Genomic DNA, 111,402 nt, shown 5'->3' with positions numbered 1-111,402 from the left:
GGCTGCGGTCGCCCGGCTCGGTGAAGCCCTCAAGAGCTATGCACTGCCCTGGTCCTCGGAGGTCCGCCGCCGCATCACCGTGCTCCCCGGCGACATCCGCCACCCCCATCTGGGCCTCACCGACGACGTCTGGAACACCCTCGCCCACGAACTGGACAGCGTCGTCTCGGTGGCGGCCGCCGTGGACTTCCTGCGTGGCTACCAGTCCCTGCGCACCGGCAACGTCCTCGGCGCCCTCACCCTCGCCGAACTCGCCGCGACCGGCCGCCCCAAGCCCCTGCACCACATCTCCTCGATCGCCGTCTTCAACGAGGTCGGCATCCCCTCCATGGGCGAGGACGACCCGCTCGCCCACATCGACCGGCTCATCGCCGGCTACGACCAGACCAAGTGGGCCGCCGAAGTAGCCCTGCGCCGCGCCCGCGACCACGGCCTGATCGTCACGGCCCTGCGCCCCGGCGGCATCGGCGGCCACACCAAGACCGGCGCCTACAACCCCCAGGACCTCAGCAGCGGCCTCATCTCGGCCTTCGGTCGCTTCCGCACCGTCCCCGCCTTCCGCCACCTCAACGCCGCCCCCGTCGACTGGGTCAGCCGTGTCGCGGTCGCCGTCATCTGCGAACCCGACGCCTGGGGCTTCGACTACAACCTCACCGGCGTCCCCAACACCCTCGACGACGTCGTACGCGACATGGCCCTCGGCGGCATGCACGTCCGCGTACAGGGCTGGGACGAGTGGCGCACCGACACCCTGTCCCGCCTCCAGGCCGACCCCATCCCCGAACTGGCCTTCCTCACCCGCGTGTTGCAGAGCCCCACCGCCCTGAAACTGTGCGAGGCGACCCTCACGGGCCCGGCCGCCACGGCCGACCGCACCGCCGCCCTCGTCGAAGCCCTCGGACTTCCGCCCGCCGCCCGCTACGACGCCCGGGCCCAGCTGAAGACATTCGAACGCCTCGCCCACGACGGCCTGGCCCGCCTCCCGCACAAGGACGACCAGCCCTACCTGTGGTTCACGGAGACCACCGAAGGCACCGTCGGCCCTGTCGGAGCCACCCCCGACACCCCTTGTTCGATGTCCCTCACCCTCTCCATCGCGAGCATGCACCAGCTGGTGACGGACCGCCGCATCGACGTCCGGGGCGAGCTCGCCTGCCCCGCCCTGCACCCCGAGCCGCTCACCGTGACACGCGGCGACATCTGGATCCGCCCCGACGAAGGCATCCCGCACCGCCACGGCCTGCGCCACCAACTCCTGCGCTATCGACTGCTGTTGACCGACACCGACGGCGGCCGCTGGTGGCTGGAGGGCCACAAGCATGCCCGCGCCCGCCGGGACCTCTGGCGCCAGACCCGTGCCCTGACCGTGGAGCTCGGCCGGGAGGGCGAACCGGCGAGCCTGGCCGGCGAGGTAGTCGTCCCCGCCGACTCCTATGTACGCGACCAGATCGACGGCATCAAGGTCGACCCCCGCCTGACCAGCCAGGAGAAGCGGGCCGCCAAGCTGACCTGGCTCGCCTGGTTCGGCCTGGAGATGGGCCGCGGCCTGCTCGGCCCCTTCGCCCGGGCCGCCGCGGACCTCCTCGACCTGCGCCGCACCCAGACCCCCACGGAGCACCACCGATGATCTTCCGGACGACGAGCCCCAGAACCCCCGGGCCGGCCCTGCGCAAGGTCAGGACCACCACGGCCCTGCGCCCCCTCCACCACCGCCTCGCCCCGGCGACGGTCGAGGAGATCCCGTTCCACACGTCCGACGGCGTACGCCTCGGCCTGACCCGCATCGACACCGGCGACCCGAACCGCCCCGCCGTGCTGCTCCTGCACGGACACACCGCGTCCGCCGACATGTTCCTGCTGCCCGAGACCCGCAACCTGGTCGACGTCCTCCTGGACGAGGGCTACGAGCCGTGGCTGCTCGATTGGAGGGGCAGCTGCCGCCTGCCGTACAACGAGACGGGCCACCGCTACACCTACGACGACGTCGCCCTCTACGACATCCCCGAGGCCGTACGCCACATCCGCACCCGCATCGGCGACCGCCCCCTGTCCGTCGTCGCCCACTGCATAGGCTCCCTCGCCCTCTCCCTGAGCATGACGGCGGGCCTCGTCCCCGGTCTCGCGGGCGTGGTGTCCCAGGGCGTGTTCCTCACCCCCAAGCTCGCCGGCCGCACCTCCCTGCGCATGACCCTGGCCGGGGAGCTCCTCACATCCCGTATCGACCACATCCCCGTCGACTTCCGCAAGGTCGGCCTGTGGTCGAAGTACACCCCGCTGTTCGCCCTGGCCTCCCGCAGGGCGACCTGCCCGGACCCCACCTGCCAGATCCTGCACAACTCGGCCTGGGGGACCGGCGCCTCCCTCTTCGTCCACGAGCACCTGACCGACACCACCCACGGCCGCCTCGCCGAACTCCTCGGCCCCGCCCCGCTGTGGATCCTGCCGCACCTGCGCCGCATCGAACTGGCCCGCACCGTGGTCCGCTGGCACGACACCGACCACCGCTACCGGGCGCTCCCGCAGAACGCCCTGGACGCGGCCGCCCGCATCGACACTCCGGTCCTGCTCCTGGCGGGCAGCGAGAACGCCCTCTGGCTGGACTCGCAGAAACTCTGCCGCGACGTCCTCGCCCACCGTCAACCTCAACTGGACGTGACCTACACCGAGATCCCGGGCTACGGCCACCTCGACACGTTCCTCGGTAATGGAGCGGCCCTCGACGTCTTCGGGCACATCCTCGATTTCCTGGGCGAACGCCGGTGACGGCAGCCGGTACGGCCGATTACCCTACTCGTCAGTAACCAGAAAAAACGCACCCCAGGAGGCCACCCATGCCGCAGCTCGATGTCGACGGCGCAGCGCTGACGTACGACGACGAGGGCCCCCGCGACGGCGACGGCGTGCCCCTGGTGTTCGTTCACGGCTGGACGGCGAACCGGCACCGCTGGGACCACCAGGTGGCCCACTTCTCCGAGAAGCGGCGGGTCGTCCGGCTCGACCTGCGCGGGCACGGCGAGAGCAGCGGAACGGGCGTGCGCACGATCGACGAGCTGGCGAAGGACGTGCTCGCCCTCCTCGACCACCTGAAGATCGAGCGGTTCGTGATCATCGGCCACTCGATGGGCGGCATGATCGCCCAGACCATCACCCTCGCCCACCCCGAGCGGGTCGAGCGCATGGTGCTGGTGAACTCCATCGGCCGGATGGCCTACAGCCGGGGCCGCGCCCTGCTGATGGCCGCCTCGACACTCGCCCCCTTCAAGCTGTTCGTCGCCGCCAACATCCAGCGCGCCTTCGCCCCCGGGTATCCGCGCGAGGAGATCCGTGAGTACATTCGCGCCTCCGCCGACACGCCCCGAGAGGTCGTCATGACGCTGTACGGCGCCATGCGGGCCTTCGATGTGCTGGACAGGGCCGGGCAGATCGAGGTGCCCACCCTGATGGTGCACGGCTACCACGACATCCAGCTGCCCGTCGCCCAGATGCTGCGCATGGCCAAGGCCTACCCGGACGCGGTGATCCGCATCCTGGACGCCGGCCATGAACTTCCGGTGGAGAAGCCGGCCGAACTGACGGCGGCACTGGACCGGTTCCTCGCCGACCGCGGATAAACGGGCCGCAGTAGTCGTAGGGCGGGTCGAAACTTTCGCACCGGCACTGGTGCTCCTGGGCCTTCTTGAGTCACCTCGGGTTTGACGGGTGCGTGGTCTGTTGACGACAGGCAGTCGCGCTCCTAGGGTCTGCCGCGCAATTCGGAAACAGGCTCGAAACATTCGAACCCGAGAAGGGACAAGATGGTGACCCCCACATCCATCGACCCGCCTCCCGAGCGTCGCCCCCGGCGCTCGCGCACCCGCACCGCACTGGCCCTCGGCATGGCCGGCCTGCTCGCCGCGGCCGGCGTCACCGCTGTCGCGGGCACCGCCGGAGCCGCCAGTACCCTCGGTGCCGCGGCCGCCGAGAAGGGCCGCTACTTCGGCGCCGCCGTCGCCGCGAACCACCTGGGTGAGGCCCCGTACGTCTCGACGCTCAACACCGAGTTCAATTCCGTGACGCCGGAGAACGAGATGAAGTGGGACGCCACCGAGCGCACCCGCGGCAGCTTCACCTTCGGCTCCGCCGACCAGATCGTGAACCACGCCCAGAGCAGGGGCATGAAGGTCCGCGGACACACCCTGGTGTGGCACTCCCAACTGCCCGGCTGGGTGGGCGGCTTGGGCGCCGCCGACCTCAGATCGGCGATGAACAACCACATCACCCAGGTGATGCAGCACTACAAGGGAAAGATCCACTCCTGGGACGTCGTCAACGAGGCCTTCCAGGACGGCAGCAGCGGCGCCCGGCGCAGCTCGCCCTTCCAGGACAAGCTCGGCGACGGCTTCATCGAGGAGGCCTTCCGCACCGCCCGGGCCGCCGACCCGGCCGCCAAGCTCTGCTACAACGACTACAACACCGACGGCGTCAACGCGAAGAGCAATGCCGTCTACAACCTGGTCAGGGACTTCAAGGCCCGCGGCGTACCGATCGACTGCGTCGGCTTCCAGTCCCACTTCAACAGTGCCTCCCCGGTCCCGTCCGACTACCAGGCCAACCTGCAGCGCTTCGCCGCCCTCGGCGTCGACGTGCAGATCACCGAGCTGGACATCGAGGGCTCGGGCACGGCACAGGCCAACAGCTACAGCAACGTCGTACGGGCCTGCCTGGCGGTCTCGCGCTGCACCGGCATCACCGTCTGGGGCGTCACCGACAAGTACTCCTGGCGCGCCAGTGGAACGCCCCTGCTCTTCGACGGCAACTACACCAAGAAGCCCGCCTACAACGCGGTACTGACCGCGCTCGGTGGCTCCTCCTCCGGCGGCGGCACCCCCGGCGCCGCCTGCACGGCCACACACAGCAAGGCCGAGGAATGGAGTGACCGCTTCAACGGCAAGGTCACCATCACCGCGGGGAGTTCCGCCATCAGTACCTGGAGCACGACCGTCACCGTGACATCCCCGCAGAAGATCTCCGCCACCTGGAACGGCACGCCCACCTGGGACAGCAGCGGCAACGTCATGACGATGAGGCCGAACGGCAACGGCAGCCTGGCCGCCGGAGCGTCGACGAGCTTCGGCTTCACCGTCATGAAGAACGGCACCGGCGCGGCCCCGGCGATCGGCTCCTGCACGGCATCCTGACCGGCAACGGCTCCTACTGCGGGCCCTGTTCCGTGTCCGGCGCGGCACCTCTGCGTCCGCGCCGGACGCATGCGTTGCTCAGGCGGTGGCGCGCAGGGTCCGCTTGGCGAGTTCGTACGCCGGCAGCATCTGCCGGTGCTCCTCGGTGTCCATGCCGCCGAGATGTATGACGACCGGCCCCTTCTCGGTGGTGACGGCCAGCGCGGACTCCTCCTTCGTCTCCTCCAACAGCTTGCTCGTGTAGAGGTACCTCACCTCGACTCCGGAGAGGCCGCCCGCCGTGAACGTGCTGTACTTCGCCTTGCTCGTGTTCTTCTCCGCCGCCACGAAGGCCTCCAGCACGCCGCGTGCGTCGTCGCTGCCCGGCTCACCGGTCCAGACGCGGAGGAAGCCGATGTTCCCCGCCGGCTTGGCGTCGACCTCACACGCGGCCGTGACCGGCCCCTGGTGCAGGAGCGCGTCGGCGATCTCCTGGGCCAGCTCGTTGTCCTCGGGATCGGCGGAGCCGCCACCGCTGTCGGTGGCCTTCTCCTTCCCCTCCCCGGCGTCGACGGCCTCCGCCTCCCAGTACTCGGCGATGTCGAAGGTGACCGGCAGCTCGCAGGCCGAGCCGGCGGCGCCGATGGTGCCGCCGGTCTTCACCGCCGTATCGCTGTCACTCGCCGCCCCGGCCGAAGCGGAAGCGCTCGCCGACGGCTTCGCCTCGCCCTCCGCCGCCCCCGCACAGCCCGTCAACATCCCCGCCAGCAAAGCCACTTGGGCCAGCCGACGCCGCACCTGTCCTGCCCCCACCAGCATTGTGATCTCTCCCCACCCGATCCTGCTTCTGATCTTGCTCAGACGGCACACAGTATCCGAGGCCACTGACAGTGCGGATCCGTGCCCTACGGCATCATGAGGCGATGACCTCGCTGACCTTCGACCGCTACTGCGACGAGATCGTCACCCAGACCGAACGGCTCACAGCCCACGTACGGGGCGTGGACATGACCGCACCGGTGCCCTCCTGCCCCGGCTGGAACCTCGGCCAACTGCTGCGGCATGTGGGCGGCGACCACCGGTGGGCCCAGGAGGTCGTACGGACCGGCGACGCCCGTCCGTTCCCCGAGGACCTGTCCGCCCACACCCACGAGAGGGAGTCCTTCCTGACTCCCTGGCTCATCGAGGGCGCCGCGGCCCTGAGCACCACCCTCCGCTCCGCCGGCCCCGACGCACGCGTGTGGACTCCGGCCGATGACCGGGATTCCACGTCCTTCTGGGCCCGGCGCATGACCTACGAGACGGTCGTGCACCGGGCCGACGCGGCGCTCGTCACCGGCACGGACTTCACGCTCGACGACGACCTCGCCGTCGACGCGGTGGAGGAATGGCTGGAGTTCTCGACCGTCTCCGAGGCGTTCGCACCCCGCCCGGACCTGCCCGACCTGCTCGGCCCCGACCGCACGCTCGGCTTTGGCACCACGGACGCCGGAGCATGGCTCGTCGATCTCACCGGTGACCGCCCGGCCTGGCGCCCCGGATCCCATGACGCCACCGTCGCCGTACGCGGTCCGGTCACGGATCTGCTCCTGTTCCTCTACCGGCGACCCGCATCCGCCATCGAGGTGCAGGGTGACACGGCGCTGCTCGACCTCTGGCTGACCCGCACGGGTTTCTGGCTGGAGGCGTGACGCCGAAGGCCGGCTTTATTCACGGGTCGTGAAGCCGGTTGTTCATGGGTTGGGGATGCACCCGGATCCCCGGATGCTCCTGGTGAAAGGTGCCCTGGTCATGCCCCAGATGCCAAAGGTCGAGTTGTACGCGGCGATCCGGCGCGACCATCGCGGCGGCATGAAGATCCGGGAGATCGAGCGTAAGTACAGCGTGTCGTGGCGGACGGTCCGCAAGGCCGTCGACTCCGTCTCGAAGGGCTCTTCCGGCAGGGGCTGCACGACGGACGGCGCCGGATCGGTTCAATCCTTCGGTGGCTGAACCAAGACGTTCACCGACCCGCGTCTCTGCGCGCTCCTATGACCGCGGTGTGCTGTCCGAGCGCCACTTGGTGAGACGAGGGTGCCCTGGCAGTTCGGCGCGGCCGGTGGCCCACAACAGGGTGAGCCAGGGATCCGCGCCGCCCGGAGCCTCTGGAAACAGACGGGCGAGCACCCGCGAGCAGAGAGCGGAGGGCGGGGTCCAGGCAAGCCCGAGACCTTCCGCCAGATCGTGCATGTGTACCAGCGTCTCTTGCAGCGCCAGCGCCGCGAAGCCTTCGGGGTCCGACACCCCGGCGGCGTGGTGGGCGCGGACCCGGGGCGGCGTCGTACGCACCATGGCGGCCAGCAGCGCGCCGCACGCCTCCAGCACCTGCAGCAGGCCGGCCGGACCCGCGTCACGGTCCGCGTAGAGGAAGACCGTGGGTCCGTCCGGCCTCTTCTGGCTCAACGCGATGGGCACATGGGTGTCCAGCGGTGGGCTCTGCGGCCCCAGCTGCACGGCGTAGTAGAACAGGTCGTTGGCGAGGTGCTCGGCGGTCTCCCAGCAGTCCCATTCCAGCGAACCGGCCTTACCGCCCCACCCCTCCGCCGGTGCGTCCCGAAGGGTGCCCACGGCGAGCCGCACAGCAAGGTCGACGTCGTCCGCGGTGACGGGAGACGGGACTGATCCGGCTTCGCTTGATCGAGACATGGCAGCACCGTATCGCGAGGGAAGAGGGCAACCCCTTCCAGCTAGTGCGCTGTCTGTCCGTGATTGTCGGCCGCGAAGCACGGCCTGCAAGTCATCGGGGATGACAGGCCCTTAGCCACGAACAGGCTGACCGACTTCGGATGGCCAACTGGGACGAACGCGTTCGACGAAGTCCGCGAAGTCGGTCCGTAGATATCGAGAGTCGGACGGCTTCAGCCGGATCTGTTGGCGGCTGTCCGCCCACCAGATCTCGAAATCGGCAACCGTGCCCTCCGCCGGCCAGTCTTCGCCCTCGTCCGGCAGCAGCAGGACGTCGACAAAGCCTCCGACGCTCAGCCCGATGTCCACGAAGATCCCGATCGCCCCGGGCCGGGGAACCTTCACCACGGTGCCCTCGAAGACCTGCCCGAAGCACAGGTCCCTCCGAATCCGAGCCCACTCGGCATCCGTCGCCACGAACAGATCATCGCACCTTCGTCCGGGGCGCGAGTGGCTGGGACTCAACGTGAACTGCCGCAGCGTCCCCTCACGATGATCGCTTCAGCGACACGACACTGCCGCTGGTTCGAAGGCCTCTGTGCCACCAGGCGCCCGAAGGGGAGCTTCATCATTTACTTGTGAAGGGTGAGGGACGGAGCGCTGCCGCGGGTCCGCGGGTGTGTTGAGGTGACAGCGTCAGCCGAGAGACCAGGCTGCTCCACCGTCGGAAGGATCCCGCACTGTGGCACGCTCATTCACTCGTCGTCAGCTCCTCGGCACCGCTGCGGCACTCGGCGGTGCAGCCGTCGCAGGCACGTCCACGTCCCCCGCTCGGGCGGCGGGTGCCCCCTGGCCCGACACCATCGCCACCCCGCCGGGCTTCCAGCCGGAGGGCATTGCCATAGGTCCTGGGGGCGTGGCCTATACCGGCTCCCTGATCGACGGCTCGATCTACGGCGCCGAACTGGCCACCGGACGGGGGCGGATCATCAGTGAGGGCCAGGGACGGATGTCGGTCGGTCTCAAGGTCGATCCGTACGGCAGACTGCTCGTCGCCGGGGGTGACAGCGGAGAGATCCGCGTGGTCGGCCGGCGCGACGGCCGGCTGCTGGCCTCCTGGCGGGCGGCGACCGGCACGGTCTTCGTGAACGACGTCGTCGTGGGCTGCGGCGGAGCGTGGTTCACCGACTCGTTCAACGACGTTCTCCACCACCTGCCGCTGCGGGCGGGCCTTCCGGCGGCCTCCCCCTTGCGCAGGCTGCCGCTGACCGGCGCATGGGCCCCCACCCCGCCCGGCGGCGAGTACTGGGGCGCCAACGGCATCGAGCTGACGCCGGACGGCAGGGCGCTGCTGGTGGTGAACGACAACGTCTCCCTGCTCTACCGTGTCGACCCACGCACCGGCCAGGCCACCGAGGTCGCCCTGGACGGCGGGTCGGTGAGCAACGGCGACGGCCTGGTCCTCCACGGCCGCATGCTGTACGTGGTCCGCAACTGGTCCTATGCCGTCGATGTGTTCAGGCTCAGCGACGACGGCACCCGCAGCAGCTTCGCCAAGCGCATCACGGACCCGCGCTTCGACGAGCCCACCACAGCGGCCGTCCACGCGGGCCGACTCTATGTCGTCAACGCCCGCTTCGACGCCGACTGGTCGGACCCGTCGACCTCCTCGACGGTCGTGAGCGTTCCGCTGTAGCTTCCTGCTCGACCCGTGGACGGGAGCGGCCGTACGGCTCGCCCAGTACACCGAGGACGGCGAAGAGTTCACCCTGCGCGTCACACTCCAGCCGGGGCAGGCCGTGATCGTCGCCCTGGGCCGCCCCGGCATGTTCGGGGACCGGCACGGCAACCGCCCGCACGCCGTCACCACGGACGCCGACGAGGTGCTGTTCACCCCGGGGCGGCCTGACCGTGCGCGTGAGCACCGCCGGTACGTACACCACGCGCCTGTCCCAGGGCCGTACGGTCACCGCCACCCTCCCGCCCATGCCCGAACCGATCACGCCGAGCCGCTGGGACGTCGAGGTCGAGGACTGGTTCCCGGGAGCCGGGCCGACGCGCACCGAACGCGTCCACCGCGCACTGGCCCTCGACACGGTGCGTTCCTGGAACTCGGCCAGATCAGCGACACCTTCCGGGTGACCGTCAACGGCACACGCCTGGCACCCGTCGACCGCCTCCATCCCGTCGGCGACGTCGGCCCGCTGCTGCGGCGCGGAGACAACGTCATCGAGGTGGAGGTGGCGACCCCGCTCGTCAACCGTCTCCGGGTGGTGCGGCCGCAGGTGTTCGGCGCGGTCGCGCGACAGGCGTACGGCCTCATGGGTCCGGTTCGCCTGGTGCCGTACCGGCAGGCGGTCGTGGAGTAGGAGGCGCGGCGTGCGGGGTGCCCGCGGGGGCCACCCAATTGCCCGTGAAACCGGGGGGTGAGCCGACCCTCGTGAACAAGAGCAGGCGTCAGGAGGGCAGCGCAGGGGGTGCAGGAACCGTCCGAGCCCCCTGCGCCTGTGAAGACGCGGACTCTCGGGAAGTGAGCGACCGGCTCAGCTGCCACACGAACATGATCGCCGCGAGGCCGGCGAGTGCCCCGAGAACGTCTGCGACGATCCCGGCGTGCAAGGCCTCCCTGATGGCGTCGGCGCTCTCGGCCCTTTCATACCGGGACTTGGCTGAGCCGGCGACGTACGTCCACGACACGAAGGTGACCCACCAGACGACGACCCACAGCGGCGAGCGGTAGCGAGCCGTGGCCCGGGGCCGGGCCGACGACCACATGTCGAGAGAGAGCAGGAGCGGGATCCCGAGGTTGGCTGCGGGGACGAACCATCCGGCCAGCGCCCAGGTGCGGCTCCGCCACCACCGGCGGCCGGGGCGCAGGCGTTCGACGTCGGCGTGCTCCCACGCCTGAACGAACCACCCCACGAACAGGAGCCCCGTCCCGACGAAGGCGGCCGTCTGCACACCCGAGAGGTTTCCCACCCACATCTGAGCCCGCAGAACGGGCTCGCCGTGCGCCATGCGCCCGAGGTCCGTGTACAAACGCAGCTGAGCCATCAGATGCGCTGCGGCCAAGGCGATGTTCGCACCGAGTGCGGCGCACACGACCGCGCCCGGACTCCTGCCCACCAGTGCCCCCACATTGTCTGCGGCCGATTCCGGTCGGCTTGAGGACGAGCAATGTAAGAGTCGGGGAGTGGTCCTGTCCAGCAGTCACCCGCTGGTGGCCTCCGGCCCTGAAGCCGAACGGCGCGGCTGCTCAGCGCGCCTGCCGGGCTGGCAGCACGACGGCCGAGGGCGCACCCTACCCAAGCTGGTTCGCACGGTGTCATCCTGCCGTTTCTGCGACGGGAGGGGTTGGCGGATGGCGAAGCGACAGGATCCCAAGGCCAAGGCCAGGGCTTTGGCCCGCTATGTGAGCGACAACGCGACCAGGGCCGGCTACGCCATCAGCTCTCCGTCAGGAGACGGCAAGGCCAAGCTGGCCGAAGCGGCGGATATGTCTGAGGCCGACATATCGAAAATCCTCGCAGGAGAGTACGAGCTCCCAACCGACCTGCTCAAGCCCTTGGCGGCGGCCCTGGATGTGCCGCACAAGGATCTGCTCAGGGCGGCGGGGGTACTGCAGGACAAGGCCGCGCAACAGAACCGGCCGCTGACCGTGCAGCTTGCCGCGCAGCGGCTCGGCATCACATCCCCGAAGAACGTGGCGGCCTTCGAGACCCTCGTCGCGGCTCTGCTCGACGCTGAGAAGCGACGGTGACCTGGTGAGGGATCACTGAACGGCGAGACTCCGCCATAGAGTCCCCGTAAGGCTCAGTCATGCATGAAGGGCCCGGCGACCGTCCTCTGTCTCAGCTTCGAGACCACTCACCACGACGCCGCACTGACCGGGGCGTACCCGCTGGCAACGGGGGAGAGGCTTTGCTGAAGCGGCAAGTTTGTTGGCCGTCGTCGGAGCGCTCCCGCAGGCTTCTTCCATGGGGACCGCACAGCCTTGCGCCTGTCCGGTCCCCGACGACACCTGCTGCCCTTGGAGATGCCATGGCCTTGCAAGCCGCCGAGTTCTGGGAGACCCGCTACCGGGACGGCAGCCGTCTGTGGAGCGGCCGCCCCAACGCGCTGCTCGTGCGCGAGGCCACCGACCTCGCGCCGGGCAGCGCGCTCGACCTGGGATGCGGGGAAGGAGCCGACGCGGTGTGGCTGGCGTCCCGCGGCTGGCGGGTGACCGGCGTCGACATCGCGCACACGGCTCTGGAACGTGCAGCCTCGCACGCCGCCGAGGCGGGAGTGAGCGACCGCACGGCCTGGGAACGGCACGTGCTGGGCGAGACGTTCCCCCACGGTTCCTTCGACCTGGTCAACGTCCAGTACCTCCAGTCGCCGGTGCCCCTGGACCAGCAGCGCGTCCTGCGGCAGGCCGCCGAAGCGGTCGCCCCGGGCGGCACCCTGCTGATCGTCCTGCACGCCAACTGGCCGTCGTGGCAGAGCGAGCCACCCTTCGAGGCGGAGTTTCCGACACTGGAGGGCGTCCTCGACGAGCTGGCGCTGCCTGAGGAGGAGTGGACCGTGCAGACACTGGAGACGGTGCGCAGGCCGAGCGTGTCCCCCGACGGGCTGGAGGGCTCCCGCGACGACCACGTGTGGCGGATGCGACGCGCCGTCGCCTGATACCACCGCCCCTCTACACCTCGCCCATCTGCGCCGACACCTTGTCCAGTGCCCTGCGCGCGGCGTCCAGCGCGGCCGCGCGATCAGTGGGAACCAGCCCGATGCGGCTGCGCCGGTCGAGCAGATCGGCCTCGTCGAGGGCCCCTTCGTGGCGTACGGCCCACAGCAGTTCGGCGGCGGTGACGGGATGCCCCGGCAGTACAGGTTCGTTGAGGCGGGGATCGCGCGCGCCGAGCGCCAGGACGGCCGGCGCCTCGATGCCGTAGCGCTGGACGAGGCGGCGCGGTGCCCGGACGGAGCCGAGCGCGTCCGGCGACGCGGCGCCGACGAGGGGCAGGGCGGCGGTCGGGGAGGGGCCGGCGGTGAGTCGGTGGGTGGCGACGGCCGTGTCGACGGCGTCCTCGGCCATGCGCCGGTAGGTGGTGAGCTTGCCGCCGACCACCGTGACCACGCCGTCCGGCGAGGTGAGGACCGCGTGCCGACGGGAGATGTCGGCGGTCCTGGGGGCGGCTCCGGAGTGCGCGTCCGGTGACGTGTCGAGCAGCGGGCGCAGCCCTGCGAACGCGCCTACGACATCGTCGCGTTGGACCGGGACGTCCAAGACGGAGCCGAGGACGTCGAGGAGGAAGCCGATGTCCGTCTCGGGTACCTCGGGAACGTCGGGGATGTCGCCCTCGACGGGCTCGTCGGTGAGCCCGACGTAGACCCGGCCGTCGCCCTGGGGCAGGACGAGGACGAAGCGGTTGGTCTCCCCGGGGACCGGGACGTGCAGGCCCGCGGGCAGAGGGCCGAGGTGGTCGGAGCGCAGGACGAGATGGGTGCCGCGTGAAGGGCGGATGCGGATGCCGTCCACCAGGCCGCCCGCCCAGACGCCGGACGCGTTGATCACGGCGCGGGCCCTGATCTCGCCCTCCTCGCCGGTGAGTTCGTCGCGGATGCGGGCGCCGGACGTCGAAAGCTGCAGGGCGCGGACCCGGGTGAGGATCCGCGCCCCGTGGGCGGCGGCGGTGCGGGCGATCGCGGTCACCAGGCGGGCGTCGTCGGTGAGCCGGCCGTCCCAGGACAGCAGGCCGCCGCGCAGGCCCTGGGTGCGCAGGGCGGGGGCGAGGTGCCGGGTCTCCACGGCGGAGAGGCGGCGCGGGGCGGGCAGGGTGGCGCGGGCCGTGCGGGCCGCCAGGCGCAGGGTGTCGCCGGCCCGGAAGCCGGCCCAGGCCAGGGCGGACTGACCGCGGGAGACCAGGGGGGTGAGGGGCAGCACGAAGGGCTGGGCCCGCACCAGATGCGGTGCCGTGCGCTCCATCAGCACCCCGCGCTCGACCGCGCTCTCGTGGGCCACGTCGAGTTGGGCCGAGGCGAGATAGCGCAGACCGCCATGGATGAGCTTGCTGCTGAAGCGGGAGGTGCCGAAGGCCAGGTCGTGGGCGTCGACGGCGGCCACCGTCAGACCCCGCGCCGCGGCGTCCAGGGCGGCTCCGGCGCCGGTCGCACCCAGCCCGACGACCAGGACGTCCACGACCGGACCGCCGACCGTCTCGGCCAGTTCGCGTGAGCGCCGGGCGGCCGACAGTGACGATCCGGGAACGGGGGGAGTGGCAGTGCTCATGGGGTGAGGGTCCTCTCCAGGATGCTGCGCAGTTCCGCCAGGAAGGCCTCGCTGCTCAGGTCGGCGTCGTCCTCGTCGGTCATGGTCCGCAGGGAGAGCGTGAAGGACTGCACGATCAGCAGCAGGGCCCGCGCCTGCCGTTCGACATGGCCGGCGCGGACCGACCCGTCGGCGTGGCCCTCCCGCAGGGCGTCGGCCAGCAGGGCGAGGAGGGCCTGCTGGCTCGCGCCGCGGCGGTCGAGGACGTAAGGGAGGAGCAGTTCCGGATCGACGTCGACGATCTTCTGGAAGAGCGGGTGTGCGCGGAAGGCTTCCACGCCGGCCACGAGCCCGTCGACGATCAGGCCGCGCGTGTCCGTCCCGGGCCGCCGCTCGGGCATGGCCCCGGTGGCGACCGCGACCCACTCCCGGGTCATCAAGTCCCCCACCAGCGAGCGCACATCGGGCCACCGCCGGTACAGCGTCATCCGGGAGACACCCGCGCGGCGGGCCACGTCGGTCAGCGTCGTACGGCGGACACCGACGGCCAGGACACAGTCGCGCACCGCGTCGAGCACCGCATCGCTGTCCGAGTGGTTGTGACGAATAGGCGTCATGTGTCACAGTGTAACGCCTGCGAGGCCGTCCGGGACACGGCATCGCTCGAATCGACCGGTGAGGACGACAGCCATGGACATGCTGTGGAGCGGCTGGGGCGACCCGGCCAAGGCGGCGCCGCTGCCCGAGACCGTGACCGGGCTGCTGCGCGATCTGCTCGGCGTCAAGCCGCGCACCGCCGGGCCGGTCGCCCTGGAGGACATCGCCGTGCCCGAGCCGCGCCTCGAACCCGCCGCGCGCCAGGCCCTGTTCACCGCCGTGGGCGGCGAGGAGCACGTCCGCTTCGACGCGGAGACCCGCATCCGGCACACCCGCGGGAAGTCCACCCCCGACCTGCTGCGCATCCGCGAGGGCGAAGTCGACGACATCCCCGCAGCCGTCGTACGCCCGGCCGGACACGACGAGGTGCTCGCCGTCCTGCGCGCCTGCGCCGAACACGGCCTGCCCGTGGTCCCGTTCGGCGGCGGCACCTCCGTCGTCGGCGGCCTCGCCCCCACCCGACGCGGCCCCTTCGTCGCCCTCGACCTGCGACGCATGGACCAGTTGCTCGCCCTCGACCCGGTCTCCCGCACCGCCACCCTGCAACCCGGCCTGCGCGCCCCGCAGGCCGAGGCGCTGCTGGCCGAACACGGTTTCACCCTCGGCCACTTCCCCCAGTCCTACGAGTGGGCCACCATCGGCGGATTCGCCGCCACCCGCTCCAGCGGACAGGCATCCGCCGGCTACGGCCGCTTCGACGAAATGGTCCTGGGCCTGACCCTCGCCACTCCCCAGGGCGCCATCGACACGGGCCGCGCACCGCGCTCGGCCGCCGGACCCGACCTGCGCCAGCTCCTGCTCGGCTCTGAAGGGGCGTTCGGCGTCATCACGTCCGTCACGGTGCGGATCCGCCCCGTCCCCGAAACCCGCGTGTACGAGGGCTGGCGCTTCGCCTCCTTCGAGGAGGGCGCCACCGCACTGCGCCGCCTGGCCCAGGACGGACCCCGCCCGACGGTCCTGCGGCTGTCCGACGAGACCGAGACCCTGATCGGCCTCGCCCAGCCCGACGCCATAGGAGCGGACGGCGCCGGGCTGCAGCCCGCGGGATGCATGGCGATCACCGGCTACGAAGGCACGGACGAGGACACCGCGTACCGTCGGGAGCAGGCCGCCGCCGTCCTGCGCGAGTGCGGCGGCACCCCGCTGGGCGAGGAACCGGGGCAGCGCTGGGCGCACGGCCGCTACTCGGCCCCCTACCTGCGGGACTCCCTGCTGGACGCGGGGGCGTTCGCCGAGACGCTGGAGACGGCGACCTTCTGGTCACGCGTTCCGGAGCTGTACGCGTCCGTCCGCGACGCCCTCACCACCACCCTCACCCAGGCCGGCACCCCACCGTTGATCATGTGCCACATCTCCCATGTCTACGAGAACGGCGCCTCGCTGTACTTCACCGTCGTCTCCGCACAGGGCGACGACCCGGTGGCGCACTGGGAGCGCGCCAAGCACGCCGCCAACGAGGCGATCCTCACCGCGGGCGGCACCATCAGCCACCATCACGGTGTGGGCACCGACCACCGGGACTGGTACGTCCGTGAGGCGGGCCCCTTGGGCATCGAGGCGCTGCGCGCCGTGAAACGCCGACTGGACCCGGAGGGCCTGCTCAACCCCGGCGTCCTCCTGCCCGGCGACTGATCCCGCGCCCACGGGCTATCCAGCCGCTCGAACCCGCTCCTCCTCATTCCCCAAACCGCCCCGCCTCCGGCAGCTCCCTCCCGTCGGCCCGAAAGGCACACCGATGCGACAGTTCACCGCCATCGTCAACCCCACGGCGGGCGGATCCGCCTCAGCGGCCGCGCTGCTGCAGGTGGCCCGGCAGTTGCGGGAGGCCGGGGCCGGCCTGGAGACCGAGTACAGCCGCAGCCTCGACCACGCCCGGGACCTCGCCCGGGACGCCGGGCAGCGGGGCAGGGTGGTGCTGGCCGTCGGCGGCGACGGAATCGCCGGCGGCATCGGCGGCGCCCTCAGCGGCACCGACGCCGTGCTCGGCCTCGTACCGGCGGGCCGCGGCAACGACTTCGCGCGGGCTCTCGGCCTCCCGACCGACCCGGGGGAACTCGCCCAGGTACTGCTCCACCACGAACCCCGCAAGGTCGACACCATCGAAGTCGAGTCGGCCGTCCATCACCGCACAGTGGTCCTCGGCAGCGTGTACGCGGGCGTCGACGCGCTCGCCAACCGCCATGCCAACAACGCCACACTGCTGCGCGGCGCGGCCTCGTACTACGCCGGCGGACTGCGTGCCGTCACCACTTGGCGCGCGGCGCACTACCGGGTCACGGTCGACGGCGAGGAACACCCGCACACGGGTTACACGGTCGTCGCCGCCAACTCCGGCTACTACGGCTCCGGTCGCCTCATCGCCCCCGACGCCCGCGTCGACGACGGCCTGCTGGACGTGGTGATGATCCGCGAGGCGCCCCGCCGGCTGTTCTTCGCGCTGATGAACGACCTCAAGACGGGCGCCCACGTCCACCGCCCCCAGGTCCGCATCCTGCGGGGCAGGGAGATCCGCATCGAGGCCGACCGCGAGGTGCCCTACGGCGCGGACGGCGAGGTCGAAGCGGCCCTGCCGGTCACGGTCAGGGTGCTGCCCGGAGCGCTGCGCGTCCTGTGCTGAGCCCCGTCCAAGGGTGTCGCGTCCGCGACCTGGGGCGGTGACCGCTCAGCGGCCGTCGACCGGCATCCGCGGGCGCGCGGCTCTCAGCGGCTCGGAAGCCGTGTTGCGATTGGCCTCGTCCTGGACGAGCAGCGAGAGCAGTGCGGCCACCGGCAGGCCGGCTTCGGCGGGGTGACGCAGCACCTTGTCGGGCTCGACCCGGTAGATGTTGGTGCGTCCCTCGCGGACGTGGGAGAGGTAGCCGTCCTGCTCCAAGTCGGAAATGATCTTCTGGACGGCCCGTTCGGTGAGTCGGCAGTGCGCCGCGATATGTCGAATGCGGACATTCGGGTTGTCGGCGATGGCTGCCAGTACGCGGGCGTGGTTGGTCAGGAATGTCCATCCAGTGTGCGGCTCAGGGACTCCGTCCATGCACCAAGACTACGACGAACCGTTCACGTATACAAAAACACGCACTGCATTTCATGTATCTATTGACGTGTCACGCAGTTCCGGTTCAGTCTGGTGGGGAGACGGGGAGTACCGAGGGAGAGGCGGTCATGGCGGAGCCCGCGTCCTCTGCGCACCCCCTACCGGGGGCGCTGCCGACCATGCCCACACCACAGGCGCACCGGCGGCCGGCTCACCCTGCCTGCTGGTCACACACCTGCGTCCCGATGGCGACCGGATCCTGGTGAGGGTCTGCGGAGAACTCGACATCGACACCAGCGAGCAGTTCCGGGGCGTCCTGCGCGAAGCCCTGAGCCGCTCGGTCCGCGGCATCGACCTGGATCTCGACGGCGTCGCCTTCTGCGACTGTTCCGCCCTCAACGTCCTCCTGACCCTGCGGCACCGAGCTTTGGAGCAGGACAAGACCGTGACCATCCACTCCACCAGTACGGCAGTCGATCGCCTCCTCGACCTGACCCGCACACGGACGCTGTTCGCCGGCTCGGGCCCGGACGGGCAGGGCGCGCCGGCCGGGCACGTTCAGGGCGCGGACGTGTCCGACGTCACCGATGAGGACCTGCGGATCGAAGTCGCCCAGTTGCGACGGGCGATGCAGACCCGGCCGACCATCGATCTGGCCCGGGGCATCCTGATGGCTTCCTTCAGTCTGAGCTCCGAGGAGGCTTGGACGGTACTCGTCGCGGCCTCCCAGAACACCAACACCAAGCTGCACGCGCTGGCCGGAGACCTGGTCACCGCGGTCAAGGGCGAGGCGTTGCCGGAAGCGGTGCGGGAGCAGTTGTCCTCGGCGGTCGCCAGGATCAACGCCTCATCGCCCGCCTCGCAAGGCGGGCCGGAGGAGCAGGAGCCGACGCAAGCCGCCAGCTGAACCGTCGCGGTTGCGTCGAACGGCGGCAGGGCGGCAGGGTTCGGGGTGTGCCTACCTTGCTGATCGTGCATCACACCCCCTCGCCCAACTGCCAGGCCATGCTCGAAGCCGTCATCTCCGGTGCCACCGCACCGGAGATCGACAACGTCGAGGTCGTACGGCGGCCGGCACTGTCGGCCACGGCCTCCGACGTCCTGAACGCCGACGGCTACCTGCTGGGCACCCCGGCGAACCTCGGCTACATCTCGGGCGCCCTCAAGCATTTCTTCGACCAGATCTACTACCCGTGCCTGGACGCGACCCGGGGCCGGCCGTTCGGCTACTACGTGCACGGCGGCAGCGATGTGACCGGGGCCGTGCGGGCGATCGACTCCATCACCACCGGCCTGGCCTGGCGACGCTCCGCGCAGCCCGTGACGGTGACGGGCGAACCCGTCAAGACCGACGTCGAGGCCTGCTGGGAACTGGGAGCGACGCTCGCCGCCGGACTCATGAACTGACCCTCGCGACAAGAAATTTCTGTGAATCCGCGAGACGGTTGAACACGACGCCGTCCGCCTCCGTATGGGACCGGGGGATTTTCATGCCCTGACCGACCACGAGGCGTAGGAGTACTTCCTTGGGACGCAGCACGCGAAGACGCCCCACGGGCGCACGGCGCGCGACCTTTGCAGCGGTCGCGCTGATGTTGGGCGGCGGCGGCCTGGTTGCGGCCAACGTCTATGCCTCGGCCACCGAAGACGGCGGAGCGGACCCCGCTCGGACCCTGTCCTCCCCGGCCGGCACCATCGACTGCCCGGATGTCGGCAGCAAACTGACGGCCGTACCGGACGGGGCGAAAGAGGACGTCGCGAAGGAACTCGCGCTCCTGGACGAGCAGATCGCCGAGGCCTACCAGCGACTGCAGGAGTCCGCGCAGGCGATCCAGCAGGACGCGGGCTTCGCCGACAGCGCGATCATGAATCCGCTGAAGGACAAGCGCACGGCCACGATCGAGCGCATCGCCATCGCCATCGACCGCACGGGAGACCGGCCCGAAGGCCTGGAGTCCCTCGCTCCCTGCACTCTGCGCGCGGCCGACAGCGGCACCGGTGACCAGGGCGACGACGGCACGCAGGACGACGGCGCCGACAACCAGAGCGGCGCCGACCAGGGCGGCCAACAGCCCGGCAACGACGGCCAGAACGGCAACGGCGGCCAGGCCGGCAACGGACCCGTCGCCGCGGACTACGTGGACATCAAGGCCGTACAGCCGAACGTGCAGAGCCCGGCCCCGCAGTCGGACGCCTCCCGCGGCACCTTCGTCACGAGCTGCGGCGTCAACGAGAACGGCCTGTTCAACTCCGACAACGTCATCGTGGCGCCGGGCGTCTCCAACGGCGCCCACCACTTCCACGACTACATCGGCAACCAGTCCAACACCGCCTTCGCCAGCGACGAGGACCTGGCGAACGCCGAGACGAGCTGTGTCGACCAGGGCGACAAGTCCACCTACTACTGGCCCGTGCTGCGCCTGCAGAACGGCACGCAGGAACAGGACGCCGACAAGCCGGGCGGCGGCATCGAGGGCAACGCCGGTGAGATCGTCACTCCCAAGGACGTGACGCTGACCTTCGTGGGCAACCCCCGCAGCAAGGTCACCGAGATGCCGCGGCTGCTGCGCATCATCACCGGCGACGCCAAGGCGTTCGTCAACGGCACCGCCAACGCCAACGCTTCTTGGAGCTGCACCGGCTTCGAGGACCGGCAGCTGAAGGACAAGTACCCGCTGTGCCCGCAGGGCAGCGACGTGGTGCGCACCTTCAAGTTCCAGAGCTGCTGGGACGGACAGAACATCGACAGCGCCAACCACCGCGCCCATGTGGCGTTCGCAGCGGCCGACGGCAGCTGCGCGAACGGCTTCAAGGCCATCCCGCAGCTGGTGCAGCGCATCGTGTACGACGTCGACGCGCCGAGCCTGCAGGACGGCGGCCGTACGACCCCGCTGTTCGCGGTGGACTCCTTCCCCGAGCAGCTGCACAAGCCGGTCACCGACCACGGCGACTTCATCAACGTCTTCGACGAGGACCTGATGGGTCAGATGGTCGACTGCATCAACGAGGGCCGCAAGTGCGGCGTCGGTGCCGACGAGGGCGGCAACCCGGGCGAGGAGGAGCCGACCGAGCAGCCGACGCAGACGCCCGGCACCCCGCCCGCCGGGGACGACAAGCCGGAGCCCGGCGACGGAGGGGGCGAGCAGACGGAGCCGCCGGCGACCGAAGAGCCCGCGACCGACGAGCCGGCCACCGAGGCACCCGTGACCGACGAGCCCGCGAACGAGGCGCCCGAGACCGAGCCGGCGAAGGACGACAAGCCCACCGTGTCGAGCACGGTGGCGCCCAAGTCCTACGGAACCCCGTCGGCCGACGGGGACGCCACCGCCCCGGCACAGGGCGGCTCGGCGAACGACGACGCCGACGCGGGAAGCACGCCGGCGCAGTCGCAGCCCGCCGCGGCCGGCGACGACTCCGACGCCGGAACCGGAACGCAACCGCAGGCAGTCGGAGGTGATCTCGCCGAGACGGGCACCACGCTGTGGCCCGCCGCGGCCGGCGCCGTTCTCCTCATGTCGGGCTTCCTGCTGCTGGTGCGCACGAGGCGCCGCTCCGGATGACGGAGACGACACTCGGGACGCGCACGTGACGCGGTGACGCTCCCCCTGGGGCCCGGACCGGTCCTCCCGGTCCGGGCCCTTTGCGTGCGCAGGTCGGCCCAGGGGCCCTGCTGCTGGTGATCCGCGGCGTAGTCCTAGTCCACGATGGCGCCGCAGGAGATGTTCACGTCCGTTGCGGTGAGCGTGCGGGCCTGGTCGGAGGCGACGAAGGCGGCCACATCGCCCACGTCCGCGAGGGTCGCGCACCGCCCGAGCTGCGTCGCCTCGACCAGACTGTCGACGATCGCCTCCCTGCCGGGGAACCCTTGGGGGAGGGATTCCGGCACACCGCCCGACTTGAGCGTCACCACGCGGATCCCGTGCGGGCCCAGCTCGACGGCCCACTGCCGGCGCAGTCCCTCCAGCGCGTCCAGCGCGATCTTGAAGCCGCCGAGGCCGGGCAGCGTCTGCGGCCCACCGCCACCGAAGGCGAGGATCACGCCCGTACCGCGTGCGGTCATGTGCCGGGCGGCCGCCCGGGTCGTCAGGAACTGCGAGCGCATCGCGGTCACGATGGGCTGCAGAAAGTCCGTGACCGAGATCTCCGACAGGGGCTCCTGGACATCCCCGTATCCGATGGCGTTGAACGAGACGTCAAGGCGCCCGGCCCGCGCGGTGACACCGTCGACGAAGGCGTCCACCGCCGCTTCGTCCAGCGCATCGACCACGGCGGCCTCGGCCGTGCCGCCATCGGCGCGCATCTCCTCGGCGAGCTTCTCGAGCGGCGCCCCGGTCCGCCCGGCGAGGAAGACCCGAGCCCCCTCACGGGCGAAGGCGCGCGCTGCCGCCCCGCCGATGGAACCGCCCGCGCCGTACACCACAGCGACCTTGTCCTTCAGCAACATGATCGATCTCCGTTCCGATCGGCTACCGGCTGTCCGGCCGCAGCGCGCGGCCGTGGCCCTTCATCCGATACGTCGGCACCGACCTCCGGATCTCGACACGCCCGGGTCGTCCGCGGCTCCCGGCGGCAAGGTCACGGAGTAGGAATACCCGCGGGCCGGGCCGGGCGTCCGAGGCGGACCGGGACGCCGGGGGAGTACAGCACGCTCACCGGCGCGGCGCTCGGCGCGGGCAGCCCGGCCGCGGCGACGAGGTTCTCCTCGCAGGTGATCAGCTCGGCGCGGTGCAGCGGCCATCGGGGGTGGTGGTTGGGCAGGTACGCCAGCGGCTCGTCACCGCCGAAAAAGGCGTTGTGCATGCCCCAGCGTGCGGTGAGGAAGTGCTCCAAATCGGTTGGTTCCTCGATGCGTTCACCCCTGCGCACGGTGATCCGGCTGAACGCGCCGCGCGGACCGGGCCAGCGGCGCGAGCTGGTGTAGGTGACGGTGTCGCCGACCGTGCGGACGGTCATCCGGGACCACAGGTACGGCAGCCGGAAGCCGACGCGCCCCATCACGACCGGGATCAGCCGCGCGGCGTCCATCGACCGGAACACGACGCCGCGCCGCCCGTGCGCGTCCACGGAGTACAGGCGCACGTTGGTCTCGGGAAAGGTCCCGAGATACGGCACGCCGGGCAGCCGCAGCCAGCCCACCCGGTGCATCCGGAACGCGACCAGCCCGACGTACGTGACCCCGTCGTGCGTGTCCGGAACGGTCCCTCTCGGCAGCAGTCCCGCCACGACGTCCGGTTCGACGGCCCAGTGGATGAAGGCGAGGTCGAGCCACTGCTGGGTGAGCAGAGGGGCGACTATGTGGGCGGGGGCATCCGGGGTGACAGGAGAGGGCTTCGGCACGACGCCAGAATGGCAGAGCCTCATGCGGCGGAGACCTTGAGGGCGGTCTGAGGCCACGCCGGTCATGCCGGGGTGTTCTGTCCCTCATAGCGCGCGGCGAGAGCGCTGAGATACCCGCGCAGCATGAGCTTGCTCTCGTCGAGGAGGCCAGGATCACCCTCCGGGTCACGACGGAAGGCCTCCTGTGCGAGCGCGTCGGCGGCCAGGACCGCGGCGTGACAGGCCCGCGCGAGCCCCTCGTCGTCGCGGGCGACACCGAGGACGAGCAGGATGCGCCGGATCCCGTCCGCCATCCGGCGCTTGTGCTCACGATCCGCCGCGCGGGTCTGCTCGGTCAGACTGCTGCCGAACCAAAGCGCCCGGAAGCCGTGTTCCGTCCGGTAGATCGCGGCGTAGGCGTCGATGAGCACGCCGACCGGGTCGTCCCACTTCTCGGCCGCGGCCGCGCGGACGAGGTCGTCCATGGCGGCCTCGAGGCGGGCGAGATAGCCGGCCGCGAGGGCGTCGATGATGGCGTCGCGGTCGGGCAGGTACTGGTACAGCGAACCCACCGAGACGTTCGCCTCCGCCGCGACGCGGGTCGTGGTCAGTGCCTGGACCCCTTCGCCGACCAGAACGCGCTCCGCGGCCTGAAGGACCCGGGCCAGCCGGGCTTTGCTGCGCGCCTGCTGGGGGGTGCGGCGCAGCGGAACGGGCCAGGTGCCGCCGCGCTTCGAGGCCGGATCGCCCATGCACAGCCTCCGAATCTGCATCTCGAGATCTGCATCTCGAACCTGAACGTGACTTTGTTTCACCTTTACGTTACCGTCGCGTACATGACCGACTCAAGCTCAGCGCTGGGTCAGGAGCGCGCCGCCGTGGCCGAGGCGTGCCGCCGACTGGGAGCTGAGGGGCTGCTCATCGGTACGGCCGGCAACGTCAGCATGCGCGTGGAGGACCAGGTCGCGATCACGGCCACCGGTGCCGTGCTCGCCGAATTGACGGCCGACCAGGTGACCGTCGTCGACCTCGACGGGAACGTCGTGGCCGGGACGCTGCAGCCCACCTCGGAACTGGACCTGCACCTCGGCGTCTACCGCCGCTACGGCACGGGCGCGGTCGTCCACACCCACGCGCCCATGGCGACCGCGCTGTCCTGTGTGCTCGACGAACTGCCCTGCAGCCACTACCAGTTGCTCACCCTGGGCGGCTCCGTGCGCGTCGCGCCGTACGCCACCTTCGGCACGCCCGAACTGGCCGAGTCCGTCCTTACGGCGCTGGAGGGCCGCAGTGCCGCGCTGATGGCCAGCCACGGCGCCCTCACACACGCTCCGACACTGGCCAAAGCCGTCGACCATGCGCTGCTGCTGGAGTGGGCATGCGGCGTCTACCAGCACGCGGCCGCCCTCGGGACGCCCCGCGTCCTCGACGAGCACCAGCAACGCGCGGTGATCGAGGCCGCGCTCGCCCGGAACTACGGCACCACCCACCCCGTACCGCCTGTGCAGGAGGGAAACCGATGAAGGTCGTCACGATGGGCGTACACGTGCTGGACGTGCTGGTACGGCCGGTGGAGGAGATACCCGAGGGCCAGGGCGCGACGCTGGTGGAGGACATCAGGATGACCGCCGCCGGAACAGCCGGCGGCACCGCGCTCACCCTCGCCAAACTCGGCGCCTCCGTACGCAGCGCCGGCGCGATCGGCTCGGACCCCACGGGGGACATGCTGGTCCAACTCCTCAAGACGGCCGGCATCGACACCCGATTCCTCGTCCGCCGCACGGACACCCCGACCTCCGCGAGCGTCCTGCCCATCCGCCCCAACGGCGACCGCCCGTCACTGCACCTCCTCGGCGCCAACATCACCTACGGCCCCGACGACGCGCCCTGGGACGCGATCGCCGAAGCGACCCACCTCCACCTCGGCGGCCCCGAACTGATCGGCGTCGACACCGCCGCGCGCATCCTGTCGTACGCCAAGGACCACGGCGTGACCACCTCGGTGGACCTGCTCGCCCCCGGCGCGCTGGGGAGTTTCGAGCAGATCGCGGCCTTGCTGCCGTACGTCGACTACATGCTGCCGAACGAGGACCAGGTCCTCGGCTTCACCGGCGAGGACGACCTGATCGCGGGCGCACAGAAGCTCCTGGCTGCCGGAGCCGGCCTGGTCGCGGCCACCCGTGGCGGCGACGGCGCGCTCCTTGTGACCCCGGACGGCACCGAGACGGTTCCCGCCTTCGCGATCGACGTGGTGGACACGACCGGCTGCGGCGACGCGTTCTCGGCCGGCTTCCTGCGCGGCATGAGCCTCGGCCGCACACCGTACGACTCCGCAGTCCTCGGCTGCGCGGCGGCGGCGCTGGTGGCCCAGGGCCTCGGCAGCGACCACGGAGACTTCGACCTGACCGGGGCGGACGCCTTCACCGCGGCACACAAGCCGCGCTCGTGAGTTGTGGGGCGCGAGCCCCGCCTGTGGAGCCCGGTGAAGTCGTGAGCGAGTCAGCCGGGCTGGGTCCGACCGGCAGCAGTCTCCCGCCCGCGCGGGAATCGGCACCGCCGGCGCCCCCCAGCCCCAAACACCCACTGGCGCGAGCACGACCGGATGTGCTCCCTACGCCCAACTGGAGGGCGCAGCTGCGGAAGGGCGGCGTAGGGCTGGTCTCCATGCGCCGCCGCGCCGAGCAACTCGGCGGCAGCTTCCGGCTCGTCCGCCACGGGCAGGGCCACACCGTGCTCGTCGAACTGCCTCTGGACCCGTGAGGTCGGCCTCGTGCGCCGCGGGTCAGTCGTTCGCGCGGGCGCTGTCGTCCGTGTCGTCCATCGGGCCCGGGCTTGCCAGGCCGGCGTCGCGGGGCCGGGCGACCGTGGTTGCGCGGTTGGCGGTGCCGAGTTTGTTCATGATGGTCGATACGTGGTCGGCCGCCGCGCCATCCACGCGAGCTGCTGCCGCTCGGGCGGCCGGGACCGGACGAGCCGGGCCAGCGTGTGTCCGGTGAGGATCATCGAACACAGCCCGATCAGCGCCAGACAGGTCCCGCTCACCACGCCGGTGACGAACGGCGTCAGCGCGACCGGTGGCGTGCCTGCGGGCACGATGTCGTCGTATGCCTCGGCGTCGAAGGGAGCGGCCAGCGTCAGCACGGCGATGGCGGTCGCCGCAGTGGCGACGGGCCAGCGGAGCCATGTGTGTGCCAGACGCCCCCGTGGGTAGAGGGCCATGACGATCGTGGGCAGGGAGAACACCACGAGGTAGTGCGCCCCACTGGCCACGGCGTCTTCCTGCTGTCGCCGCCCGACGGCCAGTGGTTCCGGCCGGGTTGCGTCTACGTCAGCCGATCCCGCCGGTACGCGGTGCCGTCACTCACCGAGCAGCCACTCGACGACGCTTTCGAACCATCCGCCGTCATCGTCGTCCGAGCCGGTGTCGTCCGTGCCGGTGTCGACTGCGTCAGCGGCGACCGCGTCCGAGGCCATCTGCTGAGACATCGCGTGCCGTTCCACCGCCGCGGCGTGACGGTTCGCCAGATCGAGCCGCTCGACCACATCGCCGGCCGCCGGCCCCCACACGCGGCGCGCGACGCCTGCCCCGCCGCGGATCGCCGCCCTGATCAGAAACGACATGTCGCCCCCTGTCTACCGCTGTCGTCGCAGGAGAGACACTGCGCCGCCCGGACCGGCAGCGCATGGGGCAGGAGTCCCGCTCCCGCCGGGCTCCGTGCCCGGACGGCAGCCGATGTGCCGGAGGCAGAGCGCCCGCAGGCCGGGACGCAGGCCTCATGCCGCCGGGCTTCCGGGCGGCCGACAGTGGACCCCGCCTCGGCCGGTGGGCCGTGGCACGGAACGGACCGAGAACCACCTCAACCACCAGGAGGAGAATGTGTTGAACAACCGAGGTGCCCGCAGGATCGCGACGGCCGCCGTCGCAACGGCCGCCGCAGCCGCGATCTGGGCGCCGACTCCGGCATCGGCCGCCGTGAGCGACCCCGTGCTGCACGCGAGCACGGAGAGCGAGTACACCGCCGCCTGCTCCTACAGCGCGAACGTGCAATAGGACAGGGCCACCTCACGGCTCACCGGCAGCGCCGCCGTGCAGAACCACCTGTGGATCGAGGCCTGCCGCAAGAAGCTGGTCGTGACGTTCGTGGACGACGAGGGGCACATCGCCGCCAGCGCCGACCTCGTGCTGGAAACGGCCTGCGCCACCTGGGACCCCACCTGCCCGAGCAGGATCGACAAGCCGATCAATCAGGTCGTGCCGGTCAGCCGGTACGCACGGCCGTACATCGACCACATCGACGCGGTCGTCGTCGACCGCCCGAAGTAACGGGCGGCAAAACACAGCAGCGCACCTGCGGCGGCGCGGAGCACACACCGGCTTCGCGCCGCCGTCCCATGGCAGCCGACCCAGGGACGCTCACCCCTGGGTCGGCGCCCGTTCGTCCAGGAGGCCCTCGCTGCGCAGGTCGCTCCAGACCTGTGCCGGGATCTCCGCGCCGAACGCCGCCAGATTGCGCCGTACTTCATCCGCGGTGCGCATGCCGACGACGATGCCCGCCACGGCGGGGTGACGGAGCGGGAAGGCCATGGCCAGCTCGGGGAGCGTCACACCGTGTGCCTCGCACACGTCGGCCAGGCGATGCGCGCGTCGCACCAACTGCGGTGCGGCGGGGGCGTAGTCGAAGGTGGCGTCCGCCGCGGGACGGGGTGTGGCCAGCAGTCCGGAGTTGAAGATCGACGCCGCGAGAACCGAGACCCCGCGTTCCGTGCACGCGGGCAGCAAGTCGTCGAGGGCGGTTTGGTCCAGGAGCGTGTAGCGGCCGGACAGCATCACCACATCGACGTCCGACTCCCTGACGAGCCGGGTCAGCTTGCCCGGGTGGTACATCCCCGCGCCGATCGCGCCCACCACGCCCTGCGCGCGCAGTTCGGCGAGGGCCGGGTAGCCCTCGCGCAACGCATCCTCGAAGTGGTTCTCCGCGTCGTGCAGGAGCAGCAGGTCGATGCGGTCGACGCCGATCCGCTCGAGTGAGTCCTCGACGCTGCGCAGCACACCGTCGCGCGTGAAGTCCCACACGCGGCGGTGCGTCGCGGGCACGGCGAAGCTCTCGTCCATACGACCGGCCGGATCCTGCGGGACCAGCAGTCGGCCGACCTTCGTCGACAGCGTGACCTCCTCGCGCGGCTTTCCGCGCAACAGGCCGCCGATACGGCGTTCGGAGTGGCCGATGCCGTAGTGCGGAGAGGTGTCGAAGTAGCGGATACCACCGTCCCAGGCCGCCTCGAGGGCTCCCGCGGCGGTCTCGTCGTCCAGCGGCGCGAAGAGTCCGCCGAGCGGACCGCCGCCGAAACCCAACTCCGTGACGTGCACCTTGCTTGTACCGAGCCGGTTCCGCCTCATTCACCGTCCCCTTCGTGTGCTTGGTGAAGCGTGGCCATCCTCCCGTGGCACGTGTCACCGTTCCAAGTGAAATACGCGCACCCGCTCGTCGTGCCACTTGCCGGCCGCCGACCCACTCGCCGACGCCGTGCCGGACTAGTAGTGCTTCGTTAGGTCTATTCGTTGGTGCTGATCAAGAGCATGTTGGTCGTGTGGATGCGCATGAAGTGAACCGATTACGGGCGGCGTTGGCGATGTTCGTGGCGGATGTCTTCGCCTCGGTGCCGCGTACGGATCAGCGGGCCAAGGGTGAGTGCTATCTGCGAGGCCTGATGCTCGACGGTCGGCGCAAGTCGATCCAGCCGATGGCCGAGCGTCTGCCGGACGGGAACATGCAGGCCCTGCAGCAGTTCGTGAACCAGTCGCCGTGGGATCCGCTGCCGGTCAGGCGGCGGATCGCCGAGCGGCTGTCCAGAGTCGTCAGGCCCGAGGTGTGGGTGATCGACGACGTGTCGTTCCCCAAGTGCGGCAAGGCCTCGGTCGGGGTGGCCCGCCAGTACTGCGGAGCGGTCGGCAAACGGGCGAACTGCCAGGTCGCGGTCAGTGTCCATGCCGCCACCGACACCGCCTCGTGCCCGTTGGAGTGGCAGTTGTATCTGCCGCGGGAGTGGACGGACGAGCCCGACCGCTGCCGCAGGGCAGGCGTCCCCGAGGACGTGGTGCACCGGGAGAAGTGGCGGCTCGCGCTCGGCCTGCTGGACACACTCGCCGAGTGGCAGCTGGAGGCGCCGGTCGTGGTCGCCGACGCCGGCTACGGCGTCAGCACACCGTTCCGGCTCGGTCTCCAGGAGCGAGGGCTGTCCTATGTCCTGGCCCTCAACGGGAAGGAAGTCGCTCATCCGGAGGATGTCGAGCCGCACCAGCCCGCTTATGGCGGGCTCGGGCCGCCCACCCTTCCCCGCTACCGCACCCCGCCGCGAGCCATTTCCACCCTCGCGGCGCAGGCGGGTGCCAAGCGATTCTCCGAAGTGACCTGGCGGCAGGGCAGCAAGGGCGCGATGACCTCACGGTTCACGGTGCTGACGGTGCGGCCCGCGGGCAAACAGTCCCTGGCCGCCGCTCAGGAATCTGGCGGGGGCCGCAGCCGGTGGGACGGCGTCCTGCCCACCCAGACCCTCCTGGTCGAATGGCCGGACGGCCAGGACGCCCCGACGGACTACTGGATATCGAACCTGCCCGCCACCACACCCGTCGCTGACCTGGTGCGGTGGGCGAAGATGCGCTGGCGGATCGAACATGACTACCGCGAGCTCAAACACGGCCTGGGACTGGACCACTTCGAAGGCCGAACCTGGCGCGGCTGGCACCACCACGTCACCCTCGTCACCGCCGCGCAGGCATTCCTCACCCTCCGCAGGCTCGACCCAAAAGTCGAGACACCGACGCGAGCCTCTACCAGACCCTCGACGCACTCCAAGACCTGCTGAGGTGCTGGACCGGCACCTGCACCACCTGCGGTCGCCCCCTCAAAACCAGCAGAACCAGAACCTAACGAAGCACTACTAGGACTTGTCCGGCCGATCATGTGACTACTCCGTTCCCAGGTCGTTGATGTGGACATGGGGCGGGGCGATCTGACGAATGCCGAGTGGGAACGGCTGCGGCCGTTCCTGCCTGTCAGCAATGGACGTTGTGGCAGGTGGCGGGATCACCGGCAGGTGATTGACGGGACTCTGCATCGGTTGCGGACCGGGGTTCCGTGGCGTGACCTGCCTGAACGGTTCGGCCCGTGGAAGACGGTCTATGAACGCCACCGCCAGTGGTCGGGCGACGGAACTTGGGAACGCCTGCTCCAGCAGGTCCAGGCCGAGGTCGACGCGGCCGGGGAGATCGGCTGGGACATCTCGGTCGACTCCACCATTGTGCGGGCACATCAGCACGCCGCCGGCGCCCGCACCGAACGGCCGCCTGTTCCCGCCTCAAAAGGGGACACGACGGCAGAACACCAGGGCGAAACGCCGTGGCAAAGCCTGCTCGCCCATCTGGTGGAGGTGGTGCAAGAGGTGAGGGGCTGGGCCGATCGCGGGGCGGGTTCAGCACCAAGCTCCACCTGGCGCGGACGACCGCTGCCGGCCGCTTTCCCTGATCGTCACACCTGGACAACGGGCGGACTGTACCCAGTTCAAGCCCGTGCTGGAGAAGATTCGCGTGCCGCGGATCGGGCCGGGAAGGCCACGCAAGAAGCCCGACAGCGTCGCTGCCGACAAGGCTTACAGCAACCGCCCCTGCCGCGAGTACCTTCGGCGCCACGGCATCCGGCACACGATCCCGGAGAAGACCGACAGTCAGGCCGCCCGCCTGCGCAAGGGGTCACGCGGCGGACGGCCGCCGGGCTTCGACGAAGAGCTGTATAAGAAGCGCAATACCGTCGAACGGGCGATCAACCGCCTCAAACAGTCCCGAGCAGTGGCCGCGCGGTATGACAAGCGCGGTTATATCTTCCTTGGCACCGTCACCGCAGCGTCGCTTGCAATATGGCTCCGGTCCTGACAAATGCGAGACAGGTCAGAGCCCACGCAGGCTGATCTGTGAGTGCCGTCTTATGGTTCCGGGATGAGTAACTCTGATGCGGCTGCTGTCCTCACAACCTCCGACCTGTCTGAAGCGATATGTGCGGTGCGTACTTTGCTGGGCATGGCAGACATCGATCAGGGAGAGGTCGACTTCGAAGCCGTGATCAGGTCGCCGGATGTCCTGGCGCAAGTACGTCACGTACTGCCCGACCTCGAATGGTGGGCATTGGCTGGCAAGGAGCACGGTTCGTCGGAGGCCGGCGACAACCCTGCAGACCGTCTGCCGATCCGAGTGTTCGACTGGTGTCGTCCGCTGGACCGCGCTGAGCCCTTCATCGCTGCTATGGGGCCGGATCCCGCGGCTGTTCGGTGGGATCTGGACGCATGGCCTGCGGTTCCCGAAGCGGGACTGGAGGCGATCTCGCAGAAGTACGCGTACCTCACGCTGACAGTGAATTCCCGGGACCTCTACCAGGACGAGCCGTCGCAGGACCACACCGTCCACGTGCACGTCCGGAACCGGGACGGCGACCAGATCGCCCGCGTCCATTGGCTCGCCGATCAAGTGGGTGGCCGGTTCACAGGCAGGGTGGAGTCGGCGCCGCTGTAACCCCTCAGCAAACAGGCAAAACCGCCCGTCTCCATCTGCCTCTGCCGCATGATCGGCCGGAAAAGCCCTAGTAGTGCTTCGTTAGGTCTATTCGTTGGTGCTGATCAAGAGCATGTTGGTCGTGTGGATGCGCATGAAGTGAACCGATTACGGGCGGCGTTGGCGATGTTCGTGGCGGATGTCTTCGCCTCGGTGCCGCGTACGGATCAGCGGGCCAAGGGTGAGTGCTATCTGCGAGGCCTGATGCTCGACGGTCGGCGCAAGTCGATCCAGCCGATGGCCGAGCGTCTGCCGGACGGGAACATGCAGGCCCTGCAGCAGTTCGTGAACCAGTCGCCGTGGGATCCGCTGCCGGTCAGGCGGCGGATCGCCGAGCGGCTGTCCAGAGTCGTCAGGCCCGAGGTGTGGGTGATCGACGACGTGTCGTTCCCCAAGTGCGGCAAGGCCTCGGTCGGGGTGGCCCGCCAGTACTGCGGAGCGGTCGGCAAACGGGCGAACTGCCAGGTCGCGGTCAGTGTCCATGCCGCCACCGACACCGCCTCGTGCCCGTTGGAGTGGCAGTTGTATCTGCCGCGGGAGTGGACGGACGAGCCCGACCGCTGCCGCAGGGCAGGCGTCCCCGAGGACGTGGTGCACCGGGAGAAGTGGCGGCTCGCGCTCGGCCTGCTGGACACACTCGCCGAGTGGCAGCTGGAGGCGCCGGTCGTGGTCGCCGACGCCGGCTACGGCGTCAGCACACCGTTCCGGCTCGGTCTCCAGGAGCGAGGGCTGTCCTATGTCCTGGCCCTCAACGGGAAGGAAGTCGCTCATCCGGAGGATGTCGAGCCGCACCAGCCCGCTTATGGCGGGCTCGGGCCGCCCACCCTTCCCCGCTACCGCACCCCGCCGCGAGCCATTTCCACCCTCGCGGCGCAGGCGGGTGCCAAGCGATTCTCCGAAGTGACCTGGCGGCAGGGCAGCAAGGGCGCGATGACCTCACGGTTCACGGTGCTGACGGTGCGGCCCGCGGGCAAACAGTCCCTGGCCGCCGCTCAGGAATCTGGCGGGGGCCGCAGCCGGTGGGACGGCGTCCTGCCCACCCAGACCCTCCTGGTCGAATGGCCGGACGGCCAGGACGCCCCGACGGACTACTGGATATCGAACCTGCCCGCCACCACACCCGTCGCTGACCTGGTGCGGTGGGCGAAGATGCGCTGGCGGATCGAACATGACTACCGCGAGCTCAAACACGGCCTGGGACTGGACCACTTCGAAGGCCGAACCTGGCGCGGCTGGCACCACCACGTCACCCTCGTCACCGCCGCGCAGGCATTCCTCACCCTCCGCAGGCTCGACCCAAAAGTCGAGACACCGACGCGAGCCTCTACCAGACCCTCGACGCACTCCAAGACCTGCTGAGGTGCTGGACCGGCACCTGCACCACCTGCGGTCGCCCCCTCAAAACCAGCAGAACCAGAACCTAACGAAGCACTACTAGACGGCTCTGTGACCCCTCGCGCGCCTAACCATGCAGTTCCCGATAGGCGACGACCGCCCCGGGATGCAGCGGTACGACGCCGGTGGAGATGAGACTGCGGGCGTCGAGGAACTGGGTGCCGAGGGCCGTGGTGGGGACGAGGCGGGTGGCGTGGCGTACCAGGACGTGGGTGAGGGCGGCAGCGATGGGGGCGGGCAGGTCGGGGCGGCACAGGAGCAGGTTGGCCACGCCGATGGTGGCCACCTCGGGAGTGCCCCGGTACGCCCCGGCCGGCACCGTCACCGCCTCCAGTCCCGATCCGGAGCGTCCGGCCCCGGCCCGCAGGCGGGGCAGGAGGCCGGCCAGCGGCAGGAGGCGGATGCCGGGCCGGGGGGTGAGGCCGGAGAGCACCGGCAGCGGGACGCCGCCCGCGACCAGGAGGGCGTCGATGGAGCCGTCGCGCATCGCGTGGGCCGCCTGCGGCATCAGCAGGTGGCGTACGTCGACGTCGGTGCCCGGGGCCAGGCCCGCGGCGCGCAGCAGGCGGTCGCCGAGCACGGCGCCGCCGGATGCGGGTGCGCCCAGGGAGACGGTGCGCCCCGCCAGGTCGGCGACGGTGCGGATCGGTGCGTCGGCGCGTACCGCCAGCTGGATGTAGTTCTCGTAGACGCGGCCGATCGCTCGTAGCGGGACATGGGTGCTGAACGGTGGGGTGCCGCCGTACGCGGCCAACGCGATGTCGGCCAGGGCCAACGCCACCTCGGCCCGACGCGCCTGCAGCAGCCGTACGTTGGCCACGCTGCCCTCGCTGCCGAGCACCTCGCAGGACAGCCGGGGATAGGCCGCCGTCACCTGTGCGGCGAGGAGGCGGCCGAAGGCCGTGTAGAAGCCGTCGGTCTCGCCGGTCGCGATCCGCAGCCTGCCCTCCGGGCCCCGGTCCGGCTGCCGGGAATCGGCTGTACCGGCGGCCGCCAGCAGCCCGGCGCCGGCCGTGCCGAGTGCGGCGCGCAGGGCGGTGCGGCGGGCGGGGCCGGTCATGCCGTAGGCCCTTCCGGGCGGGGTGCCGCATGCTGGGCGCGGGGGAGTAGGACCCGGACGCGCAGGCCGTGGGGCTGGGCCGGGGCGAACTCGATGCGGCCGCCGCGGCCGGCCGTCAACTGCTCGGCGATCGCCAGGCCGAGGCCGCTGCCGCGTACGTCGCGGTGGCGTTCGGAGCGCCAGAAGCGGGTGCCGGCCTGAGTGAGTTCGCCGGCGGCGAGGCCAAGGCCGTCGTCCCGCACCTCGAACACCGCGTTCCGGCCCTCGGTGAAGCAGCGGGCCTCGACGCGGGCGCCGTCCCCGGCGTACTTGATCGCGTTGTCGAGCAGGATGTCGGCCATCTGGGCCAGTTCGCCCTCCGTGCAGGCCATGGGGATGGCGGGGCCGGAGACGAACTCCAGGTGTACTCCGGCCTGTTCGGCCACCGGCTGCCACAGCTGTGCCTGGGCGGCGGCGACCGTCGTCGCGTCGCAGCACGCTTCGCGCGTGTCCGTCACGGCCAGTTCACCGGCGCGGTGTTCGGCGTTGGCGAGGGCGAGCAGGTCGTCGAGGAGGTGTTCCATGCGTTCGAGTTCGGCGGTCACGCCCGTGTACGTGCGGGTGGCGGAGGCGGGCAGGCGGGGCTGGAGGGAGTCGATGCGCAGGCGCAGGGCGGCCAGCGGATTGCGCAGCTGGTGCGAGGTGTCGGCGACCAGACGGCGCTGCTGTTCCAGCGCGGTGGTCACCGCATCCGCCATGCGGTTGAAGCCGGTGGCAAGCTGGCGCAGTTCGGGCGGGCCGCCGGCCCGGGCGTGCTCGGCCGGCAGCCCGGCCGCCAGCGCGCCGACCGCACGGTCCAGGCGGTGCAGGGGGCGTACGACCCACCGTGTGGCGGCGCGGGCGAGCAGCACACACGCCACGGCGAACAGGCCCGCGCCGAGCAGGACGAGCGCCCAGCGCAGCGCGATGTCGTCGGCGGCGGCCCGCACCGAGGCACGCAGCACCACGGCACCGGACACCCGGGTTCCGGTGCCCACCGGGCGGGCGAGCAGCTTGTCGCCGCGGGACCAAGGGCGCAGCGTGCCCCCGGGCGAGACGGGCTGGTTGCGCAGCGCCGCGTCGACGAGGCGGGCGACGGCCGGATCGGCGGCGCGCAGGCCACCGGTCTGTACGACCGGGGCGCGGCGGGCGTCCACGACGACGACGGCCTCGCCGTACAGCTGGGTGTACCGGCTGACCTCGGCGGTCAGCGCGCCGGTGTCGCCGCTTTCGGCGGCCTGGTCGGCCAGTGCGGCGAAACGGTCCAGGTCGGCGGTGCGGGCGGCGACGAGCTGCTCGGTGCGCTGCGTGGCGGTGACCCCCAGCAACGGGACGGCGAAGCCGGCCACCGCGAGCACCGCGAAGGCCAGGACGACGGTCAGTACCCGAGTACGCATGAGCCCGTTCAGCCGCCGAACCGGTAGCCGAAGCCGCGGATGGTGGTCAGCACCTCGGGGCGGCCGAGCTTGGCCCGCAGCTGGGTGAGATGGACGTCGAGCGAACGGGACACCGCCAGGTACGCGTCACCCCACACCTCGTCCATCAGCTGCTGACGGCTGACCGCGGTACCGGCCCGCGCCGCGAGCACGGCGAGGACCGCGAACTCCTTCGTCGTCAGCCGCACCTCGGCACCGCCGACCGTCACCCGGCGCGCGTCGAGGTCGACTTCGACGTCACCGGCGCGGACCGTACGAGGCGCCGCGGCGGCGGGTGTCGCGGCGCGGCGGGTCACGGCCTCGATACGGGCCAGCAGCTCGGCCAGCCGTACCGGCTTGACCAGATAGTCGTCGGCACCCAGCCGCAGGCCGCGTACCACCGACCGTTCGTCGCCGCGCGCGGTGAGGACCACGACCGGCAGGCCGCTCACCGCGCGCAGCTTGCGCAGCACCTCCAGGCCGTCGAGGTCGGGCAGACCGAGGTCGAGCAGCAGCAGGTCGGCCTGGCGGTGGCGGGCGAGGACGTCCCCGCCGCGCCGCACCCGGGTGGGCAGATGACCGTGCTCGTACAGGGCCTCGGTCAGCGCACCGGCCACACCGTCGTCGTCCTCGGCCAGCAGCACCCGCACGGTCGCCACCCTTCCCGTCAGTCCCGAGCCTCGCTCTCCAGCGGCGATCCGTCCGACGTCTCGCGCATCCGAATGTAGACGAGCAGCGAGACCAGGACGCAGGCGGTGACGTAGTAGAAGTACCAGCTCTCGTGACCGGCGTTCTTGAACCACAGGGCGACGTACTCGGCGGTCCCCCCGAACAGGGCCACGGTCAGCGCGTAGGGCAGGCCGACGCCCAGCGCCCGGATCGAGGTCGGGAACAGCTCGGCCTTCACGACCGCGCTGATCGAGGTGTACAGGGAGCTGACGGCGAGCGGCCCGACCATGAGCAGGAAGGCGTAGAGCGGGTCGCTGGTGTGGGACAGCAGCGTCAGCGAGGGCACCACCACCACGGCGCCCAGCGCCCCGAACGCGATCAGCATCGGACGCCGCCCCACCCGGTCCGACAACAGCCCCATGACCGGCTGCAGCATCACGAACACCAGCAGCGCGAAGAAGTTGATCCACGCCGCCGTCGGCTTGGCGATGCCGCTGGTGTTGACCATGAACTTCTGCAGATACGTCGTGTACGTGTAGAAGAACAGCGTGCCGCCCATGGTCAGCCCGACCACGACCAGGCACTGCCGCGGGTACGACAGCAGCATCCGCAGACTGCCGCGCGCCGGCCCGTCGCCGTCCCGCTCGCCGCCGTCCTCGGCGGCCGCGCGCTCGAAACTCTCCGACTCGTCCATGCCGCGCCGCAGCCACAGCACGACGATCGCCCCGGCGGCACCGACGACGAACGCGACCCGCCAGCCCCACGCCTCCATCTGCGCGCCGCTGAGCACCTGCTGCAGGACGATCTGCAGGCCGAGCGCGGTCAGCTGCCCGGCGATGAGCGTGACGTACTGGAAACTCGAGTAGTAGCCGCGCCGCCCCGGCGAGGCCACCTCCGACATGTAGGTCGCCGAGGTCGAGTACTCACCGCCCACGGACAGGCCCTGCAGCAGCCGCGCGGTCACCAGCAGCACCGGCGCCACGACACCGATCGCGCCGTACGACGGCGTCAGCGCCACGATCAGCGAACCCGCCGCCATGAGCGTCACCGACAGCGTCAGCGCCGCGCGCCGCCCACGGCGGTCGGCGTACCGCCCCAGCACCCAGCCGCCGATCGGGCGCATCAGGAACCCGACGGCGAACACCGCGGCGGTGTTCAGCAACTGGGCGGTCTGGTCACCGGACGGAAAGAACGCGGCGGCGAAGTACACGCTGAACGCGGTGTACGCGTACCAGTCGTACCACTCGATCAGGTTGCCGATCGATCCGCGCACGATGTTGCTGACAACCCTGCGCTCACTGCGGCCCGCCTGGTGCCCTACGGCTGCCGTGGTCTGTGTGGCCATCGAAAACTCCCTTGTCTGCGGCCGGGAGCACACAGAGTCGACGGCACGGCAGGGCCGTTCAACATCGCGAACGAAGTCCTAACAGTCCCTTAGGGATGAGGCTCTGGCGCAGGGCCCCATGGACCGTGCGATACGCAATCCGACGTCGTCGACGTCGAACCCGTCGCGTCGGGACAGGGTCCAGTGCCCGTCAGCCGAGGCCCGGCGGTGTCCAGTCGGCGTGCCGCAGGATGGTGCGGACGGTCGCGCCGGCGGGTGCCAGCCGCAGAGTGGTGTTCCGTACGGCGACGGCCAAGGGGTGGGTCAGTTGTTGACCCATGCGGCCGGCCTGGCGGGCGGCGCGTGCGACGGACTGGCTGCGCGGGCGGCGCTCGGCGTCGTACCGGGCCAGCGCCGCCTCGACGGTGGGCTCGGTGGCAAGCGCGGCGGTGAGCACGGCCGCGTCCTCGAGTGCCTGGCAGGCACCCTGGCCGAGGTTCGGGGTCATGGCGTGGGCGGCGTCGCCGAGCAGGGCGATCCGGCCTGCGGTGAAGGCGGGCAGGGGGATCGCCAGTTCGTGGATGTCGTGGTGCAGGACGGCGTCGGGGGCGGTCGCGTCCAGCAGCGCGGGGATGGGATCGTGCCAGTCGCCGAAGCGGCGGCGCATGGCGGCGAGGGCGTCCGTGTGCCGCACCCCGGGCGGCGAGTTGAGCACCGCGTGCCACTCGGCCCGGCCGTCGGCGAACGCGATGTGGCCGAACTCGGCCCCCTTCCCCCAGGTCAGTTCGAAGTCGGTGTCCAACTCGACCGGGCGCTCGGTGATCGCGCGCAAAACCGTCGACCCGCTGTAGGCCGGGCCGGGGTGCCGGGGGAACAGCTGGGCGCGCAGCCGGCTGCCCACCCCGTCGGCGGCCACGACCAGGTCCGCCTCCAGGACACCGTCCCCGAGCCGCACCCGCACCCCGCTGGGGCCGGTACGGTCGACGGACATCGCCTCGACCCCGACCACCAGGCACTCGGACGGCAGCGCAGCGCGCAGCAGGCGGTGCAGCACGGCCCGGGGGATACCGACGATCGGCGTACCCAGCTCGCGCTCGAGAGCGGCCCCGTCCATCCGGGCCAGCCAGCCGCCACCGGGGACCCGGGTACCCCCGCTGTACTGCGGTCGCCCCGCCGCCCGCACCGCCTCGCCGACACCGAGGACGTCCAGGGCACGGATGCCGTTGGCGTGCAGGGAGATACCCGCACCCGCATCGGCGAGGACGGGGGCGCGTTCGACGACCGTCACCTCCCACCCGATCAGACGCAGCCCGATCGCGGCGGCCAGCCCGCCAATACCTGCGCCCACCACCACCGCGCTGCCGCTGCCACCCATACGGCCCTCCCTCGCCCGCCCGTTCCTGCATCTACAGATGTAGAAGGAGAGTACCCGGCTCCTCTACAGGTGTAGAAAGGGGTGTGCCCACAGACCGACGTACCGTCCTCGCCGACGCGGCCATCGACGTGCTCGCCGATACCGGAATCCGGGGACTGACCCATCGCGCGGTGGACCGGGCGGCAAACCTGCCGCCCGGCACCACATCCGCCTACTACCGCACCCGCCAGGCCCTGCTCACCGCATTGGTCCGGCGCCTGGTCGCCCTCGACCAGGCGGAACTCCAGGCGATCGGGGAACAGACGCCGGTGCCGCAGAATGCCGAGGAACTGGTCGCCGGCCTCGCTGCCTTCGTCGAGCAACGGCTCACCGGTGACGGACGGCGACGCTCCCTCGCCCGCTACGCCTGCGCCATCGAGAGCGTGCACCACCCCGAGCTGCAGGAAATCCTCGTGCCGCGCCAGAACGCGGCACGACACGTCGTACGCGACTTCCTGGCCGGGCAGGGCGTCACGGACGCCGAGGACCGTACCGTCACGTTGCTGACCTGCGTCGACGGACTGGTCTTCGACCGCCTGGTGGGAGGCGGAACCGTCTCGGAGCAGGAGATCCGCGGGCTGGTGGCGGCGGCGCTTCGGTAGCCCACACTGGCGGGTACCGGCCGGGCCGAATGGCCGGGTGCTCCTGGGGCCGCAGGCAGACAGGGGGGCGGGGCAGGAGGTTGTGCGCTCGGCCGCAACGCGATGGGCGCAGTCGGGAAGCCGTCGGGGCCCGTATGGCCGTCGGGGCCCGCATGCGCGTGAGCGTCCCGCGTCGCACCCTGGTGCCATGGCAACCACGCAACCCGTCGTCGTCTACCCACCCGCCGAGGACGGCGGGCGGCGCGTGCGGGCTGACGATCACTTCCTGGGCATGGCGTACGGGCTCTTGGACGTTGCCGAGTTCCTGCGCCGGGCGGGGATCGAGGATGCGGACCCCGAGTACGTGCGGGCATCCGGGCTGATCGAGTGGCGTGGCGGTGGCCCGGACGTGTGGGGGCGCTGAACGGTCCTCCGGCCCTCTAGTCCTCGTCGAAGACGAGATCCTCGGGGCTGCGGGTCATTTTCACGGTGGTGCCGGAGACCTGGACGACTTCGTCGAGTCCGGTGGTGAACTGGCCGGTGGGCAGGATGAGGAAGCGGTCGGCCTGCTGGTCGAGGTAGGCGGGGAATCCGGCGAGGTCGGTGTCGCCGAGGTTGAGGTAGTCCACCAGACGGCGAAACAGCTTGGGGAAGATGACCTCGTCCTTCGTGAGCGAGGACATGCCGGTGATCGTCGCTCCCGTGAGAGTCGAGTCCTCGGTCCACAGGCCCTTGGGCGGCGTGGCAGAGCGTGCGGCTCGGACCGCGGTGGTGATCGCGTTGCGCAGGTCGTGGAAGAGGGTGCGGTAGTACAGCGGATACGCCAGCCCCTCCACGATGAGGTGATGGTTGACGGTGTTCTCCAGCAGCCTCGCGTCCATGAACACCTGCGTGCCGCTGGCGGCCGGGGGTGTACCGCGCCCGGCGAAGGCGATGCAGCGGCGGCTGGGGTCGACGCCCCGGGTCAGGATGTAGCCGGGCACGCTCGCCGGCGCCGAGGCCGTCACCGTCTCGTCCGGCTCGCGCGTGACGCTGGTGAAGCCGACCCAGGTCAAGAGCGTGTCCCGGGCCGCATTCGCGTAGGTGGGAGGCTGAGCGACGGTGGGGCCGGTTCGGGAGTAGTGGGTCTCCAGGGTGTCGATGCCCTCCAGACGCAGCTTGCCCCGGCCGGCCGCGTTGCGCTTGACCTTGCGAGGGCCGCCGATGAGGTCCCACTCGTCCGGGTCGTCGGGCCGGAAGTGGATGGTGTCCCCGTCCGGCTGGGTGCCCACGATCTCGTACGAACCCTTGATCAGCAGCATGGGCATGGCGGCGCTCCTCATGGTCGCTGGTGACTTCACTGTGGCCCTGTCTGCGTTGCGCGGCACGGTGCCGGGCCGGAAGCAGGCGACAGCTCATACAACTGGCGGACGGAAGCGCAGACATGGCATGCGGGGTGCGTACGATGGGGTCGGACAGACGCCGAGTGCTGCGACGTTGGCGGGAGGTGCTCGTTCCCGCATCGAATCGGAGGTACGTCAGATCAGGTCAGGACAGGTTGTCGATCTTGCTGCGGACCTTGTTCACGATGGTGGCCGGGAGCGTCGCGTAGCCCTGGAAGCTCAAGTCCTCCTGCCCCTTGGGGCCGGCGATGTACGTCAGGAACGCCTTCGTGGCGGACCACGTCGTCGGCTTGTTGCCCTTGTCGCAGACGATCTCGTACGTGACCATGTCGATCGGATAGGCGTCCGGGGCTTTGGTCGTGTAGTCGAGCTCGAGCACCAGGTCGTCACCCGCGCCGGCGATTTCGGCCTCGGCGATGGCTTTGGAAGCCGTGAGGATGCTGGCGTCGACAGGCGCGGGGGCGCCGGTGGCGATCGAGGCCGTGGGAAGGGTGCGGGCGAGCGCATACGACAGCTCTACGTATCCGATCGCACCCACCGTCTCCTTCACCTGGTCGACGAGCCCGGAGGACCCCTTGGCGGAATGGCCGCCCTTGGCCTTCCACTCCTTGTCGTGCCCGTGCGGCCAGGCGCTCGGTGCGGCCGCGCTCAGGTAGGAGGTGAAGTTGTCCGTCGTGCCGGAGGAATCGGAGCGGTGTGACGCCTGGATCGGCGTCGACGGCAGCTTGGTGCCGGGGTTGAGCTTCGCGATCGCCGGATCGTTCCACTTGGTGATCTGCGAGTCGAAGACCTTGGCGAGCGTGGGTGCGTCCAGGACCAGCTTCTTGACCCCCGGCAGGTTGAAGGCGATGGCGATCGGGCCGCCGAGCATCGGCAGGTGGACGGCCCGGCCGCTGTTGGAGCAGGCGCTCTTGGACTGGGTGATCTGGGCGGCGCTCAGTGCGGAGTCGGATCCGGCGAAGGCGGTTCTGCCGTCGAGGAAATCGGCCTGGCCGGCACCGGAGCCGTTGCCTTCGTAGCTGATCCGGGTACCGGGGCAGGCCCGCATGTAGTTCTTGATCCAGAACTGCATCGCGAACTCCTGCGCAGTCGAGCCCGACGCCGACAGCGTGGCCGCCTTGCCGCACTTGATGTCGCCGGCCCCCGTGGCGGCGGGCGAGGTGGCCGTGGGTGATCTGCCGGAGCTCTGTGCGCTGCCGTCCGAGCCGCAAGCCGCCAGGAGGAGCACGCCGGAGACGACCGCCGAGCCGATCGCCAGGGTGCGCAGCCGGCTCTTACGCTGACGCTTCACTCTTCGGTGCTCCTTCCGGTGGTAGCGACCATGACCGTCCACCGCGGCAACTATAGGTAACGAAACGATCGCTTTCGGTAAAGGGCAGGGGTGTGGCGGCTGAGGATCCGGGCGCGATCCCATGCCGCGATGAGTTCCGGCCGGGACGGGAGTCTGTTCTCGTGACCGCCGTAGGACGCCTACGACGCTGCCCCGGACCTGCACATCACGGAGGACACCATGACGACCTCGCCGGACGACCCGACCACCGCGCTGACCGGCCGCCCACCCATCGTGGACCTGGCCACCTGGCAGACCGCCCGTGACGAGCTTCTGGTCCGTGAGAAGGCCCACACCCGCGAGGGCGACGCCATCGCCGCGGCCCGCCGGCGGCTGCCGATGGTGGAGTTCGACGGGACGGTCGAGGTCGTCGGGCCTGACGGCCCGGTCCCGTTCCTGGACCTGTTCCAAGGCCGCGACGAGCTCGTGGTCTACAAGCACATGTGGTACGACGGCGCCCCGCACCAGGGGCAGTGCGAGGGCTGCACCACCACGGCCTGGCATCTGAAGGACGCCGTCTACCTCAACGCCCGCGGCGTCTCCTTCGCCGTCCTGACCACCGGCCGCTGGGACGAGGTGGCCTCCTACGTGGAGTTCATGGGCTACACCCAGCCCTGGTACTCCGTACGCGACGTGGACGCGCCGGCAGGCGGCGAGATGGGTTACCTCACCTGCTTCCTGCGCGACGGCGACCGCGTGTTCCTCACCTACTCCACCACGGGCCGCGGCAACGAGCGGGTCAACGGGTCCCTCGGCCTGCTCGACATGACGCCCTACGGCCGCGGCGAGGCGTGGGAGGACAACCCCGAGGGCTGGCCCGAGGGGCGCGGGCCGTGCTGGTCCTGGCGCTCGGACTCGGACGGGAACGCCACCTGGGGGCCGACCAGCCGCCCCGTTCCGCAGTGGACCCGCCCCGGCGCCACCCCTGTGGAGACCCTCGGACGGCGCGGCCACCATCACTGACGCGCCGTCATCGACGGGGTCGGCATAAGGTGTCAGGAAGGACTCCTGGTAGGAGAGGGGCTGTCCGGGCTGCTTGCCAGTCCTGCCATGAGTCCGGCTGCACGTGTCGTCCAAGCAGTCATGGCAGTGCTCAGGGGAGAGGGGCCGGGCGAGGATGCAGGCGTCAGAGGGCCCGCGTGCGGTGGCCGCGGCCAAGTCGACCGCCTCATCACTTGGCCTGACAGCCGACGACGCGATCGTTCTTCATGACTCGAACAAGCTCACTGTGCGTCTGCTGCCTTGTGATGTCGTGGCCCGGGTGGCACCCGTAGCCCACCAAGTCGCGCAGGTCGAAGTCGAGTTGGCTCAGCGGCTCGCCGAATCCGGCTGTCCTGTGGCTGCTCTCGACCCTCGAGTGGAGCCGCGCGTCTACGAGCGTGATGGCTTCGTGGTCACGTGGTGGACCTACCACGAACCCGTGACACCCGGCGAGGTCTCACCCGCCGTCTACGCCCATGCGCTCGAACGGCTGCATGCCGGCATGCGCCAACTCGATGTCCCGACACCGCACTTCACGGATCGAGTCGAGCAGGCTCAGCAACTCGTGGCGAACCGCGACCGCACTCCGGCGCTTGCCGAGGCGGACCGGGAACTGCTCGGTGACACGTTACGAAGCCTGAGTGGGGCGATCGGCGAGCGCGGCGGCGCCGAGCAACTGCTGCACGGCGAGCCGCACACGGGCAACGTGCTCACCACGAAGAACGGGTCGCTGTTCATCGACCTTGAGACGTGTTGCCGTGGGCCCGTCGAATTCGACCTCGCGCATGCGCCCGAAGAAGTCAGCGAGCACTATCCGGGAGTCGATCAGGACTTGCTGCGTGAGTGCCGGCTCCTCGTGCTGGCGATGATCACAACGTGGCGCTGGGACCGCGGCGACCAACTCCCCAACGGGCGCCGGCTGGGTACGGAGTGGCTCCGCCAGATCCGAGCGGCACTTGATCGCCGTGGCCCGGACATCCATGGCTGATCGGGGACCTTCGCGGTCGTAGCCGCGCCGCAAGATCGGGTGTCGGATCGGCCGGCTCAAGCAGCCCCGAGGCGTGGCCACGCGGTACGACAACCTCCCGGTCCGATCACAACTCGGCGGACAGGGCGAGAAAGTCATCGATTTCGCCCTGCAGGCCAGGAGGGATGTCGTTCATGGTGGACAGGACCAGGCGAAGGGCACGAGCAGCTTGCGGTGCTCCGGCCCACGCTGCCCGATCTCTGGTCAGCGCAGCCGAGAGCAGGTCGCCTTCATAGAGGTCGCCTTCCACCAGCGGATCGGCACGGAGCAAATCGACAGCCCTGGGCAGCAGGTAAGGCAGGCCGATGTTCCGGCCGATCAGCAGCCGGAGGTCCTCGGGGCTGAGGGCGCTGATCGGTTTGCGCCGCAATGCGTGCGCCGTGGCAACCAGACGAGTGGCGTCCGCAGGCGGGTCAGGCCAGCGGCCACCTTCCATCTCCTCCAGCGAGCGAGATCCACGTGCCGGTTCAGTCATCTGTCGATTGTCCTCTGCCAAGATCTCGAACAGCCCCTGGAACCTGTCCGCGATCACGCCGGCCCGTCGGCGTCGGGTCTCTGCGCGGCTGCAGTGTCGTAGGCGGCGCGGGCCTCGGCGATGGCGGACCGATGCCGCTCGGCCCAGTCCACCAGGCCGGTCAGCGAAGCGTGGAGCTCCCGGGCCATGGGAGTGAGGCTGTACTCCACCTTGGGCGGGACGGTCGGATACACGGTGCGGACGAGCAGCCCGTCCCGCTCCAGCCTGCGCAGGTTGAGGGTGAGCATCCGTCGGCTGATGCCCTTGATGGCGCGCTCCAGTTCGGTGAAGCGGACCGGACCGTGGGCGGCGGCGATCAGGATTCCGATGCTCCATTTGCCCGCCACGCGGTCGAGCACTTCGGTGACCGGACAGGCTTCATCCCTGAGCGCTTCGGTAACACGGGTGTGACTGCGTGACATGAAAGTGCCTCCTTCCGAGGACCAGCAAGGTTATCGATGATGACTGCTGTTACATGTCGTCAACCAAGGGGGAAGACATGCCTGTTCGCGCTCTCGTCGTCGACCCGTCCGCATCCGCCGCCGTCCGCCTCGCCGAGGTGCCCGATCCCGTGCCCGGGCCGACCCAGGTCCTGGTGGACGTCTCCCACGCCTCGTTGAACTACGGCGACCTCAACGACGCCCGCTCCGGGCGGGTCCCGGTGGGTGCGGTGCTCGGTTCGGACGCCGCCGGAGTGGTCGTTCAGGCCGCAGCCGACGGAACCGGACCGGCGGTGGGGACCCAGGTGGTGGCCCTGACCGCGGGGGCGTTCGCGGCGCGCGTCGCGATCGACGTGGGTGCGCTGGCCGAGGTGCCGAAGGGAGTGGACCTGGCAGAGGCGGCCGCTCTGCCGGTCGCCGGAGTGGCGGCTCTGCGCTCGCTGCGGGCCGCTGGACTCGGGCCGGGCAAGAGGGTGTTGGTCACCGGTGCCTCCGGCGGCGTCGGGCGGTTCGCCGTCCAGCTGGCGGCGCAGGCCGGTGCCCATGTGATCGCGTCCGTGGGCTCGCCGGCCAGGGCGGAGGGGTTGGCCGCGACCGGCGCCGACGAGGTGCTGATCGGACTGGAGGGACTCCAGCGACCGGTCGACGTGGTCATCGACAGCGTGGGCGGCCCTCAACTGGTCGCGGCATGGAACCTGCTCGCTCCCGGAGGCAGCGTACAGAGCGTCGGCTGGACGTCCGGGGAGTCGGCGGTCTTTCCACCGTATGCGACCGTAGGCCCGGCCAAGTCGCTGACGTCCTTCGTCATCCAGGGCGAGGTCGGCGAGGACTTGGCCACACTCACCGAGCTGGCCGCCGAGAGGGCCCTCACCGTCGAGATCGGCTGGCAAGGATCCTGGGACCGCTTCGACGAGGCGGCCGAAGCGCTTCGCGGACGTCGGATCTCCGGAAAAGCGGTCCTGGAGCTGACATCTGGCGAGCTGCATGTCCCGGTGCCTTCTCCGCAGGACTAGGTCTGGCCTGACTGACACTCGACTGGCCCGCGGCTCGCGTGCAGACCTTCGCCCTGCTGCACCGGTTCAGAGGGCTGCTCCAGGCGTTGATACTCTCCGCATCCAAGGTGAGGGGGGCGTGCGATCGTGGGAGCAGGGCCGTCGAGTCGTCCGAGACCCTGGGGCGGAGGAATTTTCCTCGGTGTCCTCTTCGGCGGGCTGACCGCAGTGGTCTCCATTGCCACGATCGGCAGGGCATGGACTGCCTGTGACATCGGCAGCAGTGCGTCAGCCAACGCCATGACCTTGCTGTTTCTCGCCCCTCTCCTATGGATCGCTGCTGCGGTTCCCTGGGTAGTCCTGCACCGCACCCTCGGAAGACGTCACCGAGGGGCAGCCCTGGCCGCAGGGCTCATCTTCACTCTGTGGTTCACCTGGTTCCTCGTGACGTGGCTCGGCATGCCGAACTCCTACCCCGCCACCCCCTTGTGCCCGAGCAACGTCCCACCCTGGTGGCCGAGCTTCATCCCTGCATGACCGCGCGGCGCGGGCAGTGAGCGATCTCGGCACCGGCACCTTCACACGACCGAGCGAAACGGCCGCCCACCAGCCGATTCAAGGTTGCCGCAAGGTTTCCCCACGGCCCGGCCCCCACTGTGGTTTCCGGCGAAGGCGCACGGCCCTCGCCCGCCTCGTGGCGACAGCGTCGAGAAGGGAAACCCCATGAAGCGAACGCTTTCCGTGTTGATGGCCGCCGGTGCCGCGGCCGCCAGTCTCATGGTCATGCCGGGTACGGCCAACGCAGCCGGCGGCTGCAAGACCATGAGCGCACCCGGAGGCGGCTCCGCCTACGTGTGCAAGCACTACTACTCGCAGGGTGGCGGGCTGTACTACGGCGACTTCTCGGTGAGCCGGGCTTCCTCCAGCGTGTACGCGCAGATCTACTACGACGGCAATGTGCAGACCGTCACCTCGCGCGGCGGAAGCACCAGCGGAGGCTTCAGCGACGTCGCCAAGTTCCACGTCCGGGTCTGCAACAGCGGCTGCAGCGCCTGGTTCTGACCGGCCACCGGGGGTCGGAGCGGGGGAGGGGGAAGCAGGGGTGCCGGGACAGGGGCGGGGGAGGCCCTGCCCGGTACCCCTGGGCGCCTGCCGGGTTACCCCTGGGCCCGCGCGTACGTCCGTCGTCCACTCGTCACGCAGCGTCTCCAGGCGGTCGCGCAAGCCTTCGGCCTCGGCGGTGCGGTTCTGGGACCGGTACAGCTCCAGAGCCCGCTGCCAGGCATTGCGCGCGTCGGCGTAATGGTGAAGGGCCCGGTGGGTTTCCCCGGCGTTGGCGAGGGTGTCGGCCTCGTTGGCGGTGTCCCCGACCTCTCGGAACAGCTCCAGAGCCTGCCCGTAGTGGTCCAGGGCGTCACGGTACCGGCCGGTGTGGTGGGCGATATAGCCCAAGCTGTCCAACGTGGAGGCTCCGTGGGCCGGGAGACCCCCCGCCCGCAAGAGGGCGAGGGCGCGCTCGCAGTGGGTGCGGGCCTGCGCGTAGAACCCCAGTTTCGCGTGCAACCAGCCGACCGCGTTGAGCTGGTTCGCCTGCCAGAAAGGATGGTTCACTTTCTGGTACAGGCGCAGAGCGTGCATCGCATGGTCGAGAGCACGCGCGTTGTCTCCCTGCTCTTCCCAGACCCGTCCCAGGGTGCGGTAGATGTGAGCCTGACCGGCGATGTCGCCGGTGCGCTCGGCCAGGGTGAGGGCATGGTGCAGATGTTCGAGCGCCTGCGCGTGGTCACCGGCGCGGGCGCTCGCGAATCCCAGGCGCCAGTGCGCCAGGGTCTCGGCCGTGGGGTTGTCGCCGTCGTGCTCGGCCGCGGCCAGGGCGGCCTGCCACACGTTGACGTACTCCTGCAGACGGTGCCCGCCCAGGTGATACGAGATGAGTGTCCAGGCCAACTGCCACACGAGCCGATGGCGCCCGAGCGCCGCGGCCTGCGACTGGGCGGCCAGCAGACACTCGTGCTCATCATGGAACCACTGGAGGGCCGCTGCGGTGTCGTCCGGGGCGACGGGGCGGCTGTCGGTGGCAGGAGCGTCCGGTTCGGGCCGGAAGGGTGTGTACGGGCCGTCCAGCAGACGGTTGGCTGCGAAGGCACTGTGCAGGTAGTGGTCCAGCAGCCGGGCCTGGGCGGCTACGGGCTCCTGGGAGGGAATGCCGTCGGCAAGCTCGGCGGCGTACAGGCGGACGAGGTCGTGCATCCGGTACCGCCCCGGACGGTGCTGCCGCACGATGTGCGCACCCTCCAGCTCCGCCAGCAGCACCCGGGTCCGAGCCTGGGGGAGCCCTGCCAGGCCCGCGGCTGCCGCGAGGCCGATGTCCGGCCCCTGCGCCAGGCCCAGGAAGGAGAACAGCCGGTCGGCCGAAGGGGTGAGGGCCCGGTGGGAGGCAGCGAAGACGGCGCGTACGTTCACCGTCAGGTCCCCGGGGTCGAGTGCGGTGAGGCGGTCGGCGGCCCGGACGAGATCATCGGCGAGGACGGCGAGCCGGAAGTCGGGGTGCATGGCGGCGCGGGCGGCCACTATGCCGAGGGCCAGCGGCAGGCCGGCGCAGTGCTCCACCAGGGCGGCAACGGCTCCGGGTTCGGCGGAGGTGCGCTCCGCACCCAGGCGGCCGGCCAGCAGCGCGTGTGCCTCCGCCGGACTGAGGACGTCCAACGGCATCAGGCGGGCGCCGTGCGCGGCGATCAGGGCGGTCAAACGGTTGCGGCTGGTGACAACAACGCTGCAGGAAGGACTGCCGGGCAGCAGCGGGCGGACTTGATCGGCGTGGCGGACATCGTCCAGGAGGATCAGCATGCGCCGGTCCGCCAGCAGGCTCCGGTACAGGGCGGACTGGGCCCGGAGGTCCGTGGGGACGCGGTCGCGCGCGACGCCCAACGCTTCCAGAAATCCCCGCAGGGCCACATGCGAGGGCAAGGGTGGCGTACGGGGGTCGAAGCCGTGCAGATTGACGTACAGCTGCCCATCAGGAAACCGCTGCATGTTCCGGTTGGCCCACTGGGCGGCCAACCAGCTCTTGCCGACGCCTCCTTGCCCGCGGATCACCGTGATCGCCACAGTGCCGTCCGGCCCGTCCGCGAGAGACTTGGTGAGCTGCTCCAACTCCTCATCGCGCCCGGTGAACAAAGCGGGCGGGGCCGGCAGCTGACGCGGCACCGAGGAAGAGGGTGCGGGGAGGAGGGTACGGCGGACGGGCGGACCGGGGCGGCGAGGGATGCATCGGCGGCAAGGACCCGTTCATGCAACTGCTGCAGCGGCAGTCCCGGATCGATGCCCAGTTCTTCGGCGAGGGCTCGGCGCGTGTGCCGGTAGTGCCGCAGTGCGTCAGCCGGGCGGCCGGAGAGGTGCAGGGCGAGCATAAGTTGGCCGGCCAGGCGCTCGTCGAGAGGGTGCGCCGCGGCGTGTGCGGTGAGGTCGGCGAGTATGTGTGCGTGGCGGCCGTGGCGTAAGGCGATGTCGTTGCGGTCGAGTTCGGCGGTGAACCGCTCGTGGTGGAGGGTCTCGCGCAGTGAGGTGAACCAGGGGGTTTCCAGGGTGCTGAGTGCGGGTCCGCGCCATAGTCGGAGGGCTTCGTCGAGCAGGGCGGCTGCGCGGTCGTCGTCCTGGGTGTCGCGGGCCTGCGCGACGAGGTCGCGGAACCGGTGCAGGTCCACTGACGAGCTGCCACCGGCGAGTTGGTAGCCGCTGGGTCGGCCGGCTCCAGGGCCTGGCGCAGGAGGGAGACATAGCTGTAGAGCGTGGGGCGCCAGCGCTGGGGTGGCCGGTCGCCCCAGACCCGGTCGCCGAGCCGGTCGATCGAGACGGTGTGATTGGCGTCCACGAGCAGTGCCGCCAGCACGGACCGCTGCCGCAAATGCCCGAGGTCGACCGGCCTGCCGTCGACGCGCGCTTCGATCTCGCCGAGTACCGCGAACTGTGCCCTCACCGTGTCCCGTTCCGAACGCCGCCTTCTGGTGATCGTTTCAGCCCACTGTGACGTGGCGGCTCGGCAACCGCCTTTGTTTTGTGGGTGGTTGACCGAAAAGAGCCGGGGGCGTCTGGAGTCTTGGCAATGAACTCTGCAGCCCGCATGGGTGCCGTTCGTCCGGCGGGGTGCTCTGGGCCGGGTCTTGAGTAACAAGCGCGCCGCGTGGATGTCCGCACCGCGGGTGAGAAGAGCTCATTCTCGCTCAGCTCCACACACCAGGCATCGTCCGGCAAGGCGTAGTGGCACCGGATGGCGTAGTGGCGCCTGCACGAACGCGCAACTCCGGCATGCCCGCAGGCTGCCACGGCTGCCACGTCGGAATCTCGCGAGTCACTGCTCAGCATCTGCCGCCGCCCCACCGACCGTCTGAGGGACAACTCTCGCCCGATGCGGGCCCGTCATCGCAGGTTTCCGTGTCACCGCGCTTCTTCAAGGGTAGACACCGCGGCGACGTGCATCTCTGTGTGCCCGACGGGAGGCAGGGTGCAAGCGCCATGGGGGGTGGGGCTGGTGCGGCGGATGGTCAATCTGCGAACCGTCGAGCAGAAGTTGTTGCTGCTCGCTCTGCTGTTCGTCATCGGTGGGTCGATCGTTGCGAATCTCTTCGCATGGGACGTGAAGTGGCAGATACCGCTCATCTACGCGGTCCTTTACGTTCTGTTGTCGATGGTCATCGAGATTCGTGACCGTCAGGCCCCCGGCTTCCACGCACTACCGCACCAGTGATGAATTCTTCCTCTCCTTCGTCCGCCTGGTGCGCACGGCCGAACGTCACATCTACACAAGCTATGTGCGCAACACGCCGCCGCAGAGCTTCCATTCGCCGGCGGCGCAGCAGTACTTCAGGACCGCAGCCGACTGGACCCGGCGTAACCCGGGCGCGTCGTTCCACCGCATCATCGGTGTCCCGGCCCAGGAACCCGGCAACAGTGCCATGCGTCAGTGGCTACGCGAGCACTACGAGGAGATGCACGGTCTTGCCAACTACCATGCCCGCGTGGTGACCACGAACAGCGGCGTGGACGCAGTCAATATGGCGATCATCGACGATACGGCAGTGCTTTTGCTGCTGACTGCGGACGGATCGTTCATGAGTGGGCACAGTCTGGAAACGGCCGAAGCCGTCAATTCCTTCCGGGACTATTACAGGTCTTGGTGGGCCTCGGCGGAGCCTTTGGACAGCTACGCCCAGCGCACCGGCCTCATGACCCCCACCCCCTGACACCGGCTGAGCACAATGCCGTTGATTGCGCTCTGGCTGCATGGCTTCCGACGTCAGCGGATCTGCTGGCAGCGGCGAGCTCACATCCACGGGCCCCTTGCACTTGCCCCGCTGCCTCATCGCTCACCGGCAGTACAGGTCGCTGTGTCAGCCGTCGGCTACGGACGGTCCTGTCTGTATCACTCTCACACCGGCCTCACGCAAGGCCATGAAAGTGGCGTCGTCCTCCGACGCGTCGGTGATGAGCGCATCCAGGTCCTCCGGGCCGCAGATCTTCACCATGCCGGTTCCCGGGAACTTGCTCTTGTCGGCCAGCAGCACCACCTTGTCGCTGGCGGCGATCATGGCGCGCCTGGCGGGCACCTCGGCCACGGTGGTGTCCATGACCTGGCCCCCGGGACGAAGGCCGCACGCACCCATGAACAGCCAGTCGGCGTGGACTTGGCGGAGGTTGTCCTCTGCCATGAAACCGTCCACCATGCGTGACTCGCGGATGACCATGCCCCCGAGCAACATCAGGTCGATGTTGTCGTCAGCGTTGAGTTCGTCGTACACCGCGAGATTGTTGGTGATCACAGTGAGCCGGTGGCCGCGCAGTTGAAGCGCCAGTCGGTGCACGGTCGTGCCGCTGTCGAGAATGACTGACTGACCGTCCTCGATCATCGTGGCCGCTCGGGTGGCAATCGCGTCCTTCCGGCCCACTCGGACCGCGGCGGCCTCGTCGAAGGACGGCTGATCCTCTTCGATGACCGCTCCGCCATGCACCCGCGTGAGCAGCCCGTCCGCCTCGAGCTTGAGGAGGTCACGGCGGATGGTCGCCGCACTGGCATCAAGCTGCTCGGCGAGGTCGGTCACGGAGGCGGTGCCGCCCGAGCGCAGGGCCTGCAGGATGAGTTGGTGTCGTCGTTCAGCCAGCACGCAACCGGACACTACACGGGCCGGCCGACGCAATCTGCCGACCAATGGCCGTAGTTGACGACTCGGAGAGAGCCCAACAGCGGCGGTCTGCTGGATCCGTGACCGCTGGGCCGAGCGGCCACCCTGCGTTGTGGGCGTGAGCTGCACAACGCGCGGACGGCCGGGGGCGGGCGGATGTATTCGGGGAGGCGCAAAAGGGCTGGAACGAGGTCAACCTGTCCTGCGAGGCCGGATACTGGTGCCTTGTCGTGACGTGGCGATCAGGGGAGCGATCGGGTGAACTCTGCCGGGAAGACGGGCGGTTGGGGCGTGCGCGGTGGCCGGGGTGGGCGGCATGCGGTCGTCGTGGGCGGGAGCCTCGCGGGGATGCTCGCGGCGCACGTTCTCGCCGGGTACGCCGACCGGGTGACCGTCGTGGAGCGCGACCGGTTCCCGGACGGGACGAGTCCGCGGCCCGGGGTGCCGCAGGGCCGGCATCCGCATGTGCTGCTGGAGGGCGGGCAGGTGGCCCTGGAGTCACTGCTGCCGGGCTTCGTGGCGGAGCTGCGGGCGGCGGGGGCGCCGCGGGTGGGCATGCCGTCGGACATGGTGCTGTGGCAGAGCGGTCGCTGGTTGCGCCGGTTGCCCGCATCGACGCACATCTACACCGGCTCACGCGCGCAGCTCGAGGAGCTGGTGCGGCGGCGGGTTCTGGCCAACCCTGTGATCAGTGTGGTGGAGGGAACCGATGTCGTCGGGCTCCTCGGCGACGCCTCGCGCGTACGGGGCGTGCTGCTGCGGGAACGCTCCGGCGACGCCCGCGGGGAGGAGCGGGCCCTCGAGGCCGACCTGGTCGTCGACGCCTCCGGCAGCGGCACGAAAGCTCCACAGTGGCTGACGGCGATCGGGGCCGAGGCCCCGCACGAGGAGACCATCGACACCGGGCTTGCGTACGCCTCGCGCGTCTACCGCGGCAAGAGCGGCGTCCTCGACGGTGACACCCTCGGCTACTACGTCTACCCGAGCCCCGACCAGGTCCACGCAGGCGGTGCGCTGCCGCTGGAGGACGGCAGCCACCTGGTCATCGTCTCGGGGCTGCGCGGCGACGAACCGCCCACGGACGACGACGAGTTCGTGACGTACACCAAGAGGCTGCCGCATCCACTCCTGCACCAGTGGCTGGACGAGGCAGAACCGCTCTCGCCGGCCTTCGGCTACCGGCGGACCGCCAATGTCCGCCGCCGCTACGACCAGCCCGGCCGCAGCCCGGCCGGATTCCTCGCCACCGGCGACGCCCTGTGCACCTTCAACCCGATCTACGGGCAGGGCATGGCCATCGCCGCGATGAGCGCGGTCGCGCTGCGCGATGCACTCGCGGATCCGAGCCGGATCCCCACCACGCGCCGCGTACAGCGGGCCCTGCTTGCGGCGTCCCGGCAGGCATGGGACATCTCCGCCGGAGCGGACCGCAAGATGCCGGGCGCGGTCGGCAACGCGGTCAACGGCGGGCCCGCGGACCGCGCTGCCGACTGGTACCTGCAGCGCGTCCAGGAGCGCTACCCCGGCGACCCCGTCGTGGGCGGCGCCTTCCGCTCCGTACTGACCCTCTCCGCGCCCGTCACCGCCCTCTTCGCCCCACCCGTGGCCCGGGCCGTCCTCTTCCACCCGCCCGCGCCGACCCCTGCCGAGCCGCCGGCGACGCCGGAGGAACCGGAGGCCTGAGTGAAGCCGACGGCGCGGGCATCCTCGGTCGAGGTCGTCGAGTGCGACCGGCAGTCGTCCGGCGGGAGGAGTGCCTACGGTCGCCCGAGCGCCGGCGTGCCCGCAGCCGGACCATGCCCCGCAGGGGACCTAACGGCCGTTCGGCCAGGACGTGTCGGTGGGCGAGCCGGCCGGACCGAGGCGGGGTGCTGCATCCGGGGGCTGTCCAGTGGCTGCAGGAGCTTTGGGCTCGTCCGGACCGCTGGTGTATTCGACGATGACGATTTCGTCCCGCCAGGCGGCCGGTTGCCGGCGTAGGCCGCAGAAGCCCGCCGCGGCCCCAGACGACGCGCTTCCACCGACATGCCCGCACCGTCCGCTGTGTCCCCCTTGTCTCCCCAATCCCTCGACGCAGCAACTTCCGGTGCGGAACGACTCCTTGACCCCCGAGATCCGGGCGGTGTAGACATCCCGCCAGCACATGTTTACGTAAACATCGCCCCGCACCCAGCCCTACGAGAGCGCATCGAACGCACCGAACCGCACCGCACAACGCGGCCCCGATCTCTGTGTCTCGCCGGGACGTGGCACACAGAAGAGTTGGAGTACTCCAGATGGCACACCGCACGCGCACGAGACGGCTCCTCGGGGCCATCGGCATCACCGCCCTCGCGACCGGGACCGTCCTGACCACCACCTCACTGCCGGCCGCCTTCGCCGATACGGCGAGCGCCAACGCGTCGGTCACCGTCCGGCCCGACCCCTCCTACAAGGGGGAGAGCTTCGAGGGCTGGGGCACCAGCCTGGTCTGGTTCGCCAACGCCACCGGCGACTACCCGCCCGCGATACGGGAGAAGCTGGCCAAGCTCCTCTTCGGCGACGACGGCCTCGCCCTGAACATCGCCCGCTACAACATCGGCGGCGGCAACGCCCCGGACGTCAAGGACTACCTGCGAGCCGGCGGAGCCGTCGAGGGCTGGTGGAAGGCCCCGGCGGGCACCACCCGCGAGGATGTCGACTGGTGGAGCGCCGACGACCCCGCCGACTGGAACAACAACGCCGACGCCACCCAGCGCTGGTGGGTGGACCGCATCAAAAAGGACATCACCCACTGGGAGACGTTCAGCAACTCCCCGCCGTGGTTCATGACCGTCAGCGGCTACGTCTCCGGCGGTTTCGACTCGTCGAAGGACCAGCTCAAAGAGGAGTCCGTCGACGACTTCGCCGCCTACCTGGTGGGTGCCACCGAGCGGCTGGAGAAGGCGCACGGCATCAAGGTCGACACCCTGGACCCGTTCAACGAGCCCAACACCAACTACTGGGGGACCAAGCTCGGCGCGGACGGCCGGCCGACCGGTGGCCGTCAGGAGGGCGCCCACATCGGCCCCGAGCTCCAGCAGAAGGTGATCAAGGCGCTCGGCCCGGCCCTCGAGAAGTCCCGTACGAACGCGGAGATCTCCGCGATGGACGAGACCAACCCGGGCACCTTCGCCACGAACTGGAACTCCTACCCCCAGGACGTGCGCGACCTCGTCGGCCAGATGAACGTCCACACCTACGGCACCAGCCAGCGCACCACCGTACGCGACCTGGCCAAGGCGGCCGACAAGCCGCTGTGGATGAGCGAGGTCGAGGGCGACTGGGGCGACGGCCAGAGCTTCACGGACATGCGCCCCGGGCTGGGCCTCGCCCAGCGCATGGTGGACGACCTGCGTGAACTGGAGCCCAAGGCCTGGGTGTTCTGGCAGCCCGTCGAGGACTACGACAACATGAAGCCGGGCGGTGAGTCCGCCAAGGGCGGCAACTGGGGCGAGATCCAGATCCCCTTCAGCTGCACCTCGAAGGACACCCTCGAAACCTGCCCGATCTACACCAACACCAAGTTCGACACCGCCCGCAACTTCACCCACTACATCAAGCCCGGTGACCGGCTGATCAAGACGGACGACACCTCCAGCACGGCGGCGGTCTCCCGCAAGGGCGACAAGGCCACGGTCGTCCACGTCAACAGCACCACCGCGGCCCGCGACGTCACCCTGGACCTGTCGAAGTTCGGCCACGTCTCCTCCCGTGCCACCGTCACCCCGGTCGTCACCGACGCCGACGGCAAGCTGGTGAAGCAGCAGCCCGTCCGGGTCACCGGCAAGCAGGCCACGATCACCGTCCCCGCCCAGTCCGTGACCTCATTCCTGGTCAAGGGAGTGTCCGGCGTCGCCAAGGACGCGGCCGAACTGCAGGAGGGCCACAGCTACCGCCTGACCGGCGTCCAGAGCGGCAAGGACCTCACCATCGGCGCCGACGGCACCGGCCTCGTCATCAAGACCGCCGACGCGGCCGACCCGAGCGGCCGGCACTGGACCCTGGACCGTGTCGGCCACACCACCGGCAACCGAGCGCGCTACGTGCTCACCGCCGACGGGGCCTCCGAGGAGGGCAAGCGCCTGGCGATCCGCGACGGCGCCCTGGTGGCCGAGCCCGCCGAGGGCCGCGCCGACAGCGCCGCCCAGTGGATCATGTCGACGACCGGCGACGGCACCTGGACCCTCGTCAACGCCGGCACCGGCCGGCTCGCGGACGTCGCCGGCCAGTCCACGAGCGACGGCGCCAAGGTCGGCGTGTGGTGGCCGAACTCCGGCTCCAACCAGCGCTGGAGGGTGACCGACGTGACACCCGCGACCGACAGCTGATCAACCGGCGTACCGAGAAGGCCCAGGTCGGAGGCCTGGGCCTTCTCGTCCGGGCTTCACATGTCCCCGGACCGTGTCCAAGGGCGATTCGGCGAAGCCCCTTCCCCCGCAACCGCGGTGGCCGAAAATGTGTCTCTCAGCGCGTGGCCCGAGCTCCGGGGGGAGCCCGGGGCGGGGCGGCCTTGGGGGACGCATGAACACATGGGCGGTGCCCGGGTACAGCGAGACGCTGGAGCTCGGGTCCGGGGCGAGCGGGCGGGTCGTCCTGGCCGTGCACGAGGAGACCGGTGTGCCGGTCGCGGTGAAGTACCTCAGCGAGGCACTGCGCGACCGGCCCGGCTTCGTGCACGACTTCAGGGCGGAGGCACGGCTGCTCGGCGGCCTGGAGAGCCCGCACGTCGCCGTCTTCTACGAGTACGTCGAGAGCCCGGACGGCGCCGCCATCGTGATGGAACTGGTGGACGGCGTCTCGCTGCGGGCCCTGCTGGCCCGTCAGGGGCCGCTGGAACCGGAAGCCGCGCTCGTGATCCTCAAGGGGTCGCTGCTCGGCCTGGCCGACGCGCACCGCGTCGGTGTCGTCCACCGCGACTACAAGCCGGAGAACGTGCTGGTCGAGCCGGACGGAGCGTCCAAGCTCGTCGACTTCGGGATCGCGGTGGACGCCGGCACCAGCGTCGGTGTGGCCGGAACCCCCGCCTACATGGCCCCCGAACAGTGGACCGGCGCCCCCGCCTCGCCCGCCGCCGACGTGTATGCGGCCACGGCCACGTTCTTCGAGTGCCTGACCGGCCGCAAGCCGTACACCGGTGACCATCTCGTCGAACTCGCGCTGCAGCACGTCGAGGCACCGGTCCCCGCCGAGGAGGTCCCCGACTCCGTGCGGGAACTGGTGCGGCGCGGTCTGGCCAAGGACCCGCAGGAACGACCCGCGCACGCCGAGGAGTTCGTCGCGGAGCTGGACGCGGCCGCCGGCGCCGCCTACGGGCCCGCCTGGGAGGAACGCGGCCGCGGCCGGCTCGCCGCGCTGGTGGCCCTGCTGCCGCTGCTGCTGCCGTCGGCGCGGAACGCTCCGCGGACGACCGTGGACACGGCGCGTACGGTTCTGCGGCCGGACGCGGACCGGGATCCGGGCGGTGGGCGAGGCCCCGACCCGGACCACGACTGGGCGGGATCATGGCGGCCCAGCAGGACGGGGGCGCTCGTGTCCGCGGCGGCCGTACTCCTGGGCATTCTCCTGACGTACGGCATCCGGCACACCCCGGCAGCGGACCCCCAGCAAGCGGCACAGGCCCTGGCCACCACCAGCGCCCAGCCCGGCGGAGCACCCACGGGACCCACCGCTCCGGCTTCCGCGTCGCCGTCCTCGTCCCCGACGCCCACCACGTCACCCGGCCAGTCGTCCTCTCCCTCCGCCAGCACCACCGCCGACGAGCCGCCGGCGCCCGGCACCACGGCTCCGAACCCGGACCCGGAGACGACACCGCCCGGCGGGACGACCCCGACGGCCCCGACCACCGAGGCACCGCCGACGACCGACGCCCCGCCCCCCACCACGGTCAAGGACGTCGCCGTGACCGACTTCCAGCAGACGGGACCGACCACCGCCACGGCGACCCTGGGCATCACCACGGACGGCACCGGGCCGGTCACCATCACGGTGGCCTGGTTCACGAGCAACACCGCGGGACAGCTCGGCACGCCGGACGGCGCCACCCAGACGTTCCAACGCAGCGGCGCCACCGAGTACGCCCTGACCGCCGACCACACCTTCCTCAACCGCGGCTGCTACTGGGCGGTGCAGATCACGACCACACCGGCCTCCTCCGACGGCGGCGCCTCACAGCAACTCCTGACCAGGCAGTGTGACATCAGATGACCGCGCAGAACGACCACTCCGAGCACGGCGACACCGGGCACGAGGACGCCGAGTACAGCGCTACCGCCCTGGCCAGCCACTGGATCCAGCGCCCGGAGCCGGACACGACCCTCGTCGAACCGCCGACGCCGACGCCGACGCCAATGCCGGCGACGGTGCCGGATCGCGTCGAGGGCACCGTGCTGCGCTTCGGCCCGGGGGTGACCGCCGCCGTCACGCACCGCACCCACCGGACGCTGCCCGCCGTACTGCCACCCTCCACGCCCCCGGCCCCGCGCCGGCGGCTGCGCAGACACGCGCTGCCCGCACTGGTGCTGAGCTGTGTGCTCGCGTTCCTCGCCTGGCAGCGGCTCGGCCCGTCCCTCGACGTGCGGACGGTGACGGTCACGGCTCAGCCGACCGTGCTGACGTGCGACGCCACCGCAGACATCGTCGCCGTCGTCACCACCAACGGCCGGCCGGGCACGCTCTCCTACCGCTGGATCCGCAGCGACGGCACCACCTCGGGTGTCCTGCGCGAAGAGGTGGCCCAGGACCAGAAGCAGGCGCGTCTGCACCTGCTCTGGACCTTCCAGGGCAAGGGCCACCACATGGCACGGGCCGAACTGCGCATCGTGTCCCCGAGCCACCCGGCGGCCGTCTCTCACTTCACGTACGACTGCGCGTGAGCGCTACCTCGTGGCCGTGATCGGCAGCGGTTCGAGGCGCAGGCGCGGAAGCGTCCGGGTGCCGGCGGACAGCGGCTGGGTGGTTGTGGTCTTCGGGGCCACGCCCTTGTCGTACGGGGTGTACGTGGAGGGGGTGGTCACGCCGATGAGCGCGCCGATCCTTGCTATGCCGTGATCACGGGGGAGTGTGCCGTGAAGGCGTCCGCGTGCTCCGCGGCCCACTGGCTGAAGGTGCGGGCCGGGCGGCCGGTGACCTTCTCGACGGTGTCGACGACCGTACGGCCCACCTCCGGGGTGTTGCCGTACGCCTCGAGAAGGAAGCCGATGACGTCCTCCGGATGGCCCGCCGCCCGCCACTGCGCCACGGCCTGTTCCTCGGTCAGCTCGACGAGGGCGATCTCCCGGCCACGGGCAGTGGCGATCGTGGCCACCTTGTCGGCGACGGTGAGGAGTTCAGGTCCGGTAATCACGTACTCCTGGCCTCCGTGCCCCTCCTCGGTGAGCGCGACCGCGGCGACGGAGCCGATGTCGCCCTCGTGGACCATGGCGCTCAGCCGGGAGACGAACGGCTCGCGGACCTCGTCCGAGGCGACGATCTGCTCCGCCCACTCCAGGGCGTTGGCCATGAACTCGACCGGCATGAGTACGGTCCAGGCCACACCCTCCTCGGCACGCACGGCGTCCTCCAGCAGCGACGGCCCGCCGCCGTGCAGCACGGTGACCCGGCGCACGCCGGCCGCAAAGGCCAGCTCCAGGATGCGCGGACCGGTCTCCAGAGGGGCGAAATAGGCCCCGCCGAAGGTGATCAGGTGAAGCCCGGTGACGCCTTCCAGGGCCGGGACGAGGCTGTCGGGTCGGGTCAGGTCGCCCTGGACGACCTCGGCGTCGGCCGGGAGGTCGGCGCTCGCCGCATCCCGGGTGAGGGCGCGGACCTCGTGCCCGCGGGCGAGTAGTTCGGTTACGACCTGGCGGCCGACGGTTCCGGTGGCGCCCGTGACAAGAATCTTCTGCGTCTGTGTCATGGCACGACCGTAGGGAGACTTGCGGTCAGCTTCTGTCCGCAAGTCCGGAAGCGGCGACAGGAGATGCCGTTGAGGTGGTGCGGATGCCGGCGTCTCCTGTCGCGTACGGCGCACGAGGGTCCGCGTGCCTGCGTGGTCCTAGCCGCGCCTGGTCATCCCAGATCTGCTTTCCGGTACGGCCCTTGAGATGCCTTCAGCCGCTGCATGGTCGTCAGCCGGACCGCGAAGTACACCGCGGCCGCGGCGGCGGCAAGGTCGAGAATGTCGGCCGCCATGTACTGAGCCACGGCGTCCTGGACCTGCGCGAGTGTCTCGGCATCGTCGTAGCGGGACGCGGCGTACCGGCCGAACAGGGCGCTGAAGACGAACAGGCCCCACCACAGGTTCACCGGCCAGATCGACGTCCGGTGCGGTTCGTCGTCATCCGGCAGTGGTGTGCTCGCCCCCCACATGTCGACGGCGATGCGGTACGGCATCCAGAAGTTCGCCAGTGGGATGACCCAGGCTGCGATGGCCCAGCCGGGCCCGTTGCGGAACCGGTCGGGCGCCAGCAGCCCGGTGTTGCGGCGCATCAGGAAGAACCAGATGACGAAGAGGACCGCGCAGGGCACGTACGTCATGGCCTGAAGGTTCCCGGCCGTTTCGTACAGCGAGTACGCAGCGTCCAGTTCCTGCTGGGGAGCGGTGGCGAAGGCGTCGTCCCCGTCAATCAGCATGTGGATCCGGGCTCCGGCGAACACGGCGAACAGATCGCCCAGGGCGACGACTGCGAGCAGCGCTGAAACAGCGGCCAGGAGGCCGCGTGACGAGCGCGGTACACCTGCGGGCAGCAAAGGACGCGGACGCAGATCATTGGATGCGGACATGACGGTGGCCCCCCACGGGCAAGAAGACGGAAAACGGCCCGCGGAAGATCGCGCGCGGAGGCACGGTAAGCCGAGATGAGACGTCCCGTCCATGACCTACACCGGTGGACTCGGGAAGCCATTCCGCAAGACCGCGCCGCCCGAGGCGGTGTCCGACCCTGTCGGAGGGCTGCGAGATGACGGCACGGATGCCGCGTCGCGGCGCCCCCTCTTCCTCTGTCCGGCAGTCCATGCCCGTAGCCGGCCGCCGGTACACCGGCGGCCGGTTCTGCACAGCCGCGCGTCACTCCTGACCAGGAGTCAGCCGCCACACTGTGAGGTTGAACGCGAAAGCGGTGGAGCAGGACAGCGGGACCCTCACACCGAGCACCTCCACTGTGGCCACCGTCCGGAGCTGTGTGTTGGTGCCCTTGGTGATCACGTAGTGCCCCGCCGGGTCCTCGATGACCTCATGCACCGGCTTCGGCCGGGCCGCGGCCACGTAGGTGCCGCTGATGACCGCATCGCCCACCGGCTCGGCGGTGTCGTCCAGCTTCCTGACGGGGATATCGGCCGTGATCATCCCGTTGGAGAACAGCGTGGTCTCCTCCGGCCCGTAACCGCCGCCGAACTCCCCGTCCGCCGTCTCGACCGACAGACCGGCGTGCGAGCCGAACGCCGAGTTCTGGTAGAGGTCCACCGCGACGGTGACGCTCCCGGACTGCCCGGTGCAGGACAGGGCGTAGCCCTTCTCGACCGTCTTGACCGGCTTGGATCCGCCTTCCGACGCCGGAGCGGCCTGCACGGCACCGCCGGCGGTGACGACCATCCCCGCCCCGATCAGGCAGGCGAGCGCAACTCTTGTCAGGTTTCTCAACTCGGTTCCCCCTGGGCTCTGGGAGCCCATGTGTGGCATTTACGCGCGTTGCGGGATCTGAGACACGCCAGCCACGTGTTCGGTTGTATCGAAGGAACGGGAACAGGTTCAGAAACCCTTCAGGCCCTGCACGACGCAGTGAACTCCGGCAGGACCCGCTACCAGTTCGACGACGCCGACGCCGTCGCACTCCCTCGACCTCGACCTCACCGACGAGGCGGCCCTGCGTCTGGAAGCCTCTACACCCCCGTCGCGACGTCCAGCGGACTTCCGAGGCACGCGAACTCGAGCCCATCAAGGCCAGCATCTCCGGTACGCCAACGCCTGATGCCGCGTCGGCCGCGCCAGCGCACGTGCTCGGCCCAGCGGGCGATTGTCAACCGTTCCCTGACGAACACCGGATTGCCCGCATGTATGGGCGGAACAGCCCGCGATCAGCACGAGCCACGCCTCGGCCAGCTCCACCGACTGGCCGCGCCGATCTCATATCTCCGGGAGACGGCGCCCTCGTCGAGTTGGCGGCCGCACCGCTACCGACTTCCCTGATTGGGGATTCAACGCAGCCAGCTCAGCCAAGTGCAAAGAGGCATGTCGATTGGTCGATAGAAGTACCGATGCCCCGGCGGACTGAGCCGCTGGGGCTGGTGCGACGATGCAAAGATGCGCGAGGTCAACGAGCTGATCAACGTCGACGATCCAGCCTGGCCGCTCCTCCTACAGGAGCTGTCCGGCTCTGACGTACCAGTTGAAGTGCTGCCCGGCGATGCGGGGATAGGCCGCGCCTCCCTGCTGCAACTACAGGTCTCCGCACGATCATATTTGGGTGGCATCGTACTGAACTGTGGCGGTCTGCTCGTGGACAGCGGATGGTTGCAGATCTTCGGAAGTCCGAGTAGCAGCGGGCTCGAAGGCCCGCCCGGCCTGGCCGTGATCAACTCGATGCCCTCCACATTCGATCCCGCATGGCGGCCGGATGCCGGTCTCGTGGTTGCGCACGATGTACTGGGCGGGGTCTTCGCCCTCAACGGGAGCAACCCAGGTGAGGCCGGTCGGCCCGGCGACCCGGGCGAGGTCGTCTACTTCGCCCCCGATGCCCTTGGCTGGGAGGCCCTGGGCGCCGGCCACTCGGCCTGGCTGTCCTGGATTCTCGCCGGAGGGCTCCAGGAGTTCTACGAGGGGCTGCGGTGGGACGGCTGGCGCAGTGAAGTCTCCGCGCTGAATGGCCGGCAGGGACTGTCGTTCTTCCCGCCGCTGTGGTCGGCCGAGGCCCGCCAGGATCTGCCGGCTACCAGCCGTCGCGCGGTGCCGATGACGGAACTCCTGGGCCTGAGCCGCGACATGTGTCTGCAGTTCGACGGTGCCGACCCAGGGTTTCTTGGAGCCGCATGATCCGGGTTGTCCGGCCAGACGCCGGCAGCGCGTCGTACCCCTTGTCGCCATGGAGTTTGGCGGGCCGTCGGCGACGCGATCCGCAGCGGCAGCGGATGGCCGGGACACCGCGGACGAGGGACTCGTCGACAGTGTGACGAAGGCCCTCAGCCTGCGCGACTTCAAGGGCATGACGAAGCCGCCCGCCGGGGCCTCGTGGCGGACGGCTCGTGAGTAGGTGTTCAGAGATCGAGATCGGCGGCGGCGCACTGTAGGCGTCCTGGGCCGCTGGACGACACCGGCCGGTATGCCGGTGGCGGGATTCGAACCCGCGTTACCCGCTTGAGAGGCGAAGTAGCCGCAACCTGCGCACCTGAACGGCTCTACCGTACGATGCCTGCGGCCGGCGAGCATCCTTGTTTGTCCAGGCGCCCCTTTTTTCAACCGCGGCGGTGGAGATGCACGCGCGCGGGAAGGCCGGTGTGCCGCCTGGGACATGGAAGGGCCGGGGCCTTGCGGCCATTGGCCTGGCGGCCGGGGACGAGACACCGAGGTGCGGCTGCGTTGCCTGCTCCGGTACCGCCCGCCGGCCGACCGGATCGTTGACGGCCGCGGGACTGGTCGTCGTCGGGCGGAATCTCGGAATCGCTCATCCGGTTCGTGGTGCGCGCAGGGCGCCGCTCAGACCCGCCGCCAGCGTGCCATGGCGAAGGAAAACACACCGAACAGCACCAGGCCGGCCGCGACGCAGACCAGCAGCCAGGGGCCGAGCGGGGTCTCGGCGAAGGTGCGCAGGGTGTCGTCCAGTCCCTTGGCCTGGTCGGGTTCGTAGTCGATGGCCGCGCGGACGGCGAACACGCCGGCCACGGCGAACACCAGCCCGCGGGCGGCGCCGCCGGCCACTCCGGTGACGTCCACCAGCTGGAGGGTCCGTCGGCTCATCTGACCGAGCCTGAGCTTGTCGTGGTACTTGCGCAGGACCGCCCGTACGCCGACCCAGCCACCGGCTACGACGACGGCGATCCCGACCGCGCCGACCAGCCACTGGCCGGCGGGAATCTCCATCGCCCTGGCGGTGGCATCCCGGGACTGCTGGTCGCTGGATCCGCCGCTGCCCTGGTCACGACTCGCGGCGAACGACAGCACGGAATAGGCGGCGAAGACGTAGAACGTGAAGCGGACGGTCGCCAGCAGCCTCTTGCGCGCGCTGCGGCCGTCCTGCCCGACGGAGCCGAAGAACGCCTCGGACAGTCGCCACAGGGCCATACCGACGAGTCCGATGCCCAGCGCCCACAGCAGTACCGCGCCGAACGGCTTCTGTGACACTTCCGCCAAAGCCCCGCCTCGGTCGGCTTGCGCGTTCGTGTCGCCGAAGGCGATCTGCAGGGCAAGCGCACCGACGAGCAGATAGATCACACCCCGGGCGGCGAGGCCCGCCCGCGCCGCCCCCTCCGTGACCGAACCCGTCGCCCGCCGCGCCCGGAGCCGCCCGGTCCATGCCAACGCCCTCGTGTCCATGGAGACCTCCCGGCACTCCGGATGCCCCGGCGCGGCCGCCTCACACGCGGCCCAGCCGCCGGCCAGCTCCCAGCGGGGATTCTGCGCCGCCGTTGCCTTGTCATCCGTGAAGCGGCGCTGCTCCGCTCGCCTTGTCCGGCTACTGCCCGACTCCGGTGGCGGGCGCCGGGTCGTTTTCCCGCCGCGCCGCGGGCAACGATCGGCCCGTTTCGGCAGTCGTAGGGAATGCCACGCATCCGTCTCCGGTGCACGCCACCAACTGCCTTTACTTGTGGGGGTGGTTGGCGGCAACGCCCCGTCATCCCTGGGAGGACTCATGAGCCGCTTCGCCGCACCATCCAGCGTCAGACACAGCGGCGGGCGCGCCATCGCCCCGCCTATTTCCGCCGCAGGTGCCCCACGGCGCACGCCTGTCGGTTGGGCCGCAAGCCGCGGTGTCGTGGTGGGTGCTGTCGCCGTTCTGCTGGTGGGTGTCGGAGCCTCAGCCGATGCCGTGTCCGACACCGCGGCCAGCGACCCGATGGTCAGCGGCGCCATCGTCAACGCCGCACATGACGTCATCGTGGGCATCACGAACAGCGTGGTTTTCCCGGTCACGTTGACCGGGGCGGATGACTCCGGCCTGTCGTTCGCCGATGTGGATCTCAAGGGGCCGCACGGCGGTTTTTACACCACCGACGTGTTCTGCGAGACCGCGACGGCATGCACGACGGTGTTCACCGTCAACGCCCACCCTGCCCCGGGCAGCGACGATCCGGTGGACCTGGCCAACGCCAACGCGGGAACATGGTCGGTCGACGCCCTGGTCGACGCCAACGACGGCGATTCCGTTTTCGCCCCCGGCGTGGGGTCGTTCGGCCTCAAGCGTGCCGCACGGCTCACGGTCAACGCCTCACCGGAACCGGTGGCCAAGGGCGCTCGCATCACCATCACCGGCAAGCTGGTGCGGGCCAACTGGGACACCTACCGGTATGCGGGATACGCGGGCCAGGCCGTGAAACTGCAGTTCCGCCCGAAGGCCAGCAGCACTTACACCACGGTGGCCACCGTGAACACCAGCAACACCGGCACCCTTCGCACCACAGTGAAGGCGGTCAAGGACGGCTACTGGCGCTGGACCTTCACCGGTACCACCACCACTGGCCCAGCCAAGGCCACCGGCGACTACGTCGACGTACGCCCCTGATCCGGCAAGCACCACCCTGATCAACCGATGCGGCCCGGTCTCGGCGGGACCTGCACGTCCCAAGACTCCGATGCCGTGCGTTGAGGTGATCAGACGACGTTGTGAAGCCTGTCCGGGCGCGGTCGACGGGGCTCGGTGGCGGTGCGGGCCCCCTTCACATCCTGCACGTGGGAGCTGTCGCCTGAGGCGAGATCATCAGCCTGCATGACCTTCAGGGCCATGTCTCTGACGCTGGCTCACCAAAGACACGGCGCGCCGCACGAGTCCTCCGGCGGTCTCGCCGAGGTCAGCGCGGAGACGCTGGTCCTACAGTCGTAGATCGAGCCCGTGGCCTGCGGTGATGCTGGACGCGGAGCGACCGCCGCCGGGATCTTCCATCCTGCGTTCTGGCAAGTCGCGGGCGGGTTCGCGTGGCCGGACGTCGCGGCTGGCGCGCGGGACCTTCCACGGACACCGGCTGACCTGGAACTTCCAGTCTCCACGAGCAGCACCAGGGGACCGGAGCCGGGGAACCCGGCGCTCACTCGATGCGACAGCCGGGCCACTGACACGCCATCGCCAGGCCCGGCAGCCGAAACGGCCCGTCGGAGAACCGACGGGCCGTCGCGAAGGGCTGGAAGGCTGTAGGTACCGAGTAAGCCGAGGCGCCCTCGTGGAAGATCGAGGTTAGAGCGATCGGCGTGAAGGCGGCGGCGGTCTCAGCAACATGCACGCCTGCGCCGCGCCCGCAGCCGCCGACTCTGTCGCTGGTGGGGGCCGGGACGGTGAAGTACCCGGGACCCGCCGGGGTTTACGGGGCGTCAGGGCATGAGCAGCAGCCGAGTGTTCGGTACGAGCTTCCGGTTCACGCTGGTGCTCTGCACGAAGATCGTGAAGTCGTCGTTGTGGTCCGGCTTGACGCGGACTTCCACGTCTGGCAGGCCGAGCAGGGCTCGGGCCTCGGGCCCTGTGTAGACCCGGTCCGTCTTCTTCTCCAGCACCGCGATCTGCTTCCGCGCCTGTATCTTCTCTGACTTGCTCAGCTGGTAGAACGCGCCACCGGTACGGTAGGTGTGCCCGCATTCGACGACCCAGTCCCGGATCGCCGCGTCACGAGCCACGGGGATCAGCTGGTACTTGGACGGATCCACCGGGGTGAGGCCGGCTGCCTTGATGGTGTCCTTGTTCACCGCCTCTGCACCTGTGGAGAACACCGCCCGTGATCCGCGGATGCCCTGGGCGCGGCCCACCAGGAACTTCTCGGTGGCTTGCTGGATGACCTGCCCGGCCTCCTCCAGACCCTGTGTGCTCGTGGCGTCCCAGATGGCGATGTTGTCCTTCGGGAACCCGCACTGCATGGCCTCGCGCTTGCCCATCTGGTCCGGCACAAGGACGGCCAGCGTCCAGTTGTCCTCCTGTGTCTCGATCATCTTGGCCACGGCCTGGACCAGTTCACGCGGGTCCCGGTCAGGGGCATCCGGGCAGCGATGACTTGCGTTCTCCTGCCCGTCGGTGAGGACGAACGTCAGGAAGCTGTGGTCTCCGTACAGTTGGGCTGTCTGAGCCAGCTCCCGCTGGGATTTGAGCGTGGCCGCCAGCAGGGCCGTCATTCCACCGACCCGGTACAACTGCTTCAGGGACGGCATCCGCAGCACGTCCTTGTCGTAGATGACGCACTCCACCTTGTCCGCGAAGACGTAGACCGTGACGCGGGTTTCCTGGTCCAGCTCCTGCGATCGGCGGGCCAGATAGGCAATCTGCTGGTCGGCGACTTCGACGGCCTTGCGGCTCAGGTGCGACATGGACGAACTGGCATCCAGGACAAGGGCAACGTGATTGATGTAGTTCTGGCTTCCGGTCATGGCAGCTCCCCCTCTTTCCGACTCGACGCCTCGATGTTCTCACCCACCACTGACAATCGATCTTGGTTCCCGGAGTGGACGAGGGGCCCCGACCAGGGGGCGCAGCGGGGGCACAGCACGAGACCGCGGGCAACTGTCACAGCCGGGGAGGGGCCTCTCCCGGGCGACGTTGGCCCCGCACGCGAGCACCCACCCTGCGATGGACGGCAACTCTCGGACGATCGTGGGTGTCCCGGCCGGACGCGGCCGCTGGGCTCGCGAAGCATGCGCACCACGGTGCTCGGCGACGACAGGACTGTGCTGGGGGTCTTGTTCTGGTCAGGAATCGAGAAGCGCAGGTCTCGGAGGCGTAGCTAGCGTCATCGGCATGACTTCCATCGCATCCGTCACCCTTGAGGTGGCCGATCCCGCCGCCGCCAACCGCTTCTACACCACCGCCTTCCGCCTGGACAGTCAGATACACCTGCGGGCCTCACAGACACCGACAACCGGCTTCCGTGGGTTCACGCTGTCGCTCGTGGTGTCCCAGCCGGCCAACGTCAACGCCCTCATAGACGCAGCCGTGGACGCCGGCGCCACGGTGGTGAAGCCCGCCAGCAAGTCGCTGTGGGGCTACGGGGGCGTCGTACAGGCCCCGGACGGGACGGTCTGGCAGGTCGCGTCGTCGTCGAAGAGGGACACCGGGCCGGCCACCCGGCAGATCGACGAAATCGTGCTTCTGCTCGGTGTTGAGGACGTCAAGGCGAGCAAGCGGTTCTACGTCGAGCGCGGCCTGGCCGTGGCGAAGAGCTTTGGCAGCAAGTACGTCGAGTTCGCCGCCGGGTCCGGTCCGGTCAAGCTGGCGCTGTACAAGCGTGGTGCCCTGGCCAAGGTCGTCGGCGTCTCTGCCGACGGCACTGGATCGCACCGGCTCACGATCGGTGGCGGTGCCGGCTCGTTCACCGACCCGGACGGGTTCGCGTGGACGGCCGAAGCTGAGACCGCGTCGCTGTGAATCGGGTACGGTCCCGGCGGCGGGACCCTCTTTGACAACAGACCGGCGGGATGACGATCTGCGGGGCCCAGGCCAGGATCACCAGTTTCTTGGGTGCTCGGCTCACTGGGCGGCAAGGGCAGCGAGGGCAGCGTGACTGGTACCGGGAGCTCGACCTGCTGTCCGGCGGCATCGAGAAAGTCATCGGTGCCGACAGCACCCTGAGCGAGACGGTCGACCGCGTCATGCTCGACACCGGCCTGGCCGGCCTTCCGGCGCTCGAGCACTGACGCCGCACGCCGCCGGGACTGCATGCCGAAGCGGCTCCCGGCTCGCAAGGTGAACTGCGCGGCCGCTTCGAAACGTCGATGTCCTCGGCTCCTCGCCGCAGCACCCGCTGCTTGGCTTCACGAGGCTGCGGGCGGGGGAGTGTCACCTGGCGCGCTGATCTCCCATGCCGACGCACGACGGGGGACCTACGTGGTCGATGCGGTGTCGCAGTTCGACCACCAGGTCCCGCCGGTGAGAAGCCTTACTGACCGTGGTGGCTCAGAAGGCGAATGCCGAAGCCCCTTGTGTTTCCTTGATGCAAGGGTTGGGGAAGGTGTGCTCGTAGTTTACGCGGGTACCGCGCCATACGCCTTGCACGGTGACGACAATGGGGCGGTATTCCTTTGTGCAGGGCTGTCCTGTCCCATTTCCGCGGAGTGTGGCCAAGCGGTCGAAGTCCCCGCGCACACGGTCCAGATCCGCACAGGCTTGACGCGGATCCGGGTGCGTCCCCGAGGTGGTGTACGCGCAGTTCACCGTCACAGCGCGCTCCGGTGCTGTGGTGGCGGCCTTCTCGCCGTGGCCGGTGGTCATGACCAGGGCAGAGGGAGCGTACGGCGAGGTGGGGGCGCTGTGGGCGGGTGCGCTCAGTGGGCCGGCGAGGGCCGTGGTGAGCAGGACTCCTGCCATTGCCCATCGTGTCATTGGTCGCATGGTGTATTTCCCTTCTTCTTGCGGTTTTCAATGCCTCGAGGTACCCGCTGTGTTGCTCATTTCTCAGAACGGAAGAGCTGAAGTGCGTGCCATCGCTGAAATTCAGACCAGATTGCCGATTCAATCAGTGGCTTGATTGGGTGAGCGGTCTGGGCGGTTGAGGAGGTGAGCGGCATCTCGTCCTGTGCGCCGGTGGAGAGCGTGGCCGATGTGCCTGTGGTGTGAAATGACCTGAAAGTGGTGAGCGTGACTTCCGTACCGCGTGGGCCACGGCGCACGACACGGGGCCAAGACGCCTTCCCCGGTCGGCAGAAGTCAGGAGTGGCGGCAGCCGGACGGCGCCGCGCTGATGGTGCCGGTGAAGGCTGGCCCGTGGTGCCGGCGTGGGAACACGTCCTTCGCGGAACACCCAGCCCTGGCCCACAGCCAACTTCGCTGCTCCGGCGGCCCGGTCCGTCCGGCTCGACTCTCTGGGTGTCGCGGCCTTGGGCGCCCTCCCGGAGGCTTTGGCCGGCGCGGGCAGCGAGTAGGCGCCGAAGGGTCAGTTGAGGGACGTCGGCGAGGTCGCCGACGGTGTGCATGCCGGACTCGATGAAGGCGGCGGCCGGCTTCGGGCCGACCCCGACGGACCTCATTCGCCACTGGTGCCCGGTCAATTTGGAGCGCTCGCCATACGGTCAGGGAGCGGCAGCAGTCGGCGAGTTGGCGAGGATCTCTCGGCGCTGTGGTGCCAGGTGAGGAGCCCGGTTTCGTCGTCCCCCGGGCTAGCCTCCTCCGTATGCCAGGCCCGACCGCAGGAAGCGCCCTGCCCTGTGGGGAGGGGACGCGGATGACGCCCGACGGTTGCGCGCCTGCCTGCGCCGGATCAGCCGGAGCGGACCGCAAGGCTCCCAGCAGAGAAGGCGTCGCCGGCGACAGCCCCTCCGCTGCTGCAAGGTGACGCCGTCAAGGTGTTGCCCGACGCCTTCGCCGGGGTGCCCGCGGACGCCCCACCTGTGGTCACCATGACGTGGGCGCTGTCGCACGTCCCTCTCGAGAGCCGCCTGCGCTTCCTGCACCGGCTCGATGAAGCGGCGGCCGGCCGGGCGGTGGCGTGCGTGTCAGCGGAAAGGGCTGGAGTCGCGCCGACGCGACCGACACCGAGCGGTCGGCTCTGCATGCCGAGACCATTGGCCGGCCGCGGCTGGTCGCAGGGCCGCCTGCTGGCGTGGCCGGCGGACTCCTGGGCCGTGTCCCTTCGGATCAGGCCGGTTCAGCGGTCCACGGCCAAGCGGCCTCGCGGCCGGCCTCGATGAGGCCGACCATCCGGAACGCGGCGTCCGTGAGGCCGCCGAAGGTATGCCGGTGGGGGCCCGTGGGGCCGTGGGCGGGGCGGTACCCCGCCAGGTTCCACGTGTAGACCGGGATGTCGGCCGGGACAGGTTCGGCCGGTCCGCCGGGGCCGTAGGGGGCGGCCTGCTCGTCGGTGATGATCAGGACCCGGTCGTGGCCCCGGTATTGGGTCCGCAGGGCCTTCGTGGTGTGGGTGCCTCCGAGACTGTGGAACCGTTTCAGCACCTCGAGCACCGGCTCGCCCGGCTCGAACCGCACCTTTGCGCTGCTCCAGCCGAACTCCACCAGATCCGCCTGCTCGGCACGCAGGGCCAGCGCGGTGCCGAACACGGCCGCCGCGTCCGCCCGAGTCAGCTTGGACCGCTCGGAGACGGTGTCCCAGAACATGGAGTCGGACCGGTCGACCAGGATCAGGGTCCGGCCTGATAGGGACGGTACGTTGGCCAGGGAGTGGCCCAGTGCCCGTTCCAGCGCTGCCGCCCAGCGCTGCGACGGCGCGTGCTGGTGGGCGGCCAGGTAGCGGAAGGGGAACTGCCGGGACCGGGCGACCTCGGTGGCGTCCGCGAGCCGTGTGGCGACCCGGGCCGCGACTTCGCCCGAGACCCCCGCCTCGTCGAAGTTCCGCAGGTTCCGCAGGAGCGCCATCGGCGCCATCGTGGGGATCACGGCGTCCCAGACGGCGGCGTCCATCGGTCCGTGGAGCCAGCCGGCCAGGGCCTCTCACGTCATGCCCGCCGCGGCCAGCCGCTCGGGGCCGCCCGGCCCGGTCACCACCGCCCGCCGCTCGTCCGCAGGCGTTTCCATCAGTGCCCGGTGAGCTGTCAGCAGGTGGTCGCAGGCCGGCGCAACCGCCTGCTCCGGGCGGTGGCGGCGGTCCAGGGCGTACCGGAAGAGCGGGCCCTGCCAGGGCTTGTCCGGGTCGGGGGAGGCGTGCACCAGGTTGAGCACGTCGCCGAAGCGGAATCCCTTGGACGAGGTGTCGTACTTGAGCAAGGACCGAGACGTGTACAGCCGACGTACTCCGTCGGCGATGCCCCGCTTCACGGGCTGCGGCACGTTCCGCCCGTACGCCGAGATCCAGTGGGCGAGCAGCTCGCCGGGCTCGTCGGCGCGCTGGAGCACCGAGTCGATCACGGACCGGTTGGAGGGACCTGCGGACACCCCGGCCTGGAGCCGGGCCCGCACGTACGCGGCGGCGCCCACCAGGGACGCCGTGCGCATGTTGCCCTCGCCGCGAAGCCAACGCAGCAGGCCGGCCGTCCACACGGGGTCCTGGACAGCGAGTTCACCGACGAGACGGGTGTACCGGTCGTCCCGTTCCTCACCGCTCTCGTAAAAGGTCCGCTGGGAGACGAAGTTGCCGACCGCGAGGAGGAAGAGCTTCTCGCGGGGCTCCCGGACGAAGGCCGTGCCGCCCTCATAGGTGCGGAAGTCCGGCCTGGCGGGCGCGTGATGGAGCCGTGGTGGGGGCAGGGAGCGGGCGCCCGCCGAAACGTGCGGGGTCACGAGCATCTCGGGCCACATCTTGGAGACGCGTGGGATGTAACGAGGCAGCGAATCCCCCCGGATTCAAAGGATTGGACGTCCCCGGCCAAAAGGCCCGACGGGCGAAGACGCCCCCGCCTGCCGAGATCAAAAGGGGCGGCGGCGTCACTTGGTTGTCAGAAGGAAGTAGCCGCAGCCGAGCGCATCGGAGGCGCGGACGCGAAGCCAACCTACAAGGGCCGGCGGGCCGCACACCATCGATTAACGCGGGCCCGTTCTCGGACTCCGACAGGGGCGTCCGTCGACCCCGGGGGAGCCTCGGCGACCTCCTGAACAACGCTCATCGACGGCTTACAACACCTGCCCTTGAGTCAGTCACGTGGCCGCGGCAGGGCGGTACCGCACGTCGACCGCGGCCGAGCGATCACCGCCGTTGAGCAGCTGAGCTGAATGGGGGAGCCGCCGGGATTGTCGAACAGCCGGATTGCGTCGCCGAGAAGCACCGGCGCGATGTGCAGGTCGATCTCGTCGATGAGTCCGATCGAGGAGCTGTCGGCCGATCGTGGGCGAGAAGACCTCCGCAAGGTCGCTGCCGACCGCGGCGAGGAACTCCGCGCCCAGCAGAGGCCCAATGCTGAGCGTTTGATTCACCGGCTGCCCTCCGGCCCTCACCCTTCCTCTCCATGCCCGGTCAGCCGGCGCAAGGCATCACCAGCGACGCCTGTCGGCAACTGAGCTGAAGAGGCCGCGGCGTTGCCGCCGCGGCCCCAGCCCGTCCTACCGTCCTAAGGGGCGTCTTCCAACCTGCCGGTGAGGTTGGGTAGTTGGGGCTGACAGACTCCTCCTCCTCTCAGGTCGCAGCGAAGATCGAGAGCCTTCTGCGGCACTACACGGACGCGGACCCCCGCTCGTCCCCCGCATCGCTCGCCTGGAGTTCGGCGAGCACGGCAGCCGGGCGCCGGATCCGCAACCGCTCGGCGAGCCCACTGACACGGACCCCACGACGGGACTGGAATTCGGAAGCCCTGATTTAACCACCGGGTTCGGTGGAGATCTCAGCTTGTGATGGTCGTGGACGCGTCCAAAAAGCATGTAGCGGAGACGCAAAACAACCTGGTCAGTTGAAGGAAAACACTGCTAGCCTTCACCGCCGGGATCACAAATGGAGGGGCTTATGATAAAGCGAGTCATCTCGATGCTGGCAACTGTGTTCGTGGCAGCTGCAATTCTTACGCCGACAGCATCTGCGAAGGAGTCTGCCGGTTGCAACTGGTTCGCCAAGGAGCCGGTAATCAGCACTACTGGAAGAATCATGGGCGTGGGCGGACGTACTGGCTGCACGAACAAGATCAACCTGAGGGTCGAAGTTCGCAGAGTGATTGACAATTGGCCTGATCAAACCGTCGCCTCCGGCACCTATTGGTATTTCGTTACCGGAAGTCTCACCGTCTATGGAGACATGCAGTCGGGATGCCACAATTACTTTACAGAAACCATCTGGGAAGGTACATCCACCAAGATTCAATCCGGAGTCGTGCGCGCTTGCAAGTGACGAATCCCCCTCCGTTTCCTTCATGTGGTTAAGCGCCCAACGAAGCAGTGAGAATTTCCAACCTGCCGGCGCGGTTGGGTAGTTGGGGCTGATAGGCGAATGAGGCCCCTGTAGATGGGTTCTCGACCAAGAAATCCGTCTCCACCAGAGGCTTCGTGTGCTTGTCCCCCCCCCGTCCGGGGTCGACGTGTCCAGCTCTGCCCTTCGCTTCCTGTCCGCCAAGCTGCGCAGGCATCGCCATGAGTTCGGCACCCGGTGGCGGCGCCTGAGTGTCGGCCGGCAGGCGTTGCTCGCCCTCGCTCACCTGCGTGAGGTCACCCTTACGTCCAGCTCGCGGCAGGGTTCGGGATCGGAACCACCACTGCCTACCGCTACTTCACCGAGGCCGTCGAGGTCTTGGCCGCCCATGCCCCACGCTGGCCGAGTCGATCCGCACGGCATCCACGAAGGCGTTCGTGCTGTTGGACGGGACCCTGCTACCGATCGACCGGATAGCCCCCGACCGGCCCTTCCGCTCTGGAAAACACAAGAAGCACGGGATGAACGTGCAGGTCCTCGCCGATCCGTCCGGCCGTCTACTGTGGACTTCACCGGCGCTGCCCGGCGCCGTCCACGCCGTCGCACGACGTCCGGGCCGCCCGTGAGCACGCCATCATCGACGCCCTCGCCAAGGCTGGCATCACGTGCTGGGCGGACAAGGGATACCGGGGCGCCGGAGGCGTGGTCCAGCTCCCCTACTGGGGCCGCTAAGAGACTCTTTCCGCAGGCCAGCAGGCTGTCAACCGGTCCCACGCGAAGATCCGAGCACTTGTCGAGCAGGCCATAGCCACCCTGAAGTCCTGGCGGGTGCTGCGCAAGCTCCGCTGCTCGACCACTCAGATCACCAGCCGGTCCAGGCTGTCCTCACCCTTCATTTCGCCAGCTCAGAGTGAGGATGAAAAGGGCTCAAGGCGTTCCAGATCGATATGTGACGAATGATCTGGACGCTCTGCTCACCGCACTGTACGCGGTGACCTGGCGATAGTTCTGGCCGCTGGAGAAGGGAGCGCCGATGCGGCGGGCGCGTGCGGGGGCACAGGCGGTCACGGGGCAGCCGTTGAGCTTGCCGTGGTTGCATTGCTGCAGCCGCGGGTCCTGGTGGATGGGTATGGCGGTCCCGGCGAACGCGATGCGGGCGGTCTTCACTTGATCCAGGGCGCTCACTGCGTGGGCCGCACCTGCTGACAGCCGGTCACCTGGAAGAGCACAGAAGGGCATGAGCCACCTCCTGCGGTGAACGGTGCGTGTGCCGAGCCATGGGCCTGGCTGGCCCGCCGCTTCCCCGTAGCGGCGGGTCCGACTCGGCCGACGACGGCTCGGCGGGTCACCTGGGCCGTCGGCGGTACTCGGGAGTGCGTCTTCACTGCTTTGCTCGCACAGGCTTCTGCTGATGCTCGCCCAGGCCTCTGCTCATGGTCGATGTCGACCACAGGCCTTCGTCTGGCTGCATCAGCCCACGGTGGCGCGGACGTCCGCGGCGGTGAGTGCGACAGATGCCTTGACCTCGTCCAGTGCCGCTGCTCGTTCCTGGTCGGTCATGCGGGCCGGTCCGTACGTGACCACCGGGTCGAGGACCTGGAAGCCGACGAACTGCAGCATGCCGCGGTGGATGTGGAAGAGGAAGTCGTCCATCGGGCCGAAGGCGCCACCGGGCTGGAACGACTCACTCGACCCGCCGGTCGTGATCAGCAGCATCGCGCGTTTCCCGGCGAGCGCCGCGTCGTCGAAGAGGCCGTGGTCCCCGCCGAAGACTCCGCCCATCACGAAGACCCGGTCGATCCATCCCTTGAGGATGGCGGGCAGCGAGAACCACCACATCGGGAACGACAGCACGAGCAGATCGGCGGCGAGCAGCCGGTCGAGATGGCCCTTGACGGTCGCGTCGAGCGTCCCGTCCTTGACCGCGCGGATCTGCTCGGCCTGCGGCTTGAAGTGGCCTTCCACCGGCGCGTATTCCTCGCGGGCCAGAACCGGGGCCCATGCGTCGGCGTAGAGGTCGAGGACGTCGACTCGGTATCCGGCATCGCGCAGTGCTTCGGCTGCGGCTGTCATCTGGGCGGTGCTGAACGACTGGGGCTCGGGGTGGGCATGAACGATCAGCGCGGTGGGGGCAGCAGCGAAGGTCGACATGAAGAGATCATATCGACGTATTGCGATGTGTCAATCTAAAGAGTGGTGCCGATCGCTCGGGCCAGCTGCGTCAACCGTTCTTCGTCGCGCCGGTAGTGGGTCCATTTGCCCACCCGGGTGGGATGCACGAGTCCCGCGCGTTCGAGGGTGCTCATGTAGCTGGAGACCGTCGACTGCGCGAGTCCCGACTTCGCCTGGATGTGCGTGACGCACACGCCGACCGTTTGGCGGTCCGCGATCGGTTCGTACTCGCCGAAGTGCGCGTCGGGGTCCTTCAGCCACTGCATGATCTGCAAACGGGCGGGGTTGCCAAGGGCCTTGAAGACCTCGATCAGGTCATCGGGATCCCATCCCGCTGCCGTGCTCATGCGCCACCTCTCCTGGCTCTTACGCTCCGACGCATCACGATATCTCGATATCGGACGCCGGCTCTGACCGATGGTCGCCCTGTCGGCGACGCCGTATCCGGCAGCATCGGGCACCATCCGGAAGCCGCCCGTCCTTCTTGGCCTGCGGCCGCCGCGTGGATGCGCAATCCAGTGCGTGTGCGCAGTTCAAGATCCGTTGGCCCAGTCTCCCGCCTGAAATGCGATCGGGTTCGTCAGTGCCGGTTGGGCGCGTGGGGCTGGGGCACCCGGGGGCGTGGTCGGCGGGCGACCCTGTCGAGGCCTCGTGGAGGTCTCGGTGGCCTTTCGTCATCGTCTGATCCGAGTCGGTCCGAGTGCCGTGTGGGCGGTGCTCTCGACGGCAACCGGTCTGGGGAGTGGGTGGCGGGGACGTCGCGGTCCGCACCGGCGCCGGGCAGCGGCCGGGCACGGACACGGTGATCCGCCATGAGGTGCGACTGGGCCCGTTCCGGCTGGTGAACGAGACGGTCGTGCGCCGCCGTGAGGAGGGCGTGTGCCTGGAGCTTGAGGCGCCTGCCGGGAGGCTGGGCATGGCGCGTATCGCGAGCGAGCTGGCACGGATTGCGCCGGGAAGGCCCGCACGCAAACGCGTGGGGCGCCATGTCACCGTCCTGCGGGAACTGCGCGCCCACATGCCGCCTCCGGCCTACCGGGTCCACCCCGTGTAGGCGGTCGCCGCCAGCCTGGTACGGGCCTGGAGCGGCCGTCTATGGCGGTGTACGCGTCGGGGCGGCAGCGTCTGGTCCAGCCGGTGCGCTCGGTGCTGCCGCCGGTGGTGGTGTGCCTCGCGCGCCGCGAGCTGCGGTGCTTGGAGGGCGCGCAGCTCTTCGAGTACGCCGGCGCCGTCGACGCGGTTGGCCTGGCCGACCGGAGGGCTGCCCGGCCGGATGCTGACACCACGTCCCGGAACCGAAAAAAGGAGAAGGAGCGGGTGGACGATGGCGAAGAAGGCGAAGAACACCAGCGACGACGGCAGGTGCAAGCAGCTCACCTGGGGCGACGATGTCACCTGGACCAGCCCTGGCGGCACCACGGAAGGCAGGGGCGAACCGAAGATCACCCGACGCACGAAGGCGGCCGACCGGATCCTGGACGACTCACGGGAGGCTCCGCAGTACGAGGCGCGCAGTGCCAGGTCCCGCAGGTCGGCGGTCCACGAGCCGTCGGCGCTGCGCAGGAAGTGAGCTGGCCGGCGATGCAGACGTTCCTGCCCGATCCCGACTTCCGTCGGTCGGCCCAGCTGCTGGACCGACGCCGGCTGGGCAAACAGCGGGTCGAGGCGCTGCAGGTGCTGCGTGGCCTGACGGTGCCCGGCTACGGGTGGCGCCGGCATCCGGCCGTGCGGATGTGGACGGGATACGAGGAGGCACTGGTGCGCTATGGCCTGGAGATCTGCCGGGTGTGGCGGGAGCAGGGGCATCAGGACAGCTGTGCCGCCTCACTGGTGGCTCAGCTATCCGCCGACCGGCCAGGCGTGGTGGTGCGCGGGCAGGTGGAACTGGCGGCTGCCGGTGAGCTGCCACCCTGGCTCGGCGACGAGGCCTTCCACACCAGTCACCGCTCGGCGCTGGTCCGCAAGGACCAGGAGGTGTATGCCGCTCTGTTCCCCGGCGTGCCCGACGACCTGCCTTATGTGTGGCCGGCCTCGGACCGTCAGCCACGACATCCGTTGACGAGCGGGTGAACGGCGCCGGCGTACGCGGTAACGGGCGGGCGTGGCTCACACTGGTCAGTGGGAGAGGGGAGGACGACCGTGCTGACCGTGGTGCGTGAGCAGCTGGGCCGGGCCCTGTTCGCCCGCGTCGCCGGCCCCGACGGAGCGGAGGTGCGGGCCCGCATCCATCACACCCCGGGCCCTCGCTGGTTCGAGCCGGACCGCCCCATCCGCACGGTCCACGGTGACGCCTCGATGTTCATCGGCGGGCTGAGCGCCCTGCTGCTGCAGTCCCTCCATCCACTCGCCATGGCGGCGGTGGCCGGGCACTCCGGTTACCGCGGCGACCCGTGGGGCCGGCTGCAACGCACCAGCGCCTTCCTGGCCGTGACGACCTACGGCACGGCCGCGGACGCCAGCCGAGCCGTCGACCAGGTCCGCCACATCCACGAACGCATCCGTGGCACGACGGCCGACGGCGTGCCTTATCAGGCGGCTGATCCCCACCTGCTCGGCTGGGTGCACGCCGCCGAGACGGACAGTTTCCTGCGGGCCCACGAACGCTACGGGGCGCGCCCGCTGGACGCGGCCGGCTACGACGCCTATGTCGCCGACACCGCGCGCGTGGCCGCGGCGCTGGGAGTGGTCGCCCCGCCCCGTGACCGCCGGGAACTGACCGAACGCCTGGCCGCCTACCGGCCCGAACTGCGGGCCACGCCCGAGGCCCGGGCCGCCGCCCGCTTCCTGCTGTTCCAGCCTCCCCTGCCCCTTGCCGTGCGGCCGTTCTACGGCGGCCTGGCCGCGAGCGCCGTCGCGCTGCTGCCGAACTGGGCGCGCGGCATGCTGTGGCTGCCCCGGGTGCCGGTCGTCGAGGACCTCACCGTACGTCCCGCCGGTCAGGTGCTGACGCGGACCATCCGCTGGGCCATGTCTCCCATGCGCCCCTCCCGCCTGGAGTGATCGCTCGGAGGGCACCCGTCAGGCGGCCCTCCGGCCCCGCCATCGGCGTGCCCGCCGAGCCTGCGATGCGCACCGCCCGTCGCGGCGTCGTCACGGCGGTTCGATTGATGGAGGCCGCCCGGTACGAAGTGGTCGGTCGCCGTCTGTGGGCGCCGGGCCGGTGGCCCATGTCGGCCGGCAGGGGCAGACGGCCGGATCGCGCGTTCCGGCCGACCTTCGGGAATGTGGCGGCGGGGCTCCGTGTTGGGAAGAGCGTCTGACATGTTCGAGTCAATCGACTCGCGTGGCAGTGGAAAGGAGCCTGCTATGGCACGCAGCGGCACGCGGCCTGTTGTGAAGCTGAAGTCGACGGCCGGGACCGGCGTCACCTATGTGACCCGCAAGAGTCGGCTGAACGACCCCGACCGGCTGGTCCTGCGCAAGTACGACCCGGTCGCCGGCGCTCACGTCCTCTTCCGCGAGGAACGCTGACGCCCGCCTCCCCGCCGCCCGTCGGTGGAGGCCGTGACGAAAGGACATCTCATGAGGCGCGGCATCCATCCCGTCTCCCGTACGGTCGTGTTCCGCGACCGTACGTCCGGATTCGCCCTACTGACTCGCTCCACCCTCGACTCACAGCGGACGGTCGAGTGGGACGACGGCGGCACCTACCCGGTGGTCGACGTCGAGATCTCGGCGGCGAGCCACCCGTTCTTCACCGGCACCTCGCGCGTCGTGGACACCGCGGGACGTGTGGAGGGCTTCGAGCGGCGCTACGGTCCTGGCGCCGCCTCCCAACCCTGACACCGGGCCCGCCGGCCCATCGGAAGGAGGACACCGCGATGAAGGTACGCAAGTCGCTGCGCTCGTTGAAGGCAAGGCCCGGAGCCCAGGTCGTGCGCCGACGCGGCGTGACGTTCGTGCTCAACCGGAAGGACCCGCGCTTCAAGGCCCGCCAGGGTTGACGGATCCCCTTGCGGCTCACCCCGTGGCCCGGCCTGCGATCACGCGGGCAGGGCCACGGGCATGGGGCCCTGGGAGGAAAACCAGAACACTGATCGGTACCGGCCGGAGCTGACCTGGCCTTCCGCCGCGACAGGGGCAAGCTGGTGACCTTGTACGTCATGGTCGCAGATCTGCCGTACGGACGGGTCAGTCACCCACGCTGGGCGAGGACTCAACAACCGTGCTCGCCTTCAGCTCGGGGCGCGCTTGATTGTCGGCGACACGCTGGGTCGAGTCACCCTCTGGGACGGAGGAACACACGGACGCCCTGGCGTACTGCCCGGAACCTACATCGGCTCACCCTCGGGGGACACCAACGCTGTGAGCGCGCTGGCCTTCTCCGCCGACGGTGCCAACCTCGCGGTCGCCGGCAAGTCCGGCACCGTGCATCTGTGGGATGTCGCGTCCGCCTGTCTCCTTGGCTCCGCCCTCCCCGCCTCCGGCGACTCGGTTCTCTCGCGTGCTTCAGCCCTGACGGCCCACGCTCTACGCTGCGGCCACGCAAGTCCCGCTCCAGAAGTACGACATCGGTCCGAGCACCTTGTCGCCCAGATCTGCGGACGCGTAGAGTCCGGCCTCTCCCGTGCCGACCGGAAGACGCATCCGCCAGGTATCCCCTACCGCGAGACGTCTGAGTTTGCTTTTCTTTCTGCGCTCGCGGCGCACGTGAGGAACAGGCTCTCCTTGTAGGCGAAAGCCCCGGCTGGACGGGGGAGACCAGCCGGGGCCGTGAACGGTGGCAAGCGGGGGGCTGTCGCCTCTCGGCGGAAGGCTCCATGGGGCTTCAGCCGGACGATCGTCCCCATGGGCTATAGGTGAGGCCCGGGGACATTGTCCCCTCCGCTAGCCACATACAGGTGAACGGTCAACCACGCCGGGCTGTTCCTTGCGCCGCCCAGGTTCCGCTGTGATGTGGGGCACCCCATATGAAGGGACGGGTGTCACCACAGGAAGTCGGCGACGAGGGTGGCGAATTCGTCGGGACTGGCCAATCGGATGCCGAGATCCTCGGCCTTCGCCCGCTTGGATCCGGCGCCTTCTCCGGCGACGACGAGGGTGGTCTTCTTGGAGACGCTGGAAGAGGAGCGGCCCCCGGCCCGTTCGATGAGCTCGTTCATCTGGTTGCGGCTGAGCTTCTCCAGCGCTCCGGTCATCGCGCCGGTGACGACCACACTCATTCCCGCCAGAGGCCCGGCGGGAGGTTCCGTACCTTCTGTGGAGCTGTCTGCGCCGTCGTCTGCGGGGCGGGGCGGGGTCGCGCCGGGCTCGGTCATGTTCACCCCGGCTGCGACGAGTTTGTCGATGAGCGGGGCGAGTTCGGCGAGTTCGGTGATGATGGACGGAGCCTTCTCGGTGCCGATGCCGTCGACCTGCTGCATCGTTTCGGCGTCGGCGGCGCGGATGGCGTCCATGGTGGCGAAATAGCGGGCGATGCGCCGTGACATGGACCGACCGGTGCCGCGCACACCGAGCGCACACAGCACTCGCGACAGGGGCCGGGTTTTGGCGGTGGCGAGTGCGGCGAGGAGGTTGTCGGTGCTGGTCTCGCCCATTCGCTCCAGGCCAAGGAACTGCTCGCGGGTGAGGGTGAACAGGTCGGCGAGATCGGATACCAGGCCGGCGTCGACGAGTTGAACGACGCGGGTGTGGCCGAGGCCTTCGATGTCGAGTTGGTCGCGGCCGGCGGCGTAGGAGAGGGAGGCCACCAGGTGGCAGTTGCGGCCGTTCTCGCATCGCCAGCGCTGCTCGCTGGTGTCGATGCCGGCGCCGCACCGCGGGCACGCTTCAGGGAACACGATGGGCTGTTCGTCGCCGGTACGCAGATGGGCAACGGGGGCTTCGACGCGGGGAATGACGTCACCGGCGCGATAGACCATGACTCGGTCGCCCAGGCGCAGGTCGCGCCGGGTGATGTCGGCCGGGTTGTGCAGGGTGGCGTAGGTGATGGTGGAGCCGTCTATCTCGACGGGCTCAAGGACCGCGCGTGGCGCGATGATGCCGGTGCGGCCCACGTTCCACTCCACCTCGAGCAGCCGGGTGATCTTCTCGACGGCGGGCAGCTTGTAGGCGATCGCCCAGCGTGGCGCGCGCGTCCCGGATCCGGCGGTCTGCTGGTCGGCGGCCAGGTCGGCCTTGATGACGATCCCGTCAATGCCGAACGGCAACTGCGCGCGCAGCGCTGCGATCTCCTGCACCCGGGCCAGTACCTGCTCGGTGGTGTCGGAGGTGATGCCGGGCACGGCGGTGGCGGCGGTGGTGCTCACCCCGTATGCGGCGGCCTGCACCATCAGATCGCTGTGTGCGAGTTCTGCCAGCCGGGCCGCCAGCGCCGGCTCCGTGTCGGGAAGGGGCAGCAGGCCGTAGCCGAAGAACGTCATCGGCACGGTGTACTGGCGGTCCTTGGCGCGCAGAGTGCCTGCTGCGGCGTTGCGCGGATTGGCGAACGGCTGTCCGCCATGCGCGGTGCGGACCTCGTTGGCGTTCTCGAACTGAGCCGTCGTCATCAGAACTTCACCGCGGACCTCCACGGTGACCGGCTCGGCGAGCTCCTCGGGCAGGCCCTCGATGGTGCCGATCGCGTGCGAGACGTCCTCCCCGGCCGTCCCGTTGCCCCGCGTGATCAGCTGTCTGAGGCTGCCATCGGTATAGCGGGCGGCTATCGCCAGCCCGTCGAGTTTCGGCTCGACACTGAAGCGGGTGACGTCCCGGCCGATACGCCGGGCCAGGGATGCAGTCCAGGCGGTGAACTCCTCAGGCGAAAACACGTTGTCCAGGCTCAGCATCGCCACCGTGTGCGGGACATCCCCTGCCACGGCGCCCCCGGCCACCTTCCCCGTCGGCGAGGCGGGCAGCACCCTTTCAGGGTGAGCGTTCTCCCAGGCTGCGATGGCGCGCACCAGCCGGTCGTAGGTCTCATCGTCCAGAGGCGACGTGCCGCCGGCGTAGTAGGCGGCCGCGGCCTTCACCGCGTCCTCGACCGCCTGCGCGTAGGCGGAGGCATCCACGATCTGTGCAACTGGTGTCGTCATGCTCGTCATCCTGCCTGCCACCACTGACAACGCCCTGACCGCAGCCAGCCGGCAGGGACGCCTCCGGCCGTGAGCGCAGCTGCCCTGGTGCGGTAGGACGAGCTCACCGTCGAGCGACAAGGGCTCCCACCGAATTCAGTGGCGGAGTGGGAACCCGAGCGCGGTGAGCGGTGTACCAGAGATGACGGTGCATCGCGGGCCGGACATGCCGGCCGGATCGGGGGCTTCACATGAGGTGGCGCGCAAGTAGGGGCAAGGGTAGTTGGGGCGTCTGGGGTGCCGCCGTGGTGGCAGTGCTTGCCCTGGTGCCGGCCTGCGTCGAGGGGGACGCGGACAGAGGCAAGGACAGGGGGCGGGGCGCGCGGGCTGGTGAGCGGGCCGCTTCCGCAGGGGTGGCGGTCGCCCCCCGCATTCCGTCGGGGACGGACCTGCCGGGCAGCTCGGTCGCCGTGGACTTCGCAAGGGACGGCAGTGGGTTCGCGCTGCTTGCAGAGTGTGGGAAGAAACGCTGCCGGCAGCGAGTCGCCGTGCTCGACAAGGGTGCCGACGCCTGGCGACTCGGGCGTTCGCCGCTCGCGGACGTGACCGTGGAGCACGGCATCACGGCGACGCTCAGGGTGCTGGGACCCGGTCGCGCGCTGATCACGGAGGGCGTGTGGCCGCCGCCGGACCGGACCTGGTTCACAAGTGACGGGGGACGCCACTGGCGGCAGGGCTCGGCCAGGCCCTCGGGCACGACCCCGGTGCTGCCCGAGGGCGTCACCTTGGTCGAGGACTGCACACGAATGGACCAGGAGGGCAACGGCTGCGAGCACTCCCGTGTCCTCACGGCCTCGCCCACCACCGCAGAGTTCCGGGCCCTAGCCACTCAGCCGCGGCTGAAAGGTCCGCTGATCCCGGCCGGGCAGACCGAGGATCTGGTCTTCGTCTCCGGCCGTGACGCGAGCTCCGGCCGTGTCGCACTCGCCGTCAGCGAGGACAAAGGACGCAGCTGGCGGTTGTCCCGACCGACGGGAACCGGAAACTCGGTATGGGCTCTGCGCGTGACCGGAACCGGAAAAGTGCTCTACGCGGCAGAACCGGGCCAGCTGCCCGACGAGGGCAACGTGAAGAACGGCCTGCTGGCCCTCCACCGCAGCACGGACGCCGGCCGCACCTGGGAGCGCGTCTGGGAGCACCGCAAGGGAGTGGACCCACGGTCCTTGCTCGGCACGCCGATCGCCGCCGCCGACGGCAGCCTGACGATCCACAGTGAAAGCGGCGTCTGGCGCAGCACCGACGGCGGCCGTTCCTTCACACGCCACGGGAACTCCGGGGGGATGTCCGGCTGGGTGACCACGACCGCGCTCGGCTATTTGTGGGGCGACAGCTTCGGCGCCGGAAGCTGGCGCGTATCCACCGACGGTGTCCACTGGACCAAGTTCGAACTGGGCAACGGGACCTGAGAGGTCGTGTTTGTGGGCCGTCTGGCTATTCACCGGGATGGCGACGCGCTGCCGCAGATCACGGCCCCATGCTGATGGCCGCCTCTGGGGTAAGAGGGCGTGGGCCCGGTCACCTCGCATCACGGAAGTGCCGGACGGAGCCTTGTGCAGGCAGCCAGAAAATGATCCATGGCTACAGCGGCGTGTACTCGTCGTTCCTGCGCCATGCCGAGATGGCCGCCGTGCGGTACGGCGTCGCCCCCCGGCACGATGCGGCTGGAGGTCGGCCGCCGTGGTCTGGTCGGCGGCCAGGAGGACATGATCGTCAACATCGCCCTGGATCTCGCCGCGAACCGGGAATGAGCGACCCGGCCGCGGCGAGAAGTCGCTGTGTGGGAGGGGATCAGCTTCCGGTGAGGGAGATGGCTATGTCCGTGATGTTCAGCGGGAACTGGTAGATCGGGGTCACCGCACCGGTGAACAGGTTGACCGTGTAGAGCGTCGGGGTGCTGGCGCCGTACGGGGTGAGGGAGGCGAAGGCGGTGTTGTCGACCGTCTTGCCGCCGCTCAGGGTGCTGTAGATGTCCATGCCGGCCTTGAGCTGGGCGTCGATGCCGAGGCTGCCGGTCGGGGCGAGTGTGCCGTTGTTGGCCGGGGACTGGATGACGACTTGGTCGCTGGTCGTGTTGACGTCGAACAGGGTGGTCGCGGTGGTCGCGTTGAGGTCGTTGTTCGTGTACGCGGCGGCCGTGACGCCTTTGGTCGTGCCCTCGGTCGGCGGTGTGGTGAGGTTCAGGTCCTGGATGGTCGTGTGGTCATTGAGGTTGTGCCGCAGGTTCTGGCCGTTGTCGCTGATCACGCGGAGCCGGTCGGCCGCAGGGTTGAAGTCGACGCCGAACGTCGTGCCGTTCAGCGCGTACTGGAGCTGGGACACCTTGGTGACGACGACGTCCGTGGTGGCCGGCGGGGTCTTGATGGTGTAGATGCCGCCCTTGTTGCCGACGCCGTACATCAGGCCGTCCTGGACCCGGAAGTCGATGCCGACCAGGGCGGTGTCACCGTTGAGCCCGGTGATGACCCGCACCCAGTTGAGCACGTCCGGACGGTCGGTCGTGAACGTGGCCATCAGGGTGCCGTCACCGCTGATGCCGAACGCGCGAAGGCTGGGGGTGGCGGCGGGCCCGGCCGAGGCGGAGCCGGGTGCGCCCAGCATGAGCGCCGTCGACGTGGCCAGGACCGCGAGTGCCGCCGTGATTCTCTTTCTCATGCCTGCTTTCATCGGTTTTTCCCTCCCGTTTGAGAAAACGCCAACGTGGCGGCGCGAGTGACGTGCGGATGAGACTTCTGTACCCAGCCCGTACTCATTGCCGGAAATCGTGCCGGAATGATTGACGTGGTGCTCCCCCAACGGGCGGGCGCATGGCTCCCATTGAACCCCCTTCACTCCTCCTCTACAAGCGGAACCGGTGGCGGAAACACCGGGGTTCGGGCTTTTTGCGCACAGTGACAAAGGCGTCGGCGGTGCGTCCGTCATGGATTTATGCGAAGTGATAAACGGCGTCTGGATTTCGTCTGTCCGCCCGTTCAGGCGGAATGGCATGCTCACCGCCCATGGGGAGCCTCTTCGCCGAACTGGCCCGGCGGGCGACGACCAACGCCCGCAGGGAGGTCGAGACGTATGTACGTGAGATCCCGGAGTTCGGGATCCTGGACACGGATCCGCGCGCCATGGCAGAGACATTGGAGTACGCGGTCTGGTTCCGTCGTCGCACCGTTGAACTGTCCCCGGGCAACAGCGAGTTGAGGGACGATGATCTGAGCTACATCTCCGCGATGGGCGAGCTGCGCGCCGGGGCGGGATGTCGCTCGACGCGCGACAACGGGTGTTGCGGGTGCACACCGCGCTGATGCTGCGCGAGATCAACGAGGCCACCGACGCCCAGCGCGGCGGAACTGTGGACGAACTGATGCGGATGATGACCTGGTTCGCCCCACAGGGCGAGCGCGGCATCGGCGCCTACTGCCAGGGATTTGTGACGGTGCTGCGGCGCCGGCTGCCGTATGCCGAGCAGGTTGCCCTGCTGGCGCGGTCATTGGTGGCCGGGGATTCCCTGGCCGCCCAACTCGCCTCAGTGGTGGACATGGAGGTGTCCGACTCTTACGCGGTAACCGTCTTCCGCGTGCCGGACCGCCCGACCGTTGCCGATCCCGCCCTGGAAAAAGAGATCGAGACCCTGGCGAAAAAGCACCGAGTGCCTGTGACGTGGGCCCAGGAAAACGGTTACGAGAGCGGCGAACTGGTCGTTCTGGTTCCTCGTCCGTCCTGTGCCGGGAAAACGGTGCCCGACCTCCTGCCCCGTCCGTCCGATTCCCCCGATCTGTTGCCCGACGGGCCCGACTTATCCGTACTCGTACAGGATTTCGCCCAAGCCCTCGCCCGCCCCTGCGCCGTAGGCACCGCCACCGCGCCGCTTGCCGACCTCACCGAAGCCCTCGCACGCGCCCGCCGGATCAGCAGGGCGGCGCCGCTGAACCGACCGTCCGCCCGACTGCGCGCGCACACCGCGGCGGACGTCTTCGTCGAACTCGCCGTCGCGGACGTCCCGTTCGTCGCTCTCCCAGGTGCTGCCGCCGTCGTAGGAGGAGCGGATCATCATGGTCCGGCGGCGGTCCGGATCGCCAGGACAGGACAGCAGGATGCGGCCGCCCAGGTTCAGCGTCGAGGCCTGAACCTGCGGAGCGTAGAGGTCGGGGAGGGGGCGGAACGGGGTGGCGAAGGTGTCGCCGCCGTCCCGGCTGAAGGTCTGGGTGCGGTGGCCCAGATCGGTGCCGTCCTGCTCGCGGCCGCTGACCAGGATGGTGCCGTCGGTGCGCTCGGTCAGGGTGAGTTCGGACGGCTTCTGGCGGAAGGTGCTGTCGGTGGCGATGAGCCAGGAGTCGGTGGCGCGTCTTCGCCAGGTGGTGCCGCCGTCGTCGCTGACGATGAGGGCCGCGTGATTGGTGGTGACCCGGCTGCCGTTGAAGGTCTCCGCGTTGACGCCGAAGACCAGCCGGCCGGGATGGCTGCCGCGGGTGAGCTGGATCCCGTGGACGGGGTCCGTGGCGTACCAGGAGTTCCAGTTCGGGGGCATGATCTGCGCGCTCAAGTCGCGCGGCCGGGACCAGGTGCGGCCGTCGTTGTCGCTGTACTGCAGATGGGGGCTGCGCTCGCAGGGGATGTCACAGCTCGTGCCATCAGTACTCGCCGGGTTGTGTGTCTGTGCCAGCAGGATGCGGCCGGTTGTCCGGTCCACGATCGGGGCCGGGTTGCCGTGGGTGTCGCCGGCACCGTTACGGACGACCTGGAGTGGTCCCCAGGTGCGGCCGCCGTCGGTCGAGCGTTTCAGCACGATGTCGATGTCGCCGGCGTCGCCGCAGGTGCGCGTGCGGCCCTCGGCGAACGCGAGGAGCGTGCCTTGGGTGCTCTGCACGATCGCCGGGATCCTGAAGCACGCGTACCCCGGATCCTGGGACGCCTTGAAGATGACCTGCTGCTCGAACAGCGGTGCGGCCTTGGCGGGTCGGGCGTGGGCGGCGCCCGCGAGGACCCCAGCGGTCGCCATGACGACGCCTGCGGCGACCGCGGCTCGCAGACGTGGGCGAAGCCTCAACGGCATAGAGGGCCCTTCACTTTGCCTGTTCGTACGGACATCCCACGTCCAATTTATGAGCGATTGATGGTATGTGGTGGCAGTGACACACCACAGGAGGTGCGTGGCGAGCCTGTCGGCCATGTCTTGGGACATCCGGGCCGCTGGGGCACGTCTGTGTCCCGCCGACTGATGAACGGGCGACCTCGATGGATGGCTGGACCTGGTGGCGCTCGCCGGCCTTTGCTCATGAACGCGTCCCAGGCAGCCGACGGAGGGGAGCAGGCACTGACCCGAGCCGGGAGGATCGCCGCAATGGATCAGCCGCCTGCCCTGTGCACTGAGCTCTACTCCCCAACGTGCCGCTCGAGGAACTGCGCCAGCACTGCGCGCGAGGGTCCCAGCACTTGCGGCTGGCATGTCCGACGCGGCCAGTAGCCTCACGCATCATGGGCATTGAGATCGATGTAGTGGTGGGTTACCCGATCAACGATGAGATGGAGAGGGTGCTCGGATTGGCCGAGGCGGTAGGCGAGCCCGTCACTGTCACGTTCCTGTGGGAGGGGCGTGAAGAGGCAGAACGCGCGGTGCTGGTGCCCGCTGCCACGCTGGCGCTCTGGGAGCATTGGGCCCCCAGCGCCTACCCGACGAGTGACCCGGCGGGAGAGAACCGGGCTCTGGCGGAGGAGCCTGAACTGGCCCACCCAGCGGAATTCGGCGTGTTCACGCTTTTTCGTCGTCGCGTAGGAGGGCGCACGGCGGTTGCTCGCAAAGGCGTGGTGGTCGCCGAGCTATTGGACCCCGACGAGGCGCACTGGCTCCAGGAGAAGGCTCGCAATGCCCGCCAAGGCTTCATGGATCTGAAGCAGAAGGCGGCGTTCGAGGAGTTCCTTGCCCGGCAGGCATCCCTCGATGATCAGTGACGCGCCGACTTGCGCTTCGTGGCTGAGGTGGGAAGTCATTTCGAGATGACTGCGGGAGTCGCCTCCTGACCGAGTTATCGGCGTGGTGACAGTTGTATGCGGCCTTTCAGCTTGCGTCGGTGCCCCTGGCTCTGACAGTGATCCGTGCGTAGTCGTACCCACCAGGCTCAGGCGACGGGTTGTAGGTGATCGTGAACGTTCGCCGTAGGTCGCCGAAGCGGTCGGAGTACGTCACCTTGGACGGGCTGGTGCGCTTCGGCTCGGCGGTGATGTCGTACGTACGGAGGAAGTCCTGGACGCTCGAGTCCTGGCTGTTGCCCACCTCGTACCGGAGCACCGCGGTGCCGTCCTTCTCCACCTTGGCGTACGTCGGCACGTAGTAGCGCCCCGCGGGTTCATGCTGCTCGTGGTGCATCCCCGCCTTGCGCTCCACTGCCTCCTGCGGACTGTCACCGGCCGGCGTGAGCAGCGCGACGGCCGCCCAGGCGATCGCGCCGAGCGTCCACACCACGCACAGGGCCAGGAACCACACCAGCCATCTGCGCCGGCGCGGCCTCGTGGGGCCCGTAGGCGTACTCACCCGTTCCATGTGCGTACTTCGCTCTGTCCGCCCATGTCGTACTCCTTGGCCTGACCCGACTGGTGGAGCCTGGCCATTTGGGCGTCCGACACGTTGCCCATCGCGGGTACCGGAGTCGCCTTGTTCGCGTCCCAGTTGTAGCGGTCGTACACGTGGGTCTGGTAGCGGATCGTGGTCTTGGGCTCGCCGTCCGGGCCCGGCACGACCTCGACCTGGGCGACCGTGTTGTAGTGGAAGGAGCCGACCGCGTGGTACCAGTCGGGGTCCTTCTCGGCGGTCCAGCCCTGCCAGCCGGTCTGCTGGACGTACTTCACGGGCTTTCCGGTGCGCTCGTATTCGGCGAGGGCCTGCGCCTCCCAGTTGGGGGCGTTCTCCGCGAGTTGGGCTTCCACGTTGCGGTTCATGTCCGGGAGGTCGCTCATCAGTGCGTCCACGTCGATGTCCAGCGGTTCGCCGGTGTTGGAGAGGTAGTGCAGCATGTGCTTGGCCGACTGAGGGCCGCCGAGCACCGCGGGGGAGCCCATGGCGAAGAAGCCCATCTTGTTCTTGATGGCACGGTCCTCGTCGGTGGCCTCGCGGGTGTTGTAATCGCCGGAACCCTTGTCGGGCGGGGGCGGCGGGAGCAGCACTCCGCCTCCGCCGGAGAAGACGCGGTTCAGATCCTTGGCGCCCTGGGTGTCGGCCTTGACGGCGGCCTCGGTCTGCTCGTCCAGGACGGTGTACGCCACCGCCTTCTTGATGCGTTCGAGTTCGTAGCCGGTGTGCTCGTTGACGTCGGCGGCGTAGCTGAGCGCGGCGGTCGCGCGGGTGAGGAGGCTGTCCGCGTTCTCCTGATCCTGCCGGGCCGCGCCGGCACTGTCCGGGTCGTTGGGCGGGTAGTCCCGCTCGGGGATGGTGACGCCTCCGCTGTCGTGGAGGGTCAGGTCCTTCGACCGGGCCATCTCCTGGGCCTCGGCGAGCCAGGTGCGGGCTAGTTCGAACCCGCTCTTCGCCGCTTCGAGGGTGGCTGCGGCAGCCTTGGACTCGCGGTGTGCGATGGTCAATTCGTCATGGAGTACTGACAGTTGAACGCGGGCCATCATGGCGGCCGGGCCCGCCCAGACGAAGGGCAGCTTGAGCAGGACGTTGTGGACGTGGTCTCGGGCCTCGGTGGCCGCCGCCGCCAGGTCGGCCCACTCGCCGGCCGCCCGCGACCAGGCCTGCGGACGTACGTCTTCCAGTTCCCCGACCGTGATGTTCTGCCGCTCGACCGCATCGGGATGCGCGTGGTCCTCGCCCTCCGGCCGGTCGGTGAGCGTTGCCATTACGCATTCCCCTCGAGCGAGGCGAGGATCGCCTGGAAATCCTGCGCCGTACGTTCTTCTTGAGTTGTGTAATTCGTGTGCGTCTGGCGCATCTTGTCGGCAAGTGAACGGCATTGCTTGGCGAGGCGGGTGATTTCGTCGTCCCAGTCGCCCGTTGTCGATTTGAGCATGCGTCCGCTGGTGAGCATGTTGTGGATACGCGCTGTGGTGTCGGATTCCGCCAGGCCCTTGTCCGCCTTCTCGAGGATCTGTGCGGCCAGGTCCAACTCGTCGGCCATCTTGCCGAGTTCGGCGTTGCTTACGCCGTAGCCGTTGTCTTCGGCCCCGCCGGCCTGGGGAGCGGGTGTGCTGCTCGGCCCGGTGCTGGCCGACATGGCCTGGATGCCGTTGCCGTTGAAGCCGGGGTCAGGGTTCGTCCCGGGTGCGGGATTCCGGTCGCGGACGTCGGTGGGGCCGTCCGGGGCGGGCATCTGGTGTGTCTGGTCCGCCGGTGGGGAGTTGGGGGAGTCAGGGCCGGTGCGGACGCCCGGGCCGGCGCCGGGTGCGGGCATGTCCAGGCCGTAGCTGGTCCGGGGATCCGGGCCGGTGTGCGGCGCGGATATGGGTGCCACGGAATCTGGCTCTGTACTCACAATTTCCCCCCGTGTCGACGCGTGACCCGCTGTGGGGCAGCACGCTTCAACGACTATGCGATCACTCGTGGTTGGACCCTAGCCGCTCGGGGTCACGCCGGGCAAAGAGGCCCCGTCATTCTGATTCCTGCTGGTCAGCGGTGTTGGCGCGCCGTCTCGACGGAACTCTCGTGCTAGTCGGAGCGGAGATCGGTAGCACATGATCGTCCGACAGGGGGTCTTGCCGCGATTCCTGGGTGCGGGCCTCGGCTTACCGCGTAGCTTCGGCCGCGGGAGGGATCGTCATGGTGTACGTGCTGACGTGGACTTTCAAGCGGGGAATTGGCGGGGATCGAGGCGGAGGTGGTCCCGCTGGAGGCCGCCGAGGTCGTCTTCGGGTAGTGGGCGGAGGCGACCGACGGCGGACGGCAGCCGCCCGGCATCATCGAGCTCTAACTGGAGCCGGTGGTGGCTGGTCCGGGTGTGGGTGGGTGCGGCTGGTGGCGGGCCGTGTCGAGGGCATGGGGCATGGGGGTGGAGGTCCTCACCCTGGAGTACCGGTGGATCGTGGAGATCGTGGCCAGTTCAAGATCCCCACCCTGAGGGTGTCCAGCCCGCCTGCCGACGCTTTGCGTAAGCCGTCTGGTGGGCAAGGGGTTGAGCTTGTCCGGGTGATGACGGGCTATCACTTCAAGTGGGCAGACAGGGCGTTGCCGGAGCGCGCCGCTTGGTAACCAGCTGCGAGCTGAGGACCCTTTTAGGCCTGCTCGCCGATGAGATCGGGCGGTGGCGGGTGGAGCGGGCCATCGCGTGGATCAGGACACCCGGGAGAGACGTACGCGACCACGAGCGGCTCATCTCCATCCGACGCCCACCGCACCTGGACGTTCCACGTTCACGGCCACTCGCCCGATGCGGCTTCCCGGACCACCTCCTACGTCACCGCACCCCGCCGAATCACCGGTCCAGGTGGTGGTTGGCGAGCCCGCGCGAGTACGCATCCGGACGCGACCACGGACCACCCCCCTGTCCCGGCCGCCCTGCGCTGACCCGAGGCCAGCCGAGAGCGCCGAAAATGGGGGACGTCGTGCACGACCGGGCTGCGGGTGCGCCGTACCGGCTCCTCGACACCCAGTTCTGCAGGGACAAGCAGCAAGATCACAACGGTAGGCATCTCCCACCGCCCCACCGCCTGACCGTCCCGGCACCCTGCGGAGCCGGGGCGGTTCCGTGTGCGCTCAGGACCGGGGAGGGTTGCGGCACAGGCAGAACGGATGCCCGGCCGGGTCGGTGTAGACCTGCCAGCCGTAGCCGGACTCGCCGACGAAGCTCTTTTGGAAGGTGGCACCCAGCTTGATCACCCGGCGCTGCTCGGGCTCGAACTCGTCGACTTCGAAGTCGAGGTGGAACTGCTGCGGGTGCTCCTGGCCCGGCCAGCTGGGCGGCTGGTAGTTCTCCACCCGCTGAAACGACAGCTCGACGCCGTCGTTGCGCAGGTTGACCCAGTCCTCGGTGCTGATGTCGGTGTTGATCTCCCAGCCCAGCAGTTCGGCGTAGAACTCGGCCAGCTTCCAGGGGTCGGGACAATCGAGGATGACATCGGTGAACGTCAGCATCCGATCATCATAGATCGCGCCGCCGGACGCCCACGACGCATGAGCAGGCGCCGCGCCCGGACCCCGCCGGCGCGGCGGCACCGGCCTGGCACCAACCCTGGAGTGGCGTCCACGATGCACTTGGCCGCGGCGCGGTCAGTACCGGCTGTGAATCCATGCGGCAGGGCGCTCATGCGGCAGGGCGCTGACATTGGGGACATGTCCCTGGCGGTCCGCAGCCTGCTGCCAGGACCGGGGCCGCAGCTGGCGGCTGTCTGCGAGACGGCGTCTGGCACAGCACCGACGGCAGTTGCCAACTCCTGGGTACCCCACCGGTGGTGGTGCCCCGGAGTTCACGTGCGGCGGCGTGCTCACTTCCCCCTCTCAGCCCTTCACCGCCCCCGACGTGAGGCCTTGAACGATGTGGCGGCTGGCGAAGGCGAACAGGAGCATGGTGGGCAGAATGGTGAGCACGGCCGCCGCGGACATCGAGCCCCAGTCGATGTTGAAGCTGGAGATGAAGCCGTTCAGGGCCGTGGGGACGGTCTTGTTGCTGTCGCTGTTCATGAGCGTCACCGACAGGAACAGTTCGTTCCAGCAGTTCACGAAGTTGAAGATGAACGCGGCGATGATGCCTGGGCGCATCACCGGCAGCAGGACCCGGAACAGCGCTGTGAACCGGGACAGGCCGTCGATCATGGCGGCCTCCTCCAGCGCGTCCGGAATGTTCTCGAAGAAGCCGCGCAGCATCACTGTGCAGAAGGGGATGCACACCGCGATGTAGACCAGGATCAGGCCGAGCCGGTTGTCGACCAGCTTCAAGTCGGTCATCAGCAGATAGAGCGGTCCCAGTGCGATGAACGACGGGATCATCTGGGTGACCAGCGCGGCCATCAGCAGGGCCGACTTGGTACGGAACTCGAAGCGGGCGAGGACGTAGGCCGAGAGCATGGAGATCGCCGTGGCCGTCGCCCCGGCCACGGTCGAGACGATGAGGCTGTTGGTGAGATAGGTGCCGAAGTCGGCCGTGCCGAACAGGCCGCTGTAGTTCTCCAGGGAGAAGCGCTCGGGCCAGTAGGCGAGCGGGAAGCGGAAGATGTCGCCGGGTGCCTTGAGTGAGGTGACGGCGATCCAGTAGAGCGGAAAGACGGTGAACAGCAGCCACACGCCGAGGAAGGTGAACTTGACGGCCCGGCCGGCCGCGGACTCCTTGCCGATCACGACCGCACCCCTTTCTTCTCACGCGTGGCCATGAGGAAGAACACCGCGAACACCAGCAGCCCGGCCACCACGAGGAGACCCAGCGCGGAGGCTCTCCCGTAGTCGCCCTGCTGAGTGATCTTGATCATCCAGGTGGTCACGATGTGCGTCTCGTTGTTCGGCCCGCCGCCGGTCATGCCGAAGATCAGGTCCGGGAAGTTGAAGATCCAGATCACCCGCAGCAGCACGGTCAGGGCCAGCGTGGTGCGGATGTACGGGATGGTGATCTGGAACAACGTGCGCGCCTTGCCCGCACCGTCCAGCGCGGCCGCCTCGTAGAGCTCGTCGGGGATCGACTGGAGCGCGGCCAGGATCATGATCGCGAAGAAGGTGACGCCGTACCAGATGTTGGCGATGAGCACGGCCACCATCGCCGTCTTCGGATCCGCCAGCCAGGCGATCGGTTCGTCGATCAGACCGGCCTTCTGCAGCAGGTCGTTCACGACGCCGAACTCGCTGTTGAACAACCAGCGGAAGAGGATGCCGATGAGGAATCCGGAGATCGCCCAGGGAAAGAAGATCAGCGCCTGGTACAGGCCGCGGAAGCGGAAACGGCCGCGCAGCCACAGCGCGAGCACGAAGCCGATCAGCAACTGGGGGACGATCGAGCCGACAACCCAGACCGCGCTGTTGCCCAGTACGGTTCCCCAGGCGGGGTCGGCGAAGACGTCGCCGAAGTTCCTCAGCCCGACCCACGAGGTGTCGGTCAGATCGGTCAACTTCCAGTTGCGGAAGGCCATTTGGCCGCCCGCGATCATGGGGTAGTAGGTGAACACCGCCACGAAGACCGCGGCCGGCGCCATGAAGGCGGCGATGCGAAGGCCGCGTCGGGCGGTGAACTCCCGTCGACGGCCCTGTGGGGGGAGACCTCGCTTGCGGGAGGCCTCCCCACGGCCCGGGGCCGTCGTCTTCGCCGTGGTGGTGGGCGCGACGGACATGTCTACTGCTCCTGCTGCCATTTCTCGGTCCAGTACGCGTCCCAGCCCGCGAGCAGCTTCTTGGGCGTCGTCTTGCCGAGGATCAGTTTCTGCACGTCGGCGTCTGCCTTCTGCTGCCACTCGGCCCACCAGGTGACGCCGCGCGGCTGGGTGACGACGAGGTACTTGTCCGGCTGCTCGGTCATGGTGACGTAGCTCGACCAGGGGCCGGTCTTGTAGAAGGGGTCACTGGTCGCGGACTTGAGGATCGGCACCAGGCTGTTCTTCTTGGTGAAAGTCGTCGAAGCCTCGCCCTGGGACAGGAACTCGACCAGCTTCACGGCCTCGGCTTTGTGCTCGCTGCCCTTGGCCACACCCCACCCGGCCGTGGCCAGCGGCTGCACGGTCTTGCCTCCCGGCCCGGCCACCAGCGGCGCGGTGTCCCACTGGTCCTTGGAGATCGACTTCGACTCGGAGACCGTGGCGATCACCTCGGGGTCCTGCAGCAGGAACGCTGTGGAACCGTTGGAGAAAGCCTCGACCATCTCCGGGTAGCCCCAGGAGACGGACGACTTCGGGGACGCCTGCTTGAAGAGCTTGAGGTAGTTCTCGATGGCGTCCTCCGCCTCGGGGGCGGCGAAGATGGTACGGCCGTCCTTGAGCTTGAAGCCGTTGGCCGGGTCGACCTGGTCGGCGAGGTAGGCCTCGATGGCGGCGGTGGCGTTGCTGTTGGAGTTGGCGCCACCCCGGAAGGCGTAGCCGTAGCGGCGTTGGCCCGGGTCGTGGATGGCGGAGGCCTGCTCCAGCAGTTCCGCCCAGGTGGCCGGCGGCTTGCTGAAGCCCGCCTTCTCGATCAGGTCGGTGCGGTAGAAGAGGCTCAGGCCGTAGAAGCCGTACGGGACGAAGTACGTCCTGCCCTTGGCGTCCTGCGAGGCGTTGACGGCGTTCTCCGTCATCGCCTGCCAGCCCTTCCAGCCGTCCAGGTCCTTCTTCATGTCGTAGAGCCAGCCGTTGTTCGACCAGGGCCCGACCGTGATGTCACGGACCTCCAGGACGTCCACCCCGCTGCCGGACTGGAGCATCTGCTGGAGCTTCTGGTCGGCCTGCTCCGTGGGTGGGGAGACGAGGTTGACCTTGATCTTCGGGTTCTGCTGCTCGAAGTCGGCTATGAGCTCTTCGAGCAGGTCGGTACGGGTCGGGTTCGTCAGGCTCTCGACCATGTTGAGGGTGACTGTTCCGCTCGCCTCGGGGCTCATGGTGGAACAGCCGGTCAGGACCATCGCCGCGGCGGTGGCGAGCGCTGGGGCTGCCGTCCTTCTTCTCACTGTGCTGACCTCTTCCCTGAGTTTTCTCGTGCCCATGCACCGAGGACGGGGACGCATTCCTCGGCGAAGTACTCGTAGTCGGCTGCGGTGTTGTAGACATGAGCGGACAGGCGCAGGTAGCCGATGCCGTCGAAACTGGTGAAGGCGGCCTCCACGCCCAGTTCGAGGGCCACCCGGTCGCGCAGCGCGTCGGCCTCGACCCGGTCGGCGGCCAGTCCGCCGGGGAGGCGTACCAGGCGCATGCCGGGCACGGGCATGCCGACGTCGACTGCGGTGTCCTCGCCGGTCATCTCCGTGAACGCGGTGCCGATGACACGGGCGCCGTAGCCCGCCAGGTCGTCCATGTACCGGCGGGCGGCCGGCCAGCCCCAGGTGCGCTCGACGAAGGCGAGGGACGTCGGTGCCGCCAGGTAGGCGGTGGCGTCGATCGTGCCCTGCTGGTCGAAGCGGTGGGGGTAGGGATCGGCCGCGGCCCAGGAGTCGATGAGGGGATGGAGCCGATCACGCAGCGGGCCGCGGGCGACCAGAGCCGCCGTGCCGCGCGGGGCGCAACCCCACTTGTGCAGGTTGCCGGTCCAGAAGTCGTAGGTCGCGTCGGCGAGCGGGACGGCCAGGAGTCCGGGCGCGTGCGCGCCGTCGACGAGAACGGGGATGCCGCGCCGCCGGGCCTCCGCTCCGATGCGCTCCACCGGCAGCCGTCGCGCGGTCGCCGAAGTGATCTGGTCGACGACCACGAGCTCAGTGGCCTCGCCGAGTTCCGCGGCCACGGCCTCGTACGCCTGCTCCTCGTCCGCGTCCAGCGGCACCCGGGCGGTGCGCACCCGACCGCCCCAGCGATGTGCCAGCCGCTCGGCACCCATCGTGACGGCCCCGTAGCCGTGGTCGGTGACGACGACCTCTCCTCCGCGGCGAAGGGTGAGGGCGGCGTAGACGACGCTCGCGCCGGCGCTGGCGTTCGGCACCAGGGCGAGGTCGCCGGCGCTGACGCGCAGAAAGGAGGCGAGCTCGGCACGGGTGGCGGCGAGCCGCTGCGGCAGCGCCGGGAACCACACCACAGGCGAGCGTTCCATCTCCGCACGCAGCAGTTGCTGCCGCTCCTGCGCCACCAGCGGAACGGCCCCGAAGGAGCCGTGGTTCAGGTGCTTGAGGGCAGGATCCAGCGACCACGCTCGGTCGGCGGGCCGGCCGTCGGCCAGCAGCAGGGGGCGCGGCGCGGTGGTCACGTCCGTCTCGCTCACAGGACTCCACATCTGGGCAGGGCGGGGCTACGGAAGGTCGGGCTCCGCCGACACATCTGATGACTCGGCATCCTGCACACCTATCGTGAGCGAAACAAGGTGTCGTACCGTGAAAGTCATCAGATGACTTTTGTTCGACATGCTTCCGACGCATCGGGGACTCGCTACAGTGCTCCGAAGGGACCGTGGCATGATCGCCGGCCCTCCAGGGGAGAAGAGGGGACGGATGTCCGCAGTCGAGAAGGCGTTCCACGGCCTACGACACATGATCGCGTCGGGACGCCTCGGTCCGGGCGAGCGCATTCCGCCCGAGGGCGAACTCTGTGAGGAGCTGGGCGTCTCACGGGGATCGCTGCGCGAGGCCGTACGGATGCTCGCCGCCCTGGGCGTCATCGAGCCGCGGCACGGCTCGGGCACCTACGTCTCACAGCTCAGGCCCGAGGACGTGATCGGCAGCCTCTCCCTGACCCTCGAACTCCTGCCGCTCTCGGGCCTGTTGGAGGTCTACGAGATCCGGCGCGTCCTGGAGGCCCACGTGGCCGCGCAGGCGGCGGCACGCTGCACACCGGAGACCGTGCGCACGCTGTTCTCCCTCATCGAGGACATGGAGGCCACGAGCGACCCCACCAAAGCCTCCGAACTCGACCACCGCTTCCACGCCGAGATCGCCCGCGTCGGCGGCAACCCCACCCTGGCCACGCTCTTGGCGGTCTTCCGCGCCCGCTCCCGCAAGTACCAGGTCTTCACCCTGCCCGAAGGCCCTGACCTGCGCAGGAAGAGCGACGACGATCACCGCGTCCTGGCCACCGCCATCGCCGACCGCGACCCCGTCGCCGCGGCCGGTGCAGCCCAGGCGCATGTCGCCCAGACGGAGCGGTGGCTGCGCGCGTTCATGCCGCCGGTCGAGGAGACCGAAGGGTCGGACTGAGCGTCATGGCCGGGCGGCCGGCACCGAGATCCACGGCTCACGCGGGCGCGGGTCACCGCACATGGCAACGGAGCAGAGCGGGATGCTCGCCCCGGGCCTCGTCGACGACGCGGCCGTCGCCGAGGCGGTCCAATACCGGGGCTCCGACGAATGCGTGGCGCTGTCGGCCGGCATGCTCACCGCCTGGGGCCGGAGGTCCGGGGAGGCCGTCCGCTGATGCGCCTTCGCGCACGGAGCGCCTGCCCGAGCGGCACGATCGGCCAGGTCCGTCGGGGGCAGACGTACTCCGCCCCGATCAGCGGTCGATTCCGGTCAGGAATCGAGAAGCGGAGATCCGGGAGCCGCCATAGCGTTTTCGTCATGACTTCCATCGCGTTCGTGACGCTCGAAGTGGCCGACCCGGCCGCTGCCCACCGCTTCTACATCACGGCCTTCGGCCTGGGCGGCCAGGTGCGCCCAGAGGGCTCACAGGCCCCGACGACCGGCTTCCGAGGGTTCACGCTGTCGCTCGTGGTCTCCCAGCCGGCCGACGTCAACGCCCTCATCGACGCAGCCGTGGACGCCGGCGCCGCGACCCTGAAACCCGCCGCCAAGTCGTTGTGGGGTTACGGGGGCGTCGTGCAGGCTCCGGACGGGACGATCTGGCAGGTCGCTTCGTCCTCGAAGAAGGACACCGGCCCGGCGACCCGGCAGATCGACGAGATCGTGCTCCTGCTCGGCGTCGAGGATGTGAAGGCCAGCAAGCAGTTCTACCTCGAGCGCGGCCTCGCCGTGCGGAAGAGCTTCGGCGGCAAGTACGTCGAGTTCGACACCGGGTCGGGCCCGGTCAAGCTGGCGTTGTACAAGCGCCGTGGCTTGGCCAAGGTGGTCGGCGTCTCGCCCGAAGGCACCGGATCGCATCGGCTCACGATCGGCAGCGATGCCGGGCCGTTCACCGACCCGGATGGGTTCGCCTGGACGACTGCATCGCAGACCGCCTCGCTGTGAACCGTGCGATGTCGGCGGGCACTGCCTGACGGTTCTTCTGCTGCAGGGGACCGCCACGCTGACGGGCGGCTCGGCGACGAAGAGTTCGCCGCCGATCTCGTCACCGAACTCTGGCAATGGCGTCGCGAGATCCACGCGGCTTCCGGCCCGGACAGCCCGAACGCGCTCCGCGCAGCGGTGTGCTTCGCCTTGATCGACGGATCGACGGATCGACGGATCGACGGCCTGACGGAGCGACAGGTCGCTGCGGTTACTCGGCCGCCGTCTTGATCCGTCTGATCACACCCGCGACAGCCGCGCAGCCTGCGACCGCGGCCGCAGGCCGCCGGCCTTCACACCCGGGCTGTCGCCACGACGACGGGTGCGCCCGCCACTACGGCGGGAGCTGCCGCCGCTCATGTCCTCCATGCACAACCTCGGATCGGCCATGATTCGTTCGTGGATCCTGGCGCAACTTCCGCTGCGCCAGTGGTGCTGCGGCACGGTATCCCCGGGGCGCGGCGTGGTCGTAGAACACCTGACTGGTGATTGTCTGTCGCCCCGGCGGTGATCCTCTGCGGCACGGGGGTGCGGGCGGCGCGTCGGGTCAGCCGACGGGCGGCATGTCCGTGGGGCTGGAGTCGAGGCCGGGTCGTTTGCCGGACCAGGCGCCGCGGGTGAAGTCCGGGATCTCGACCGGGCGGCCGTTCCTTGCCAGGGATGCGGCGCTCAGCGGCACCGCCGAGCACCAGGCAGCGGAGTCGTACACGTCGATGTCGGGCACCAGCCCGGCGCGCATCGACTGAACGGTGCGCCACTGCAGGACGTAGTCCATGCCGCCGTGCCCGCCGTTGTTCGCGGCGTCGTCGCCGACCTTCTGCCAGAGCCAGTGGTCGTACTCCTTGCGGTAATCGGCGAAGTCGCGCCAGGCGTGGCCGCCGTGGTCCGGTTCGAGGTAGACACGCGCGCCGGTCGGGGCCGGCCCGGCGTAGTCCTCCACGATTCCGCGGCTGCCGGCGAGTGTGTTGATCCTGCTGTACGGCCTGGGCGAACTCACTTCGTGCTCGGCCCGGATGACCCTGCCCCTCTCGGTCTCGATGAGGCAGGTGATCAGATCACCGTTGATGTATGTCTCCTTCCAGGACGGATGGTCCCGGGGAACGAAGCGCTCGCGGTAGTCGGCCAGTCCCTTCGGGGCGGTCGCGGTGGCGCGCAGGGTGGTCATCCGGTCGCCGCGGTTGATGTCCATGGCCGCCGCGACCGGGGCCAGCCCGTGCATGGGGTAGAGGGACGCGGTGCTGCGGGTGTGCCACAGCCGCCGCCATGAGTCGGTGTAGTACGTGTCGGAGAAGAGGAGTTCACGCAAGTCGTGGCAGTAGCCGCCGTGACCGTTGGTGATGTCTCCGAACAGGCCGGCGTGCGCCATCCTCAGCATGGCCAGTTCGTTGCGGCCGTAGCTGCAGTTCTCGGACAGGAGAAGGTGCTTACGGGTGCGTTCGGAGGTGTCGACCAGGTCCCACAGCTGGCGCAGTTCGGTCGCGATGGGGAGTTCCACCACCGCGTGCCTGCCGCTCAGCAGCGCGGCTCTGCCGTGCTCGTAGTGGAACTCCCATGGCGTGGCGACATACACCAGGTCGATGTCGTCGCGGCGGAGCATCCGGGCGTAGGAATCGGCCGATCCGCCGTACTCGGCGGGGCGGGGCTCGCCCTTGCTCACCAGCCGGTCGGCGGCGCGCCGCGCGCGGTCGGCGCGGATGTCGCAGACGGCGGTGACGGTGCAGCCGGGCACCGCCGCCCAGCCCGTGATCATGCCTCCGCCACGGTTTCCCAGGCCGATGACGCCGACGCGGACGGTGCTGTGGACCTCGAATGGCACGCCGATCATCGACTTCTGGCCGGGGCGTCGGCGGGGCGCTTGCTCGGACGCGGACGCGGCCGGGGCTGCGGCTGTCATCCCGGCCGCGAGCGCGCCGGTGGCGACGGCTCCGCCCAGGAGCAATCGGCGTGAGACAGCGGGTGTTTCGGACATGACGGCAACACTCCTCGGTGAGGTGGCTTGCATCACTGCCGGGGCACTGTCGGGACTGTCGGGGCATGACTCTGGGGGCTTCGACGGTTGCATGTCAATATGTGCTCGATAGAAAGCAGTTGCGAGCAGAATCGAGCATGGCGAGATGGCTGGCAGATCGCCAGGCCGGTCGGTCGGTCCGGCCTGCCGGCCGCTGCCGTGCCGATGAGTACGGTCAACGTCGGCTCCACAAAAGGGAGTTCCGGTTGCCGCGGTTGGAACTCCGCGTACTTCCCCACCTTCCCGCCCAACTGTTCGACACAGTGCACAGTTCGAAGGTGCGCGCAGGCGAGTCGTACGGAGGCCTGCAGCCAGGGCTGGCCTCCTAGTTGACGGCTTGTGCCGCTGGGCGGCGACCAGGAGCGGCCTGCTGCGATCCGGCGGCCACTAGGGGATGGATTCCGAGGCGGGCGTCACCGGCCGTGACCCGGTTCAGCAGCGGCAGCTCGCCGAGACGATGCGGGCCTGCGGCGCCCGGCTCCGCATGACCGGGCACGGAGGCGACGCTGTGGCGCAGGCCCCGGATGTGTATGTGCACCAACCACGCCGGCGTCCTCCTGGCCGTCACCGGCAACCCCGTCGCACGCATCCGTGGCCTCGCTGCGGCCTGCCGTATCACCGAACGCACCGCCCAGGGCATCGTCTCGGATCTCGAACAGGCCGGTTGTCTCAGCCGGGAACGGGTCGGGCGCCGCACTCGCTGCACCGTCCACCTGGATGGCACCTTCCGCCACCCGGCAGAAGCGGGCTTGCCCATCCGGGCGCTGCTGGAGCTCTTCGCCCATAACGACTACAGACAGCAAAGCCGCCGTCCGGTTGAGAGAACACATCCCCGCTGACCTGCACCATCGACCCCAACCGGGCGGCGCTCAGCGCGGGGCGTCGCTTGCTTCGGTACCGCAGCTCGGCACCGAACCATTCCTCGGGTAACCCGTCTGGATCGAGGCCGAAGACGAGGACGGGGTGACGCTCACTCCTGACGGCACCGGGTGGCTGGCCCCAACCGGCCCGTACGCTGACTGCCGGCACGCCCTGATGCACATGATCGGCAGCGACCCGGAGCAGTAGGCCCGGCACGCCTCTGTGTCGCGCGCGTTCGACAGGCTGTTGTGGCACGCCCGCCACCTGCCCGCGAGGTCGCCCTCTCCCTGGGCATCACCTCGGTGGTGTTCGGCTTGCGTGGCGCCCCTCGGCAACCACGAGGGGTAGGTGGTGGCGGCTGCAGTCTGAACGAGCGTGGTTCCTGCGCGTGCTTCACCCCGGCGACCAGTTCTGCGCCCGCGGCCACAGCGGTTTCGCCGACACCGGCAGCCCGGGTTCGGCCGTGCGTGCCGGTCCGCAAGGTGACGTGAGCGGCAGTGCGGGTTCCTGGCAGGACCGTACGTGAGGGCCGCCACCCGTGCCGTGACAACGGCGCCCTCGTCGGGGCCGAGACGTCTCTCCTCGCCGCTTCCATCCTCCCGACATCACCTGCAGCAAGAAGGCGAATGAATTCCCTGTGCAGCAGCGAGTGTTGAGTCAGCAGGAGGGTTGTTCCTCCCGGTCCGGACGCTGACCGGCCGGTCAGCGTCCGGACCGTCGGGATGGCTCAGCCCTGGAGCGCGGCGGCTCTGCCCTTGGGCCGGGCGGGTTCAGCCCTTGGGCAGGGTGTAGGTCCGCGCCGCGGGCACCGCGTGGGCCGGTTCGACGTTGGCGAGGCCGCCGGGCGCCGTCTTCGACGGCTTGTGGATGAAGGACTGGTACGTCGCCGGCTTGGCGCGGTCCGAGAAGTTCAGCTGCACGCCGAGCACCGTGAGCTTGGACTGCTTGCGGTGGGCAGTGGCTATGCCCTCGCGTGTCAGGTCCTTCGCCTTGCAGGCCGCCTTGAGGTCCTCGCCCAGGACGCTGATCGCGTTCCAGCCGCTGACGACACCCGGGTCGAGCAGGTCCTTCGGGTACTTCGCCTTGTAGTCCTTGGCGAGCTTCTGCATGGCGGGGTTGTCGGCGCTGAACGCCGGGGCGGGGCTCACCACCTGGAGCATCTTCTCCAGGGCGGGTCCGACCGGGGTCGCCATCAGCTGCGGGGCGAAGCCCGGCGAGCTGGTGAGGACCGGGACGGTGAAGCCCGCGGCGGCGGCCGTGCCGACCAGGGCGGCTGTCTGACGCGGACCGGCGCTGATCAGGATCGCCTTGACGCCGGCCTGCTTGAGCGCGGTGACCTGGGCGGTCAGGTCTTGGTCGGTGGGCTTGATCTTCTGCCCGACGACCTTGAGCTTCGCCTTCTTCGCCGCGTACTTGGCACCGGCGAGCGCGTTCTCGCCGTACTCACCCTCGAAGTAGACGTGGCCGATCTTGTCGCCCGCCTTGAGCTTGGCCGTACGGACGACGTGGTCGACGCCGTTGATCATGTCGATGTCGTAGGTGGAGCCGACCACCTGGACGTACTCGCGGCCCAGCAGGGTGGAGGCCCAGGCCATCGGGAACGTGAGCAGGTGCTTGGACTCGAGCTCCTGCGACAGCGAGGACACCACCGGGGAGCCGACCATCTGGGACACGGCGGCCACGTTCGGCTCGGTCTCGGTGAACGCGGACACGGCCTTCTGGACGTCGTAGCCATGGTCCTTGACGGTGATTTTGACGGTCCGGCCGCAGATGCCGCCGGAGGCGTTGAGCTGGTCGGCGTACAGCTGCTGGGCGTTGACGATGCTCTTGCCGAGCGAGGCGTACGGGCCGGTGAGGTCGGTCAGCGCGCCCAGGGTGATGGTCTTCTCCGTCACTCCGGGGCCGGTCTTGACGCCGTCGCTGCCGGCGCTGTCCGCGTCGGTACCGCTCTTGGTGCTGCAGGCCGTGGCGCTCAGGGCGAGTGCGGCGATGACGGCTGCGGCCGGGGCAAGTCGGGTGCTTCTCACGGGGTGTGCTCCTTCGGGGCGGTACGGGTGCGCAGAGGAAAACGCCGGGTGCGGGGGGAGCCGTCGCCCTTGCGGCGCGGCCGTCTGTGGGCCAGTCCGGCCAGGCCGCCGGGGGCGAAGACCAGAACGAGGACGATCGCGGTGCCGTAGAGGTAGCGGGCTGCGTCGCCCGGGGACACGCCGGATCCCGTGGTGCCGGGGGCGGTGAGCAGGGGCAGGTCGTCGGCGTACTTGGTGAGCAGGTGGGGGATCAGGGCGACGAAGACCGCGCCGCAGGCCGCGCCGCCCACCGAGCCGAGGCCGCCGATGACGATCATCGCGAGGTAGTCGATGGACAGCAGCAGGCCGAAGTGGTCGGGGACGACGCGCTTGAACACCAGGGCCAGCAGGGCGCCGGCGGCACCCGCGTACATCGAGGAGACGATGAAAGCGGAGGCGCGGTAGCGGGTGAGATGGACTCCCATGACGGCGGCAGCGACCTCGCTGTCGCGTACGGCGCCGAGGGCGCGGCCGGGGCGTCCGCGCAGGATGTTGCGGGCGGCGAGCCAGGCCACGGCCACCAGGGCCAGGCCGACGTACCACAGACGCTCCAGCCCGCCGAAGGGAACGCCGAGGACGGCGAGCCCGTCGGGGGAGGTGTCGGTGAAGGAGAAGCCGAGGATGTCCAGCGGCGGTACGGAACGGCCGTTGAAGCCGCCGGTGACATGCGGGGCGTTGAGCATCATGTGATGGCCGAGGAAGACCAGGGCGAGGGTGGCGATGCCCAGGTACATGCCGCGCAGCCGGCCGGAGATGGGGCTGAACAGGCCGCCCGCCGCCCCGGCGAGCACGATCGCAAGCACGAAGGCGAGGACCGGCGGGAGCCCGAGGCCGTACAGGCTGCCGGCACCGGTGCCGGACGGCTCGGCCGCCAGCCACACATAGCCGTACGCGCCGACGGCGAGGAAGAAGGCGTGGCCGAGGGAGAGTTGTCCCGTCGTCCCGGAGAGCAGGTTCAGCCCGATGGCGCCGATGACGGCGGCCATCGCGAACAGGCCCGTCTGGAGCCAGAACGAGGTGACGTAGAAGGGGAGGGCGAGCAGGACCAGTACGCCGGCGGCCAGAGCGGCCTTGCGCCGCCCGCGGGGGAGAGCCTGCCGGACAACCGGGCCTGGACGGCCGGGGAATCGGCGGGCTCGGGGGTGGGAGCCGCCATGGTGTCGACGGTGCCAGTGGTGTCACGGGAGCCAGTGGTGTCGCGGGTTTCAGACACGGGTCAGCTCCTTCGATCCGAAGAGACCGGTGGGCCGGACCAGGAGCACGAGCACCATCACGAGGTAGGGAGCCACATCGGAGAATCCGGCGCCGAGGACGCTCAGTTCGCTCTGGTAGCCGGCGGCCATCGCCGCGGTCAGGCCGATCACCAGACTGCCGACGAGCGCGCCGACGGCCGAGTCCATGCCGCCGAGGATCGCTGCGGGGAAGGCGCTCAGGGCGATCTGACTGGTCGTACGGTCAAGTCCCGGCGCGGGGAACGCGGCGAGGAACACGGCGGCGAGCGCGGCCAGCGCCCCGGCGACGCACCAGGCGATGAGCCGTACGCGGTCCAGCCGTATCCCCATCAGAGCCGCGGCTTCCGGGTCGGCGGCGGCGGACCGCATGGACAGGCCCCAGCGGGACCAGCGGAAGGCGGCGAAGAACGCGCCGATGACGATGACCGCGACGGCGATGCTCGCGAGCCGGGCATCGGCGACGGTGATGCTGCCGAGCCGGGTCACATCGGCGCCCCAGGGGTCGCCCATGGTGAGGTAGTCGGCGCCGACCTGCCGGTTGAGTTCGGTGCTGAGCAGGACGTCCACGCCGATGGTGAGGATGGTCAGCGTGTGGATCTCCGCGCCGCGCAGGCCGCGGGTGGCCAGCAGCTGGACGAGTCCGGCGAGGGCCGCGGCGAGCGCGGCGCCGACGAGGACGGCGGGGATGAAGCCGATGGCGTCGTGGAGGCGGGCCGTGACGTAGCCGCCGAAGAGCAGCAGGGAGCCGTGCGCGAAGTTCATGACGCCGGACGCCTTGAAGATCACGACGAAGCCCAGGGCTATCAGCGCGTAGACGGAGCCGAGCGCCAGGCCGTTGAGGACGGTTTCGGTGAGCTTGATCATGATGCTTCCTCCGAGTCGCGCTCGGTGTCCGGGACGGTGTCCGGGGCGGTGGCCTCGGCGGTGCCGGTGTCCGGGTCCGTGTCCGTATCCGTGGCGGATTCCGGTTCCGGCTCGGCTTCCGGTTCCGGCTCGGTGTCCTGGACCGGCGTGCCGAGATACGCGCTGATGACCGCCGGGTCGTTCTGGATGCGCTCGGGCGGCCCGTCCGCGATGAGGCGGCCGAAGTCGAGCACGGTCACCGAGTCGGCGATCCGCATGATCAGCCCCATGTCGTGCTCGACGATGAGGATCGAAATGTTCAGGGCGTCACGCACCCGGGCGATCGTCTCGGCCATGGCCGAGCGCTCGGTGGGGTGCATGCCGGCGACGGGTTCGTCGAGCAGCAGCAGTCTGGGCTCCATGCAGAGCGCACGCGCCATCTCCACCCGCTTGCGGTCGCCGTACGCGAGCCCGCCGACCGGCTTGTCGAACGCCGGGCCGAGGCCCAGGAAGTCGGCGATCTCGGCCGCGCGCTCCCGGTGGCGGCGCTGCTCGCGCACCGTATGGGGCAGCCGCAGCGCACTCGCCGTGAAGCCTGCACGGGTCAGCCGGTGACGGCCGAGCATGAGGTTGTCGGCGACGGTCCCGTGGGTGAGCACGATGTTCTGGAAGGTGCGGGCGACCCCCAGCTGAGCGATGCGGTGCGGTGCGAGGCGGGTGAGGTCCTTGTCCGCGTACCGGACGGCTCCGGCTGTGGCGCGGTAGACGCCCGAGATGACGTTGAAGCAGGTCGACTTGCCGGCGCCGTTGGGGCCGATGAGCGCATGGATCGTGCCGGGCGCGACCGTGAAGGACAGGTCGTCGAGGGCGACCAGGCCGGAGAAGCGCACGGTCAGGTTCTCGACCGTGAGGGCCGGGACCGGGTCGGGTCCGCTGTCCGGTCGGGGGCCGTGGCGGCCGCGGCGGTTGGGGGCGTCGTGCCGGTGGTCATCCGTTCCACCTGCCAAGCTCGGTCAGTCCCGGTCCCGTCACGAACGGAGCGCTCGCGGCCGTCGCGTACGCGGCGTCGCCGTCCGCGTCGGGTGTGCCGCAGCCGGTCTCGTACGTCTCGCCCAGGTAGAGCCGTCGCACCTCGTCGGCCGCGGCGAGGTCGGCCGATGCCCCCTCCAGCCGCACCTGGCCGACGTCCAGCACCGACGCGCGGTCGGACAGCTCCAGGGCCATCGCGGCGTTCTGCTCGACGAGGAGGATCGAGGTCCCCTGGGCGTTGATCTCACGGATGATCTCGGCGATGCGCCGGACCATCAGCGGCGCGAGCCCCAGCGAGGGCTCGTCGAGGAGCAGCAGCCGCGGCGCCGCCATCAGCGCACGGCCCATCGCGAGCATCTGCTGCTCGCCGCCGGACATCAGCCCGGCGGCCTGCCGCCGCCGCTCGGCCAGCACCGGGAACTGCGCGAAGACGCGCTCGCGGGCCGCCCGCAGCTCGGCGCGGGAGCGGCGTGCCGACCCCAGGAACCCGGCCCGGAGGTTGTCCTCCACCGAAAGGGCGCCGAAGATCCGCCGGCCCTCGGGCACCTGCACCACTCCGGCGGCCACGGACCGCGCGGCGTCGCCGCTCAGCCGTACGCCGTCGAAGTGCACCGTGCCGCGTTCGACCGTGCCGCGGTGCAGTGCGAGGGTCCCCGAGACGGCACGGAGCAGCGTGGACTTTCCCGCTCCGTTGGAGCCGAGTACGGCCACGATCCGGCCCTGCGGAACGGTCAGCGACACCCCGTGGAGCGCCTGCACGGACCGTCCGTAACTGACGTGCAGATCGCTGACCCGAAGGGTCCCGGCCTCGGTGTCCGCCTTGGTCTCTGCCTCGGCATCTGCCTCGGACTTTGGTGGGCTCATCAGGGCGTTCTCCTTGCTCATCGTCGAGCGAGCGCATGCCGGCGCCGGACTGGAGCGCTACGAGAACACGGCGGTAGCAGGGCGTCCATGGACTGGGAGCGAGCCGCTGTAAGCTCCCAGCCCGGGCCTGATCCGCTTGTGAGGCGGCACAATCCGTACCTCCTGCTGTGCGTGGAACATCACGATTTGACGGACGTCTGGTCCCAGGGGGTGACCAACTGCTTAGCCTGTGGATTCCTTGAAGTGCGCTCCATCGGCACACGCCGATCGCCGACCGGTGGAGCCACCCACCTGCGATCCGCGCAGCGCAAGACATGGCGACCCGCCGTGGTGTTCTCGCACGCCCCGTCCGTCTGGAGGGTCCATGCACAGCAGCTCCGTCCGTGGCGCGGTCCGCCCCCGCGTCACCACCGCCGGCTCCGCCACCACCGCCGGTCCGCGGCCTGGTGCCGCCGTCGGTTCACCCCCCGGCGCCACCGCCGTCGGCTCGGCGTCGCCCCCGCCCGAGCCCGCCGACGAGCCCTCGCCGCACCAGCTCTTCAACCACGCCTGCCGGCGCCTGCTCGGGCGCGGCCGGGCATTCAGCGACACCGTGGTGGACCAGATCCGCACCGAGGTGCCGTACTACGCCGACCCGGTGCTCGCACCGCACGACCTGCCGCAGTCCGTGTACAAGGGCGTACGCATCACCTTGGAGGCCGCCCTCGACGTAGACCGGATCGTGGACGTCGAGCGCTACACCCGTGAGCTCGGCATCCGCCGGGCCGAGGAGAGCCGCCCCCTGGACGAGGTGCTGCACGCCTTCCGGGTAGCCGGATCGGAGGTCTGGAGCGGGATCATCGGCGCCGTGGAGCGGGACGGCCTCGGCGACCAGCGTCATCTCGTGCACGTGGCCGAGCTGGTGTGGAAGAGCAACGACCGCGACTGCGTCTTGCTGGCCGATGCCTACCGCCAGGTCGCCAAGGGTGTGGCCAGCCGCCACGCCGAGCGCGTACGCCTGATCCTCGCCGCCGTACTGGAGAGCCGCAACGACCCGGCGTTCATCCGGGACGCGGCGTCGATCCTCAACCTGCCGCCCGACGGACGCTTCGCGGTCGCGGAGATACGGGCCACGCCCCCTTCGGTCGCAACCCCGACGCCGTCCCGGAGATCCACGGCATGCGCGTCCTGCGCCACACCGGGGGCCGGCGCGATGTGCTCGTCGTCCATCTCGGCGACCGCCCGCTCGACGCGCTTGTCTCCGCGCTCGACGCCGGTCCAGGCATGCGCATCGGCGTCAGCCCGGTCGTCCAGGGTCTGGAGAACCTGCCCCGGGCGAGGGACATGGCCGGACTCGCCCTGCGCACCTGCCGGGGAGACGGCGAGGTCGCCCGGCTCGACGCCCGTCTGCCCGACGGTCTGCTCATCTCACGGCCCGACCTGTCCGCCGAACTCGCCCTGCGGGTGCTCCGGCCGCTGTACGACCTGGAGCCCGCCGACCGAGAAACGCTGATCGACACGCTCGGCGTGTGGATCGAGAAGGGCGGCTCGGCGGTCCAGGCGGCCCGGCACATGCTGTGCCACCGCAACACGGTGCTGAACCGGCTGCGCCGCTTCGAGCAGATCACAGGGCTCGAACTGTCCCGCCCCCGCGACCTCGTACGGCTCACGCTCGCGTTCGACGCACTCCAACTGCTCGGGCCTGCGGCCGTCCTCGGCGGCGCGGACGCCTGGGACCGCGACGTGGACGGCTGAGGCCGCCGGTTGCGACGTATGCCCGCCGCGAACCCGCGATGTGTGCCCCGGCACGGGCCGCTGCGCATGCCCCTCGCCTCTCCCGGCGGCCGTACCGCCGTGGCCCGTTCCCTTCCAGCGGGTGGCTGAATGGGCATCAGCACAGTCACCGCCCTCCGGCGTTGGGAGCGGACAACGGCGTGCCCGCAGCACATGGACTGACTGGTCGGTACGTGCTCTGGTGAGCCCGCATCAGGGGCAATGCCGTCAGGGGCAATGCCCGCGCAAGGCATCGCCCGAGCCAGGTGATGCGCGCATCCCTGCCCGCCAGGAGAGCTCCATGGCCCATCAGTACGCCGATCCGCACACCATCCAGCTCCGTCAAAGACCCCGGCCCCACCCGCCCGGCAGATTCTTCGCGCTCGTCAACGGACTGACCTTCGCGGTCCACCTCCTGCTGGCCTGCACCGCTGAGGATCTGCTGGCCACGCGGGTCGCCGGACAGATCACCCTCGGCGTCGTCGCACTACTCGCCCAGGTTTCGCTCCTGCTGTGGACG

109 protein-coding genes and 6 pseudogenes (2 of these 115 running past the window's edge) are annotated in these 111,402 nt (G+C 69.6%); 62 read left to right on the top strand and 53 right to left on the bottom strand.

Features of this window, described 5'->3' with window-relative positions; all coding sequences use genetic code 11:
• The 4 genes from ACQEV2_RS01130 to ACQEV2_RS01115 all read left to right on the top strand — a co-directional run.
• Positions 1–1,627 carry the 3' portion of a thioester reductase domain-containing protein gene (locus ACQEV2_RS01130; protein WP_433035305.1) on the top strand. The gene continues 995 nt to the left of window position 1, outside the view, so the window shows 1,627 of its 2,622 coding nt (coding positions 996–2,622); its start codon lies beyond the left edge, outside the window; it ends in the stop codon at positions 1,625–1,627.
• Positions 1,624–2,763, top strand: a complete 1,140-nt coding sequence (locus ACQEV2_RS01125; RefSeq protein WP_433035302.1) for an alpha/beta hydrolase — start codon at positions 1,624–1,626, stop codon at positions 2,761–2,763. Before ACQEV2_RS01130 ends, ACQEV2_RS01125 begins: the two co-directional genes overlap by 4 nt.
• A gap of 68 nt (positions 2,764–2,831) precedes the next feature.
• On the top strand, positions 2,832–3,611 hold the full coding sequence (locus ACQEV2_RS01120) for an alpha/beta fold hydrolase (protein ID WP_433035299.1): 780 nt from the start codon (positions 2,832–2,834) through the stop codon (positions 3,609–3,611).
• A gap of 183 nt (positions 3,612–3,794) precedes the next feature.
• A complete protein-coding gene (locus ACQEV2_RS01115; protein WP_433035296.1) occupies positions 3,795–5,177 on the top strand; it encodes an endo-1,4-beta-xylanase in 1,383 nt (460 codons plus the stop codon).
• A 78-nt stretch (positions 5,178–5,255) separates the two neighbouring features.
• On the opposite strand, the gene ACQEV2_RS01110 is transcribed toward ACQEV2_RS01115, so the two are convergent.
• Positions 5,256–5,975, bottom strand: coding sequence for a lipoprotein (locus ACQEV2_RS01110; RefSeq protein ID WP_433035293.1), 720 nt, complete (start codon positions 5,973–5,975; stop codon positions 5,256–5,258).
• 104 nt (positions 5,976–6,079) lie between these two features.
• Here ACQEV2_RS01110 and ACQEV2_RS01105 point away from each other — a divergent pair, with 104 nt between their 5' ends.
• A complete protein-coding gene (locus ACQEV2_RS01105; protein WP_433035290.1) occupies positions 6,080–6,847 on the top strand; it encodes a maleylpyruvate isomerase family mycothiol-dependent enzyme in 768 nt (255 codons plus the stop codon).
• A gap of 100 nt (positions 6,848–6,947) precedes the next feature.
• On the top strand, positions 6,948–7,148 hold the full coding sequence (locus tag ACQEV2_RS01100) for a hypothetical protein (protein WP_433035287.1): 201 nt from the start codon (positions 6,948–6,950) through the stop codon (positions 7,146–7,148).
• 36 nt (positions 7,149–7,184) lie between these two features.
• Here the strand turns inward: ACQEV2_RS01100 and ACQEV2_RS01095 are convergent, their stop codons facing one another.
• Both ACQEV2_RS01095 and ACQEV2_RS01090 read right to left on the bottom strand, forming a co-directional pair.
• Positions 7,185–7,841 carry a hypothetical protein gene (locus tag ACQEV2_RS01095; RefSeq protein ID WP_433035284.1) on the bottom strand — a complete coding sequence of 219 codons (657 nt, stop codon included), beginning with the start codon at positions 7,839–7,841 and terminating at the stop codon, positions 7,185–7,187.
• Between the two features lie 111 nt (positions 7,842–7,952).
• Positions 7,953–8,297: a hypothetical protein gene (locus ACQEV2_RS01090; protein WP_433035281.1), complete on the bottom strand. Its 345-nt coding sequence runs from the start codon at positions 8,295–8,297 to the stop codon at positions 7,953–7,955.
• A 265-nt stretch (positions 8,298–8,562) separates the two neighbouring features.
• Between ACQEV2_RS01090 and ACQEV2_RS01085 the strand changes: the two genes are divergently transcribed.
• The 3 genes from ACQEV2_RS01085 to ACQEV2_RS01075 all read left to right on the top strand — a co-directional run bounded on the left by ACQEV2_RS01085 (position 8,563) and on the right by ACQEV2_RS01075 (position 10,189).
• Positions 8,563–9,516, top strand: a complete 954-nt coding sequence (locus ACQEV2_RS01085) for a superoxide dismutase (RefSeq protein WP_433035278.1) — start codon at positions 8,563–8,565, stop codon at positions 9,514–9,516.
• A 215-nt stretch (positions 9,517–9,731) separates the two neighbouring features.
• On the top strand, positions 9,732–9,962 hold the full coding sequence (locus ACQEV2_RS01080) for a hypothetical protein (protein ID WP_433035275.1): 231 nt from the start codon (positions 9,732–9,734) through the stop codon (positions 9,960–9,962).
• Positions 9,959–10,189 (top strand): hypothetical protein, encoded by a 231-nt coding sequence (locus tag ACQEV2_RS01075; protein ID WP_433035272.1) that lies wholly within the window; start codon positions 9,959–9,961, stop codon positions 10,187–10,189. Before ACQEV2_RS01080 ends, ACQEV2_RS01075 begins: the two co-directional genes overlap by 4 nt.
• Before the next feature lie 88 nt (positions 10,190–10,277).
• Here the strand turns inward: ACQEV2_RS01075 and ACQEV2_RS01070 are convergent, their stop codons facing one another.
• Positions 10,278–10,946 carry a DUF4328 domain-containing protein gene (locus ACQEV2_RS01070; RefSeq protein ID WP_433035269.1) on the bottom strand — a complete coding sequence of 223 codons (669 nt, stop codon included), beginning with the start codon at positions 10,944–10,946 and terminating at the stop codon, positions 10,278–10,280.
• Positions 10,947–11,181: 235 nt separating this feature from the next.
• Between ACQEV2_RS01070 and ACQEV2_RS01065 the strand changes: the two genes are divergently transcribed.
• On the top strand, positions 11,182–11,580 hold the full coding sequence (locus ACQEV2_RS01065) for a hypothetical protein (RefSeq protein WP_433035266.1): 399 nt from the start codon (positions 11,182–11,184) through the stop codon (positions 11,578–11,580).
• A gap of 281 nt (positions 11,581–11,861) precedes the next feature.
• Complete coding sequence (locus ACQEV2_RS01060) at positions 11,862–12,488, top strand: class I SAM-dependent methyltransferase (RefSeq protein ID WP_433035263.1); 627 nt, start codon at positions 11,862–11,864, stop codon at positions 12,486–12,488.
• A gap of 13 nt (positions 12,489–12,501) precedes the next feature.
• On the opposite strand, the gene ACQEV2_RS01055 is transcribed toward ACQEV2_RS01060, so the two are convergent.
• Both ACQEV2_RS01055 and ACQEV2_RS01050 read right to left on the bottom strand, forming a co-directional pair.
• Positions 12,502–14,091 (bottom strand): glycerol-3-phosphate dehydrogenase/oxidase, encoded by a 1,590-nt coding sequence (locus ACQEV2_RS01055; protein WP_433035260.1) that lies wholly within the window; start codon positions 14,089–14,091, stop codon positions 12,502–12,504.
• Complete coding sequence (locus ACQEV2_RS01050; RefSeq protein ID WP_433035257.1) at positions 14,088–14,687, bottom strand: TetR/AcrR family transcriptional regulator; 600 nt, start codon at positions 14,685–14,687, stop codon at positions 14,088–14,090. Before ACQEV2_RS01050 ends, ACQEV2_RS01055 begins: the two co-directional genes overlap by 4 nt.
• Before the next feature lie 73 nt (positions 14,688–14,760).
• Between ACQEV2_RS01050 and ACQEV2_RS01045 the strand changes: the two genes are divergently transcribed.
• A complete protein-coding gene (locus tag ACQEV2_RS01045; protein ID WP_433054087.1) occupies positions 14,761–16,359 on the top strand; it encodes an FAD-binding oxidoreductase in 1,599 nt (532 codons plus the stop codon).
• Between the two features lie 103 nt (positions 16,360–16,462).
• Positions 16,463–17,344 carry a YegS/Rv2252/BmrU family lipid kinase gene (locus ACQEV2_RS01040; protein WP_433035254.1) on the top strand — a complete coding sequence of 294 codons (882 nt, stop codon included), beginning with the start codon at positions 16,463–16,465 and terminating at the stop codon, positions 17,342–17,344.
• Positions 17,345–17,389: 45 nt separating this feature from the next.
• On the opposite strand, the gene ACQEV2_RS01035 is transcribed toward ACQEV2_RS01040, so the two are convergent.
• Positions 17,390–17,755 carry a helix-turn-helix transcriptional regulator gene (locus ACQEV2_RS01035; RefSeq protein ID WP_433035251.1) on the bottom strand — a complete coding sequence of 122 codons (366 nt, stop codon included), beginning with the start codon at positions 17,753–17,755 and terminating at the stop codon, positions 17,390–17,392.
• Positions 17,756–18,017: 262 nt separating this feature from the next.
• Between ACQEV2_RS01035 and ACQEV2_RS01030 the strand changes: the two genes are divergently transcribed.
• The 3 genes from ACQEV2_RS01030 (at position 18,018) to ACQEV2_RS01020 (ending at position 21,315) form a co-directional block, all read left to right on the top strand.
• Positions 18,018–18,662 carry an ANTAR domain-containing protein gene (locus ACQEV2_RS01030; RefSeq protein ID WP_433035248.1) on the top strand — a complete coding sequence of 215 codons (645 nt, stop codon included), beginning with the start codon at positions 18,018–18,020 and terminating at the stop codon, positions 18,660–18,662.
• Between the two features lie 47 nt (positions 18,663–18,709).
• Complete coding sequence (locus ACQEV2_RS01025; RefSeq protein WP_433035245.1) at positions 18,710–19,162, top strand: flavodoxin family protein; 453 nt, start codon at positions 18,710–18,712, stop codon at positions 19,160–19,162.
• A 185-nt stretch (positions 19,163–19,347) separates the two neighbouring features.
• Positions 19,348–21,315, top strand: coding sequence for a DUF1996 domain-containing protein (locus tag ACQEV2_RS01020; RefSeq protein WP_433054084.1), 1,968 nt, complete (start codon positions 19,348–19,350; stop codon positions 21,313–21,315).
• A 134-nt stretch (positions 21,316–21,449) separates the two neighbouring features.
• Here ACQEV2_RS01020 and ACQEV2_RS01015 read toward each other — a convergent pair whose 3' ends face one another.
• The 3 genes from ACQEV2_RS01015 to ACQEV2_RS01005 all read right to left on the bottom strand — a co-directional run bounded on the left by ACQEV2_RS01015 (position 21,450) and on the right by ACQEV2_RS01005 (position 23,823).
• Positions 21,450–22,199, bottom strand: coding sequence for an SDR family NAD(P)-dependent oxidoreductase (locus tag ACQEV2_RS01015; protein WP_433035242.1), 750 nt, complete (start codon positions 22,197–22,199; stop codon positions 21,450–21,452).
• A gap of 131 nt (positions 22,200–22,330) precedes the next feature.
• Positions 22,331–23,092, bottom strand: coding sequence for a YqjF family protein (locus ACQEV2_RS01010; RefSeq protein WP_433035239.1), 762 nt, complete (start codon positions 23,090–23,092; stop codon positions 22,331–22,333).
• A 62-nt stretch (positions 23,093–23,154) separates the two neighbouring features.
• Entirely contained in the window at positions 23,155–23,823 is a 669-nt protein-coding gene (locus ACQEV2_RS01005) for a TetR family transcriptional regulator (protein WP_433035236.1), read from the bottom strand.
• Positions 23,824–23,907: 84 nt separating this feature from the next.
• Between ACQEV2_RS01005 and ACQEV2_RS01000 the strand changes: the two genes are divergently transcribed.
• From ACQEV2_RS01000 to ACQEV2_RS00990, 3 genes are all read left to right on the top strand, one after another.
• Positions 23,908–24,594, top strand: coding sequence for a class II aldolase/adducin family protein (locus ACQEV2_RS01000; RefSeq protein WP_433035233.1), 687 nt, complete (start codon positions 23,908–23,910; stop codon positions 24,592–24,594).
• Positions 24,591–25,520, top strand: coding sequence for a carbohydrate kinase family protein (locus ACQEV2_RS00995; RefSeq protein WP_433035230.1), 930 nt, complete (start codon positions 24,591–24,593; stop codon positions 25,518–25,520). Before ACQEV2_RS01000 ends, ACQEV2_RS00995 begins: the two co-directional genes overlap by 4 nt.
• 155 nt (positions 25,521–25,675) lie before the next feature.
• Positions 25,676–25,831 (top strand): hypothetical protein, encoded by a 156-nt coding sequence (locus tag ACQEV2_RS00990; RefSeq protein WP_433035227.1) that lies wholly within the window; start codon positions 25,676–25,678, stop codon positions 25,829–25,831.
• Positions 25,832–25,966: 135 nt separating this feature from the next.
• Here the strand turns inward: ACQEV2_RS00990 and ACQEV2_RS00985 are convergent, their stop codons facing one another.
• Both ACQEV2_RS00985 and ACQEV2_RS00980 read right to left on the bottom strand, forming a co-directional pair.
• On the bottom strand, positions 25,967–26,341 hold the full coding sequence (locus ACQEV2_RS00985) for a hypothetical protein (protein ID WP_433035224.1): 375 nt from the start codon (positions 26,339–26,341) through the stop codon (positions 25,967–25,969).
• A gap of 87 nt (positions 26,342–26,428) precedes the next feature.
• Positions 26,429–26,692 (bottom strand): hypothetical protein, encoded by a 264-nt coding sequence (locus ACQEV2_RS00980; RefSeq protein ID WP_433035221.1) that lies wholly within the window; start codon positions 26,690–26,692, stop codon positions 26,429–26,431.
• Positions 26,693–26,951: 259 nt separating this feature from the next.
• Between ACQEV2_RS00980 and ACQEV2_RS00975 the strand changes: the two genes are divergently transcribed.
• Entirely contained in the window at positions 26,952–27,122 is a 171-nt protein-coding gene (locus ACQEV2_RS00975) for a hypothetical protein (RefSeq protein ID WP_433035218.1), read from the top strand.
• A gap of 36 nt (positions 27,123–27,158) precedes the next feature.
• Entirely contained in the window at positions 27,159–27,395 is a 237-nt protein-coding gene (locus ACQEV2_RS00970; RefSeq protein WP_433035215.1) for a hypothetical protein, read from the top strand.
• Positions 27,396–27,485: 90 nt separating this feature from the next.
• Here the strand turns inward: ACQEV2_RS00970 and ACQEV2_RS00965 are convergent, their stop codons facing one another.
• On the bottom strand, positions 27,486–28,469 hold the full coding sequence (locus ACQEV2_RS00965) for an aldo/keto reductase (protein ID WP_433035212.1): 984 nt from the start codon (positions 28,467–28,469) through the stop codon (positions 27,486–27,488).
• A gap of 191 nt (positions 28,470–28,660) precedes the next feature.
• Between ACQEV2_RS00965 and ACQEV2_RS00960 the strand changes: the two genes are divergently transcribed.
• The 4 genes and pseudogenes from ACQEV2_RS00960 (at position 28,661) to ACQEV2_RS00945 (ending at position 33,029) form a co-directional block, all read left to right on the top strand.
• Positions 28,661–29,935, top strand: coding sequence for an IS701 family transposase (locus ACQEV2_RS00960; protein ID WP_433034744.1), 1,275 nt, complete (start codon positions 28,661–28,663; stop codon positions 29,933–29,935).
• Between the two features lie 132 nt (positions 29,936–30,067).
• A pseudogene (locus ACQEV2_RS00955) lies at positions 30,068–30,998 on the top strand (IS5 family transposase).
• Positions 30,999–31,142: 144 nt separating this feature from the next.
• Positions 31,143–31,631, top strand: coding sequence for a hypothetical protein (locus tag ACQEV2_RS00950; RefSeq protein ID WP_433035209.1), 489 nt, complete (start codon positions 31,143–31,145; stop codon positions 31,629–31,631).
• Positions 31,632–31,754: 123 nt separating this feature from the next.
• The gene (locus tag ACQEV2_RS00945) at positions 31,755–33,029 is read left to right on the top strand and encodes an IS701 family transposase (RefSeq protein ID WP_433034744.1); all 1,275 of its coding nucleotides are present in this window, start codon (positions 31,755–31,757) and stop codon (positions 33,027–33,029) included.
• Between the two features lie 103 nt (positions 33,030–33,132).
• Here the strand turns inward: ACQEV2_RS00945 and ACQEV2_RS00940 are convergent, their stop codons facing one another.
• The 5 genes from ACQEV2_RS00940 to ACQEV2_RS00920 all read right to left on the bottom strand — a co-directional run bounded on the left by ACQEV2_RS00940 (position 33,133) and on the right by ACQEV2_RS00920 (position 38,926).
• The gene (locus tag ACQEV2_RS00940; protein ID WP_433035206.1) at positions 33,133–34,125 is read right to left on the bottom strand and encodes a TAXI family TRAP transporter solute-binding subunit; all 993 of its coding nucleotides are present in this window, start codon (positions 34,123–34,125) and stop codon (positions 33,133–33,135) included.
• Positions 34,122–35,540 (bottom strand): ATP-binding protein, encoded by a 1,419-nt coding sequence (locus ACQEV2_RS00935; RefSeq protein WP_433035203.1) that lies wholly within the window; start codon positions 35,538–35,540, stop codon positions 34,122–34,124. The genes ACQEV2_RS00940 and ACQEV2_RS00935 overlap by 4 nt, the downstream gene beginning before the upstream one ends.
• Before the next feature lie 8 nt (positions 35,541–35,548).
• Complete coding sequence (locus ACQEV2_RS00930; RefSeq protein WP_433035200.1) at positions 35,549–36,208, bottom strand: response regulator transcription factor; 660 nt, start codon at positions 36,206–36,208, stop codon at positions 35,549–35,551.
• Between the two features lie 17 nt (positions 36,209–36,225).
• Positions 36,226–37,572, bottom strand: a complete 1,347-nt coding sequence (locus ACQEV2_RS00925) for an MFS transporter (protein ID WP_433035197.1) — start codon at positions 37,570–37,572, stop codon at positions 36,226–36,228.
• Positions 37,573–37,762: 190 nt separating this feature from the next.
• Positions 37,763–38,926 (bottom strand): FAD-dependent monooxygenase, encoded by a 1,164-nt coding sequence (locus ACQEV2_RS00920; protein WP_433035194.1) that lies wholly within the window; start codon positions 38,924–38,926, stop codon positions 37,763–37,765.
• 83 nt (positions 38,927–39,009) lie between these two features.
• On the opposite strand from ACQEV2_RS00920, the gene ACQEV2_RS00915 reads away from it, so the two are divergent.
• Entirely contained in the window at positions 39,010–39,567 is a 558-nt protein-coding gene (locus ACQEV2_RS00915) for a TetR/AcrR family transcriptional regulator (RefSeq protein ID WP_433035191.1), read from the top strand.
• Positions 39,568–39,754: 187 nt separating this feature from the next.
• A complete protein-coding gene (locus ACQEV2_RS00910; RefSeq protein WP_433035188.1) occupies positions 39,755–39,970 on the top strand; it encodes a hypothetical protein in 216 nt (71 codons plus the stop codon).
• Positions 39,971–39,986: 16 nt separating this feature from the next.
• Here ACQEV2_RS00910 and ACQEV2_RS00905 read toward each other — a convergent pair whose 3' ends face one another.
• Together ACQEV2_RS00905 and pstS are read right to left on the bottom strand one after the other, a co-directional pair.
• Positions 39,987–40,853: a nuclease gene (locus tag ACQEV2_RS00905; RefSeq protein WP_433035185.1), complete on the bottom strand. Its 867-nt coding sequence runs from the start codon at positions 40,851–40,853 to the stop codon at positions 39,987–39,989.
• A gap of 220 nt (positions 40,854–41,073) precedes the next feature.
• Positions 41,074–42,219: a phosphate ABC transporter substrate-binding protein PstS gene (gene pstS / locus ACQEV2_RS00900; protein WP_433035182.1), complete on the bottom strand. Its 1,146-nt coding sequence runs from the start codon at positions 42,217–42,219 to the stop codon at positions 41,074–41,076.
• A gap of 219 nt (positions 42,220–42,438) precedes the next feature.
• Here pstS and ACQEV2_RS00895 point away from each other — a divergent pair, with 219 nt between their 5' ends.
• Positions 42,439–43,221, top strand: coding sequence for a DUF899 domain-containing protein (locus ACQEV2_RS00895; protein WP_433035179.1), 783 nt, complete (start codon positions 42,439–42,441; stop codon positions 43,219–43,221).
• Positions 43,222–43,375: 154 nt separating this feature from the next.
• Positions 43,376–44,227, top strand: a complete 852-nt coding sequence (locus tag ACQEV2_RS00890; protein ID WP_433035176.1) for a phosphotransferase — start codon at positions 43,376–43,378, stop codon at positions 44,225–44,227.
• A gap of 106 nt (positions 44,228–44,333) precedes the next feature.
• Here the strand turns inward: ACQEV2_RS00890 and ACQEV2_RS00885 are convergent, their stop codons facing one another.
• Both ACQEV2_RS00885 and ACQEV2_RS00880 read right to left on the bottom strand, forming a co-directional pair.
• A complete protein-coding gene (locus ACQEV2_RS00885; RefSeq protein WP_433035173.1) occupies positions 44,334–44,798 on the bottom strand; it encodes a contact-dependent growth inhibition system immunity protein in 465 nt (154 codons plus the stop codon).
• Positions 44,795–45,202 carry a winged helix-turn-helix transcriptional regulator gene (locus ACQEV2_RS00880; protein WP_433035170.1) on the bottom strand — a complete coding sequence of 136 codons (408 nt, stop codon included), beginning with the start codon at positions 45,200–45,202 and terminating at the stop codon, positions 44,795–44,797. Before ACQEV2_RS00880 ends, ACQEV2_RS00885 begins: the two co-directional genes overlap by 4 nt.
• A gap of 77 nt (positions 45,203–45,279) precedes the next feature.
• Here ACQEV2_RS00880 and ACQEV2_RS00875 point away from each other — a divergent pair, with 77 nt between their 5' ends.
• On the top strand, positions 45,280–46,233 hold the full coding sequence (locus ACQEV2_RS00875; protein WP_433035167.1) for a zinc-binding dehydrogenase: 954 nt from the start codon (positions 45,280–45,282) through the stop codon (positions 46,231–46,233).
• Between the two features lie 594 nt (positions 46,234–46,827).
• Here ACQEV2_RS00875 and ACQEV2_RS00870 read toward each other — a convergent pair.
• The gene (locus ACQEV2_RS00870) at positions 46,828–49,365 is read right to left on the bottom strand and encodes an ATP-binding protein (protein WP_433035164.1); all 2,538 of its coding nucleotides are present in this window, start codon (positions 49,363–49,365) and stop codon (positions 46,828–46,830) included.
• A complete protein-coding gene (locus ACQEV2_RS00865) occupies positions 49,305–49,916 on the bottom strand; it encodes an AfsR/SARP family transcriptional regulator (RefSeq protein ID WP_433035161.1) in 612 nt (203 codons plus the stop codon). The genes ACQEV2_RS00870 and ACQEV2_RS00865 overlap by 61 nt, the downstream gene beginning before the upstream one ends.
• An 824-nt stretch (positions 49,917–50,740) precedes the next feature.
• On the opposite strand from ACQEV2_RS00865, the gene ACQEV2_RS00860 reads away from it, so the two are divergent.
• On the top strand, positions 50,741–50,956 hold the full coding sequence (locus tag ACQEV2_RS00860; protein ID WP_433035158.1) for a hypothetical protein: 216 nt from the start codon (positions 50,741–50,743) through the stop codon (positions 50,954–50,956).
• A complete protein-coding gene (locus tag ACQEV2_RS00855; RefSeq protein ID WP_433035155.1) occupies positions 50,913–51,452 on the top strand; it encodes a hypothetical protein in 540 nt (179 codons plus the stop codon). Before ACQEV2_RS00860 ends, ACQEV2_RS00855 begins: the two co-directional genes overlap by 44 nt.
• Positions 51,453–51,599: 147 nt before the next feature.
• Here the strand turns inward: ACQEV2_RS00855 and ACQEV2_RS00850 are convergent, their stop codons facing one another.
• Entirely contained in the window at positions 51,600–52,370 is a 771-nt protein-coding gene (locus ACQEV2_RS00850; protein ID WP_433035152.1) for a DeoR/GlpR family DNA-binding transcription regulator, read from the bottom strand.
• Positions 52,371–52,715: 345 nt separating this feature from the next.
• Here ACQEV2_RS00850 and ACQEV2_RS00845 point away from each other — a divergent pair, with 345 nt between their 5' ends.
• The 4 genes from ACQEV2_RS00845 to ACQEV2_RS00830 all read left to right on the top strand — a co-directional run bounded on the left by ACQEV2_RS00845 (position 52,716) and on the right by ACQEV2_RS00830 (position 59,281).
• Positions 52,716–54,071, top strand: coding sequence for an FAD-dependent oxidoreductase (locus ACQEV2_RS00845; protein WP_433054081.1), 1,356 nt, complete (start codon positions 52,716–52,718; stop codon positions 54,069–54,071).
• Positions 54,072–54,664: 593 nt separating this feature from the next.
• Positions 54,665–56,737: a glycoside hydrolase gene (locus ACQEV2_RS00840; RefSeq protein WP_433035149.1), complete on the top strand. Its 2,073-nt coding sequence runs from the start codon at positions 54,665–54,667 to the stop codon at positions 56,735–56,737.
• A gap of 193 nt (positions 56,738–56,930) precedes the next feature.
• Entirely contained in the window at positions 56,931–58,613 is a 1,683-nt protein-coding gene (locus ACQEV2_RS00835) for a serine/threonine-protein kinase (RefSeq protein WP_433035146.1), read from the top strand.
• Positions 58,610–59,281, top strand: a complete 672-nt coding sequence (locus tag ACQEV2_RS00830; protein ID WP_433035143.1) for a hypothetical protein — start codon at positions 58,610–58,612, stop codon at positions 59,279–59,281. The genes ACQEV2_RS00835 and ACQEV2_RS00830 overlap by 4 nt, the downstream gene beginning before the upstream one ends.
• A 3-nt stretch (positions 59,282–59,284) precedes the next feature.
• Here ACQEV2_RS00830 and ACQEV2_RS00825 read toward each other — a convergent pair whose 3' ends face one another.
• The 4 genes from ACQEV2_RS00825 to ACQEV2_RS00810 form a co-directional block, all read right to left on the bottom strand.
• Positions 59,285–59,422 (bottom strand): hypothetical protein, encoded by a 138-nt coding sequence (locus tag ACQEV2_RS00825; protein WP_433035140.1) that lies wholly within the window; start codon positions 59,420–59,422, stop codon positions 59,285–59,287.
• Positions 59,423–59,445: 23 nt separating this feature from the next.
• Positions 59,446–60,303, bottom strand: a complete 858-nt coding sequence (locus ACQEV2_RS00820) for an NAD(P)H-binding protein (protein ID WP_433035137.1) — start codon at positions 60,301–60,303, stop codon at positions 59,446–59,448.
• Between the two features lie 152 nt (positions 60,304–60,455).
• On the bottom strand, positions 60,456–61,169 hold the full coding sequence (locus ACQEV2_RS00815) for a DUF4328 domain-containing protein (RefSeq protein WP_433035134.1): 714 nt from the start codon (positions 61,167–61,169) through the stop codon (positions 60,456–60,458).
• A gap of 283 nt (positions 61,170–61,452) precedes the next feature.
• A complete protein-coding gene (locus ACQEV2_RS00810; RefSeq protein WP_433035131.1) occupies positions 61,453–62,025 on the bottom strand; it encodes a hypothetical protein in 573 nt (190 codons plus the stop codon).
• A 660-nt stretch (positions 62,026–62,685) separates the two neighbouring features.
• Between ACQEV2_RS00810 and ACQEV2_RS00805 the strand changes: the two genes are divergently transcribed.
• On the top strand, positions 62,686–63,414 hold the full coding sequence (locus ACQEV2_RS00805) for a DUF2625 domain-containing protein (protein ID WP_433035128.1): 729 nt from the start codon (positions 62,686–62,688) through the stop codon (positions 63,412–63,414).
• Here ACQEV2_RS00805 and ACQEV2_RS00800 read toward each other — a convergent pair.
• Together ACQEV2_RS00800 and ACQEV2_RS00795 are read right to left on the bottom strand one after the other, a co-directional pair.
• Positions 63,380–63,532, bottom strand: a pseudogene (locus ACQEV2_RS00800) (IS5/IS1182 family transposase); the annotation flags it as partial. The gene ACQEV2_RS00805 and the pseudogene ACQEV2_RS00800 sit on opposite strands and share 35 nt — an antisense overlap.
• A gap of 542 nt (positions 63,533–64,074) precedes the next feature.
• Positions 64,075–64,911 (bottom strand): DUF1206 domain-containing protein, encoded by an 837-nt coding sequence (locus tag ACQEV2_RS00795; protein ID WP_433035125.1) that lies wholly within the window; start codon positions 64,909–64,911, stop codon positions 64,075–64,077.
• A gap of 316 nt (positions 64,912–65,227) precedes the next feature.
• On the opposite strand from ACQEV2_RS00795, the gene ACQEV2_RS00790 reads away from it, so the two are divergent.
• On the top strand, positions 65,228–66,097 hold the full coding sequence (locus tag ACQEV2_RS00790; RefSeq protein WP_433035122.1) for a calcium-binding protein: 870 nt from the start codon (positions 65,228–65,230) through the stop codon (positions 66,095–66,097).
• A gap of 800 nt (positions 66,098–66,897) precedes the next feature.
• On the opposite strand, the gene ACQEV2_RS00785 is transcribed toward ACQEV2_RS00790, so the two are convergent.
• Positions 66,898–67,938, bottom strand: a complete 1,041-nt coding sequence (locus tag ACQEV2_RS00785) for a vWA domain-containing protein (protein ID WP_433035119.1) — start codon at positions 67,936–67,938, stop codon at positions 66,898–66,900.
• 367 nt (positions 67,939–68,305) lie between these two features.
• On the opposite strand from ACQEV2_RS00785, the gene ACQEV2_RS00780 reads away from it, so the two are divergent.
• Both ACQEV2_RS00780 and ACQEV2_RS00775 read left to right on the top strand, forming a co-directional pair.
• Positions 68,306–68,932, top strand: a complete 627-nt coding sequence (locus ACQEV2_RS00780; protein ID WP_433035116.1) for a glyoxalase — start codon at positions 68,306–68,308, stop codon at positions 68,930–68,932.
• Positions 68,933–68,982: 50 nt separating this feature from the next.
• Complete coding sequence (locus ACQEV2_RS00775; RefSeq protein ID WP_433035113.1) at positions 68,983–69,201, top strand: hypothetical protein; 219 nt, start codon at positions 68,983–68,985, stop codon at positions 69,199–69,201.
• Positions 69,202–69,460: 259 nt separating this feature from the next.
• Here ACQEV2_RS00775 and ACQEV2_RS00770 read toward each other — a convergent pair whose 3' ends face one another.
• Positions 69,461–69,871: a subtilase-type protease inhibitor gene (locus tag ACQEV2_RS00770; RefSeq protein ID WP_433035110.1), complete on the bottom strand. Its 411-nt coding sequence runs from the start codon at positions 69,869–69,871 to the stop codon at positions 69,461–69,463.
• Between the two features lie 875 nt (positions 69,872–70,746).
• Between ACQEV2_RS00770 and ACQEV2_RS00765 the strand changes: the two genes are divergently transcribed.
• Positions 70,747–71,190, top strand: coding sequence for a DUF2332 family protein (locus ACQEV2_RS00765; RefSeq protein ID WP_433054078.1), 444 nt, complete (start codon positions 70,747–70,749; stop codon positions 71,188–71,190).
• Here ACQEV2_RS00765 and ACQEV2_RS00760 read toward each other — a convergent pair.
• Positions 71,138–72,739: pseudogene (locus ACQEV2_RS00760) on the bottom strand (TROVE domain-containing protein). The gene ACQEV2_RS00765 and the pseudogene ACQEV2_RS00760 overlap by 53 nt on opposite strands.
• A 1,147-nt stretch (positions 72,740–73,886) precedes the next feature.
• Between ACQEV2_RS00760 and ACQEV2_RS00755 the strand changes: the two are divergent.
• Together ACQEV2_RS00755 and ACQEV2_RS00750 are read left to right on the top strand one after the other, a co-directional pair.
• On the top strand, positions 73,887–74,264 hold the full coding sequence (locus tag ACQEV2_RS00755; protein WP_433035107.1) for a hypothetical protein: 378 nt from the start codon (positions 73,887–73,889) through the stop codon (positions 74,262–74,264).
• Positions 74,265–74,421: 157 nt separating this feature from the next.
• Positions 74,422–75,196, top strand: a pseudogene (locus ACQEV2_RS00750) (transposase family protein).
• Positions 75,197–75,752: 556 nt separating this feature from the next.
• Here ACQEV2_RS00750 and ACQEV2_RS00745 read toward each other — a convergent pair.
• Positions 75,753–76,433 carry an NAD(P)H-dependent oxidoreductase gene (locus tag ACQEV2_RS00745; protein ID WP_433035104.1) on the bottom strand — a complete coding sequence of 227 codons (681 nt, stop codon included), beginning with the start codon at positions 76,431–76,433 and terminating at the stop codon, positions 75,753–75,755.
• Positions 76,434–76,468: 35 nt separating this feature from the next.
• Entirely contained in the window at positions 76,469–76,801 is a 333-nt protein-coding gene (locus tag ACQEV2_RS00740; RefSeq protein WP_433035101.1) for an ArsR/SmtB family transcription factor, read from the bottom strand.
• A 395-nt stretch (positions 76,802–77,196) separates the two neighbouring features.
• On the opposite strand from ACQEV2_RS00740, the gene ACQEV2_RS00735 reads away from it, so the two are divergent.
• From ACQEV2_RS00735 to ACQEV2_RS00700, 8 genes are all read left to right on the top strand, one after another.
• Positions 77,197–77,508 (top strand): hypothetical protein, encoded by a 312-nt coding sequence (locus tag ACQEV2_RS00735; RefSeq protein WP_433035097.1) that lies wholly within the window; start codon positions 77,197–77,199, stop codon positions 77,506–77,508.
• A gap of 270 nt (positions 77,509–77,778) precedes the next feature.
• A complete protein-coding gene (locus ACQEV2_RS00730) occupies positions 77,779–78,024 on the top strand; it encodes a DUF2945 domain-containing protein (RefSeq protein WP_433035094.1) in 246 nt (81 codons plus the stop codon).
• Positions 78,025–78,035: 11 nt separating this feature from the next.
• Positions 78,036–78,524: an MSMEG_6728 family protein gene (locus tag ACQEV2_RS00725; protein ID WP_433035091.1), complete on the top strand. Its 489-nt coding sequence runs from the start codon at positions 78,036–78,038 to the stop codon at positions 78,522–78,524.
• A 69-nt stretch (positions 78,525–78,593) separates the two neighbouring features.
• Positions 78,594–79,454, top strand: a complete 861-nt coding sequence (locus ACQEV2_RS00720; protein WP_433035088.1) for an oxygenase MpaB family protein — start codon at positions 78,594–78,596, stop codon at positions 79,452–79,454.
• A 306-nt stretch (positions 79,455–79,760) separates the two neighbouring features.
• The gene (gene rpmG / locus ACQEV2_RS00715) at positions 79,761–79,925 is read left to right on the top strand and encodes a 50S ribosomal protein L33 (protein ID WP_398826967.1); all 165 of its coding nucleotides are present in this window, start codon (positions 79,761–79,763) and stop codon (positions 79,923–79,925) included.
• A 51-nt stretch (positions 79,926–79,976) separates the two neighbouring features.
• Positions 79,977–80,237 (top strand): type B 50S ribosomal protein L31, encoded by a 261-nt coding sequence (locus tag ACQEV2_RS00710; RefSeq protein WP_433035084.1) that lies wholly within the window; start codon positions 79,977–79,979, stop codon positions 80,235–80,237.
• A gap of 38 nt (positions 80,238–80,275) precedes the next feature.
• Positions 80,276–80,398: a type B 50S ribosomal protein L36 gene (gene ykgO, locus ACQEV2_RS00705; protein WP_398826970.1), complete on the top strand. Its 123-nt coding sequence runs from the start codon at positions 80,276–80,278 to the stop codon at positions 80,396–80,398.
• A 247-nt stretch (positions 80,399–80,645) separates the two neighbouring features.
• Positions 80,646–81,128: a hypothetical protein gene (locus ACQEV2_RS00700; protein WP_433035080.1), complete on the top strand. Its 483-nt coding sequence runs from the start codon at positions 80,646–80,648 to the stop codon at positions 81,126–81,128.
• Positions 81,129–81,379: 251 nt separating this feature from the next.
• On the opposite strand, the gene ligA is transcribed toward ACQEV2_RS00700, so the two are convergent.
• A complete protein-coding gene (gene ligA, locus ACQEV2_RS00695) occupies positions 81,380–83,467 on the bottom strand; it encodes an NAD-dependent DNA ligase LigA (protein ID WP_433035077.1) in 2,088 nt (695 codons plus the stop codon).
• Positions 83,468–83,751: 284 nt separating this feature from the next.
• Here ligA and ACQEV2_RS00690 point away from each other — a divergent pair, with 284 nt between their 5' ends.
• Both ACQEV2_RS00690 and ACQEV2_RS00685 read left to right on the top strand, forming a co-directional pair.
• Positions 83,752–84,912, top strand: a complete 1,161-nt coding sequence (locus ACQEV2_RS00690; RefSeq protein WP_433035074.1) for a WD40/YVTN/BNR-like repeat-containing protein — start codon at positions 83,752–83,754, stop codon at positions 84,910–84,912.
• A gap of 170 nt (positions 84,913–85,082) precedes the next feature.
• Positions 85,083–85,254: pseudogene (locus ACQEV2_RS00685) on the top strand (4-hydroxy-2-oxovalerate aldolase); the annotation flags it as partial.
• A gap of 40 nt (positions 85,255–85,294) precedes the next feature.
• On the opposite strand, the gene ACQEV2_RS00680 reads toward ACQEV2_RS00685, so the two are convergent.
• Positions 85,295–86,158 (bottom strand): DUF4394 domain-containing protein, encoded by an 864-nt coding sequence (locus ACQEV2_RS00680; protein WP_433035071.1) that lies wholly within the window; start codon positions 86,156–86,158, stop codon positions 85,295–85,297.
• Positions 86,159–86,502: 344 nt separating this feature from the next.
• Here ACQEV2_RS00680 and ACQEV2_RS00675 point away from each other — a divergent pair, with 344 nt between their 5' ends.
• Positions 86,503–86,799: a hypothetical protein gene (locus ACQEV2_RS00675; protein ID WP_433035068.1), complete on the top strand. Its 297-nt coding sequence runs from the start codon at positions 86,503–86,505 to the stop codon at positions 86,797–86,799.
• A 695-nt stretch (positions 86,800–87,494) separates the two neighbouring features.
• On the opposite strand, the pseudogene ACQEV2_RS00670 reads toward ACQEV2_RS00675, so the two are convergent.
• A pseudogene (locus ACQEV2_RS00670) lies at positions 87,495–88,547 on the bottom strand (sialidase family protein); the annotation flags it as partial.
• Positions 88,548–88,969: 422 nt separating this feature from the next.
• Here ACQEV2_RS00670 and ACQEV2_RS00665 point away from each other — a divergent pair.
• The gene (locus tag ACQEV2_RS00665; protein ID WP_433035065.1) at positions 88,970–89,443 is read left to right on the top strand and encodes a hypothetical protein; all 474 of its coding nucleotides are present in this window, start codon (positions 88,970–88,972) and stop codon (positions 89,441–89,443) included.
• A gap of 106 nt (positions 89,444–89,549) precedes the next feature.
• Here ACQEV2_RS00665 and ACQEV2_RS00660 read toward each other — a convergent pair whose 3' ends face one another.
• From ACQEV2_RS00660 to ACQEV2_RS00625, 8 genes are all read right to left on the bottom strand, one after another.
• Positions 89,550–90,023 (bottom strand): hypothetical protein, encoded by a 474-nt coding sequence (locus tag ACQEV2_RS00660; protein WP_433035062.1) that lies wholly within the window; start codon positions 90,021–90,023, stop codon positions 89,550–89,552.
• On the bottom strand, positions 90,020–91,327 hold the full coding sequence (locus tag ACQEV2_RS00655; RefSeq protein WP_433035059.1) for a hypothetical protein: 1,308 nt from the start codon (positions 91,325–91,327) through the stop codon (positions 90,020–90,022). Before ACQEV2_RS00655 ends, ACQEV2_RS00660 begins: the two co-directional genes overlap by 4 nt.
• The gene (locus ACQEV2_RS00650) at positions 91,327–91,797 is read right to left on the bottom strand and encodes a hypothetical protein (RefSeq protein ID WP_433035056.1); all 471 of its coding nucleotides are present in this window, start codon (positions 91,795–91,797) and stop codon (positions 91,327–91,329) included. The genes ACQEV2_RS00655 and ACQEV2_RS00650 overlap by 1 nt, the downstream gene beginning before the upstream one ends.
• A 1,379-nt stretch (positions 91,798–93,176) precedes the next feature.
• Positions 93,177–93,554 (bottom strand): VOC family protein, encoded by a 378-nt coding sequence (locus ACQEV2_RS00645; RefSeq protein WP_433035053.1) that lies wholly within the window; start codon positions 93,552–93,554, stop codon positions 93,177–93,179.
• 363 nt (positions 93,555–93,917) lie between these two features.
• On the bottom strand, positions 93,918–94,754 hold the full coding sequence (locus tag ACQEV2_RS00640) for a carbohydrate ABC transporter permease (RefSeq protein WP_433035050.1): 837 nt from the start codon (positions 94,752–94,754) through the stop codon (positions 93,918–93,920).
• Complete coding sequence (locus ACQEV2_RS00635; RefSeq protein WP_433035047.1) at positions 94,751–95,731, bottom strand: carbohydrate ABC transporter permease; 981 nt, start codon at positions 95,729–95,731, stop codon at positions 94,751–94,753. Before ACQEV2_RS00635 ends, ACQEV2_RS00640 begins: the two co-directional genes overlap by 4 nt.
• A 2-nt stretch (positions 95,732–95,733) precedes the next feature.
• Positions 95,734–97,035 (bottom strand): ABC transporter substrate-binding protein, encoded by a 1,302-nt coding sequence (locus ACQEV2_RS00630; protein ID WP_433035044.1) that lies wholly within the window; start codon positions 97,033–97,035, stop codon positions 95,734–95,736.
• Entirely contained in the window at positions 97,032–98,273 is a 1,242-nt protein-coding gene (locus ACQEV2_RS00625) for an aminotransferase class V-fold PLP-dependent enzyme (protein ID WP_433035041.1), read from the bottom strand. The genes ACQEV2_RS00630 and ACQEV2_RS00625 overlap by 4 nt, the downstream gene beginning before the upstream one ends.
• 226 nt (positions 98,274–98,499) lie before the next feature.
• On the opposite strand from ACQEV2_RS00625, the gene ACQEV2_RS00620 reads away from it, so the two are divergent.
• The 3 genes from ACQEV2_RS00620 to ACQEV2_RS00610 all read left to right on the top strand — a co-directional run bounded on the left by ACQEV2_RS00620 (position 98,500) and on the right by ACQEV2_RS00610 (position 100,188).
• On the top strand, positions 98,500–99,201 hold the full coding sequence (locus ACQEV2_RS00620; protein ID WP_433035038.1) for a FadR/GntR family transcriptional regulator: 702 nt from the start codon (positions 98,500–98,502) through the stop codon (positions 99,199–99,201).
• 61 nt (positions 99,202–99,262) lie between these two features.
• A complete protein-coding gene (locus tag ACQEV2_RS00615) occupies positions 99,263–99,418 on the top strand; it encodes a hypothetical protein (protein ID WP_433035035.1) in 156 nt (51 codons plus the stop codon).
• A gap of 143 nt (positions 99,419–99,561) precedes the next feature.
• Positions 99,562–100,188: a glyoxalase gene (locus tag ACQEV2_RS00610; protein WP_433035032.1), complete on the top strand. Its 627-nt coding sequence runs from the start codon at positions 99,562–99,564 to the stop codon at positions 100,186–100,188.
• A gap of 586 nt (positions 100,189–100,774) precedes the next feature.
• On the opposite strand, the gene ACQEV2_RS00605 is transcribed toward ACQEV2_RS00610, so the two are convergent.
• Positions 100,775–102,196: a Gfo/Idh/MocA family protein gene (locus ACQEV2_RS00605; protein WP_433035029.1), complete on the bottom strand. Its 1,422-nt coding sequence runs from the start codon at positions 102,194–102,196 to the stop codon at positions 100,775–100,777.
• A gap of 569 nt (positions 102,197–102,765) precedes the next feature.
• Here ACQEV2_RS00605 and ACQEV2_RS00600 point away from each other — a divergent pair.
• Entirely contained in the window at positions 102,766–103,074 is a 309-nt protein-coding gene (locus ACQEV2_RS00600; RefSeq protein WP_433035026.1) for a MarR family transcriptional regulator, read from the top strand.
• A gap of 792 nt (positions 103,075–103,866) precedes the next feature.
• On the opposite strand, the gene ACQEV2_RS00595 is transcribed toward ACQEV2_RS00600, so the two are convergent.
• From ACQEV2_RS00595 to ACQEV2_RS00575, 5 genes are all read right to left on the bottom strand, one after another.
• Positions 103,867–105,123: an ABC transporter substrate-binding protein gene (locus tag ACQEV2_RS00595; RefSeq protein WP_433035023.1), complete on the bottom strand. Its 1,257-nt coding sequence runs from the start codon at positions 105,121–105,123 to the stop codon at positions 103,867–103,869.
• Complete coding sequence (locus ACQEV2_RS00590; RefSeq protein WP_433035020.1) at positions 105,120–106,148, bottom strand: branched-chain amino acid ABC transporter permease; 1,029 nt, start codon at positions 106,146–106,148, stop codon at positions 105,120–105,122. The genes ACQEV2_RS00595 and ACQEV2_RS00590 overlap by 4 nt, the downstream gene beginning before the upstream one ends.
• 219 nt (positions 106,149–106,367) lie before the next feature.
• Positions 106,368–107,258 (bottom strand): branched-chain amino acid ABC transporter permease, encoded by an 891-nt coding sequence (locus tag ACQEV2_RS00585; protein WP_433035017.1) that lies wholly within the window; start codon positions 107,256–107,258, stop codon positions 106,368–106,370.
• Positions 107,255–108,133, bottom strand: coding sequence for an ABC transporter ATP-binding protein (locus ACQEV2_RS00580; protein ID WP_433054075.1), 879 nt, complete (start codon positions 108,131–108,133; stop codon positions 107,255–107,257). The genes ACQEV2_RS00585 and ACQEV2_RS00580 overlap by 4 nt, the downstream gene beginning before the upstream one ends.
• Positions 108,134–108,224: 91 nt before the next feature.
• Entirely contained in the window at positions 108,225–109,130 is a 906-nt protein-coding gene (locus tag ACQEV2_RS00575) for an ABC transporter ATP-binding protein (RefSeq protein WP_433035014.1), read from the bottom strand.
• A 364-nt stretch (positions 109,131–109,494) separates the two neighbouring features.
• On the opposite strand from ACQEV2_RS00575, the gene ACQEV2_RS00570 reads away from it, so the two are divergent.
• The 3 genes from ACQEV2_RS00570 to ACQEV2_RS00560 form a co-directional block, all read left to right on the top strand.
• A complete protein-coding gene (locus ACQEV2_RS00570; RefSeq protein WP_433035011.1) occupies positions 109,495–110,622 on the top strand; it encodes a hypothetical protein in 1,128 nt (375 codons plus the stop codon).
• Complete coding sequence (locus ACQEV2_RS00565) at positions 110,574–110,864, top strand: helix-turn-helix domain-containing protein (RefSeq protein ID WP_433035008.1); 291 nt, start codon at positions 110,574–110,576, stop codon at positions 110,862–110,864. Before ACQEV2_RS00570 ends, ACQEV2_RS00565 begins: the two co-directional genes overlap by 49 nt.
• Before the next feature lie 319 nt (positions 110,865–111,183).
• Positions 111,184–111,402 carry the 5' portion of a hypothetical protein gene (locus ACQEV2_RS00560; RefSeq protein WP_433035005.1) on the top strand. Its footprint extends 90 nt past the window's final position, so 219 of the gene's 309 nt are visible here — the first part of the coding sequence; its start codon is at positions 111,184–111,186; its stop codon lies off the right edge, out of view.

Origin of the sequence: Streptomyces sp. CA-251387, from assembly GCF_050936625.1 — a bacterium.
Classification (GTDB): Bacteria; Actinomycetota; Actinomycetes; order Streptomycetales; family Streptomycetaceae; genus Streptomyces.
The sequence above is the reverse complement of the archived record's forward strand: the minus strand, read 5'-3'. Positions and strand labels throughout refer to the sequence as shown.

What these genes read in the sequence shown, in the direction of transcription:
- ACQEV2_RS01125 (WP_433035302.1), top strand. Translation starts at nt 1,624, where the DNA reads ATGATCTTCCGGACGACGAGCCCCAGAACCCCCGGGCCGGCCCTGCGC.
- ACQEV2_RS01120 (WP_433035299.1), top strand. Translation starts at nt 2,832, where the DNA reads ATGCCGCAGCTCGATGTCGACGGCGCAGCGCTGACGTACGACGACGAG.
- ACQEV2_RS01115 (WP_433035296.1), top strand. Translation starts at nt 3,795, where the DNA reads ATGGTGACCCCCACATCCATCGACCCGCCTCCCGAGCGTCGCCCCCGG.
- ACQEV2_RS01110 (WP_433035293.1), bottom strand. Translation starts at nt 5,975, where the DNA reads ATGCTGGTGGGGGCAGGACAGGTGCGGCGTCGGCTGGCCCAAGTGGCT.
- ACQEV2_RS01105 (WP_433035290.1), top strand. Translation starts at nt 6,080, where the DNA reads ATGACCTCGCTGACCTTCGACCGCTACTGCGACGAGATCGTCACCCAG.
- ACQEV2_RS01100 (WP_433035287.1), top strand. Translation starts at nt 6,948, where the DNA reads ATGCCCCAGATGCCAAAGGTCGAGTTGTACGCGGCGATCCGGCGCGAC.
- ACQEV2_RS01095 (WP_433035284.1), bottom strand. Translation starts at nt 7,841, where the DNA reads ATGTCTCGATCAAGCGAAGCCGGATCAGTCCCGTCTCCCGTCACCGCG.
- ACQEV2_RS01065 (WP_433035266.1), top strand. Translation starts at nt 11,182, where the DNA reads ATGGCGAAGCGACAGGATCCCAAGGCCAAGGCCAGGGCTTTGGCCCGC.
- ACQEV2_RS01060 (WP_433035263.1), top strand. Translation starts at nt 11,862, where the DNA reads ATGGCCTTGCAAGCCGCCGAGTTCTGGGAGACCCGCTACCGGGACGGC.
- ACQEV2_RS01055 (WP_433035260.1), bottom strand. Translation starts at nt 14,091, where the DNA reads ATGAGCACTGCCACTCCCCCCGTTCCCGGATCGTCACTGTCGGCCGCC.
- ACQEV2_RS01050 (WP_433035257.1), bottom strand. Translation starts at nt 14,687, where the DNA reads ATGACGCCTATTCGTCACAACCACTCGGACAGCGATGCGGTGCTCGAC.
- ACQEV2_RS01045 (WP_433054087.1), top strand. Translation starts at nt 14,761, where the DNA reads ATGGACATGCTGTGGAGCGGCTGGGGCGACCCGGCCAAGGCGGCGCCG.
- ACQEV2_RS01040 (WP_433035254.1), top strand. Translation starts at nt 16,463, where the DNA reads ATGCGACAGTTCACCGCCATCGTCAACCCCACGGCGGGCGGATCCGCC.
- ACQEV2_RS01035 (WP_433035251.1), bottom strand. Translation starts at nt 17,755, where the DNA reads ATGGACGGAGTCCCTGAGCCGCACACTGGATGGACATTCCTGACCAAC.
- ACQEV2_RS01020 (WP_433054084.1), top strand. Translation starts at nt 19,348, where the DNA reads ATGTTGGGCGGCGGCGGCCTGGTTGCGGCCAACGTCTATGCCTCGGCC.
- ACQEV2_RS01015 (WP_433035242.1), bottom strand. Translation starts at nt 22,199, where the DNA reads ATGTTGCTGAAGGACAAGGTCGCTGTGGTGTACGGCGCGGGCGGTTCC.
- ACQEV2_RS01005 (WP_433035236.1), bottom strand. Translation starts at nt 23,823, where the DNA reads ATGGGCGATCCGGCCTCGAAGCGCGGCGGCACCTGGCCCGTTCCGCTG.
- ACQEV2_RS01000 (WP_433035233.1), top strand. Translation starts at nt 23,908, where the DNA reads ATGACCGACTCAAGCTCAGCGCTGGGTCAGGAGCGCGCCGCCGTGGCC.
- ACQEV2_RS00995 (WP_433035230.1), top strand. Translation starts at nt 24,591, where the DNA reads ATGAAGGTCGTCACGATGGGCGTACACGTGCTGGACGTGCTGGTACGG.
- ACQEV2_RS00980 (WP_433035221.1), bottom strand. Translation starts at nt 26,692, where the DNA reads ATGTCGTTTCTGATCAGGGCGGCGATCCGCGGCGGGGCAGGCGTCGCG.
- ACQEV2_RS00965 (WP_433035212.1), bottom strand. Translation starts at nt 28,469, where the DNA reads ATGAGGCGGAACCGGCTCGGTACAAGCAAGGTGCACGTCACGGAGTTG.
- ACQEV2_RS00950 (WP_433035209.1), top strand. Translation starts at nt 31,143, where the DNA reads ATGGCAGACATCGATCAGGGAGAGGTCGACTTCGAAGCCGTGATCAGG.
- ACQEV2_RS00940 (WP_433035206.1), bottom strand. Translation starts at nt 34,125, where the DNA reads ATGACCGGCCCCGCCCGCCGCACCGCCCTGCGCGCCGCACTCGGCACG.
- ACQEV2_RS00935 (WP_433035203.1), bottom strand. Translation starts at nt 35,540, where the DNA reads ATGCGTACTCGGGTACTGACCGTCGTCCTGGCCTTCGCGGTGCTCGCG.
- ACQEV2_RS00925 (WP_433035197.1), bottom strand. Translation starts at nt 37,572, where the DNA reads ATGGCCACACAGACCACGGCAGCCGTAGGGCACCAGGCGGGCCGCAGT.
- ACQEV2_RS00920 (WP_433035194.1), bottom strand. Translation starts at nt 38,926, where the DNA reads ATGGGTGGCAGCGGCAGCGCGGTGGTGGTGGGCGCAGGTATTGGCGGG.
- ACQEV2_RS00910 (WP_433035188.1), top strand. Translation starts at nt 39,755, where the DNA reads ATGGCAACCACGCAACCCGTCGTCGTCTACCCACCCGCCGAGGACGGC.
- ACQEV2_RS00905 (WP_433035185.1), bottom strand. Translation starts at nt 40,853, where the DNA reads ATGCCCATGCTGCTGATCAAGGGTTCGTACGAGATCGTGGGCACCCAG.
- ACQEV2_RS00895 (WP_433035179.1), top strand. Translation starts at nt 42,439, where the DNA reads ATGACGACCTCGCCGGACGACCCGACCACCGCGCTGACCGGCCGCCCA.
- ACQEV2_RS00890 (WP_433035176.1), top strand. Translation starts at nt 43,376, where the DNA reads ATGCAGGCGTCAGAGGGCCCGCGTGCGGTGGCCGCGGCCAAGTCGACC.
- ACQEV2_RS00880 (WP_433035170.1), bottom strand. Translation starts at nt 45,202, where the DNA reads ATGTCACGCAGTCACACCCGTGTTACCGAAGCGCTCAGGGATGAAGCC.
- ACQEV2_RS00875 (WP_433035167.1), top strand. Translation starts at nt 45,280, where the DNA reads ATGCCTGTTCGCGCTCTCGTCGTCGACCCGTCCGCATCCGCCGCCGTC.
- ACQEV2_RS00840 (WP_433035149.1), top strand. Translation starts at nt 54,665, where the DNA reads ATGGCACACCGCACGCGCACGAGACGGCTCCTCGGGGCCATCGGCATC.
- ACQEV2_RS00835 (WP_433035146.1), top strand. Translation starts at nt 56,931, where the DNA reads ATGAACACATGGGCGGTGCCCGGGTACAGCGAGACGCTGGAGCTCGGG.
- ACQEV2_RS00830 (WP_433035143.1), top strand. Translation starts at nt 58,610, where the DNA reads ATGACCGCGCAGAACGACCACTCCGAGCACGGCGACACCGGGCACGAG.
- ACQEV2_RS00820 (WP_433035137.1), bottom strand. Translation starts at nt 60,303, where the DNA reads ATGACACAGACGCAGAAGATTCTTGTCACGGGCGCCACCGGAACCGTC.
- ACQEV2_RS00815 (WP_433035134.1), bottom strand. Translation starts at nt 61,169, where the DNA reads ATGTCCGCATCCAATGATCTGCGTCCGCGTCCTTTGCTGCCCGCAGGT.
- ACQEV2_RS00805 (WP_433035128.1), top strand. Translation starts at nt 62,686, where the DNA reads ATGCGCGAGGTCAACGAGCTGATCAACGTCGACGATCCAGCCTGGCCG.
- ACQEV2_RS00795 (WP_433035125.1), bottom strand. Translation starts at nt 64,911, where the DNA reads ATGGACACGAGGGCGTTGGCATGGACCGGGCGGCTCCGGGCGCGGCGG.
- ACQEV2_RS00790 (WP_433035122.1), top strand. Translation starts at nt 65,228, where the DNA reads ATGAGCCGCTTCGCCGCACCATCCAGCGTCAGACACAGCGGCGGGCGC.
- ACQEV2_RS00785 (WP_433035119.1), bottom strand. Translation starts at nt 67,938, where the DNA reads ATGACCGGAAGCCAGAACTACATCAATCACGTTGCCCTTGTCCTGGAT.
- ACQEV2_RS00780 (WP_433035116.1), top strand. Translation starts at nt 68,306, where the DNA reads ATGACTTCCATCGCATCCGTCACCCTTGAGGTGGCCGATCCCGCCGCC.
- ACQEV2_RS00775 (WP_433035113.1), top strand. Translation starts at nt 68,983, where the DNA reads ATGACGATCTGCGGGGCCCAGGCCAGGATCACCAGTTTCTTGGGTGCT.
- ACQEV2_RS00770 (WP_433035110.1), bottom strand. Translation starts at nt 69,871, where the DNA reads ATGGCAGGAGTCCTGCTCACCACGGCCCTCGCCGGCCCACTGAGCGCA.
- ACQEV2_RS00755 (WP_433035107.1), top strand. Translation starts at nt 73,887, where the DNA reads ATGATAAAGCGAGTCATCTCGATGCTGGCAACTGTGTTCGTGGCAGCT.
- ACQEV2_RS00745 (WP_433035104.1), bottom strand. Translation starts at nt 76,433, where the DNA reads ATGTCGACCTTCGCTGCTGCCCCCACCGCGCTGATCGTTCATGCCCAC.
- ACQEV2_RS00740 (WP_433035101.1), bottom strand. Translation starts at nt 76,801, where the DNA reads ATGAGCACGGCAGCGGGATGGGATCCCGATGACCTGATCGAGGTCTTC.
- ACQEV2_RS00730 (WP_433035094.1), top strand. Translation starts at nt 77,779, where the DNA reads ATGGCGAAGAAGGCGAAGAACACCAGCGACGACGGCAGGTGCAAGCAG.
- ACQEV2_RS00725 (WP_433035091.1), top strand. Translation starts at nt 78,036, where the DNA reads ATGCAGACGTTCCTGCCCGATCCCGACTTCCGTCGGTCGGCCCAGCTG.
- rpmG (WP_398826967.1), top strand. Translation starts at nt 79,761, where the DNA reads ATGGCACGCAGCGGCACGCGGCCTGTTGTGAAGCTGAAGTCGACGGCC.
- ACQEV2_RS00710 (WP_433035084.1), top strand. Translation starts at nt 79,977, where the DNA reads ATGAGGCGCGGCATCCATCCCGTCTCCCGTACGGTCGTGTTCCGCGAC.
- ykgO (WP_398826970.1), top strand. Translation starts at nt 80,276, where the DNA reads ATGAAGGTACGCAAGTCGCTGCGCTCGTTGAAGGCAAGGCCCGGAGCC.
- ligA (WP_433035077.1), bottom strand. Translation starts at nt 83,467, where the DNA reads ATGACGACACCAGTTGCACAGATCGTGGATGCCTCCGCCTACGCGCAG.
- ACQEV2_RS00680 (WP_433035071.1), bottom strand. Translation starts at nt 86,158, where the DNA reads ATGAGAAAGAGAATCACGGCGGCACTCGCGGTCCTGGCCACGTCGACG.
- ACQEV2_RS00675 (WP_433035068.1), top strand. Translation starts at nt 86,503, where the DNA reads ATGGGGAGCCTCTTCGCCGAACTGGCCCGGCGGGCGACGACCAACGCC.
- ACQEV2_RS00665 (WP_433035065.1), top strand. Translation starts at nt 88,970, where the DNA reads ATGGGCATTGAGATCGATGTAGTGGTGGGTTACCCGATCAACGATGAG.
- ACQEV2_RS00655 (WP_433035059.1), bottom strand. Translation starts at nt 91,327, where the DNA reads ATGGCAACGCTCACCGACCGGCCGGAGGGCGAGGACCACGCGCATCCC.
- ACQEV2_RS00650 (WP_433035056.1), bottom strand. Translation starts at nt 91,797, where the DNA reads ATGCCCGCCCCGGACGGCCCCACCGACGTCCGCGACCGGAATCCCGCA.
- ACQEV2_RS00645 (WP_433035053.1), bottom strand. Translation starts at nt 93,554, where the DNA reads ATGCTGACGTTCACCGATGTCATCCTCGATTGTCCCGACCCCTGGAAG.
- ACQEV2_RS00635 (WP_433035047.1), bottom strand. Translation starts at nt 95,731, where the DNA reads ATGTCCGTCGCGCCCACCACCACGGCGAAGACGACGGCCCCGGGCCGT.
- ACQEV2_RS00620 (WP_433035038.1), top strand. Translation starts at nt 98,500, where the DNA reads ATGTCCGCAGTCGAGAAGGCGTTCCACGGCCTACGACACATGATCGCG.
- ACQEV2_RS00615 (WP_433035035.1), top strand. Translation starts at nt 99,263, where the DNA reads ATGGCAACGGAGCAGAGCGGGATGCTCGCCCCGGGCCTCGTCGACGAC.
- ACQEV2_RS00610 (WP_433035032.1), top strand. Translation starts at nt 99,562, where the DNA reads ATGACTTCCATCGCGTTCGTGACGCTCGAAGTGGCCGACCCGGCCGCT.
- ACQEV2_RS00605 (WP_433035029.1), bottom strand. Translation starts at nt 102,196, where the DNA reads ATGTCCGAAACACCCGCTGTCTCACGCCGATTGCTCCTGGGCGGAGCC.
- ACQEV2_RS00600 (WP_433035026.1), top strand. Translation starts at nt 102,766, where the DNA reads ATGTGCACCAACCACGCCGGCGTCCTCCTGGCCGTCACCGGCAACCCC.
- ACQEV2_RS00590 (WP_433035020.1), bottom strand. Translation starts at nt 106,148, where the DNA reads ATGGCCGCCGTCATCGGCGCCATCGGGCTGAACCTGCTCTCCGGGACG.
- ACQEV2_RS00585 (WP_433035017.1), bottom strand. Translation starts at nt 107,258, where the DNA reads ATGATCAAGCTCACCGAAACCGTCCTCAACGGCCTGGCGCTCGGCTCC.
- ACQEV2_RS00575 (WP_433035014.1), bottom strand. Translation starts at nt 109,130, where the DNA reads ATGAGCCCACCAAAGTCCGAGGCAGATGCCGAGGCAGAGACCAAGGCG.
- ACQEV2_RS00570 (WP_433035011.1), top strand. Translation starts at nt 109,495, where the DNA reads ATGCACAGCAGCTCCGTCCGTGGCGCGGTCCGCCCCCGCGTCACCACC.